This window comes from Bacillus sp. JJ1562 (assembly GCF_036962705.1).
Lineage (GTDB): Bacteria > Bacillota > Bacilli > Bacillales > Bacillaceae_L > Ferdinandcohnia.
Window position 1 is genome coordinate 1 of sequence record NZ_JBALOQ010000003.1, and the last position, 115343, is coordinate 115343.

Below are 115343 nucleotides of genomic sequence, written 5' to 3' on the forward strand. Positions count from 1 at the left end.
GACAGGTCCAGAGCTTGCATAAATGATATGCAAGCTGGGACGGTATATACCAAAAATAATGACCATTTATGATAAAAAAGAAAAAAATAAAAGGCATTTGGGAATAAGAGAATTCCCAAATGCCTTTTGTCGACACTCTGAGACGATCCATAAGGATCGCCTTTTCAAAGTGAAAAATTAGTTATTTAATAATTGCAGTAAATAGTAGAAACCATATTTAACTGTTCTAGTTCTGATGCCTTGACGTGAACCAGCTAATTGTAACGGATATACCTTTGTAGGTTGATCTAAATAAGAAATCCCAATATACACTGTACCTACAGATTTTCCTTCCGATTCACTTGGTCCCGCTACGCCAGTAAAACTAATCCCAATATCAGAATTCAAGAGCTTCCTTACATTCTCAGCGAGCTGCTGCGCTGTGGAAATACTTACAGCGCCATCTGTTTCAAGGGTTTCATTCTTAACCTGTAAAATATGTTCCTTCACTTCATTTGTATAACAAACCACTCCACCCTTCACAACTGCCGAAGAACCAGCTAGATTTGTTAATTCTTCAGCAAACAAGCCACCGGTTAAGCTTTCAGCACTTGCTATCGTTAACTTAGCCTCTATTAGTTTATTCATAAGTTCTGTGACTAGTGAAGTCAAGTTATAGCCATATAAGAACTTGCCAACTCTCTTTAAAATTTGTTCCTCAGTTTCATCTAATAGTTTATTGGCAACCTCAAGCGAACTGTGTTTTGCTGTTAATCGAAGTGTAACCTCACCATCACTTGCTAATGGGGCAATCGTTGGGTTTGTTTGATTATCGATTAAATCTTCAATTTCGGTTTCGAGCTGCGATTCCCCAATTCCAAAGAAACGCAACACTCTTGATTCAATTCGTTCAACAACACCTAGTGATTTTAATAAGAATGGTGCACCGTAAGATAAAAACATTGGATTAAGCTCTTTAGGTGGACCTGGGAAAAGCATGTACGTAATCTGATCAGCTTCAAGTCCCATTCCAGGGGCCATCCCATGATCGTTGGGAAGGATCTCAGACCCTTCGAGGACAAGAGCCTGCTTTTTATTATTTTCAGTCATATGGCGATTTGTTTTCTTAAAGAAATCTTCAATACTATGTAAGGCCGTTTCATCCAATACAAGCTGCTTCCCTAAAATTCTTGCAATTGTCTCTTTTGTTAAATCGTCCTTTGTTGGTCCCAGTCCACCGGTAAAAATGATTAAATTCGAACGAGATTGTGAGATTTTAATCACGTCCTCTAGACGGTCTGGATTGTCACCAACAACTGTATGGAAATAAACATTGATACCAAGTTCAGCAAGCTGTTTGGAAAGAAATTGTGCATTTGTATTTGCAATTTGCCCCAAAAGGAGTTCAGAGCCTACAGCTATTATTTCAGCATTCATTTAAGAACCTCACCATCCTATTTGTCCTATTTGGAGTTTGTAAAAACCCCTTTATTTTTCGCAAAATAATCCCATCCAGAAATAACTGTAAAAATGACGGCAATCCAAAGCGCAATCATATCAAATGGAATGGAAAGAAATTCAAATGGCCAATTATGTAATAATAATGCAGATACAGCTACAACTTGAGCCCACATTTTTATCTTTCCTAGCGTTTTTGCAGCTGATACCTCTCCGCCTTCTGCTAATAAAAGCCGTAAGCCAGTAACGGCAAACTCCCTACTTATGATAATAATAACCATCCATGCAGGTGCTAGACCAAACTCAACTAAACTGACCAATGCAGCTGAAACAAGTAGCTTGTCTGCTAGAGGGTCTAGAAACTTTCCAAGGTTTGTTACTAAATTATGCTTTCTGGCCAAATGACCATCAATCCAATCTGTAGCAGAAGCAATAATAAAAATAATCGCTCCGACTAAATGGGCTACAGGAATGGACATTGAGCCAATCGAAACAACGCCCCATCCAAATGGGACAAACATGATAATTAAAAATAGTGGAATTAAGCAAATTCTTGCCACAGTAATCTTATTTGGTAAATTCACAATCATACCTCCAACATTTACTAAAATATCTATAGTAGTGATAATACCACTTATACGAAACAAAAAGCCATCATAATGATGACTTTTTGTTATTCCTCAGTTCCAGGGGTGAATTTAATGGTGATAATCTGTTGAACAACTTCTCCAGTGCTAAATGGATATTGAAATGGTTCACCATTTATTTCGATTGCAAGATCTGAAGACCTTCCAATATTAAAATTAATTTCAGATTGGTTAGACAGGTCTACTTCCTCTGATTGACCATCAGCAATGTTTTTCCAGACGAATCTTTCATTTTGTCTATTTGTTACAGCAACCCACGCTTGCCCACCTGCTGTAGCTGTAAGTTTAACCTTAAAGGAATCCGTGTTTTTCAACTCATAGGTTGCTTTGCTCGTGCCTTTTTCAATTTCGACTAGCTCTTGAACTGGAGCCTCTTCCCCTTGTTCTTCTTCATCAGCTGGAGCATTATCCGTTTCACCGGCTACCTGTTCCTCATCTTTTGGATCCTCTTTTTGTTCAGCTTGAACGGGAGGTTGTTCATTTGATTGTTCATATTCTGTTTGCTGATTGTCTTGTTGTGTGTCCGGTTCATCGGCAACATCCTTATTGGATACAAACCAGTAGATCGTCATTGCACCACCAAGAAGGAAAAGAACCAATATTATCATTGGTACTTTATCTATGATTTTCGAACTTGTCGTAGAAATTTGTCTTCTTGATTGCACTCTTGAAATTTGTTCAGGAATTTCATCATTATATGTACCTGGAATTTCTGATTTGAATTCCTCAAATAATTCTTCAGGATTAAGCCCAACAGCCTCTGCATATTGCTTAATAAATGCACGGACGTAGAATTTTCCAGGCATTACAGAATAATTGCCTTCTTCAATCCCAACCAAATACCTTTTTTGGATTTTTGTCATTTGCTGTAAATCATCCAAGCTTAAATCTTTTTGTTCTCTCGCTTCCTTAAGTCGAGAACCTAATTCAGTCATTTTTTTCACCTACCAAATCTCGGGATACCTATAGACATATTCGCGTTCATAATACTAGCATTTTTATCGTTGTCAGTAAAGGTATTTATTATTTTATTTACATAAAAATTAAAAATCGAAACCAGAAAAATCAGACCTAGAAAACTGTTGGTATTCGATATCATAGGTAATTTCTTCTTCAGGTTCATTTCGAAGTTCAATGATATAATCAAAATCCTTCAATGTATATTCGGTATGTCGTACAAACATATCTGGATGCTCCACTAATTTAACAGCTGGGAGTCTCATGATCTCTCTGACTAGCTGTAAATGTCTTTCAGTTGCACGCTTAGTTGAAACAATGCCGTCAATAATAAAAAGATTATCGACATTGTATTCATCATGAATCAGCTCATTTCTCATTGTTTGTTTTAATAAAGTCGATGACACAAACAACCATTTTTTATGGGCACAGACACTCGCAGCAACAACTGATTCGGTCTTCCCCACCCTTGGCATGCCACGAATCCCAATAAGCTTATGGCCCTCTTGCTTAAAAAGCTCTGCCATGAAATCAACAAGAAGTCCTAATTCATCGCGAGTAAACCGGAATGTTTTTTTATCATCTGCATCGCGCTGAATATATCGGCCATGTCTTACCGCAAGCTTATCTCGAAGCTTCGGTTCTCTAAGCTTTGTAACGGTTATCGTATCCATTGTATGTAAAATTGATTCAAGTCTTTCAATTTGCTCTTTACTATCACTTAATAAAAGCATGCCCCTTCTACGATCGTCTACACCATTTATTGTAACAATATTTATCGAAAGCATTCCTAATAGTGAAGAAATATCCCCAAGAAGACCTGGGCGATTTTTTGCTATTTCATATTCCAAATACCACTCTTTTTTCTCCAAAATGTCGCAGCCCCTTGCTTAGTGGTTATAATTTCCAACTATAAATTAATGCACCATTTTCATTATAAACTAAATTTTCCACATTTTATAGAGGGGGAGAAAAAAATGAGGGTACATAACAAAAAAAGAGAGGAAAATCCTCTCTCGTTTCCAAACTTCCTAACCTATTGGACAAGCTTTACCATTACGTTGGCAATCGCTTGTTGCTCTTCTTCAGAGGCAACATTCCAAAGGTCACGCAATACTTTTTCTTGAGCATTTTTCGGCTCTACTTCACTTGCAAGGTAATCACCTAGTTGATGAGCCATATCATCAATCACGTTTTGATCCATTCCTTCAGATTTAGCATGCTGCAAGCGATCACCTAAAAAATTTTTCCAGTCTTCAAAATTGTCTAGTACAGACATAAGTGACCCTCCTTATTAGGTTATTACAATGTTAGTTTGTCGATTGTTAAATAATTTATTCGTTAAAAAAATAAAGTTAACAATGCCAACCACCATTAACAGACAATACTTGTCCTGTAATATAAGAAGCTTTATCCGATAGTAAAAATGCGACCGCATTTGCAACCTCACTTGGCTCTCCAATTCTCCCCATCGGAATTTCTTCACTAATGCCCTCAATATCTTCCGATGTAAATTCTTTCAGCATGTTTGTATTAATCGCACCTGGTGCAACTGCGTTAACTCTAATTCCGCTAAGCGCAACTTCCTTTGCTAGAGCCTTTACAAATGATATTTGGCCACCTTTTACCATTGAATAGAGGACTTCACAGGAGGCTCCCGTGATTCCCCAAATCGAGGAAATAACGATGATATTTCCCCTCCTTTTTGTAATCATTGTTGGAAGCAATTCTTTTGTTAACAGATACGGTGTACTCACATGAAGTTGCACCATTTGTTCAACAGTCTTTTGGTCAAAATCCGTCATGAGCCCAAACACACTTTTACCTGAATTATGGATTATTGTATCAATTGGCTGTTTGATTTCTTTCACTAGATGTTCCACACCACTTGGAAGACTTAAATCAGCCTTCATTATGTATGTTTCCACACCTTCAAGAGCTAATTCTTCAGCTAGCTTTTCTATAGCTTGTTCGTTTTCATGGTAGTGAAGGTATAACGAATAGCCAAGTGTGGCAATTTCTTTCGCAATGGCGCTTCCTATCCCTCCGCTCGCACCTGTGATTAACGCATATTTTTTCATACTCATTTCCCCTTAAAAAAGCACCCTTTCACAAAAGGATGCTTTTTTGTGTTAACTTTTTTTAGGAATAACCTGACATTCTGTCATTCGGATTTCATCAAAAAATTCATTCACAGTGTTTGTAATATCGTCGACTGTTAGACTTTCCATTATTGGAACGACATCAAATAAATTCATCTCATTAAATGCATACCTTGTAAATTGATTTGCAATATAATCAGGTGAATTAAGAGAGCGTAAAAATGCACCAATCTTTTTCTTTTTCACTCGATCTAGCTCTTTTGCGGTGATCCCTTGTTTCTTACTTGAAAGCATAATATTTTTTACTTTTGATGATAATTCGTCAGGATTAGAAGTGTCACCACCTACGATGGCAAAACCAAATCCTTGCTCTTCAGTGTAATCAAACGAAAATGTATCATCAATTAAGCCCTCATCATACAAAGCCTGATAATGTTTAGAACTTTTTCCAAGTAGCCAATCTAGAATGATCGTGATCGACAATTCTTGTTTCAGCAATTCATCGCCTTTACGTGACGGATTTAAAGTTTTCACACCAACCATACATTTTGAGGATTGAACATTCATTTCAAGAACTTTTTTCTTTTCATTTACTTCAATTGGCTCATCTTCAAAATGGCGTTTGATTTCTGGCTGATCCTTGTATTCTTTTGCCGCTTGGTTAGAACGAATTTGCTCCATTATTTTTTCAGGTTCAATTTGACCAACTACGAATAATACCATATTGCTTGGATGATAGAAGGTTTCATAGCATTCATAAAGCATATCCTTTGTTATTTTAGCGATGGAATCAATTGTTCCAGCGATGTCGATTCTTACTGGATGATTTTTATACATATTTTCAATGACACCGAAATACAGTCTCCAATCAGGATTGTCATCATACATTGTAATTTCTTGACCAATGATTCCCTTTTCCTTTTCTACCGTTTTTTCAGTAAAATAAGGACTTTGAACAAAGTCAATCAATGTCTGAAGATTTTTTTCTACATTGGATGTACTTGAAAAAAGATAGGCAGTTCTTGTAAATGAAGTGAACGCGTTTGCTGATGCACCCTGTTTACTAAAATCCTGAAATACATCGCCATCTTCTTTTTCAAATAGCTTATGCTCTAAAAAATGAGCAATCCCATCAGGTACATGAGCGAACTCATTCTTCCCTAATGGTACAAACTGATTGTCGACAGAACCGTAATTCGTTGTAAAGGTAGCATAGGTTTTATTAAATCCCTTTTTCGGAAGAATATAGACATTAAGGCCATTTTCAAGCTTCTCATGAAAAAGAACCTCTTGAAGTTGATCAAATGTGATTTTTTCCATTACCTGCCGCCCTCCAATCCTGTAAGGAAGTAGATGGTATCAAGTTCAATCTTCTTTGCAACATTGACTACTTCCTCCTTCGTTACAGCTTCTATTCCAGAAATCCACTCTTCAAGCTTTCTCGGTTTTGGAGAAACAACATTATGATATAAAACCTCTGCAATTCCTCGAGATGTATCAATCGTTTCAAGCAATTGATTCCGTATAACAGCTTTTGTTTGGATCATGACTTCTTCCGTGAAATCACCATCAATCATCGCTTGCATTTGTTCCTTAATAATGGTTACTGCTCTGTCATAATTATTCACATCTATTCCAGACATCACCATTAGTAGACCCTTATGACTTTCTACTCTTGATGCTACATAATATGCCAAGCTTTCTTTTTCACGTACATTTATAAACAGCTTCGAATGCGAAAACCCACCGAATATTCCGTTAAACACTTGAAGGGCATCGTAATCAGGATCACTATATGTTGTGTTTGTTCGGTAGCCAATATTAAGCTTACCTTGTTTTACATCTTGTTTTTCTATGACTTCCTTAACTTTTAATTCCTGTTTTGATTTTGATTCCGTTTGTGAACGCTTGCTTCGGTCGGTAAATACAAAGGCTGATGAAACAGTTTCCTGTACCACTTCAGGTTCGATATTACCGATAACATATAGATCAATTTCGTCTTCTGCTATTACTTTTTGATAATAATTGTATAAAGATTCGGCTGTAATAAGATCAATGTCTTCAATTCTTCCATTAACATGAAGGTGATAAGGTTCATCCTTACACATTTCCTCGACTAATCGTAAATTCGAATACCTCATTTTATCATCATTAACAGCTTGAATTCGCAGTTTTTGGCTACGTTTCTCTTTTTCAACGATTGTACTCTTAAAAGCACCATTTTCACTGATAGGCGAAAGCACCATCTCCCGCAACATTGTAATCGCTTTATCAAACAAAGGAGTTTGATCTTTTAAAAACAGTTCATTGGCGATTTCAATGAAAAATGTAATTATGTGATTTTCACCTTTTTTAGCTAAATCCACATATAAAGCGGCCCCATATAATTCATCTAAATAGGAACGTAAACTAGTTGTGGAAGGATAGCTAGCTGTCTCACTTTGCAAGACATATGGAAGCAATGCCCTTTGTGTTACATATTCCTCCTCAAGAGGGGCCTTCAATCTAAGTACAATGGTATTCGTTTTAAATTTATCTGCTTTAATCGTATGGAGTGTCAACCCATTTATTTTATGCTCAGTTTCATCCAATAAAAACATCTAAACATAGCCTCCTTTTTTGGTCATAGCAAAACCCTGTATGGCTATTTTTCAACCAAAACCGTTTAATTAATCTTAAAATCACTATAACCTCAGATTAGCAATGATTTCAAGTTTTGGTCAATAAATTTTCATAATAAAAAAGGAATGACACCTCTGCCATTCCTTTTCAAAAATATTATCTTATCGTTTCCCTGAATCAAATGGTTCTCCAGCAGCTTTTGGTGCTTGAGAAGATTTAGAGAATATAACCAATGCAATTAAAGTTACCACATAAGGGAAAATCTTTAAAAGAATTGGTGGAACAACCGCAAGCTCAGGAATTACCTGTGAAACGTTAGCAACAGTACTCGCAAAACCAAAGAATAAGGTAGCACCTAATATTCCTAGTGGTTTCCATTGTCCGAAGATTAATGCAGCAAGTGCCAGGAACCCTAATCCAGAAACATTACCAGTGAACTCTCCTGCATACGTAACAATAATAATTGCTCCACCTAAACCTGAAAATGCCCCTGAAAGTATGACCCCAAGGTAGCGGATCCGTCTTACATTAACACCTGCAGCCTCAGCAGCTTGCGGGAATTCACCACAAGAACGCAAGCGAAGTCCTGTTTTTGTTTTATATAATACAAATGCACTAATGAATAAAACGAGTAAAATAAACCATGTCGTTGGATATGTTTTTGTAAAAAACAAATCCCCAATAACTGGAATAGAAGAAAGTCCTGGAATGTCTACTGGCTTAAACCCACTTGTAATACGGATGTTTCCACTACCAGTAATATTTCTTGCTAAGAAAACAGTAAGTGCCCCGGCAATCAAATTGATTGCAACACCACTAATAATTTGGTTGGCATTTAAGTTGATACTAGCAAAAGCATGTAATAGAGAAAAGAGTATACCAACAATCGCTGCAACTAGTAACCCAATCCATAATACTAAATTATTATTCATTGTCCCTTGAAGAAAATGGATTGTGAGTGAACCTGCAAATGCTCCAAAAATCATCAGACCGTCCAAGCCGATATTAACGACACCACTTCGTTCGCTGAATAAGCCTCCAAGCGCTGTTATTAGAAGAGGAATGGTAAAAACAATTGCATATGGAAAGATTTGTTCAATTATAGACCACATTTTACGCTTCCTCCTTTTTTACAGCAGAGCTGTCAGTTCGTCTTCTTTTGAACTTATTCAGTAAACGTTCAATTAAAATACCCGTAGCAGCGAAATAAATTATGATCGCAATTATCGTATTTGCAATCTCTGGTGGGATTTCCGTCATTGCATTCATAAATCCAGTTCCAGAGTAAAGGATTCCAAAAAATACTGCTGCAAAAAATACTCCAATTGGACTATTTGCCCCTAATAAAGCTACCGCGATACCATCAAAACCTTGAGAGGGTAGGTTTCCAATTTGCATAGTACTTGCATTACCTGTGTACATGGCTACTCCTGCAAGACCGGCTAAGCCTCCGGAAATTAACATTGATAATACAATATTAGTATTTACACGCATACCTGCGTATTCTGCAGCATGACGATTAAAACCAACCGCTTTCAATTCAAACCCTAATGTTGTTTTATTGATAATAAATCCAATAATAATAACAGCGATAACACCTAAGAACAAGCCTAGGTTTATATATGAGCCTTGGAACATTTCGGTTAAAAATGGTGATCTCAATGTTGCTTCGTCAGGTAACTTTCTTGATTCTGTCTCAAGGAATTCACCTTTAAAATAACCCGGCACAACATAATAAACAGTCCAATAGGCTACCCAGTTCATCATAATTGTTGAAACAACCTCATGAACATTAAATCTTGCTTTAAGTACTCCTGGAATAAATGCCCAAAGAGCTCCACCAAGAAAGCCTACTAAAATCATTACGAGTAAAAGGATTGGTCTTGTCCAATCAAATGTTAAACCAACAGCCGTTGCAAGAAGACCTCCGATTAGCATCTGACCAGAAGCCCCGATATTAAATAAACCTGTACGGAAGGCAAAAGCAACTGATAATCCTGTAAAAATTAATGGGGTTGCTGTAGCTAATGTATCCCCAATTCTTGAAACATTTTTTAAACCACCTTGGAACAAATAGAGATACCCTTCAAAAGGATTGCTTCCGATAAAGAGCATTAATATCCCACCTGCGATAAGACCAAAAAGTACTGCAATTAATGAAATGATTGTATTTCTCATACACTTCTCTCCTTACCTATACCCGCCATCATGAGACCTACCTCATTTTCATTTGTTTCAGAGGCATTTACAACGCCAATCAGTTCGCCGTTGTTGATAATAGCAATCCGGTCAGATAGCTGCAATACTTCATCAAGTTCTAATGAGATTAAAAGTACTGCCTTTCCTTTATCACGGTGTTCAATTAATCGTTTATGGATATATTCGATTGACCCTACATCTAGGCCCCTTGTTGGTTGAACAGCTACTAGCAATTCAGGATCTAATTCAAGCTCACGTCCAACAATTGCTTTCTGTTGGTTACCACCTGATAAGGTTCTTGTTATGGAAACTTCCCCTTCTCCTGAACGCACATCAAAATTTTCTAAAATTTTCTTTGCATACTCTTTCATCGCAGATACATTTAAAAGGCCATACTTTGCAAATGGTGGTTTATTATAAACCTCTAATACCATATTGGATTGGAGTGTGTAATCTAAAACAAGACCTCGTTTTTGTCGATCCTCAGGAATGTGAGCAATACCTTTTTCAATACGCTGACGCACTGGTAGTGTAGTAATATCCTCACCGTTCAACATAATTTTTCCTGACTCAGCTTTACGAAGACCTGTGACGGCTTCCACTAACTCCGATTGACCATTTCCTTCAACACCTGCAATACCCACAATTTCTCCTTTTCGTACGTTTAAAGAAAAGTTCTTTAATCCCATAACCTTACGATTATTTTTTACGGAAAGGGAATCTATATCTAAGACCACTTCACCTGGTTTACTTTCTTCTTTATCTACGTTAAAGGAAACATGTCGGCCAACCATCATCTCTGCTAAGCTAGCTTCACTTGCACCAGCCACATCCACTGTTCCTATGTATTTACCACGACGAATGACTGTACAGCGATCTGCAACAGCTTTAATTTCCTTCAATTTATGGGTAATGATTATGATTGATTTTCCTTCTTTAATTAAATTCTTCATAATCTTCATTAATTCATCTATTTCACTTGGGGTTAATACAGCTGTTGGCTCATCAAAAATAAGCACATCTGCCTCTCGGAAAAGCATCTTCATGATTTCAACGCGTTGCTGCATCCCGACTGAAATGTCTTCAATTTTTGCATGTGGATCTACATTAAGTCCATAATATTTAGATAATTCTTCAATTCGTTTTGCTGCACTTTGAATATCTAGTACAACTCCACCCTTTAATGGTTCACTACCTAAAACGATATTTTCAGTAACCGTAAAATTTTCAACTAGCTTAAAGTGTTGGTGCACCATCCCAATCCCTAGGCGATTTGCCACATTAGGATTATTAATGTGTACCTGTTCTCCATTTACTTTAATGATTCCTTGCTCGGGCTGGTACATACCAAATAAAACACCCATGAGCGTAGATTTTCCTGCCCCATTTTCACCAAGTAGAGCGTGTATCTCTCCTTTTTTTAAAGTAAGAGTAATATTATCATTCGCTACAATACCTGGAAACTCTTTTCTGATATTCAGCATTTCCACAACATATTCCATAGTAGCACTCACCTTTTTCTAGACCTCAATTCCTTTATATTTAGAAGTCCCCTATATACACCCAAAAAATGGGTTACCTCTACGTATTACTTTAACATAAAAGAAGAGACGGATGAACCCGTCTCATTTATGCAAATTTACTACTTGATTAAATTCCCTTGTTCACCTGAGACTTTGATTTCACCTGATTTAATCTTTTCAAAAACTTCATTTACTTTATTAACAGTATCATCACTTAAATTAGGATTCTCTTCCGGAAGGCCAACCCCATCATTTTTTGCATCATAAGTTATAGTTTGTCCACCAGGGAATTCTCCGTCAAGCTCTTGTTTGATTATTTCTTGAGACGCATGACCCAATTTTTTCATTGCGGATGTTAAGATCACTGATTTATTGTTTGCGTCATCATAAACACCGTCAGCATATTGGTCAACGTCAACACCTACAACCCAAACATCTTCACCTTTACCAGCACGTGTTTTCCCTTCATTGATTGCACCAACACCTACACCACCTGCAGCTACAAAAATTGCTTTTACACCGCGATCATACATAGAAGCTGCAATTTGTCCACCAGCTGCAGAATCTGTAAACGTACCTTGGTAAATAACGTTTTGTTCTTTAATACTAAGATTTGTTCCTAAATTCTCGTTCGCATAAGTCACACCTTGTTGGAATCCCCAATTAAACTTTTGTACAGCTGGGATTTCCATACCACCGATAAATCCAGCTTCTCCATCTTGTAACTCAAGAGCAGTCGCCACACCAGCTAAGAAACCGGATTCATGCTCAGCAAAGAAAACAGCAACAGTGTTATCAGCCACTACTGGAACAAAGTCACCCTTATGTGGATTACCATCTAAAATAATAAATTTAGCATCTTCATATTTGGATTGTGCTTGGTAAATTGCTGTTTCAAATTTAAAACCAGGTGTAAAAATAAATTTGTATCCGGCATCGTAAAGATTCCCAATCTCTTTTAAATATTCAGCTTCAATTTCACCAGCCGGTCTGAGATATTTTTCTTGAATACCATACTCTTCTTTGGCAGCCAAGATTCCTTCCCATGTACCTTGGTTAAATGATTTATCATCAATTGTACCAGCGTCAGTAACCATACCTACTTTTAGGTTTGCTCCTTCGCCATTTCCTTTACCTGTTCCTTCTTCGCCTGCAGTACCACATGCACCTAACAATGTTCCAGCTGCAAGTAGAAATGCAAGACCAAAACCAGCTTTCTGTTTAAACATAAGATGACCCCCAATAAATTTTAATAAAAACAAATCCTTACTTTTAAATATTTGTATGTAACGAACTACTTATTCACCTCCTTAAAAGTGGATATTTTTCCCATTTTATAAAACACGTTTTCTAACAACATGAAATGAAAATTTATCAGCTCTAAAATAATTCTGTGAAAATAATACAGGTTCATCATTATCGTCATAATGCATTTGTTTTAATAGCAAAAGAGCAGTTTCCGGATCACAATTTAATATAGGGGAAATGGTTTCATGATACCCAATTGGTTCAATATAAGTCACTGCATATGTAATTTTTTTTCCCGCTTTTTTCTCTAATAATTCAAAGATTGATTCTTCATGTGAATAGCTTGAAGGTATATTTTTACTAAGTATTTTATCGATACAATACACAACAGGCTCACCGTTTGCAGTACGGACTCGTTCAATCACGGTTACTTCTTCATTTTCTAAACAACTGAAACCTTTTATATCCCCATCAGTTGGTCCTTTCACCGTTTGTGATAAAAAGATAGTACCAGGTGACATCCCTGCTTGTATGATCATATCTGTTATACTGCTTATTTGCTCAATTCCAGAATTAAAAAGAGGTTTTGAATTAACAAAGGTCCCAACGCCATGTCTTCTAACAATGACATTCTCATCTTCAAGAATTCGTAAAGCTTCTCTTAAGGTTGCTCTACTTACACCTAATTGTTTTGCTAGGAGAAATTCTGATGGTAGTTTTTCCTTTTCTTTGTAGACTCCGTTATCAATATCAAGTCTGATTTGATCTATCACTTGCAAGTACAATGGTCGATTATCTAACTTGATAGTCATCTTTAGTTCCTCCAGTATATTGTAAAGTCATCAGACCTCTGATGTTAGACCGATATTATCCGAAAATAACTATATCATTTTTTTAAATAGAAATAAATAAGAATTGCGTAATTTGTCGAAAAAAAGAAGAGCAACTGCTCTTCTTTTTTCAAATATCGTTAACTACCAACATCTTCATTTTTTGCTGTAACAAGAACTGCCCTTGGTTTGCTGCCTTCATACGGACCAACTATACCTCTTAATTCCATAGCATCGATCAGTCTAGCAGCTCTTGTGTATCCAATTCGAAATCTTCGTTGAAGCATCGATACGGACGCTGTTTGCATCTCAATAACAAGTTGTACAGCATCGTCATATAATTCATCATCCACTTCCTCAGTCGTTTCAACTGTGTCCGTCGGAATCATTTCCTCCTGATATTGTGCTTTTTGTTGGGAAATGACAAAATTAACAATCTCTTCTACCTCATCATCTGACAAAAACGCTCCCTGAACGCGTACAGGCTTAGAGGCTCCAACAGGTAAAAATAGCATGTCACCTCGTCCTAGTAGTTTTTCTGCTCCACCCATATCTAGAATTGTCCTAGAGTCTGTTTGTGAAGAAACACTAAAAGCTATACGGGATGGAATATTTGCTTTAATAACCCCAGTGATAACATCTACTGATGGTCGTTGAGTTGCGATAATTAAGTGAATTCCAGCAGCACGAGCCATTTGTGCTAAACGTGTGATAGAATCCTCGACATCTGATGAAGCTACCATCATTAAATCGGCTAATTCATCTACGATCACCATAATGTATGGTAGAGTTGGTTGTTTCGCCTCTTCTTCACTATTATGACGGCGAATATACTCATTGTAGCCCTCGATATTTCTCGTATGGGTATGTGCGAATAATTCATATCTACGTTCCATTTCATTAACGACTTTTTTAAGAGCTTGTGATGCCTTTTTGGGATCTGTCACAACTGGAGCTAATAAATGTGGAATTCCGTTATACACATTTAATTCAACCATTTTCGGATCAATCATCATCATCTTCACTTCATGAGGTTTTGCCCTCATAAGTACACTTGTAATAATGCCATTAATACATACACTTTTACCACTACCGGTAGCACCAGCAACTAATAAGTGAGGCATTTTATTAAGCTCAGCAAATTTAGCCTCACCCGAGATATCACGACCAAGCCCAATCAATAACTTAGAATCCGAACGCTGAGGTTCAATATCCTCTAATACCTCCCGTAGTGATACAACTGCAATTTCGGAATTAGGTACCTCGATTCCAACTGCCGATTTACCAGGTATTGGGGCCTCAATTCGAATATCTTTTGCTGCTAATGCAAGTGCTAAGTCATCACTTAAATTTACGATTTTACTTACTTTTACCCCAACATCTGGGTAAACTTCATATTTTGTCACAGCTGGGCCAAGGTGAACTTTTGTCACCTTTGCCTTTACACCAAAGCTATTAAATGTTTTTTCTAGCTTTCTAGCATTTTCATAAATATTTTCATGCTCCGCACTTTGACTTGTTTGTTTTGGAGGATGAAGAAGATCAACTGGTGGTAATTCATAATCTACATTTTCCAGTTCACCTTCTGTAAAGGTGATTGGCATTTTTTCATCATGGTCATCATCTCTCCCATGATGTTGTTGCTCATTTTTCTCGTGAAGTGCCTCGTGGTCTCTTGTATACGCCTTGTCGGCAAAGTTCGAGATAATCGGCTCAATTGGGATCTCAACAGGCTCTTCTTCATTTTGGGCTTCTTGTGGAGCATGAACATCCTGTTTTTGAGTTTCTTTCTTCATCTTTCGTTTTTCTTTTTTCGGCTGATTTTTACGTTGTGCTGACCAATTTTTTATATCATCTACAAATGCAATCCATTGATTCTTAAAAAATGTAGCAACAGGGCTAAAGATTTTCGCAATTGTATCATGGAGTGATTTACCGGTAACAAGCACACCACCAATTACAATTAAAAAGACGGATATAATCTTTGTACCTGTTTCATCAAATAGGAAATACGAGGCAGCAAATAGGATCGAACCAATCATTCCCCCACCTAAATCTGTTGTGCTCGAATTGCCATTCACAACTGCCCAAAACATGCTCCAAGTATTTTTAATAACACTAGGGTCAGTAAATTTGCCTTCATTTGTTTGCAAATTAAATAATGGAATATGACTTAATAGCAACATTGAACATACGATTAAATAGACTCCAATCAATTGCCTAGTAACGATTCTCGGCCATGTGCGGTTCCAAATGATATAAATTGAAACGAGCAGTAGCCCGATTAATCCAAGAATGTCCCAATTCCCAAGGAAAAATCGAAATAAATAGACTAGCCCCGTCCCCACTGTTCCAAGTCTAGCTAATCCAATACACGCTAAAGCTAGCAATAATAAACCTAGCAATTCAAATTTAAGTGTTTTTTTCCATTCATCTTTTCGCTTCGACTGTCTACGTTTTCGTTTTGCCATACTACACCTACTCTACCAATAAATAACAGGAAGGCAGCCATAACATGGCTGCCTATGTAATGAAAATCTACTTAGATTATAGCACATTATACCAATTTGTCTCAAAGTCTTATTTTCTGCCCTGGTGAATATCTTCCATCTAGAAAGTGTTGTGGATCTGTGCTCATTACTCTTTCAATTGTGTAATCACCATTTTGAGAGGGACTGACAGCCAATGAAACACCATTTATATCGACATATTTCAAATGATTATCTTCCATTTCATTTTGTGGATATATTAATTCCTGTGGCATCATCGTATATAGGATCATTGAATCATCTGCCCACTTTCATCAGAAAGATTTTTCTTATCAATTAACTCATTTAATTTCTTTATTGCCTGACCAATACCGCCAATTTCATCAATGAGTCCATATTCAACTGCATCCGAACCAATTACATTTGTCCCAATATCTCTAGTTAAATTGCCTTTTGAAAACATCAATTCCTTAAATTTCTCTTCTGAAATATTTGAATGGCTTGTTACAAAATTTACAACACGCTCTTGCATTTTATCAAGGTACTCAAACGTCTGTGGCACTCCAATAACAAGACCTGTTAGTCTAACTGGGTGAATCGTCATTGTCGCCGTTTCGGCAACAAGAGAATAATCGCAGGCAACGGCTATTGGCACACCAATTGAATGCCCTCCACCTAAAACAATGGAAACTGTCGGCTTAGAGAGTGATGCAAGCATTTCAGAAATAGCAAGTCCTGCTTCTACATCTCCTCCTACTGTATTTAATACAACGAGTAAACCTTCAATTTTTGGATTTTGTTCAATCGCTACAATTTGGGGTATAACATGTTCATATTTTGTTGTTTTATTTTGCGGTGGCAGTTGAATATGACCTTCAATTTGGCCGACAATTGTAAGGCAATGTATTTTACTATCATTCGACATTTGGGGGACATTTGTTTGTCCTAATTGCTGTATTTTATCTACTAATGATGAACCCTTTGATTCATTTTTATCTTGATTTTCTTGTGGTTCTTCTTCATTTATGTATTGATTATTATTCATCGTAATCTCCTTTCAACCCATTTACCATTTAGTATAAACACATGACCCCTTTTCATTCTGAATATGGCAATATAGGCAGAAAGAAAAAAGCCAACCATAAGATTGACTTTTTCATTTATGTTATTAATTTGAAAGTAAATTTGATAATTGAATTCGTTCTTGCTCATTTAATGGGACAAGCGGCAAGCGAACAGATCCAACATCTAGTCCCTTTATTTGAAGAGCTGTTTTTACAGGTACAGGATTTGGAGCTGTAAATAGTCCCTTCATGATTGGTAATAGCATTTGATGTTGGCTTGCAGCTTCAGATATATTACCTGCTAAAAATGCTTTTACCATTTGTTGCATCTCATTGCCAATTACATGGGCAGCAACCGATACGACACCTTTTGCACCAATTGAAAGTGCTGGTAATGTAATGCCATCATCACCACTGTATAAGTCAAAATTATCATCTGTATTTGCAATAATTTCAGTCATTGCCTCTAAACTTCCGCTCGCTTCTTTTACAGCTACGATATTCGGAATCTTAGATAACTTAATAATGGTTTCAACCGACATATTAATAATCGATCTACCAGGAATATTGTATAGCATAACAGGTAGATTTGTACTTTCAGCAATTGTTTTAAAATGCTGATAAAGACCTTCTTGATTTGGCTTGTTATAGTACGGTACCACAAGCATAATTCCGTCAACACCAGCTTCCTGTGCTTTCTTAGTAAGCTCCATTGATGCGTACGTATTATTACTACCAGTTCCAGCAATGACAGGAACTCGACTGTCAACTACTTTTACAACATGACGGAAAAGCGCCACTTTTTCCTCAGATGATAATGTGGGAGATTCACCTGTTGTCCCTGCTACAACCAGTGATTCTGTACCATTGTTTAATAAATAATTGATCAACTGAGTTGTTTTACCGAAGTCAATGTTTCCTTTATTATCAAATGGTGTCACCATCGCCGTAGAGATTCTTCCAAAATCAATCATGCTTTTACACCTACTCCCATCATTTACGCCTAGCATTTCAATTAAATACAACTAGGCTTGATCAAAAAAATTAAAAACCTTAATGATATTGAAAAGAGAAGGGACACCCCACAATCGCAAGGCTCCCTACTTATTCATCTTAATAGTCTACCACTTCTGCACCAACAGGTCCATCTGATAAATGGAATGCTTTATGCAGAGCATTAATCGCTTCCTTCATATCAGACTCTTTTACAAGTACCCAAATCGTTGAAAGGCTATCTGCGGACTGCAGGATTTGAATTCCTTTTTCCGAGAGTGCTGTTACAATTCTAGCAGTTACTCCAGGTACCCCGTTCATGCCCGCTCCAACTGTCGCTACCTTTGCACATTTTTCATTAACCTGTGGTTCATATCCCATTTCCTTCAGTTTATTAACAGCGCGTGCTGTCATATCCCCTGAAACTGTGTAGACAACACCATTTGGCGTGATGTTAAAGAAATCTACACTAATCTTTTCATTTGCCATGGCCTTAAATACTTCTGTTTGAAGATTGTATTGGCCTTTTTTGGCTAGGACTTTTAATTGAGTTACATTTGTCACATGAGCAATGCCCGTGATCAATCTTTCCTTAACCTCGACACCTCTGCGCTTTTCTATTGTGGTCACAAGTGTACCAGGTGCATCGGTGTAAGTTGAACGTACTCTAATTGGCACCTTTGCCTCCATCGCAATTTCAACAGCACGTGGGTGTATTACCTTCGCACCCTGGTACGCCATGTTTACAATTTCGTTGTATGTGACCACAGATAATGGCTTTGCATCCCCAACGATACGAGGGTCTGCCGTCATAACACCTTCTACATCAGTAAAAATATCAATCCATTCAGCTTGCAGTGCAACACCAAGAGCAGCTGCGGATGTATCACTTCCACCTCTACCAAGAGTCGTAATATCCCCTATTTTAGATATTCCTTGAAAACCTGTTACTACTACCACATCATGGTCTTCAAGGGTTTGAAGTAATCTATCGCACTTCATTTCAGTAATTCTCGCATTTGAATGGTCATTATTTGTACGAAAGCCAGCCTGCCCACCGTTTAAGGCAGTTGCTGAAATTCCAGTCTGATTCAACATATTGGTGAAAACAACACTGGAAATAATCTCACCGCAGGACACTAGCATATCCATTTCCCTGTTGCTAAGCTTAGAATTTATATCCCCGACTAAGCTTAATAGTGTATCTGTTGCATATGGGTCACCCATGCGTCCCATAGCTGATACAACGACAACTACTTTATATCCATCTGAGACAGCACTTTCGATATGTGTTCTTGCTCTTTCACGAGATTCTTCATCTCGCACTGAGGTTCCGCCAAATTTTTGTACAACAATATTCATGAAACCACCTCATGTTTGGTTGAAACGATTATTTTGCAACTAAACCTAGCTTTAACAGACTGCCTGCAATTTGTACTGAGTTCCATGCTGCACCTTTTAATAGGTTGTCAGATACTACCCACATGTGGAATCCATTATCTTGGTCTAGGTCTCTTCTGATTCTTCCTACAAATACATCTTTTTTACCGACTGCATGAATTGGCATTGGGTATACTTGTTCTTCGGGATTATCCTGTAATACAATTCCTGGTGCGGATGCTAATAAATCTTTTACTTCCTGTGCAGAAACCCCATTTTGAGCCGTTTCAAAATAAACAGATTCAGAATGTCCAGTTTCAACCGGTAAACGAACACAGGTAGCAGCAACATGAAGATCCGGTAAATGCATAATCTTCTTCGTTTCGTTAATCATTTTCATTTCTTCAAAAGTGAAACCATTATCCTCAAATTTATCAATTTGTGGAATTGCATTAAAGGCAATTTGATAATGCTTCTTGTCACCTTTTACAGGTAAAACCTGTGGAGTAAATTCATTTCCTTCAATGATATCCTTTGTCTGCTCATTCATTTCTTCGATGGCAGCTACACCAGAACCTGAAACTGCTTGATAGGTTGAAACAATAACTTTTGATAAACCATAGGCTCTACGAATGGGCTCTAAGGCTACAACCATTTGAATAGTTGAACAGTTTGGATTTGCGATAATACCATTGTGATTAAGAAGGTCATTTTCATTTACCTCCGGAACAACAAGAGGTACATTTTCAGCCATTCTAAATGCACTTGTGTTATCTACTACAATCGCACCTCGTTTTACAGCTTCTGGAGCTAGTTCTTTCGAAACGCCACCACCAGCACTAAATAAAGCAATATCAACACCTTCAAATTTTTCTGGTGTTGCTACCTCAACTGTTACTTCGTTACCCTTATACGTAATCTTTTTACCAGCAGAACGTTCTGATGATAATAAAGTTAATTTTGTTAATGGAAAATTTGTTTCTTCAAGTGTTTTGAGCATTTGCATTCCTACTGCGCCTGTAGCACCTACAACCGCAACATGTAATTCTTTTTCTACTGTCATTTGATATTCCCCTTCCTGGTAATACTAGAACGTCTAATTTTCGTTTAATGATATATATTTTACCACATACAAGTACTAAAGGAGAGAAGAATTTTCATTCTTTCTCGTTTAGTATGAAAATTTCATCAATTTTCGTCGTCTCGGAACCTTTCTACAATGACTGGCTGTAATTGTTTTCCTTCAATTGCTGCTGCAACAGTGTCGCGAAGCTCAGTCATACGAGCAACCATTGAATTAGGTTTCTTCGTTGGTGCATCCTGGCCATACGGGATAAAATAAATATTTTTTGTTGCCATAAGTCTCATTAAGTTAACACCATTTAACCCTAAAGCGTCATTCGTAGAAATTCCTAAAACAACTGGACTTTGATTACGTAATGTTGCCTTTGCAGCCATTAAAACAGGGGAATCCGTTAAGGCGTTTGCGAATTTACTCATGGAATTCCCTGTAAGCGGTGCTATCACCATGCAATCAAGTGGGATTTTAGGTCCTAATGGTTCTGCTTTTACAATTGAATCTATCACTTTATTACCAGTGACTTTTTCAATTCTTTCAATCCATTCTGCACCTTCTCCAAAACGTGTATTCGTTGACTGGACAGTCCAAGAGACGACAGGTAATACTTCAGCACCCTCATCAACAAGTCTAATAATTTCAGGCAATACCGCATCATACGTACAATGGGATCCCGTAACACCAAATCCGATTCTTTTCCCTTTTAATGAAGTCATATTATTCGTTCTCCTCTCTTTGTTGTAATAACTCAAGAAGTAGTTGAGATAATACATTCGCAACGATTTGCCCAGCAGTCTTTGGAGCTACAATACCGGGTAATCCTGGTGCTAATAATGCTTTAATTCCTCTTTTTTCTGCATATCTAAAATCAGTTCCCCCTGGTTTTGAGGCTAGATCAACAATCAATGTGTGGGCAGGCATTTTTGAAATCACACTTGCCGTTACAATTAAATGTGGGATGGTATTAATACAAACATCAATATTCTTAACCTCGTCAGCAAGATTTGAGAGCTGAAATGGTGTTAATCCCATTTCTGAAATTCTCGCAATATGCTCTGTTTTTCTGGCACCTACTTTTACGTTTGCTCCTAATGCAGCAAAGCTTCTTGCCACACTCATGCCAACCCTTCCTAGTCCTAGTACCGCAACATTCGAATTATGAATCGTTATATCCGTATGTTGGATGACCATCATAATTGTACCTTCAACCGTTGGAATGGAATTATAGATGGCTACATCATCTCTTTCAAATAAACGCACTAATTTACGATTTGTTGCATTAATAATCCCATCTAAATACGAATTGCTAATTCCAGAATAAACAACACAGTGTTTAGGTGTTTGTGATAAGATTTCTTCTGATAAGACCACCGTTTCATTTGAAAAGATCGTTTCGACCTCGCCTTCACTGTTTGTTCCGGATACTGGCAAAATAATCGCATCTATATCTGTAAAGTCGATTTCGTCTAATCGTTCCTTTGAAGCTCCTGTGAATCCATGGTCTAATTGATCAAATCCAATTAATGAAAGCCGTGCATCTAATTCAATTAGTTTACGAATCACTTCTAATTGTCGTGCATCTCCACCAATAATTGCTATATGCATATCGGTTAACATACGTTATATCACCTTCTTTTACCAAAATAAAACTCGAATGAATGTGAGTAAGTAAACGTCTCACATCAGCGACCTTCGGTTTCTTCTACCTATAATCTTTGTTGAGGGATGGCTCCCACAATTAATAAAATCACCATAATTTTATCTACTCCACCATACTATGAGGCATTTCTGAAATAGGTGAATGAACAAGATAAAATTTGCTTAGGATAATTTTCTTACGGTAAAATATAAAAAACCCACGGAATATCCGTGGGTTTAACTTGTTTTCTATTCAATTTCCTCTGCACTATCTTCATCTGGAATATCAATGATGATCATATCTGTTCCAATTTTACGAATATGCTGCCACGACACACGGACTTCATTTCCTTGCTTTTTTAAACCAAACCATTTTAAAGACGGAATAATAAGAGCCTTAATTTGTCCTGTTCTTTCATCAATTTCTAAATCAGTTTGACCTAAAACACCAAGTCTTTCAGCACGTTTGACATCGACAATTTCTTTACCACTTAATTCACTTAGCCTCAAAAAGACCACCCCTTCATTGTCCTTAATACATTTTATGGAGTAGTCCATTTATTTAGAAGCATCAGTTTATAAGCTTTTGTGGCAATCCTTCAGTTGGACTAATTAACGCCAGTGAAAAATCATCTGTAAATACTTGTTTTGCCATTGTGTTTACACTATTTTCATTTACTTTATTAATTTCATCTAAAATCTGATCAAGACTCTTATGTTCTTTTAATAATAATTCATTTTTCCCGTTACGACTCATCCTGCTATTTGTACTTTCAAGGCTTAGCATAAGGCTGCCCTTCATTTGTTCCTTGCTATTCTTTAATTCTTTTTCAGTAATACCTTCTGCTTTCAGCTTTGCCAAAGTATCCTGAATCGTTTCAAATAACAGATTTAATTGCTTACTTCCTGTTCCCCCGTAGATTGTCACCATCCCGGTATCCTTATAAGAGGAATGATAGGAGAAAACAGAATATGCAAGGCCTCTTTGCTCACGAACTTCCTGGAATAATCGACTGCTCATGCTGCCACCAAGAATATTATTTAACACGATTAAGTCATACACATCTTTATCCCCGATTTGCAAGCCATTAAAGCCAAGGCAGAGGTGAGCTTGTTCGGTTTCTTTTTTACGAGTGATTTTATTTGTATGGAATGATGGCTTTTGTAGTTCCTGTTTTGTTTGATTACCAGAATAGCTACCAAAATACGCTTCAACTTCAGATATAAAATTTTCATCAATATTCCCTGCAATTGATACAACCACTTTATCCGGGGTATACATATCATTCATATATTGACGTAGCTTATCTCCATTAAAGGTATCTAACGTTTCTTCAGTGCCCAGTATCGGATATCCTAATGGATGATTCTCATAGCTAGCTTTACTTAATAAGTCATGGACGATATCATCTGGTGTATCCTCATACATTTTAATTTCTTCGAAGACTACATTTTTTTCTTTTTTCAATTCTTCCTCATCAAAGGTTGAATTAAAAAACATATCAGCAAGGACATCTAATGCATATTTTGCATGTTCATCTAATACCTTTGCATAATAACAAGTATACTCTTTAGATGTGAACGCATTTACCTGTCCACCTATACTATCAAAAGACTCCGCAATTTCTCTTGCAGATCTTGTTTTTGTTCCTTTGAAAAACATGTGCTCTAGAAAATGTGAAATTCCGTTAATTTCCGGAGTTTCATTCCGTGACCCTGTCCCAATCCAGACACCAATTGCAACTGATCGAACAGTTGGGATGTTTTCTAATACAATTCTTACACCATTTTGACAAGTATATTTTTTGATCAAGGCTGTATTCCTCCAGTTCTAAAAACAACATGTTACTTTTTCTTTAGTATTATACGTTCTTCGCTTAATAATGTAGAAACATTGTCGATTGCAAGATCTTTTTGTTTAATTGAGAGAATTAATCTTTCAAGACTTTGAGCGGTTGGTGATGTCGGGTGCATTAGTACCATAGCACCAGGATGAACTTTTCCCATTACTCTTTGTACCAATACATGTGGTTGTGGACGCTGCCAATCGATTGTATCAACACTCCACATAATTGTTTTCATTCCGAGTTCATCTGCTATCTTAACAACTTCATCACGGTAACTGCCACTTGGAGGAGCAAAAAGAGTTGGCTTTTTACCTGTAGCTGCTTCAATTACCTGATTCGTTTTGATTAATTGCTCCCTAACAAGCTCAGATGACAATGTTTTCATATCTGGATGTGTATAGGAATGATTGCCAACCTCATGCCCAGCATCTACAATCATTTTTGCTAAATCCGGATTTTCCTTGACCCATCTACCCTCTAAGAAAAAAGATGCTTTTACATTATGTTTCTTTAGGGTTTCAAGCATATCTGGAATATATTCATTGCCCCATGCTACATTTATTAAAAAGGAAACGATCGGTTTATTTGGATTTCCACGATAAATCGCTGAGGAAGGTAAATCTTCTAGATGAACCTTCGGAGAAAGTTGCTTAAACACAAGCTTGTTTACATCAAAGGTGCCATCTTTTTTCATCTTTTCATAGGAAGCTTGAATATCGACCTCAAGGCCATTTATGCCAGGAGTGGCTTTCCAAACAGGGTCTATCTTAGCATCTTCCGCTGGAATGCTATACTCGATTGCCCTTTTTTCAATTTCATTTAATAGCTGATCACCTTTACTGCTGACAGGGATTGCATCAGCGCTTTGTTTTAATCCCTTAACGTAATCATTTGTATACGGATTATGTAATGAACCGATGGAAATCAATAAAATGCATATAAAAACAAAAAATTGTATGTATTGTTTTTTCATAGCTATCCCCCTCTTTACTAGAAAATATGTAAAGGAGGGACAAGGTAGAACTGAAATCAGTATTTTAGGGAAAAGCATTTGTGAAACCTAAAAAGCCCGGCTTACCAGGCTTTAGAAAAAATTATTGTTGTTGTTGTTTTTCTTGTTCCTTTTGTTCACGTAAAACGGCTTTTCTAGATAGGTTTACGCGACCTTGCTTATCAATTTCTGTTACTTTTACAAGGATCTCATCTCCGATTGAGACAACATCCTCAACTTTTCCAACTCGCTCTTCAGCAAGTTCAGAAATGTGAACAAGTCCATCTTTACCACTGAAAATTTCAACAAAAGCACCGAATTTTTCAATGCGTTTTACTTTACCAAGGTACATTTGGCCAACTTCTACTTCACGAACGATGTCTTCAATAATTTTCTTGGCTTTTTGATTCATTGCTTCATCAATAGAAGATATAAATACTGTACCATCTTGTTCAATATCAATTTTTACGCCAGTTTCGTCAATGATCTTATTAATTTGTTTACCACTTGGTCCAATAACATCACGAATCTTATCTGGATTAATTGCCATAGTTAAAATCTTCGGAGCATATTTAGAAAGCTCAGATCTTGGGGTTGTTAATGTTGCTAACATGGAATCAAGAATCTGCATACGACCTTTTTTCGCTTGTTGCAATGCTTCTTCAAGAATTTCACGAGATAAGCCTTCGATTTTAATATCCATTTGTAGGGCTGTAACACCTTTTGATGTTCCCGCAACCTTAAAGTCCATGTCTCCTAAATGGTCTTCCATTCCTTGAATATCCGATAACACTGAATAATGCTCACCTGATTTAATAAGTCCCATAGCAATTCCAGCAACAGGAGCTTTAATCGGAACACCAGCATCCATCATTGCAAGGGTACTTGCACAAATACTTGCTTGTGAAGTAGAACCATTTGATTCCAATACTTCAGAGACAAGACGGATTGTATAAGGGAAATCCTTTTCAGAAGGAATAACAGGCTCTAATGCACGCTCACCTAATGCACCATGTCCAATTTCACGACGACCTGGACCTCTCATTGGACCAGTTTCACCAACACTAAATTGAGGGAAATTATAGTGGTGCATAAAACGTTTTGTCTCTTCAATTCCTAATCCATCAAGAATTTGCACGTCCCCTAATGCACCAAGAGTACAAATACTCAATGCCTGGGTTTGTCCACGTGTAAACAGTCCAGAACCATGGGTACGACTTAATAATCCTACTTCAGATGAAAGTGGACGTATCTCATCGATTTGTCTTCCGTCCGGACGAACCTTTTCAACTGTAATTAAGCGTCGAACTTCTTCTTTAACAAGTTTATTTAAAATTTCCTTCACTTGCTTAATAGTAGCTGCTTCAGCTTCCTGCTCTTCGTATTCTGCAACAATTGCTACTTTTACTTCACTAATTGCAGCTTCTCTTGCATGCTTTTCAACAACTTGTACAGCTTTAGTGATGTCCTCTTCTGCTTTTGCTCGAATTTGTGCTTCAAGCTCTTGATCAAGCTCGTAAAGGTCAATCTCCCTTTTTTCTTTACCGACTTCTGCAACGATTTTTTCTTGGAATGCAATTAAACGCTTGATTTCCTCATGTCCAAACATAATTGCTTCAAGCATCACTTCCTCAGGAACCTCATCAGCACCTGCTTCAACCATGTTGATTGCATCTTTTGTTCCTGCAACAACTAAATGGATATCACTTTTTTCTTGGTCTTTTACTGAAGGGTTAATGATAAATTGATTGTCAATTCTACCAACAGTTACACCTGCAATTGGACCCTCAAATGGGATATCAGAAACAGATAACGCCAATGATGAACCGAACATTGCAGCCATTTCAGACGAGCAATCCTGATCCACACTCATCACTATGCTGACTACTTGTACTTCATTTCTGAATCCATCAGCAAACAAAGGTCGAATTGGACGGTCTATTAATCGACTTGCTAGAATTGCTTTTTCACTTGGTCTACCTTCACGTTTAATAAATCCTCCAGGGATTTTTCCAACTGCATATAATCGCTCTTCGTAGTTTACAGTAAGTGGGAAGAAATCCAATGGTTTTGGCTCTTTTGATGCGGTTGCTGTACTTAAAACAGCCGTTTCTCCATAGCGAACTAATGCAGCCCCGCTAGCTTGCTTCGCTAGTTGACCAATTTCTACGGTCAGCTGTCGGCCAGCCCAGTCCATGGAAAAAACTTGCTTTCCTTGTTCCATATAAAAGTACCCCTCTCTAAATCACATTCAGATATATATTATGTATTGATAGTATGAACTATTTTATTCGAACATATCAATACTCGTTCAATATGTAAAGTAAATATTGATCAAATATGGTAGAAATGGAGGAAAAAAATCCCTCCATTTTTAACCTAATAAAAAAGCGGGAATGCTCCCGCTTTTTCGTAGATTATCGACGTAGTCCAAGCTTGTTGATTAATTCACGGTAACGAGTTACGTCTTTATTACGAAGATATGTTAATAAATTACGACGTTTACCAACCATCTTTAATAGACCACGACGTGAATGATGATCTTTCTTGTGTGTACGTAAATGATCATTTAACTTATTGATTTGCTCAGTTAGGACAGCGATTTGAACCTCTGGTGAACCAGTGTCATTCTCATGAGTTTTGTACTCGCTGATAATTTCGTTCTTACGCTCTTGTGTGATAGCCATCCTATTCACCTCCTATAATAGTATCCCCGATTACCTAGCAGACGTTGGTGATTCGAACTGCCACGCAATGGTTCTTTTTCATACTTAAATAGAATACTACTTTTTACGATAAAAAGCAAGTATGTTCGTGTATTTTCTCAAAGTATTGCTTTGCTTGTTCCTTATCTTGTCCAATTTGTTTGATTAATTCATCAATGGACGGAAACTTTCTTTCTGAACGAATTCTTGTATGCCATTCGACAATAACTTCTTCATTATAGATGTCTTCATTAAAATCAAACAAATGGACTTCAATTGATGGTACTGTCTTGTTTTCATGAAAGGTTGGTTTAACACCAAGGTTACAAACACCATTATACCATTTTGAACCTATGTTTAAACGCACTGCATAGACTCCCATTTTAGGAATAATATAATCCCCACTCGTTTTTACATTAGCTGTCGGAAAGCCAATGGTTCTTCCTCGTTTATCCCCATCAACTACGATCCCTTTTACTGTATAGAATCTACCTAATAGTGGTGGAAGTTGATCCATTTCTCCTTTTTGAATCAAGTCTCGAATTACCGTAGAACTCACCTTCTCACTCTTGAAGGTTAATTTCTCGACAGTCGTCTGAGTGAATCGTCCATTTGAAAATTCAGGAAGAGTTTCCATCGTTCCTTTTCCAAATCGTCCAAATGTAAAATCAAATCCTGCGACAACATGCTTTACATTCAAACCAAAAATGTATTGATCAACAAATTGTTGTGGCGATAAGCTTGCAAACTCAGAAGAGAAATTCACAATGTATAAATAATCAATATCCATTTCTTCAAATAACTCTTCTTTATGCTGTAATGGTGTAATATATTCAACATTTGTAACGTCTTTTTTAAGGACAATTGATGGATGGGGATCGAAAGTCATGACAGAGCATGCGATTCCTTGTTTCTCTGCTTCCTTCTTCGCAGTTTCAACAACCTTTTGGTGACCTAAATGAACACCATCGAAATATCCTAAAGCCAAGACAGTTGGTGGTAAATCCGTTTGATTATATGAATGTGGGTGTGTGATATGAATCGTTTTCACTTCTATTTCACCTTTTCTACTTCTAAATCAAATACGCCTAAGCGTATTTGCGCCCAATTTTTTTCGGGCTTGCTCGAAAAATTTCCTTTTAAAAATTGTGGCATCCGCCGGAGGCATTAACTTTATTCAGCCAGAGTTTGGAATCAAACCAGAATTTTAAATTATATATGAATTAATTCCACCACCTTAAATAGGGGTATACTGCTGAATAAAGTTGCCTATTTTAATTCTTGGTTATTAACTAATACTTTAAAAGGTTTTATCAATTGTGGTTTTTCTGGATGTCGTTGATATATTGCTAGGATTTCTCCATTATGTAGGATAGCAACAGGTTCCCCGGACGGAAGTTCGTTAAACTCTTTTGGAACCGGGAAAACAGACCCATTTTTTACTTTCTCTGCTACTTTATCATTAATTAAAATTTTGCGCAAATGAGAAAGGGCATCTTCAATCGATAGAAGATGGTCCTGAATTATTCCGGCTTGGACATGGTTTTCTAATTCTTCTAATGTCATGCATTGATCGAGGGTAAAGTCACCCGAAGCGGTCCTTTTTAAATCAGACATATGTGATGGATACCCAAGTTTTTCACCAATCTGTACAGCTAAAGTCCGTACATAGGTGCCCTTACTGCAGGTTACACGAAAACGAAATGTGACAGTTTTATCCTTTTGCAAGATATCACCGAGTAGCTCAAGTTTATGAATGGTAATTTTACGAGATGGTCTTTCGATTACCATTCCCTGTCTAGCGTACTCATATAGGCGCTTTCCATTTACCTTAACCGCAGAATACATAGGAGGTGTTTGAATGATTTCCCCGGTTAAAGAATGAAATACGTCTAAGACTTCAGCTTTCGTGATTTGCCTTTCTACTCTTTTTTCTTCTACTTTTTCTCCTGATGCATCTTCTGTAGTCGTCGAAAAACCTATTGTCGCTTCCCCCTCATAGGTTTTATTTGCCGCCGTTACATATTCAACGATTTTCGTTGCTCTTCCTAGACAAATGGGTAATACACCAGAAACATCAGGGTCTAACGTTCCAGTATGGCCTACTTTTTTCATCTTTACTAACTTTCTGACCTTAAAAACACAATCATGGGAAGTCATCCCTTTTGGTTTATTGAGCAGAATAATTCCATCCACTAAGAGCCACTCCCCTACACAATTTTCTAATATGCTTCGTTTCATTACTTTCATAAAACAATTGAAAAAAGGGATAGACTTTATAAAAAAGTCTATCCTCTCCCTTATTCTCGATTTGAATCTTGATTTGGTTGCTTATTTATTTCATGAAGGATCGTTTCAATTCGATTTCCATAATCAATTGATTCGTCAAATTCAAATAGAATCTCAGGTGTTTTCCGTAAACGAATACGCTGACCGATTTCTGAACGGATAAAGCCTTTCGCTTTCGCAAGACCTTTTAACGTATTCTGTCTTTGCTCTTCATCACCTAAAACTGAAATAAAAACTTTAGCTTGCTGAAGGTCTCCAGTAACTTGAACGTCAGTAACAGTAACAAATCCAATCCGAGGATCCTTAATCTTTCGTCCAATAATGTCACTTAATTCCTTCTTCATTTGTTCTCCAACACGATTAGGTCGTAAACTCATCTAGATATCACCTCTTATAACCACTCAAAGTCGGTTATTGTTCGATCTATTTCTGGGAACGAATCAATATACTTTAGGGCGTTGTTTAATTCGAGTTCAGAATGCTTTCGGCTTGATGATACAGTAACGATTGCAAGCTTGGTGCGTTGCCATGTATCTTGATAGTCTACCTCAGCAACTGAAACATTAAACTTTTGTTTGAGTCGAGTCAGGACACTTTGTAATACGGCACGTTTTGCTTTTAAAGAATTTGCATCATAAATGACACATTCGCACTCCACATAGCCGATCAATGACGATCAACTTCTTGCATCACGAATGCTTCAATGACGTCTCCTTCTTTAATATCGTTATATTTCGTAATTGTTATACCACACTCGTAGCCTTGTGCAACTTCCTTGACATCATCCTTGAAGCGTTTCAATGTATCGAGTTCGCCTTCAAAAATAACAACACCATTACGGATAAGGCGTACTCCACTATCACGTGTGATTTTACCGTCTGTGACGTAAGAACCGGCAATTGTACCAATCTTAGATACTTTAAAGGTAGTACGAACTTCCGCCTGCCCGATTACTTTCTCTTCAAATTCTGGGTCAAGCATACCCTTCATTGCAGATTCGATTTCTTCTATTGCTTTATAAATAATACGGTGAAGACGGATATCAACTTCCTCTGCATCAGCAGTGCGCTTTGCATTCACATCAGGTCGCACATTAAAGCCGATTACAATCGCATTTGATGCTGAAGCGAGAGTTATATCGGATTCATTAATTGCACCGACACCAGTATGAATAATCTTAACTTTAACACCTTCTACATCTATTTTTTGAAGAGATGCGGCTAAAGCTTCTACAGATCCTTGAACATCCGCTTTAACAATAAGATTAATTTCCTTCATTTCACCTTGTTTAATATGCTCAAATAAATCTTCAAGACTAACTTTTACTTTATCGCCACGTTGCTCTACTAATTGCTTTTGCGCTCTGGCTTCCCCAACCTGACGTGCTTTCTTTTCATCTTCAAATACAACAAACTGGTCGCCAGCCTGTGGCACATCATTTAACCCTGTAACTTCAACAGGCGTGGATGGACCTGCTTCCTTAACGCGACGGCCAACATCATTAACCATTGCTCGAACACGACCAAATGTGTTTCCAACTACTATTGGGTCACCAACACGTAGAGTTCCATTTTGAACTAATAATGTTGCAACGGAACCTCTACCTTTGTCAAGTTGTGCTTCAATCACTGTTCCAGTTGCTCTCCGTTTTGGATTTGCCTTGTATTCTTCAACTTCACCTACCAGAAGAATCATTTCAAGCAAGTTTTCGATACCTTCTCCAGTTAATGCCGAAATTGGAACGAAAATGGTGTCTCCACCCCAATCCTCCGGAATTAGCCCATGTTCTGTTAATTCCTGCATAACACGATCAGGATTTGCTGTTGGCTTATCCATTTTATTCACTGCTACGATGATTGGTACCTCAGCAGCCTTTGCGTGGTTAATTGCTTCAACTGTTTGTGGCATTACACCATCATCTGCTGCAACAACTAAGATAGTGATATCTGTAACTTGAGCACCTCTTGCACGCATAGTTGTAAACGCAGCATGACCTGGAGTGTCCAAGAAGGTAATTTTCTTATCATTTACAACAACTTGATAGGCACCAATATGCTGTGTAATACCACCAGCTTCGCCAGCTGTGACCTTTGTATTTCGGATTGAATCAAGGGTAGTTGTTTTACCATGGTCAACATGTCCCATGATTGTTACGATAGAAGGTCTTTCGATAAGATCTTCTTCTTTATCCTCTTCAACATACTGTTCAAATTCTGTAACTTCAAAAACAATTTCTTCTTCTACCTCTACGCCATATTCAGACGCAATCAGTTCAATTGAATCCTTATCAAGTTCTTGGTTAATTGTTGCCATAACACCTAGCATGAAAAGCTTCTTAATAATTTCAGAAGGCTCTTTGCCAAGTTTTTTAGCTAATTCTCCGACTGTTAATGAACCGACAAACGTAATTTTTTCAGGCAATTTCTTTTCTGGCTTTGGTTGAACTGGTTGGTGTTGATTGTTAGGACGATGATTGCCTTTTTGTTTGTTCTTATTATTCCTCTTATTATCCTTAGGTTGAAATGCCTTTTTCTGACCTTGATTCTCAGGTTTTTTACCGTCACGATTTTTAGGAGGTACAGGCTTTTTCTTTGTTTCTTTTTTATCAACCACTACTTCATCATTATTAGCTGATGGTTTTGGTTTATTGCTTTTGTTTTGATCCTGTGCAGGCTTAACCTGCTCTGATTTCTTTCCAAATGTTTGATCCAATTTATTCAAAATATCTCCTTCAATTGTTGCCATATGATTTTTAACCTCAATGTCCATCTCTTTAAGCTTTGTAATTACTTCCTTGCTTGAGATATTTTGTTTTTTTGCATATTCGTATACACGCATTCTACTCATATGTTCACCCCCAAATATGTTAATCGAGCAAGTGACTAATCTTTTTTGCAAACCCACTTTCTGTTATCGCGACAACCACTCTGGCATCCTTTCCAATCGAATGACCCAATGTATATCGGTCGCTTACAGTACGAAGTTGAATCTGATAATACGTGCTTTTATCCGTAATTTTCTTTGTAGTGTTTGCTGACGCATCTTCAGATAAGAGAACTAGCTTTGCATTTCCATTGCGAATTTCCTTCACAACAAGTTCTTCACCTGAAATGACTTTTCTCGCTCGATTGGCAAGACCCAATAACGACATCCATTCCTTGTTTTCCATCTATAAAGACTACTCCTTATCTACCAACTGAAGTAATTCTTCATAAATTGAATCATCAATCGTAGCTTTCAGTTGACTTGCAAGAATGTTTTTTTTCTTTGCAAGTAAAATACATTCTTTGTCTTTACTGAGGTATGCACCACGACCAGACTTTTTTCCAGTGAGGTCAATTGAAACCTCGCCTTCTTTGGAACGTACAATCCTTACAAGTTCCTTTTTTGGCTTCATTTCACCACTAGCTAAGCATTTACGTAATGGTATTTTTTTATTTCCTACCAATTTCCTTCACCTCACTCGATTTCTTCAGATTGCAAATCGAATGCTTCATCCTCGGGTTCTACTTCATTGTCGTCAAATAAACCAAAGCCGTCTCTAGGGTAGATACCCGCTTGCTCTGCTTCTGTTTGACTTTTAATATCGATTTTCCACCCAGTTAATTTTGCTGCTAAACGAGCATTTTGCCCACGTTTTCCAATTGCTAATGATAATTGATAATCAGGAACGACAACTGTGGTTGCTTTTTCGTCTTCATTAACAATTACATCAACTACTTTAGATGGACTTAAGGCGTTTGCTACGAAAACAACTGGATCATCAGACCATTTAACGATATCGATTTTTTCACCTTTCAGTTCGTTCACAATTGCTTGAACCCGCTGTCCCTTAGGACCAACACAAGAGCCTACTGGGTCAACTTCATGATTATCAGAGTGGACAGAAATCTTTGAACGATCTCCAGCTTCTCTCGCAACCGATTTAATTTCAACTGTTCCATCATAGATTTCTGGAACTTCGATTTCAAATAGACGCTTTAATAATCCAGGATGTGTTCTAGAAACAAAGATTTGTGGTCCTTTTGTTGTTCTTTCAACCTTTGTTATGTAGACTTTAATTCTGTCATGTGGCTTATATTGTTCGTTTGGCATTTGTTCGTTTACAGGTAGCAATGCTTCAATTTTCCCTAAGCTAACATAGATGAACTTAGAATCTAGTCGCTGAACGATTCCTGTCATGATATCTTCTTCACGATCAATAAACTCTGAATAGATAACTCCTCTTTCTGCTTCACGTACACGTTGAGTTACAACCTGCTTTGCAGTTTGAGCAGCAATTCTACCAAAATCCTTTGGTGTTACTTCGATTTCAACAACATCTTCGACCTGGTAGTTTGGATTAATCGTTCTTGCTTCATCTAAGGAGATCTCGAGTCTAGGGTCAAACACTTCATCTACTACATCTTTTCTTGCAAACACACGCATTGAACCGTTCGCTAAGTTTAAATCAACTCTTACATTCTGAGCCTGATTAAAATTCCGCTTATATGCAGAAATAAGTGCTGCCTCAATTGCTTCAATAATAACATCTTTACTAATGCCTTTTTCTTTCTCGAGCAATGTTAAGGCATCTAATAATTCACTACTCATTCGTTTTCTAATCCCCCTTATTAATTCTAACTATTAATGAAAAGTAACAGCGAGTCTTGCATTTGCAACTTTTTCATACGGAATTTCCAAAGATTTTTTACGTGTTTTGACCATAATATTGATTATAATCGTGCTTCCATCAAATGATGTAAGCTCCCCTTCAAAAATCTTTTCGCCGTCGATTGGTTCGTATGTTTTTATATACACGTGTTTTCCAATTGCCTTTTCGAAGTCGCTCATCTTTTTCAACGGGCGTTCAGCACCGGGACTTGATACTTCGAGAAAATAGTTATAAGGAATAGGATCGATTTCATCAAGCTTTTCGCTTAATTTTTCACTAACAGTTCCACAGTCTTCAATATCAACCCCTTTTTCAGAATCGATGAAGACACGTAGAAACCAGTCTTTTCCTTCCTTTACATACTCAACATCAACAAGTTCCATCTGTAATTCAGTTAATATAGGTATCACTAATTCTTCCACTATTTGTGTTACCTTTTTACTCATGTTTTTCCTCCTAAGCTGATAAGGAATATAGTTTTTATACGTTAGTATTTCCTAAGTAGTGTAAAAACACCCTGCTATAGTAGCAGGGAGGCAGTTGGAAAATATAGAGAAGTTCCATCATAACACAAAGTTGTTACACATTTTTAGCCTCAGCCAAAGAATAAAGAGTGGGGAGCCCCACTCTTTTACCAGTAATTATACATAGCATTTCCATAAAAACTATAACATAACCGCTATTTATATGCAAATAAAAGTCTAAATTAGAACAGGGATAATTGATTTTGTTCTGGCATATCTTCTAAGCAACCATGGTTATCAAGGAATTCCATAATTGTTTTCGATACTTTACCACGTTTTTGCAAATCTTCTTTTGATAAAAATTCGCCATGTTCTCTCGCTTTCACAATATTAATAGCTGCGTTTGTTCCTAGTCCAGGAATTGAATTGAACGGAGGAATGAGAGCATCCCCGTCAATAATAAATTCTGTTGCACTTGAGCGATACAAATCAATCTTCTTAAAGGAAAATCCACGTTCACACATTTCTAAAGCTATCTCAAGAACAGTTAAAAGGTTTTTTTCCTTAGGTGCAGCATCAAGCCCTTTGGCATTGATTTCTTCCAATCTTGCGCGAATGGTACTAGATCCACGAACCATTGCATCAACATCAAAATCATCTGCACGAACTGTAAAGTATGCTGCATAATAGAGTAATGGCAAATGAACCTTAAAGTATGCAATCCTTACAGCCATTAATACATAAGCGGCAGCATGGGCTTTCGGGAACATGTATTTAATTTTCAAACATGAATCTATATACCAATCAGGGACATCATTTTTCTTCATTTCTTCTATAAATTCATCTGTTAGTCCCTTACCTTTACGGACAGATTCCATAATTTTAAATGCCAACGAAGGATCTAACCCTTTATAGATAAGATAAACCATTATATCGTCACGACACCCTATAACTTCACTAAGCGTACAAATATTGTTATGAATGAGTTCTTGTGCATTCCCCAACCAAACATCTGTACCATGTGACAGACCTGAAATCTGAACTAGTTCAGAGAAAGTAGTTGGCTTTGTATCCTCAAGCATTTGACGAACAAATCGTGTACCGAATTCTGGAATACCAAGGGTACCGGTTTTACACATAATTTGCTCTTCAGTTACACCGAGTGATTCAGTACCACTGAAAATTTTCATTACCTCAGGGTCATCCGTTGGGATGGTTTTTGGATCAATTCCACTTAAATCCTGAAGCATCCGGATTACGGTCGGATCATCGTGTCCAAGTATATCTAGCTTTAATACATTGTCATGAATTGAGTGGAAATCAAAATGGGTTGTTTTCCATTCAGAGTTTGTATCATCTGCTGGAAATTGTATTGGCGAAAAATCAAAGATATCCATGTAGTCTGGTACTACGATAATACCACCTGGGTGCTGTCCAGTTGTTCGTTTTACACCTGTACAACCTGCTACTAAACGATCTGTTTCTGCCCCACGCATTGTTAAGTTATGATCATTGGCATATCCTTTTACATATCCATAAGCTGTTTTTTCAGCTACTGTACCAATTGTACCAGCTCGATATACATAATCCTCACCAAACAATACCTTTGTATAGTTATGAGCACGTGGTTGATACTCTCCAGAGAAGTTTAAGTCGATATCCGGTACCTTGTCACCCTTAAATCCTAGGAATGTTTCGAACGGAATATCATGGCCATCCTTCTTGTAATTTGCCCCACAATTTGGGCATTCCTTATCTGGTAAGTCAAACCCCGAACCGACTGAACCATCATTAAAGAACTCAGAATGCTTACAGTCTGGACATACATAGTGTGGCGGTAATGGATTTACTTCTGTTATTTCCGTCATTGTCGCAACTAACGAAGAACCAACTGACCCACGTGAACCAACTAGATATCCATCATCAAGTGATTTTTTAACAAGTTTATGTGAAATCAAGTAAATAACTGCGAATCCATGCCCAATAATACTTTTTAGTTCTTTTTCTAAACGCTTTTCTACGATTTCAGGTAATTCCTCGCCATAAATGCTTCTCGCCATGCTATAGCTCATATTCCTGATTTCATCTTCAGCACCTTCGATTTTAGGTGTATATAGGTCATCTTTTATCGGTTTCACTTCGCCAATCATATCTGCAACTTTTTGCGTGTTTGTAACGACAATTTCCTTTGCTTTCTCTTTATCAAGAAACGAGAAACAGTCCAACATTTCATTCGTTGTTCGGAAATGAACCTCTGGAAGCGAGTGTCGATTTAATGGATTGGCCCCACCTTGAGACCTTACTAAAATCTTTCGATAAATATGATCATCTGGGTTTAGATAATGCACATTCCCTGTAGCAACAACCGGTAGATTCAGCTTTTCTCCAAGGCTGACAATATTCTTTAAGATATCTTTGAGTTCACGCTCATTTTGAATCAAGTCTAATTCCAATAAATGCTTATAGTTTGAAGGTGGCTGAACTTCTAGATAGTCATAAAATTGAGCAATCGACTCAACTTCCTCAGGTGACTTCTGCATCATTCCTTCAAATACTTCTCCTTTGTCACAAGCAGAACCAACTAAAATACCTTCACGATATTTTTGTAGCTGTGATCGTGGGATACGTGGTACACGGTAAAAATAATTCATATGTGAAATAGATATTAATTTAAATAAATTTTTAAGTCCTACATCAGTTTGGGCAAGTAATGTTGCATGAAAAGGTCTTGACCGTTGGTATGATTTCCCTTGTCCCATATAATCATTTAATTGATCATGGTACTCAATCTCTTTTTCAGCTGCATCTTTTAAAAGTTTAACGGCTAAGTACCCTGTTGCTTCCGCATCATAAATTGCACGGTGATGCTGAGTTAATTCAATATCGAATTTTTTACACAATGTATTTAATCGATGGTTTTTTAATTCTGGATATAAAAATCTAGCGAGTTCAAGTGTATCAATAACTGGATTTGTTGCTTGTTCAAGCCCCGCCTTTTTATAGCCAACATTTAAAAAGCCCATATCAAAACTCGCATTATGAGCAACTAATATTGCATCCTCTGCCCAGTCATGGAACTTTACTAGGACCTCACTAACCTCAGGTGCTGAGCTTACCATATCATCTGTGATTCCCGTAAGATCGATTGTTGTCGCACTTAAGCGGTGGTGCGGGTTAGCAAATGATTCAAATCGATCAATGATTTCACCATTTCTTACTTTGACGGCAGCCAACTCGATAATTGTATTATAGACTGCTGATAATCCTGTAGTTTCTACGTCAAAAACGACATAAATATCGTCTTCTAAATGACGATGCTGTGAATTATAAGCAATTGGGACACCATCATCGACTAAATTGGCTTCAACACCATAGATCATCTTAATCCCATTTTTCTTAGCAGCAGAATAAGCTTCTGGGAATGATTGACCAACCGCATGGTCTGTTATAGCAATGGCAGTGTGGCCCCATTTTTTAGCTTGTCCTACTAATTGACTAACAGACGTTACAGCATCCATCTGACTCATTGGTGAATGCAAATGAAGCTCGACACGTTTTTCTCCTTCGGGAGCAGTGTCTTTTCTTTCATTCATAGGCTGTATTTCATTAATATCATTTGCAAGCATAACTAAGTCTCTAACAAAAGTATCATTTTGAATACTTCCTCGACAACGGACCCACATACCTTTTTTAATGGCTTGTAATAGGTGAACATCCTCTTTATCGCGTGAGAATACTTTGACTAAAATCGAATCTGTATAGTCGGTAATTTTGAATGTTAATAGTGTTCTTCCACTGCGCAATTCCCTTGTCTCAGCAAAGAAAATATACCCTTGAACGGCAATTCTTCGCTCCTCGTCAAGGATTGAACTAATTTCTTTAACTTCATCATCATTCTTAATTGTGTAACCAATGGTAATCGGCCCCGAAACAGCGTTCGCTTGGTCTTTTTCTTTCTCTTTCTTCTGCATGTCAGCAACAGCTAACAATGCTTTTTCCTGGTCTTCCTGTTGTTTTTTCTCTAAAAACAGTTCGTACTCTTTATCAGAAGCCTCTACCTCTGTTTCAAGCGTAAACATTGGAAAACCATAGGATTGATATACACTTCCTATTAATTGACCGTATTTTTTCTTAATAGCAACGGATTCTGTATCATTTCTTGTTTTGATTTGAAGTTTAAGTCCTTGCTGTGTTGGAAGTTGATTATGCAATAAAGACAGAATTGGTGGTGCGATTCCATCTAATTCTTGTAAACATAGTGGCCAATAGGCTTGGACCATTTCTTCGGTCACATGCTGGGATTGGACATTTAAAGTGAAGGTTACAGATGCAATATGGGTAAATTTTGTTCGTATTTGTGTCGAAAAAATCCGCATGACATCTGCAGGAACCACATTTTCAAAAGAAAATAAGAAATGCCATGCTTTCTTTTCTTTGTCAATCGTGAGTTTTACAATTCCTGCATTTACAAAGTGTGTAACGAGTGCATCGTCAGTTAATTCTAACTGCTGTAACAATACCTTAAAACGTTCTTTTTGCTGTGGCGATAATTCCATCCTCGTTCCCCCTCTTCAGACAGAATAATTTAAGGTACCCCATTTTTTGCGAGGTACCTCTTTACTTTTCTACTATTTATTTTACTATATATTTTTTAATTGTCTCGATAAGATTTTCAATATTTATTTCCAATGTTTCCCCTGTCTTACGAACCTTCACTTCTACAATACCTTCGCTAGCACGTTTTCCAACAGTGATTCGCAGCGGTAAACCAATTAAATCAGAATCTGCAAATTTCACACCTGGGCGTTCTACACGATCATCAAATAATACGTCATAGCCACTTTCCTGAAGGGAAACATACAATGATTCAGCTAGAACTTTTTGTTCTTCATTCTTCATGTTTACAGGGATTAGATGCAAATTATATGGAGCTAGATTTTCAGGCCAAATTAGACCATTGTCATCATTGGATTGCTCTGCTACAGCAGATAGAGTTCTAGATACACCGATACCATAGCATCCCATAATCATTGGTTGTGTTCTTCCGTTTTCATCGAGGAAGGTTGCACCCATCGCTTCACTATATCGTGTACCAAGCTTAAAGATATGGCCAACTTCGATACCTTCAGCAAACACAATTTTACCTTGTCCATCTGGTGAAGGGTCTCCTTCTTGGATAAAGCGAAGGTCTTCATATTGAATTCCAGTAAAATCACGATCTGGGTTTACATTTACAAAATGATAATTCTCTTTATTTGCACCGCAAACCCCATTGACAACCGATGCCACGGCATGATCAGCAATTACAGTGATTTCATTAGTAACATTAATAGGGCCTAAAGAACCAACTGTACAGCCCATGATACGTTCAGTATCCTCAGTACTCGCTAATTCCACATTTGTTGCTTCTAGCAAGTTTTTCACTTTAATATCATTTATTTCATGATCACCACGAGCCAATACTAGAATAAATTTTTCATCTACTTCAAAAAGAAGAGATTTTATGCATTTTTCAGTAGAAACGTCTAGGAATGTTGCTACTTCTTCGATTGATTTTTTCTCGATTGTTTCTACTTTTTCTAGTTCTTTCACTGGTTCATTACTTTTTGGATATTCCATGACAACAGGTGCCATTTCGATATTCGCTGCAAATGAGGAAGTATCAGAATACGCAATTGTATCCTCTCCAACTTCTGAAAGTACCATGAATTCATGGGTATCTTTTCCACCCATTGCACCAGAATCTGCAATAACTGCACGGAAGTTAAGTCCACATCGGGCAAAGACATTTGAATAGGCAGTATACATTTTTTCGTATACGTCATGAAGGCTATCTTGATCAGCATGGAATGAATATGCATCCTTCATGATAAATTCTCGACCACGTAATAACCCGAAGCGCGGTCTTTTTTCATCGCGAAATTTTGTTTGAATTTGATAAAGAGTAAGCGGTAGTCGTTTATATGATTTAATTTCATCACGAACAAGACTAGTGATTACTTCTTCATGTGTCGGACCTAATACGAAGTCACGTTCATGACGATCATGCAGTCGCATTAGTTCTGGACCGTAAGAATACCAACGCCCAGATTCCTGCCATAGCTCTGCTGGTGTCAAAGCTGGCATAAGGAGTTCAGCAGCTCCAGTTCGCTCCATTTCTTCGCGGACAATTTTTTCGATTTTTTGTAAAACACGTCTTGCTAATGGAAGATAGCTATAAACCCCACTAGCATTTTGTCTAATAAAACCCGCTCGAATTAAAAGCTGGTGACTTTTGATTTCGGCATCGGCTGGTACTTCCCGTAGTGTAGGAATAAGCGTCATACTTTGTTTCATATCTTGCACCTCGTTCTATTTTGAACTTATTTTATAAAAAGAATCGTTGAATATCATTCCATGTAACAACCAACATTAGAAGCATTAATAAGGCAAATCCGATAAAATGGACCATCCCTTCCTTTTGCTTGTCAATCGGTTTTCCACGAACGGCTTCCAACGCAAAGAATACTAATCGTCCACCATCAAGAGCTGGCAATGGTAAAAGGTTCACAATTCCTAGGTTTATACTTAGGATTGCAGCCCATTTCATCACATAAAAGATTCCGGATTGAACAACTGTATCGGTCGATACATATATTCCAACTGGTCCAGAAAGCATGTCAATCGAGAATTGGCCTGTGATAAGCTTTCCAAGGCCGAGTAAAATTTCCTTTGTCCACATAAAAGTTTCCAAAACCCCATATTTCAAGGATGGTAGGACCGATTTTTCTACTGGTCCATAAACACCTATGACCCCAATCGTTTGATCTTCAATCTGTTGAGCTTTCGGAGTTACAGAAATATCATGAAGGTTTCCATTACGTTCGACGACAAAGCCGATTGCTTCTTCAGGATGTGAGCGAATAATATTAACAATATCATTCCATGTGGAAACTTGTTCATTATCAATCTCACGAACAATATCACCTTCATGTAGTCCAGCTTGAAGTGCTGCTCCATCTTCGGTTAGTTTTCCAAGGATAGGTTTATCAATCGGTGTACCTTGTAATAAGCCAATTACAATTAAAATAATAAAGGCTAGTACAAAATTCATTGCAGGACCAGCAGCAATTGCCAATGTCCGTTGCATTAAGGTTTTTGATGAAAATTGGCGATTATATGGAGCGATTTGCGTTTCTTGTCCATCAACAACTAGAAAAGCAGTGTCACTAACCTCATATCTTTTTAGAACCTCATCTTCTCCATCTTCATAACCAGAAATAAAAAGATGATGCTCTAAATCGGCTTCCTCAACCTCAATTACCTTTAAATCTGGATATTTATCCTTATTATTTAAAATAATTTTATCGACTTTACCATTTTTATCAAATAACAACCCGATATTATGTCCTGGTTTAATTTCAACCATTTCCGGGTCTTCGCCAGCCATTCTAACATAACCGCCAATCGGGAGGAGACGAATCGTATAAAGTGTTTCATTTTTTCTAAAAGTAAATACCTTTGGCCCCATTCCAATTGCAAATTCACGACAAAGAATTCCCGCTCGCTTTGCTAAAACGAGATGTCCCAACTCATGAAAAAATACGAGTGCACCAAAAATAATGATAAAGGCTATCACAGTCTCCACATATTTAACCACCTTTTGTTAGATTGACTATTTTTTATCTACTAATTCACGAACAAAAGCACGTGTTTCTTTATCTACCTGTTGGATGATATCCAAACTAGGTTTTTTGATGGTATCATGTTTCTCCATTGTTCCCTCTATGATTTCCTCAATTTCTAAGAAGGAAATTTTCCCGTTTAAAAATCCTGCGACTGCTTCTTCATTTGCTGCATTTAATACAGTTGGAAGAGTTCCGCCTGTTTTTCCAGCATGAAATGCAAGTCCTAGGCATCTGAATCTGTCAAAATCGGGCTTTGAAAAATGTAGTTTTCCGATTTCCCAAAGTTGTAATCTCTCCTTTGATGCATGCATTGGAAAACGATCTGGATATGAAAAGGCATATTGAATTGGAACTCTCATATCTGGTGTTCCAAGCTGTGCAATAACACTGCTATCATGGAACTGAACCATTGAATGGATAATGCTTTCTTTATGAAGAAGAACATCAATTTGTTCATATGGTAGATTAAACAACCAGTGAGCCTCTATTACTTCTAACCCTTTGTTCATCATCGTTGCTGAATCAATGGTAATTTTAGCACCCATTGACCAGTTCGGATGCTTAAGGGCATCTTCAACTGTAACATCCTTAAGTTCATCGCGAGTTCGGTCACGGAAGCTTCCGCCTGAAGCGGTCAAAATGATTTTCTCCACATTCTTTTCTTTTTCACCTTGAAGGCATTGATAAATAGCGGAGTGCTCGCTATCAACCGGCAAAATGGCAACGCCATGTTGCTTTGCAGCTTCCATAACTAGATGACCTGCAGTAACTAGTGTTTCCTTGTTGGCAAGTCCAATCGTCTTTTTAGCTTCAATTGCTTTTAAAGTTGGTAATAATCCTACACTCCCAACGACTGCATTAAGAACGATTGTAGCCTCATCGTATGTAGAAACCTCTATTAAACCCTCATCTCCATATACTAGCTGTACATCACTGGAAATTTCACTTCTCAATAATTCACATGTTTCTTTTGATTTCACAGAAACAAGCTTCGGTGAAAACTTATGTATAATTTCACGCCCTAAGGACACATTTTCCCCAATCGATATCGCAACAAGCTGTAATTTATCAGGATGTTGTTCAATCACATCTAATGTTTGTTGCCCAATGGAGCCTGTAGCCCCTAATAAACTAATTTTCTTCACAAACTCACTCCTAGTACACATCCACTACTATATAATTAATCTTAAAAAATAAAGAATCGGCAGGATGAATATCATGCTATCAAAACGGTCTAATATTCCGCCATGGCCTGGCAACAATGTCCCTGAATCCTTCACATTATAATGTCTCTTGAGTGCGGATTCTACTAAATCCCCAATTTGTCCAAAAACCGACACAATTAATGTCACGATAATGAGTGAAAAGAAGGAATCAAATAAATCTGTGACCATGTTAAAAATAAACGCAAATACAATAGCCGTAACAATTCCGCCAACAAATCCCTCGACTGTCTTATTTGGACTAATTTCTGGCCAAAGCTTTTTCTTGCCAAGCTTTCTTCCAACAAAATATGCCCCAGAATCTGTTGTCCAAATAACAACAAATGCATAAATTATATATGCTAATCCCATCGCTCTTATTTCAATCATATAATAAAAACCAAAACCAATATATAATGCTGCAAGAATTACCAGCCCAGCATCATCAAAGTTAAAGCTGTTTTTAGATATAACCGTATACGTTAAAATAAATAACACGATAAGAAGGACTATTTCGATTTTTGTAAATTTCAGGCTTGTAAATATATCATTGTATTTACTTGGTATTAAAATAATCCATAACAATATAATAGAAATTATGCCAGGGATCGATGCAATATTAATTTGTTTCATTCGTAATAGCTCAAAAATTGCGATAGCACCCATCAAATACACTAAAATGGTAAACGGGATGCCACCAATAATCACAATCGGTAGAAAGATTGCTGCTGCAATTATCGCAGTTATAATTCTTTGTTTCATCGTATCATTCCTTTTTCAAATGCGATTTGGTACTATACGCCTCCAAATCGTCGGCCTCTCTTTTGAAATGCATAGATGGCCTCTAATAAATGCTGCTCTTTAAAATCAGGCCATAACACATCTGTAAACCAGAATTCAGTATATGCAAGCTGCCAGAGCATAAAATTACTTAATCGTATTTCCCCACTTGTTCGGATTAATAAATCGGGATCTTGTAATCCATCACTCATTAAATATTTGCCAAACAATTCTTCGTCCATTTTTTTATGTAGGTTACCCTCTTGATAGTCCGAAAGAATGTTATTGACCGCTTCTATAATCTCTGCACGGCCTCCATAATTGAGTGCGAAATTTAGTATTAACCCAGTATTTTGCTTCGTATCATTTACCGCTTTATCTACCGCTTTTTGAGTATGCGCAGGAATCGCATCTTTATTCCCCATGATACGAACCTGAACGTTTTCCTCTATTAACTCAGGTAGAAACGTTCCCATAAACTCTTGGGGAAGTCTTAATAAAAAATTAACCTCATCCTCTGGACGCTTCCAGTTTTCTGTTGAAAATGCGTAGACTGTTAAAGTCTTAACTCCAAGTCTACTGGCAAGCTTGGTCACTCTTTTTACTACCTTCATTCCTTCATGGTGACCCGCAGTTCGTGGCAATGATCGTTTTTTCGCCCATCTTCCATTTCCGTCCATTATAATCGCTATGTGATTAGGAATTGGCCCTTTTACTATTTCTTCTTTTGAAATAGAAACTGGCTTTTTCTTCGGTTTTTTAAATTTTTCAAACATTCACAAGTCCTCCAACACCCGAATCAAATGCGCCTTGGCGTTTATGCACCTAGACCAGTTTCATTTTACCATTTTTGTATTGCTCAAGGTAATTAATTAGTAGTCAGTATTAACAAAAAAACCCCCTGTAAACGTTAGAGGGTCTTTTTACAATATATTGTACACGGAAATGGATTAGACTTCCATTATTTCTTTTTCTTTTTCTTTTGCAACTGAATCAATTTTATTAATAGAATCGTCCGTGATTTTTTGAATATCATCAGTTAGGCTGCGTAATTCGTCTTCAGTAATTTCACCGTTTTTCTCAAGCTTTTTCAAATCATCATTGCCGTCACGACGAACATTACGAACTGCAACTTTAGACTCTTCCGCATATTTCTTAACAAGCTTAACTAACTCACGTCGTCTTTCCTCTGTTAGTGGTGGGATTGAAATACGAATAATAGACCCGTCATTTGTCGGATTTAAGCCTAAGTCAGCCTTCTGAATTGCCTTTTCCATATCCCCTAAAACAGACTTGTCATATGGTTGAATAACAAGCATTCTTGCTTCAGGCACATTGATAGATGCAAGTTGATTTAAAGGCGTTGGTGCACCATAGTAATCAACGGAAACCTTATCAAGAATTGCTGGGTTCGCTCTACCAGCTCTAACAGTTGCTAGTTCACGAGACAAAGCTTGGATTGCTTTAGACATTTTATCTTTCACTTGGTTTAATGTGCTATTTGCCATAATGTTATTTCCCCCTTACAATTGTTCCGATATTTTCTCCTAATACGGCACGTTTAATATTTCCTTCATCCATTATTGAAAACACGATTAACGGAATATCATTGTCCATGCAAAGTGAAGAAGCAGTAGAATCCATTACAGCTAAACCTTCTTTAATAACATCGAGATATGATAATGACTCATATTTCACAGCTGTTTTATCAATTGTTGGGTCTGCACTATAGACTCCATCCACATTATTTTTAGCCATTAAAATAACCTCTGCTTCAATTTCAGCAGCACGTAGTGCGGCAGTAGTGTCTGTAGAGAAATAAGGATTTCCTGTACCTGCTGCAAAAATAACAACTCGCTTCTTTTCTAGATGACGAATCGCTTTTCTTCTTATGTATGGTTCTGCGACTTGACGCATTTCTATAGATGTTTGGACACGAGTTTGTATCCCTATATTTTCTAAACTATCTTGTAAAGCTAAGGAATTCATTACCGTTGCAAGCATACCCATATAGTCAGCATTTGCACGGTCCATCCCCATTTCACTCCCAATTTTACCTCTCCAAATGTTTCCGCCACCGACAACAACAGCAACTTCCACTCCTAGTTCAGCAACTTCCTTTACTTGTTTTGCTACAGATTGGATTACAGATGGATTTATGCCAAAACCCTGCTCACCTGCTAATGCTTCTCCACTTAATTTTAACACGATACGTTTATATTTGGCACTACTCATCGAATAAAAAACCTCCATCTCAAAAAGTACAAGCACCTACTAAATGGTGCGATACTATACACTTCAAAAAATAGGGAACACATAATGTGTTCCCTTTTTTCTTTTTACTTCTTCACTTGGCTCATTACTTCTTCAGCGAAATTTTCTTGACGCTTCTCAATACCTTCACCAACTTCGTAACGAACGAAACTCTTCACTGTAGCACCCTTAGATTCAACAAACTTGCGAACCTTTTGATCCGGGTCTTTAACGAAGCTTTGGTCAAGAAGACAAACATCTTCGAAGAACTTACCAAGACGTCCTTCAACCATTTTCGCTACGATATTTTCAGGTTTACCTTCATTTAATGCTTGCTGTGTTAACACTTCACGCTCACGCTCAACTTCTTCTGCAGAAACTTGATCACGTGTTACATATTTAGGATTCACTGCAGCAATGTGCATTGCTACATCCTTTGCAACAGCAGCGTCTGTTGTACCACCTAGAACAGTCAGAACTCCAATACGTCCACCCATGTGAAGGTACGCACCAAATGCGTCACCATCTTCTTTTGTAGCAACTTCAAAACGACGAAGTGAAAGCTTTTCTCCGATTTTTGCGATAGCAGCATTAATATACTCAGAAACATTTGAACCGTTGTCCATCTTTTGTTCTAAAGCTTCTTCAACGTTAGCAGGCTTTTTCGCTAAAAGATGAGCACCTAATTCTTTTACTAGAGTTTGGAACCCTTCATTCTTAGCAACGAAGTCTGTTTCAGAGTTTACTTCTATGATAACTGCTTCATTTCCTGAAATTTCAATCGAAGTTAAACCTTCAGCAGCGATACGGTCACCTTTTTTCGCAGCTTTTGCAATACCTTTTTCACGAAGGTAGTCAATTGCTTTTTCCATATCACCATCAGTTTCTGTAAGAGCCTTCTTACAGTCCATCATACCCGCTCCAGTTTTTTCACGAAGCTCTTTTACCATTTGTGCAGTAACTGCCATTATGTTTTCCTCCTTATTTACCACTATGTACTTTTTCGAATTGTACGAAACAAATTTTTAGGCATTCTGTTTCTATTATGACTTAATTTACTAATTTATATAATTCTTAAAAAAGGTGATAAAAGGCATAACCCTCTTATCACCTTTCGCTCATTAAGCAGATGTTTCTTCACCTTGTTTAGCTTCTAGGATAGCGTCTGCCATTTTTCCTGTTAAAAGCTTAACCGCGCGAATTGCATCATCGTTTGCAGGGATTACATAATCGATTTCATCTGGATCACAGTTAGTATCCACGATACCTACGATCGGTATGTTTAATTTATGAGCTTCTGCAACAGCAATGCGCTCTTTACGAGGGTCGATGATGAATAATGCATCTGGTAATTGCTTCATATCTTTAATTCCGCCTAAGAATTTTTCAAGACGCTCTAACTCTTTATTAAGCTGAACAACTTCTTTCTTAGGTAAAACATCAAAAGTACCGTCTTCTTGCATTTTCTCAATGTCTTTAAGACGCTTGATACGCTTTTGAATTGTTTCAAAGTTTGTTAAAGTACCACCTAACCAACGTTGGTTAACAAAGTACATTCCAGAACGCTCAGCTTCTTCTTTAACAGAATCTTGAGCTTGCTTTTTTGTACCAACAAAAAGCATTGTTCCACCGTTGCCTGCTAATTCCTTTACGAAATTATAAGCTTCTTCAACCTTCTTAACTGTTTTTTGAAGGTCAATGATATAGATTCCGTTACGCTCTGTAAAGATGTAACGCTTCATTTTTGGGTTCCAACGGCGAGTTTGGTGACCGAAGTGAACTCCAGCTTCAAGCAATTGCTTCATAGAAATTACTGACATGGATAAATCCTCCTAATGGTTTTTTGTCCTCCGTTCATATCATCTTTAAGCAAAACTGTAAGAACAGCACCAATGCTTAAATCTATGAACGTGTGTAATAACACCAAAAATTAATATACCACAATCAAAATCCGCGGGTCAAGAAAAATTAGATGTTTTGACGAAATTTGTGTAAAAGTTCTATTTCTGTTTTCCCCTTATTTAATTTTTTTGCAATTTCCTCATAAGAGAGACCTAGCTTTATAAGGTGTTCGATGTCTTTAAGAATGGTGTCTTCATTATTTTCATCTTTTACATGTGTGTCATGCTCAATCTCATTTTCCACCATATAAATATGTCTCGATTCCTCCTTATCCGGATAAGGAGGTAGAAGGTCATTAAGTTCATCTGAGGTCAATTCCAACTCATTTATATGGATCGATTTCTTATTTATTTTTTCTTCCGGTGCAAGTTTCACATCTTTGATTCTATTTAAAAACACTTCATTTTCTTCTTTAATTTCCATCACATATGAAGTGATTACATTTTCAAATTCCTTGAGTAAGCGTTCTTGTTTTTTTTCTACATCTTTAAGCTGATTAATCTTTAAATATAAAAGAATAATGAAAAAAAAGGCGACTGCAAGCAACGCAAAGCAAAGTATTAATAATATGGTTGTCATTCAGGTTCCCTCTATCCCACGATATCAATAAAATTACCCTTGTAGGGATGTTGCTCTTTCTCTTCTTGTTCAGATTGTTCTGTTTTATGTGAAGGTGGTTCTGAAAAAGGGTTTGATGATGCATCCTTATGTATTTGTGCGTTTTCAGATTTGTTGTTTTCGTTAACTTTGGTTCGGTTTCTTTTCTCCAACTTCTCATTATCTGTGGAAATTTGGTCTTGCATATGCTGTCCACGCATCATCAGTTGTTCATGAATCTTACCTGCATCTTGAGTTCTTGGAATCGCAACTTGTAATTCAACTAATTTTAGACTCAATTTTATTCACTTCTTCCGATTTTTATTTTTCAGAATCGATGTCTATTGAAATCTCTTTATTGACTAGTTGCGCTTTTACATGGTGAAAGAGTTGGTTTATGATTCTTTTATATTTTCCAAATTGGACATAGACATTTGGATAAAGTGTCCCGGTAGCAATTAAACTATTTAGGGTTGCTTCCTTCTGTTTTAACGAAAGTTCTATTAATTCTGATTCTAATAACTCTAGTTTTTTCGTTAGTTCCGATTGTGTGAGTTTGTCTCTTTTTAGAAGTAAAATTTCATCCTCTGAAAGAGTTGATGTCCTTTTGTATTTTTCTGCTAATTTCTGGAGTATGAGTAAAACTTTTTGAAGTTGGGCTTTTGTTGCATCTATTTCCATACGAATTCGATTTTCTTCTTGACTATATCTCTCGATTGTTCCAATTTGTATCTCTGTTTTTGTATGTGATGCATTACCGATGTCCTTAGCTTTTACATGATTCCCAGCTGAAATGAGCCCTCCAATAATGTTCCCAGTCAATGAATGAACATTTCCATTTGCAAAACAAACGCTGTGTAGAATTGAACCTGTCGCTTCGATATTTTTTCCAGCATGTAACTGGCATTGATTAAAATATGACGCAATGATATCGCCTTCCGCACGAATTGATGCTTTCGCAAACCCAACAATCCCACCTGATATATATATGGACCCTCCAGCCTCTATTTGTGCACCTTCGACAATACCATAGATTGAAATGTCTCCACCTGCTTTTACGACATAGTCGCTTGGTACATTTCCCCTAATTGTGACATTTCCAATGAAGTCAATATTACCGGTTTTTAGGTTTAAATCCCCATTTACTTCAAAGACGGGCAGAATGTTTATCTTTTTTCCTAATAGGCTGATTTGTCCGTCCACTGTGGCAAAAAGCTTCCCATTTGTGTCAACAATGTTTTTACCAACCACATGCGGAAATGATTTTCCATTCATAGCTACAATTGGATGTCCTAATACATTTCTTCCGGGTGTTCCTGGCCTGCTTGGGTATATGGTTGCAACAAGCTGTCCAGCTTTTACTGTAGGTATTTGCCTTACATTTCGAAAATTTAATACCTCATTAGATTGAAAATCCTGTTTTTTTTCGACGGTTTCTAGCTTGATAAAGCCGTCTTCACCTTTTTTAGGAGCCTCACCACTTGCAATTAATAAGGGAAAAACCATGTCATCCAAATTCAAAATCATACTAGAAATGACATCTCGCTTTATTCCAAACGAAATACCATGTTTAGACAGCAAATCATAGACGTCTTCCTCTTCAATTTGAAGATGTGTAGAATCTTTAATGACTTTGACATGTACTGTCATTTTATCTTTCGATACTAAAAGTTCGATTTCTGCCACAGTCCTCCCGCCTTTTAATGGATGTGTTTTTGTAAAATATCCTTTAGCTTAAAAAGGGCCTTTGAGTGAATTTGAGATATTCTGGATGTCGATAATCCCATAACCTGTCCTATTTCAGTCAATGTAAGCTCTTCTTTATAAAATAAACTGATTATCAGTTGCTCTTTTTCATTTAACTGTTGGATGACATTGATTAATTGATTGAGAACTTCTTTTTTAACTATATGTTCTTCTGGTGTTAAAGTCTTATGATCCTTTATCGAGAAAACGGATTTTTCACTACCCTCATCATCATGCTGATGATCGTCGATGGAAAGAACATTTGCAAAAAATCCTTCATTCATTGTTTGATAAACATCCTCTTCACTCATTTCGACTTCAGTAGCGATTTCGGAAATCGTTACGTTACGCATTAGCTCTTGTTCTAGCTTTTCGATAGCAGCTTCTACTTTCTTTGATTTTTCTCTTGAGCTTCGAGGTAACCAGTCTTCCTTTCTAAGGCCGTCTAATATCGCCCCTCGAATTCGAAAGGAAGCATATGTATCAAATTTTAAATCACGGGAAGGATCGAATTTTTCCAGAGCATCATATAACCCAATCATCCCAAGACTTTTTAAATCATCTTTGTTCACACTTTTTGGCAACGTGACCGAGATTCGCTGCACATGGTATGAAACGAGTGGCATGTATTTTCGAACAAGGGCATCCCCTGCATCTGTGTCTCTTGAGTCTGTCCATTTCTGCCAATATTCGCCATGATCTGTCGATGATAATCTGGACATTCTACTCCTCCTTTACGTTTATTTTAGAACATTTATTATAACCTGCTTAAATTTCCTTGATCCCTTTGCTGACTGTGCGGATTTTTAGAATGTTTGTCACGGGGTCAAATTCGATTGTTCGACCATTGCTCCCACCAACATCTGATGCAACAAGTGTGATGTTAAAACGCTTTAGTTCTGCCTCTACCGCCTCGACATTGCGCGGACCAATTCTCATAATATCACTGCCCGATTGAAATTGAAACATTTGGGCACCACCTGCAATTTTTGCTTTTAAACTCTTTGCTCGACCACCGATACCAATAATTTTTTGAATGAGTTCCTCTATTGCAGTATCGGCATATTTGGCTATATTCATGTTTCCAGCCTTCGTCGATGCCGAACTTGGCAGCATGATATGGGCTAGTCCTGCTACCTTTTTTGCTGGGTCATATATGATAACTCCTACACATGAACCTAATCCAGATGTTCGGATTATGTCAGGTGCAACAACGACATTCATGTCAGCTATCCCAACCTTAATGACTTGAGAAGAGTCAATCATGCATTTGAACTCCCAATGCAGTGAAGATTTTTTCGAATGAATCAGGATCCGGCAACAGCAAAAAATGCCCATTTATATTGTTGTTATTAGGATTTTCATTTTCATTAATTTCTGTTTCAATGACAATTGCAAAATCACTTACCTGAGAAAGTTCCAGTAAGCCATACCCGATAATTGCACCCACCATATCCATTGAAAAGCCAGGGACGGATGGATACAAATTCATCCCGGTAAAATCTGATAAAGAGGTTAGATAGGAGCCTGACAAAATATTGCCAACCTCTTGAAAAGCTGATATCCCCATTTCGTTTTGGATTTCACTCTCAAAAGAGAAGCTTTTATCACCAATTAAATCCTGAATTAATTTTGTTGCTTGTGGAATTTGCAAAATGAAAAACATATTTCCGGACAGATCCCCTTCGATTCGTAGGAAAATACCTGCAACTATATTTTCGGCGCCTCCAGCAAACTCCATCATTTCATCAAAGGACACGATTCTCACATTCGGTACTTGCATATCAATTTTTCTAGATAAAAGCTTCGATAAAGCAGTAGCAGAATGTCCAGCACCAATATTTCCAATCTCTTTTAAAATATCTAAATGAGTAGAATTAATACGCCCGAAAAATGTCATAGCCATTACCCTTCTATTTTTTCCTTTGCTAATCTTGGATTAAGGACCTTTTCTAGATTTAATAAGATAAGCAGTCTTTTTTCAAGCTTTGCTACTCCTTCTAAGTATTCCACTTCAACACTACCGACAATCTCTGGTGGGGGCTCAATCGTGTCAACTGGAATATCCATTACGTCATTTGCCGTATCCACAATTAAGCCAACCTCAACCTCATCTGTCGCAACAATAATAACCCTTGTACTATCAGAATATTCTGATTCAACCATTCCAAAGCGTGTTCTTAAATCAATAATAGGAGTTACAACCCCCCTTAAATTAATGACACCTTTTACAAATGGTGCTGTTCTAGGAACGCGGGTTATATGCTGCACTTTTTCAATAGAACGCACCTGAGAAACCGGGATTCCGTATTCCTCATCATGGAGTGAAAATACAATTACCTTTAACACTGCTGCTTGTTCAGACATTTTTACTCCCCCTTTAACCAACGAAATTTTATTTTATTAACGAATTACAATCGACAATTAATGCCACCTGACCATCGCCTAGTATGGTTGCTCCAGAAATCGCAAACACATTTGTTAAATAGTTTCCTAGCGATTTCAACACAATTTCTTGTTGTCCTATGAAAGAATCAACAATTAGGCCTGCAGATTTATCACCTTTTTTCACAATGACAACAGAAAGGTAATCATCCTCATCCGTGGAGACTGGAACTTGAAAAATATCCTTTAGGTTTACTAACGGTACAACCTTACCTCTAAAATCGATTACTTCATGATTATGAGCATGAAGGATCTTATCCTTTTTGATAATCGCCGTTTCGATAATTGAAGAAAGTGGTATTGCATATTTTTCATTTTGAACTTCAACTAGCATGACAGATATGATTGATAATGTTAATGGTAGTTGGATCGAAAAAACGGACCCTTTTCCAATCGCAGAACGAATCGTAATCGAACCACCAAGTGATTCAATTGTATTTTTTACGACATCTAGCCCGACACCACGTCCAGAAACATCCGAAATTTTTTCAGCTGTTGAAAAACCTGAAGATAAAATAAAATCAAATACTTGACTATCCGTTAACGTCTCTGCAGAATTGGCTGTAACAAGCCCTTTGTTTATAGCCTTTTGAATGATCTTGTCGCGACTAATACCCGCACCATCATCTTCAATTTCGATAAAAACATGATTTCCACTGTGATATGCACGTAGAATAACCGTACCTTCTTCTTGTTTTCCGCTTTGGACTCTGACTTCAGGTGTTTCAACCCCATGATCTAGAGCATTTCGTAAAAGATGTACAAGTGGATCGCCTATTTCATCGATGACTGTACGATCTAATTCCGTTTCCGAACCAATAATTTGAAGGTTAATTTTCTTATGCAAATCCTTTGCTAATTGGCGTACCATTCGTGGGAAACGATTAAATACTGTTTCAACAGGAACCATTCTCATTGTTAGGATTATGTTTTGTAAATCTCCTGAAATCCTCGACATTCTTTCTACCGTTTCATTAAGTTCAGAATGATTTAGATCACGAGAAATTTGCTCTAAACGCCCTCTATCAATAACTAATTCTTCAAATAAATTCATAAGAATATCAAGTCGTTCAATATTTACCCTAATCGTCTTATGATTACCACCGTGCTTACTATTTGATTTAGCAGGATGATTATCTTCTTTTTCTGATTTTGATTGCTCATCTTGGGCAGCGAGAGTAGGGGCAACTTCCTTCTCTGCTTGAATTTGTTCTTGTACTCCAGGATTCGATGAATCAATTTGGACATCTAGGACTGTTACTCTATCTATTTCAGATACTTTCATAATTCGTTTTTCAATATTTTCAGCTATTTCGGTTGATACAAGTGTCACAGTAAACTCATTCTGAAACTGCTCTTCCTCTAATTGATCCACTGAAGGAACTGATTTAATGATTTCACCAACCTGTTCGAGGACCTCAAATACCATAAATACACGGGCGGCCTTTAATAAACAATCCTCTCTAAGAAGAATGGTGATTTCATAACAATTAAAGCCTTGTTCTTTTGATTGTTGGATGACTGTTAATTCAAAATCATCATAATTAGTTCTTATAGCTACATTTTCTGTTTTTAAATTTACTGATACAGGAATGTCTTCTTCTTCTTTAATTACTTCTCCACTTTCAATTTTCTTCAATAAAGACACGACATCTGATACATCTTTTTTACCGTCGCCTCCGTCTGCAATAGAAAAAATCATTTCTTCAAGATAATCAACAGCCTTTAAAACTATATCTAAAAGTGATGGTGTTACGTTAATTTTCATATTTCGAATGCCATCAAGTACATTTTCCATTTGATGTGTGAGGCTTGCTAAATCATCATATCCCATTGTTGCGGACATTCCCTTTAATGTATGAGCAGAGCGGAAAATTTCATTGACGATTGAAATATTCTCGGGTTCTTTTTCTAATTCTAATAAATGTTCATTACATGCCTGAAGATGTTCTTTGCTTTCTTCGATAAACACTTCTAAATATTGATCCATTTCCATCAAATAACACCCCTTTACTTATGTAAGGCTAAGTATCGTACTTGCAATATCCTCTAAATTTTCAACTCTATCAACTAAATGTGTTTCGATTGCAGACTTTGGCATACCGAATACAATGGAGGTCTCTTGTGATTCCGCAATCGATACTACTTGTCCAGACTCTTTAAGTTTCTTCAATCCATATGATCCATCTGTACCCATTCCGGTCATAATAACAGATATTTTTTGAACTCCTTTGATTTCACTAAGTGATTCAAATAAGACATCAACCGATGGTCTATGTCCGTTTATAATTTCACTTTCATCAATATTCACAGCGAATGAAGTGCCAATCTTTTTTATCTTCATATGACGGCCGCCAGGAGCGATATAAGCTATTCCAGGTTTTAAAAATTCCCCATTCTCAGCTTCTTTAACAGTGATCTCACATAAACTATTAAGCCTATTAGCTAACGATTTCGTAAAGCCTGCTGGCATATGCTGAACAATAACAATTGGCAATGGATAATTTCTTGGAAATTCAGGGAGAACTTGCTGTAATGCTCTTGGTCCCCCTGTAGAGGTACCGATACAAACCATTTTTTTAATGCTTCTATTTGGTTCTAGTTCTATTTTACTATAATCTACTATTCTACCTGTAATAGTTTCTTGTATTTTCAATGGCTTTTTAAGCAGAGCAACATTTACTCTTCCGGCATGCAGTACTTTTGTTATGATTTCATTTTTAATAAGATGAAGGTCAATGGATATTGGACCAGATGGTTTTTGAATAAAATCAACAGCGCCGTATTGCATTGCAAGTAATGTGTTGTCTGCACCTTCTTTTGTTGTGCTTGAAAGCATCACAACTGGACGTGGGCACTCACTCATAATTTTCTGTAATGCCTCAATACCATTCATTTCAGGCATTTCAATATCTAAAGTTACGACATCCGGATTGTGCTTTTTAATTTTAATCAGTGCATCGATTCCATTTCTTGCAGTACCAACAACATGAATCCTTGAGTCTTCCTGAAGGAAATTTGAAATGAGTTTCCGCATAAATGCTGAATCGTCTACAATAAGAACATTTATTTTTGTCATTTTAAAGCTCCTATCTACCACGTACGAAAAAACGTTGTAACTTTGATATAAAGGATGGTTTTTGATTCTTATCGTGATTTTGTTCCTTATGTTTTCCAAGATAATTTTTGCAAATATCAAGTAAGTTTTTGCTGATAACAGCTTTTGGCGCATATATCAAAAATGGCTCTTGGTGACTCACTGCCTTTTGAACGGTTTTATCATCAAGTAAAACTCCTAATACCCCGACTTCCTTCATTAAAAACTGCAACACCGCTTGCTTCAATCTTTTAAGAGTTTGCATGCCTTCCGTCTCATTCTCAGCGCGATTAACAATTAAATATAATGGAATAGATTGGTCAAACAAACAGATATATTTCATTGCTGAATAAGCATCTGTTATTGAGGTTGGCTCTGGTGTTGTTATTACAAAGATTTCATCCATGGCCATAAGGAATTTAACATTTTCCTCGGTCATTCCTGCACCCATATCAAAAATAACGTAGTCATAATCATTAAGTACTAATTGCAATTGGTCAATTAAATATTCTGATTTCTTTTCATCAAGCTTAAAAAGATTCGGTAGCCCATTCCCACCTGCAATATAATCAATACCTTGTGGTCCCTTAATAAGCAAATCGTTGATGGAAAGGTTATTTTCAAATAAATCAACAATCGTATGGTGAGCGGTAATCCCCATCAAAATATCAATATTACCCATTCCGATATCCATATCAAACAACAATACCTTTTTGCCGAGTTGTGATATGGCAATGGAAAAGTTCAGAGAAAGGTTCGATTTTCCAACTCCACCTTTTCCACTTATTACAGCTATTGACTTCGGTTGGTCTTGTTCGTTATTCATCGATGCTAGTTTTTTTCGAAGAGCTGAAGCTTGGTCTATCATGATTCATCGACTCCAAGGATAGTATTAGCGATCAAGGAAGGTGATGCATTGACAATGTCATCTGGCACATTTTGTCCATTCGTTAAATAAGCAACACCAATACCAGAATCAACAATTAAATTCACCATTGCTCCATAGTTTGCCGTTTCATCCACTTTTGTAAAAATAAATTTTGAAATCGAAATTTTGGAAAATTGTTCGTAAATCACTTTCATATCATTCATTTTTGAGGTCAAAGAGAGTACCAAAAACGTCTCCATATCATTTGAAAAATGAATAAGATTATTTAAATCATCGATATATTTTTCATTCCGGAAGTTTCTGCCTGCTGTATCAATAAAAACAAGATCATAGTCTTTATAGGCTTCCTTTGCTTTTTTAAAATCCTCAAAGGAATAACAAACCTCAACAGGTGCACTTAGAATTTTCGCATAGGTTTTCAATTGTTCAATGGCCGCAATCCGAAACGTATCGGTTGTAATAAAGGCAATTCTTTTTTTGTCCCTTAACATACAGTCTGCCGCAATTTTAGCAATGGTTGTTGTTTTTCCAACGCCAGTAGGCCCGACTACATTAATATATTTTTTTTGATAGGATAAGCCACCGTAATCAACCTTAGAAATTTTTTTACTCATACAATCCTTGGCCCAATTTTGGACGTCTTCAAATGAAGCTTTTTCGGATGCCAAATACCATTTTTCCAATAGATTGGACATGATTTCTTTCCGAATCGTTGAATCAACTTCTTGATGCAGCATCAATTGATTCATTTCCTGAAGAGGTCCAGTATATAGGCTAATATCAGAGGATAATTCTTTCATGGCTGTTTTTAGTTCTTGAATTTCCTTTAGAAGCTCTGGAGCGCCGGGTGATTCCCTTGCTTCGTATTGATTAATTGGTTCACGAACCACATGTTTTTGGGGTTCGATTTGTTTATTGATTACCGGCACTTTGCGTTCTTTTTCTTTAGGCTGCACCATTTGCCTTCTTGGAGCCTCTGGATCAACAGCTGCAATTACTTCAAAATTTTTTTTTCGAAAAAGACCAAAAAAACCTGGTGTTTGAACGATCTTTGAATTTAAAATGACCGCTTCACTACCTAATTCTGCACGAATCATTTTCATGGCTTCCGGCATAGAATGAGCAATGTATTTTTTTACCTTCAATCTATATTCACCACCCCAACACTTTGAACTTCCACATTTGCCTCAAGCTCATTATAGGAAAGGACAGGAACCTGTGGAAAATATCGTTCAATTAATTGCCTTACATACATTCTGACAGCAGGCGAGCATAATAAAATCGGAGACTGCTCCCCCATACTGACAGTTTCGATTTGCTTTGCAATGGATTCAATGATGGACTGTGACACACTTGGGTCGATGGATAAATAGTTTCCATGTTCGGTTTGCTGAACACCATCAGCGACGTGTTTTTCAACTCGACCGGAAAGAGTCACAACCTTCATTGTTTCTCCCTGGACAATATGTTGGTTTGTAATTTGTCTAGCAAGGGATTGTCTTACATATTCTGTTAATAAATCAGTATCAGTTGTCATTCGACCAAAATCAGCTAAGGTTTCAAAAATAATCGGTAGATTTCGGATTGAAACACTTTCCTTTAATAATTTTGCCAATACCTTTTGAATTTCCCCAACTGACAATGGGTTTGGTGTCACTTCATCCACTAAAATTGGGTATGACTCCTTTAAATGATCAATTAATTGCTTTGTTTCTTGTCGTCCGAGTAATTCATGAGCATTTTTTCTAATGACCTCCGTAATATGTGTAGATACAACAGATGGCGGGTCAACCACTGTATATCCTTGCATTTCCGCCTGGTCCTTCATATCTTCAGAAATCCACTTTGCTGGTAAACCAAATGATGGCTCGACTGTATCAATACCCTCAACGGAATCATCTTCATAACCTGGACTCATCGCTAAGAAATGGTCAAGCAATAATTCACCTCTTGCCATTTCACTCCCCTTTATTTTTAAGCGATACTCATTTGGTTGTAATTGAATATTATCCCTTATTCTAACGACAGGTATGACTAAACCTAACTCAATCGCCAATTGTCTGCGGATCATGACGATTCGGTCTAAAATATCACCACCTTGATTTGTGTCGGCTAAAGGAATCAGTCCATAGCCAAACTCAAATTCAATTGGATCAACATTTAACAAATTAACAACACTTTCGGGACTTTTTAAATCCTCAACTTGTACTTCTTCTTCCGTATCTGGCTCTAATTGAATCTCCTGATCCTTATTTTTGGAAATCATAAAAGCACCAATCGCTAAAAAGCTTGCGATTGATATGGTTAAAAAATCATGAATCGGAGTAAACAATCCTAACAGAAAGATTGTACCTGCTGTTACATATAACATTTTTGGATAAGCAAATAACTGCTTTGTAATATCTGATCCTAAATTCCCCTCAGATGCAGCACGAGTTACAACAATCCCTGTTGCAGTAGAAATTAATAATGCAGGAATCTGACTTACAAGTCCATCCCCGATGGTTAAGAGTGTAAATTTTGAAAGAGCTTCCTGGAAGCCTAACCCATGTTGTGTCATCCCAATGATAAAACCAAATATTAAGTTAATCAAAACAATGATGATACCTGCAATCGCATCCCCTTTTACGAACTTACTCGCTCCGTCCATAGATCCATAAAAATCAGCTTCCCTGCTAACTTTCTCACGGCGTTCACGTGCCTCGGTTTCAGAAATCATCCCCGCATTTAAATCAGCATCGATACTCATTTGCTTACCAGGCATTGCATCTAATGTAAACCGTGCAGCAACCTCTGACACACGTTCAGAACCTTTCGTAATAACGATAAATTGAATAACAACGAGGATTAAAAAGACAACGAATCCAACGACAATATTCCCACCAACAACGAAAGTACCAAAGGTGTGGACAACTCCACCGGCATCCCCGGTTGCAAGAATCGATCTTGTTGTTGAAACGTTCAACCCTAATCTAAACAGGGTTAGAAGAAGTAGTAAGGATGGAAAGATTGAAAATTGAAGAGGTTCTTGCATATTCATTGAAGTTAAGAGAACCAAGAGCGCAAGAGAAATATTGATCATAATTAAAACACTTAGCAACCATGCTGGAAATGGAATAATAAGCATGGCAACTATTAAGATAACACTTAATAAAACGGATAAATCTCTTGCTCGCATTGTTTTCTCTCCTTTAAGTCAATAAAGCTCGATTGATGATGGATGGTTCAAAATCTTTAAACCTTCTCTTTTAAACGGTAAACATAGGCAAGTATTTCAGCTACCGCTTTAAAATATTCTTCAGGTACGGCATCCCCAATATCTGTCCCTGCATAAAGGGCTCTAGCAAGTGGCCGGTTTTCAATGGTTGTAATTTCATGTTCTTTAGCAATTTCCTTAATCTTTAAAGCAACAAAATCCACACCCTTTGCGGCAACAAAAGGCGCATCCATTTTTGTCTCATCATATTTCAGAGCAACTGCATAGTGAGTTGGATTTGTAATGATAACATCTGCCTTTGGCACTTCTTGCATCATTCGGCTCATTGCCATCTCACGTTGTTTCTGCTTGATTTTCGACTTGATCAGTGGGTCCCCTTCTGTCTTCTTAAATTCGTCTTTAATATCTTGCTTTGACATTCTAATGTTTTTTTCATAATCAAAGCGTTGATATAGATAATCTAAAAAAGATAAGAATAAAAGAGCCCCAGCAGCAAACAAGCCCATCTGAACCGTAAGTTTTGCTATAACGATTAATGCAGCTCCGGCAGTTTTCAGTGAAAGGGACAAGATATCTTCCAAACGAAACCAAAGAATAGCAAATGTCACGCCACCTACTATGACAATTTTTAAGATAGATTTAATCATCTCCACAAGTGCACGAATTGAATAAATTCGCTTGAAGCCTTGAATCGGATCAAGCTTATTTAGTTTCATTTGAATAGCTTCTGTTGAAAATAAAAACCCAACCTGCATGAGGTTTGCTGCAATCCCAGCGATAAGGGCTACTAGCATTATTGGGGCTAAAATAATTGCAGCTTCTAAAGATAGTTCGATAAAAATTTCCTGAACACTTTGTTCAGTCGGTGTAATCGTTAAATAATGACTAAATGAATGTTTTAAAAACGTTAGTATCCGATCAAAAATAAAGCCTCCGAAAACAAGGAGAGTAAGGAAGATAGCTAGCAATAAGATAGCCGTATTTACATCTGTACTTTTTGCAACCTGGCCTTTATTCCTTGATTCTTGACGCTTTTTAGGAGTGGCTTTTTCTGTTTTTTCACCCGCAAAAAATTGTAGGTTAAGACGAACAAAATACATCTAGCTTCCTCCTAAAAGTTCCATTAGTCCTCTCATCGTATATAACATATTTTCCACCAGTTTACCGACAAGCATAAAAATCATCGACATTGCAATTATCATGACAACAAAACTAACCCCAATTTTCAATGGAAGTCCTACTACAAAGACATTTAACTGCGGAACTGATCTTGCGACAATCCCTAAGGCAACATCCACTAAAAACAAAGCGCCAACGACTGGCATTGACATTTGGAATGCAATAATGAACATTGTACTAAAAGCATTTAAGACAAATTCCACAACATTTTCATCACCAAAATGAAAGCTAGCTTGTTCCATTGGAATGAATTCATAGCTATAAAATATTCCGTCCAATAATAGATGATGGCCATTGATTGCTAGTAAAAAAAGAAGTGCAAATGTATATAAATATTGACCCATTAACGGACTTTGTGCTCCAGTTTGGGGATCGATAACATTCGCAATGGCAAACCCCATTTGAAAATCAATAAACCCTCCAGCAATTTGGATTGCTGCAAAAATCATATAGGCAACCAAACCAATCAAAAGACCTACCATGACCTCTTTAATAATCAGCATAATATAATCGCCATCAATTTGGAGAATCGGCTTTTCCATTGATAGGAACATAATCCAAGAGATAAAAAAAGCAAGTCCGACCCGATGTGAAGCAGGAAGAGTTCGATAGGAAAATAACGGCATGGTTACAAAAAAACTCGTTACTCTAACTAATACAAGCAAAAAAGCAGGGAAATAGGTATAAACCTCTATCATTTTTTCAACCTACAAATCTCGTCAAATTACTAAATATATCATGTGTATATGCGAGCATCTTTGAAAGCATCCAAGGTCCAAAGAATACCAAGCCAACAAGAACAGCAACGATTTTTGGAATAAAAGCCAAGGTTTGTTCCTGAATTTGTGTTGTTGCCTGGAACACACTCACAATTAACCCGACGACGAGTGCAACCAATAAAAGTGGTCCACAAATCATTAATGTCGTATATACACCTTTTTCTGCCAATGAAATGACTACTTCAGGATTCAATACTGTTCACCTACTTTGTCAAATGCGCCTTGGCGTAGTTGCGCCCGATTTTTGTGCCCACAGGAAGTGGGTCATAAAGACGTTGCCACAGGACGTTGCGTATTTAGTCTTTGATCTTATTCCTCGGAAAAATTTCCTTTAAAAAAATCGTGGCATCCGCCGGAGGCTTTAACTTTATTTAGCAGAAGTGAGGGCTTCTGATAAATAAAGTTAAAAGGTCTGTAATAAGGATTTAACGATTAAATACCATCCATCTACAAGAACAAATAAGAGTATTTTGAATGGCAAGGAAATCATAACAGGCGGAAGCATCATCATCCCCATTGACATCAGGATACTCGCTACAACCATATCGATTACAAGAAACGGAATGAAAATCATAAAACCGATTTGAAATGCTGTTTTAAGTTCACTAATCGCAAAAGCTGGAACTAATGCTGTTAAAGGAATATCTTGAATAGTCTCCGGCCTATCTGCACCAGAGTAATGTAAAAACAACTCCAAGTCCTTTTGCCGTGTATGTACACTCATAAATTCCTTAAATGGTATAGCTGCACGAGTATAGGCTTCCTCTAAATTAATTTCCTCATTAAATAACGGAGTTAAAGCTTGTTCATTCACTTCACTAAATGTCGGAGCCATCACAAAAAAAGTTAAAAACAAAGCTAGTCCAACGATAACCTGATTTGGTGGCATTTGCTGCGTCCCCAATGAAGTCCTAACAAATGAAAGAACAACAATAATTCTTGTAAAGCTCGTCATTAAAATCAAAATACCAGGTCCTACTGAAAGTACTGTTAGAAGGAGAAGCAATTTAACTGATGTCGAAACATTTTCAGGGGCACTAGTATTAAAAAATTCCATAAATTCATTCATTCTTTGCTAGACTCCTTATTTTCAAGTTGCTCGACAATTTTCTTTCTCCCTTGTTTTAGATCTGTTAACTGTTTCTGCAGCACTGAAGAAAATAAAGACTGGTCCGTATCCTTCGCTTCTTTTCTTTTTTCAAGAAAACGGTTGATGATATCTTTTGGTTGAATCATGGATTCTAATGACGAATTATGTTGTTCTAGTATTTCATTTATTTCATCTGTGTCTTCGATTTCCTTAAGAAGCTGAATAGAATCTCCTACTCCCACGACTAGGATCCGCTCTCCAATCTTTACAATTTGAATCGAGCGGTTAGTTCCTAAACTGGTTCCACCAAGGTTTTCGATGAACCTATGCTGGTTAAACATGCGATTTCTTTTGTTTATAAATTTTAACAAAAAATAAATAAGTGCAAGAACAAATAAAGTTGTAAAAATCATTTTTATGAAATCGCCGGCTGTTAGTTCATTGACAGGTTCCGGATTTTCAATCGGATTCGTTTCCTCTTGTTCATTGGTTTTTTTATTTTGATTCCCAATTACGTCATTTACACTTTTATCTACATGACCTTCTTCAGCTTGTACAGGGAAAGTGACAAGCAAGGCATGAAAGAAAATCAGTGCTAAAACCACTTTTTTTATGTGTTTCACTTTGTTGCCACTCTCCTAGGTTTGGGGTTCTTAGCTTAGGGTTTTACTAATTGCTTCAATAACTCGATCTGCTTGAAATGGCTTTACAATAAAATCCTTTGCTCCCGCTTGGATTGCATCAATTACCATCGCCTGTTGCCCCATTGCTGAACACATAATTACTTTTGCATTTGGATTGATTTTTTTAATTTCTTTTAATGCTGTAATCCCATCCATCTCTGGCATTGTAATATCCATTGTTACAAGGTCTGGATGATGTTCTCTATACTTATCTACCGCCTGTGCACCATCTGCTGCCTCAGCAACTACCTCATAACCATTTTTAGTTAGGATGTCCTTAATCATCATCCTCATAAATGCCGCATCATCTACAATAAGAATTTTATGTGCCATTTGAATTGCCCCCTACATTAATTCAATTTTTTAATTCGATCACTTTGGCTTATGATATCGGTAATTCTGACACCAAAGTTTTCTTCAATAACAACTACCTCACCTTGTGCGATGAGTTTTCCATTTACTAAAACATCTACAGGCTCACCTGCAAGCTTGTCTAACTCAATAATTGAGCCCGCTGATAATTCAAGAATCTCTTTAATAGTACGTTTTGTCCTACCTAATTCAACAGTAACTTGGAGCGGAATATCTAATAGCATATTTAGGTTTCTAGATTCAGATTCCTGTAGATGGACAGATTCAAACTCTGAAAATATTGCAGGTTGAATTTCAGGCTGCTTCACCTGAATTCCACCAAGATGCTGTGGTCCACTATTTGTCACTGGTTGTTTAATTTCAGGTTGATAATATTGCTGTGTCTGTTGGTATGGTGTTTCTATCTGTTGTTCAACATAAGGCAAAGAATAATTTGATTGCTGAACTGGCATTTCAACATCAACATGCCCAGTTGAAATCCCCATAGCCGAAGCTTGATTTTCAGGTTGAGGGGAAAGGAGCTCTCCAACAAGCTCTTTCGCAAACTCAACAGGAACTAACTGCATGATCGTTGAATCAATTAATTCACCAATTGTTAGACGAAAAGATATTTTCACTAACATATCATCAGATGGAAGGTTTTCAGCTCCTTCACCATGTTTAATATCAAGAATGTCAATACTTGGTGGAGAAATATCAATTTTCTTGCTAAATACAGTTGACATTGAAGTTGCGGCAGAACCCATCATTTGGTTCATTGCCTCCTGTACAGCACTCAATTGTAATTCGCCTAAGCTTTCGGGCACGACTTGCCCATTTCCACCAAGCATCAAATCAGCAATGATAGCTGCATCACTTTGTTTTATAACCAATAAGTTTGTTCCTGTAAAACCAGCTGTATAGTCAACATAGATTGCCACATAAGGGTGTGGAAACTCATCCGCTAGTTCAGAGCTCAGAACAAGTGAAACATTTGGTGTCGTAATTTCAACCTTTTGATTGAGTAATGTGGATAGCGCAGTTGCTGAACTCCCAAAAGAGATGTTCCCAATCTCCCCAAGCGCATCCTGTTCGATTAAAGATAAAAAATCTTCGACAAGGGGTTTCTTTTCATTTGCTACCGGTTCTTCATTGTCTAAGTCTGCTGTACCTCTTAATAATGCATCAATTTCATCTTGTGATAGCATATTGCCATTATTCATCTACACTGTCCCCCCCTTTAATCTCCTCTAAGATTTGTACGGCTTGCTTCTTATTAACCTTACCAACCTGGGCATAAAATTTTGGTACACCCTCAACCTTTAGCTCGATTGGTTGTTGGATCATATTGTCAAGTTGAATCGTATCCCCAACATCTAATAAAAGGAATTCCTGGATGGCGATATTGGCTTCACCTAATTCCGCAACGATTGGCAGTTTGGTACCGTTAAGATTATTTTTAATGTATGAAAGTTCTTCAACATTTCGTTCTTTTTTAGGTGTTGATTGCATCCAGTAATGTGCTGATAATTTCGGAATAATCGGCTCAAGGAACACATGTGGAATACAAATATTGATCATCCCACTTGTTTCTCCAATTTGCGTATTAAGTGAAATGACTACCACAGTTTCATTTGGTGAGACCATCTGAAGAAACTGTGGATTCACCTCAAATTCGGTTAAAATTGGGTCTACTTCAACCAAATTAGCCCAGGCTTCCCTAGCTTGATCAAAGGCCTTCTCAAACATATTGCTCATTATTTTCGTTTCAATTTCAGTTAAATTTTCGATTTTATTAATACCTGTTCCTCTACCACCAAGCATTCGATCAAGCATGGCATAAGCAATATTAGGGTTTACCTCTAAGATAATACGCCCTTCTAAAGGAGGCATTTCAAATACATTCAAAATTGTCATATTGGGAATTGAACGAATAAATTCCTCATATGGCAATTGATCGGCTGTCCCTACAGTGATTTGCACATAAGTTCGAAGCTGCGCTGAAAAGAACGTTGTTAATAATCGGGCAAAGTTTTCATGGATTCGAGTGATACTACGAATCTGATCCTTCGAGAAACGAAGGGCTCTCTTAAAATCGTATACTTTTACACGACGTTCACTTTCTTCTTTTTTTAGTTCTTCTGGATTCATTTCTCCAGTCGAAATTGCTGAAAGTAAAGCATCTATTTCACTTTGGGATAATATTTCACTAGGCAAGGTTCCACCTCCGCTCTTTAAGTACTTAAAATTCTATCGGTTACTGCGGAAGAAAGGATGTCGCATATACTTTAACGACAGTTCCATCTTGCATTAATTCATTGATTCGATCCTTTAATCTAGTTTCAAGATTGACGATTCCTTCTTCACCTTTGAATTCTTCAGATGTCATGTTGGAAAGCTCTTTTATAATGATATTGCTCACCTGGAATTGACGTTTTTCTAATTCCTCTTTTCCCTTTTTACCATCTGTCTGAATGTTAAATGATATACGAATATAATCATCACTGAGTAGTTTTGTTGTGATCTCTGGAATTTCGACTGTTGCTTTTAGTACTTGGTCAATAGACGGTTCCTTTTCACTATTACTTGCAGTTACTTTTGTTAAAATGACGAATGCAGTGGTACCGACTAAAGTAATTGTACTTAAAATGATGACCATTATCACAAGTAGCTTATTTTTCATAGCACTATATCCCCCCAAGCTTTAACGAAGGCCAAGTACATTTATTTTTTGATAAAATTCAAGAGCCTTCACGTGTACATCCTCTTCTGTTTCCTTCACAACAAATTTTTTGCCATTTGTTAAGGTTATCGTTGTATCAGGAAATGATTCAACCTGCTCAATATATATTGCATTTAATGTAAATGTTTTATTATTTAATTTCGTTAACGTAATCAAGATTAATCGAGGTTTTAGTTAAATACTAAAACCCCTCCCCCCTTAACGTTTAAGGTTTACGAGCTCTTGTAGAATTTCATCAGAAGTTGTGATGATACGAGTATTTGCTTGGAATCCACGTTGAGCTACGATCATTTCCGTAAATTCCTCTGAAAGGTCAACGTTTGACATTTCAAGGGCACCAGATTCGATAGAACCAAGTCCAGATTCGCCAGCAAAATCAAGCACTGGGATACCAGAGTTCGCTGATTGCTGGAAGAGATTACCTCCCACTTTCTCTAAACCACCTGTATTCGGGAATTTCGCTAATACAAGCTGACCGGCCCATTGTAATGTACCGCCTGCATCTACATAAGTAACCGAACCATCTTTACCGATACTCATGCTTTTTGCATCAGTTGGGATTTGGATTGGTTTAAAATTAATAACTGGTTCACCAGCAATACCAGCAGGATTATATAGAGGTGGGGATACAGTGAAATCAAATAACCCTGAATCCACATCCGTTGGCTCAATGACTGTATTTGGTGAAAAACCTTGAACATACATACCAGCACTTGTCACTAAATAACCTTCCTGATCCATATAGAAGTTTCCAGCTCTTGTGTATACTGCATCCTGGGAAAATCCAGTTGCAGGTGTATCTGTTGGTGCTACTTGGAAAAATCCATCGCCAGCAATCGCTAAGTCTAGAATTCTAGCAGTCGTTTGAGTACTTCCGCTATTATGGATTGTATCAATAGCTGCTAAAGATGAACCAAGTCCAACCTGTTTCGGGTTAACACCACCTAGTGATTGTCCAGGAGCTGTTGCACCGTTGATTGTTTGACTCATAATGTCATTAAAGATTGTTCTACCTTTCTTAAATCCATACGTATTTACGTTTGCAATATTATTTCCAATTACATCTAGCTTCGTTTGAAAGTTTTTCATTCCACTGATTCCTGAGTACATTGAACGTAACATTTCATTTTCCCCTTTCGATTGTAGGTGGCTTCTGTCGGTCCGCACACCATGGGCTTCCTGTTAAGGTCCAGCCTGTAAAAGTTTTTTAATCTAAAATAATGGTTCCATTAATATTCGTAAAAATCTGTGAGCTTGCTTCATCTCGATTCATTGCTGTAATTACTGTGTTATTTGGGACATTTACAATTAACGCCGCATTATTCGTAACAACCAATGAATCTCTTATTCCCTTCGTTTTAGCTTCAGAAATTTTTATTTGGATTTCTTTCCATTTTGAATCCTGAATACTAATATTCCTCTCATCCAACCTCTTTTGTGCATGCTTACTAATAACTAAGCTTGTCTCTTTTTCTAATGCTTCTTTAAATGATATTTGAGATGGTTCGGTTTGCTGAACTTTTTTTCGAGTTTGCAAGATATAAGGATGATTTTGTATTTGTAAAATTCGATGGTCCATGTTTTCACCTCCTATTCTTCTTCGTTAGAAGGTTCCTTCACTTTCAAAATTTCATCACTATAGATCTTCGTTCCATCTTTTAACTCTAGCTCAATATATCCTGATTTTTGTGATACGGAAGTGACAATACCTTGTCCATTTTTTAAGATTTCTCTTCCATCCTCATCTTCAGTTTTAAAGCTGTATTCTACTTTTTTACCAATCATATTGCTATATTTTAAAAGCTGCTCACCTTGCTGACCACTCACAAATTTCTCTAAAGTACTATTCATATTCGTCATTTGCTCTAATGAAGTAAAGGTCGCCATTTGAGCGATAAAATCTTTGTCTTCCATCGGATTCATTGGGTCCTGATTTTGAAGCTGAGTCATTAATATTTTTAAAAAATCATCTTTTCCTAAAATATCATTACTCGTTTTTCTTTCAGGTTTTAAATTTGATAGGTAAAGATTTGAATCAATTTTAGTCGCCATTTCAGTCACCACCTATACTTTAAAATTAACAAGTTCATCAAGTAGAACAGATGTAAAAGATTGGTCGTCATTGGTTGTTTCTTGTTGGTCACTCTCTTCCGGCTGTTTCCCTGATTGTTGTCCTTGTTGCTGTTCATTTCCTCTTTGTAAGCTTCTTTCCGTTTGATACTGAAGTTGCGTGGAGACTTCAATTTTTTCCACTGAAATGTTTTGGGCTAAGAAAGTTTGTTTTAGGTTCGTTAGTTGTGATTCAACTAATTCCTTAGCTTGAGTCGATGAAGCCAAAATTCTAGCAATCATTCCTGCTTCACTTTGAAGTAGTTCAATTCGTAATGACCCAAGATGTTCTGGATATAAATTGATTAATAGTTTTTGCTGTCCTCCACTATTCAAAAAACTACTTCTCGCAAGGATATTTTGAAATTGCTTAATAAAATGTTGCTGGTTTGGCAACTGCTTTCCATTTTGTTCAACAAACAACGAATATTGTTGCACCTTAGATAATTGGTTTGAACTCACATCACCTAATGGAATGGCCTCTGACGGTGTTGTTTTAACCTGGGTTGTATTGTTTGTCTTTTGCACCAACTTATTGGTTACAACCGTTTGTGGTGCTTCCATCCCTTTTGGTGGTGCGAAATATCTTGCATGAACTGATTGTAAGTATTGATGCCTGATCTGTGATTCAGTTAAGGGCTTATCTATTAGCTTGTTTTCTAGATTTTGTATCATATCCTGAACAATCTTATTGGATCTTAAATCGGTCGGTTCCTTAACGCCCTGTTGGTTAGTCGGTATAGTTTCGTTAAAATTTAATTTCAATTGCTTCAGCAGACTCGCAAGTTCTTGCTTATTTGTAAATGAGGGTTCCTCTGCATACCTTGCTGTTACTAAAAGCAATCCCATGAGCTCCACTATTCCATTTACCTGCTCAGGTTCCATCTTTGTATCCCCAACCTGAATATCAGCAATAAATGTTTTTATTTGTTCTACCAAATCAGGTGGAAGTGTTAATAATACATCTTCAAGATCTGATAAGTTGAGGGTCTCTTTTGTATATGTTTCAATGTCAGCTAATAAATGCTCAATAGATTCGATTGAAATGTCTTCTTCTACTTTTTCTTGAGCCACACGAAGTGAACCCATTTCCTGAGCATTTACGATTAGTTCTTGATTTTTACTTGCTAATGCATCTAAGCTTTCTCGAAAAGACAATTGCGATGAACCATTTCCTTGTAAAAATCCATTACTCACTGCCCCTGTAGCGACGGCCTTTCTTATTGAACCCATTGAGAGATCAAGATTTGCTACCATATTCACGTCATTTCACCCCCTTTCAGATACAAAAATCTATTATTGAGTAATTAATTCGGTAAACTTCGCTGCATCCTCAGGAGACATTTTTTCAAAGATAGCAGCTAGTTTTTCAGTGTTAATACTAGAAAGAATCTCCCTTGCTGCGTTATCTTCTAGATTCGGAATAATTTTCGCAGCATTTTTTGGGGACATTTGTTCATACATTTTGGTTAAATCATTTAACGATTTACTTTTCGCTAAGCGTTCTTCCTGAAGTTTTACTATCTCATCTGATAGATTATCGATTTCAAACTCTAATGACTGAATCTCACCGTTTTTTGTTTCCAATTCACTTTCTAGTTGCGTAATCTTTGATTCCTTTACTTGTATTTCAGCCTCTAGATCTGAAACCGATATTTCATCTTCTTTTTGTATCTGTGAATCATTACTTTCCTCATTAAAAAGAGTAGAAATAACGGGAACCTTGGATGAAAAGTCCTTCACGGCTCCAAGCGGATTAAATCCAGCTACAGACAATAGGACAAAAATGACAATTAAGGTAAAAAAGGATGGAATAAGTACGACAAATAGAAACCACTGGATTTTGCTATATTCTTTTTCGTTGGGCTCCATTTGATCACCTATCTTCCTTTTGACATGTATTGTTGGATTGAAATCTCATCCATCATCTGGCTTTCCTGCATTTTTATTTGTCCTTCATAGATAGCAAAATCCTTTTCATTCATTACCTCATATTTTTTAACCTCAATATTTTTTTCGGTTAACAATGCTTGCAGCTGCTGCATTTTAGTTCTTGCTCGTATAACCAAATTTTGGTAATACATAATCGTCTTTTCTAAGCCAGTAATGAAAGACTGCTGATGCCGAATGCTCTGGATGGATAAGCCACCTTGTAGCTGCTGTCTTTGATTTTCTTCTAAAGTTTCTTTCTTCTTTAATGATTCATATAAAGCTTCTGCCGCTTCTTCAAATTCTTTAACTGATGTTTTATAATCCGCCAGAACTTGATTCTTCTCATTTTCTTTTATCGACATAACTTTTTGAAACTTGAACTTGTAGCTCATTTGTTTTATTCACCTTTTTCAGCCAATTGTGCCAATAAGTGTAAGCTTTCTTCAAATGTAAATTTCTCATCCGTCTGCTGTTTTAAAAATGAAATAATTTTTGGATAATACCTTATAGCTTCGTCAACTTCAATAGAGGATCCCCTTTTATAAGCACCAATATTGATTAAGTCCTCGGAATTAAGGTAGGTTGCCATAATTCCTCTGAGTTTTTCAGCATAGGTCTTATGTTGACTTGATGTAATCTGGTTCATGACACGACTGATTGATTTTAAAACATTAATTGCAGGATACTGTCCTTTATTAGCAAGACCTCGATCGAGTACGAAATGCCCATCAAGTATCCCCCGAACTGTATCCGCAATCGGCTCATTCATGTCGTCTCCATCTACAAGTACTGTGTAAAAGGCAGTTATTGAACCTAAATGATTCGTTCCAGTTCTCTCCAATAGTCTCGGAAGTGTCGTAAAAACACTAGGTGTGTATCCTTTTGTAGTCGGTGGCTCACCGATAGCTAGACCAATTTCACGACTCGCCATTGCAACACGAGTGACCGAATCCATCATTAACATGACATCAAGACCCTTGTCTCTGAAATACTCGGCTATTGCTGTCGCGGTCATTGCTGCTTTGATGCGAAGTAATGCTGGCTGATCGGAAGTTGCTACAACTAAAATTGATCTTTTAAGACCTTCTTCACCTAAATCTTTTTCAATAAATTCCCGTACCTCGCGTCCACGTTCCCCGACAAGAGCAATCACATTAATGTCGGCTGTCGTATTACGGGCAATCATTCCCAAAAGTGTACTTTTACCAACGCCACTTCCTGCAAAGATACCGACACGCTGTCCTTTTCCAACGGTTAACAAGGTATCTATCATTTTCACTCCAACCTCTATTGGTTCACGTATAGGAGGACGAGATAATGGATTAGGAGGATCTTGTTCAGTAGATGCGGAAGTTAATCCCCTTGGCAGTCCGCTTCCATCAAGTGGATGGCCAAGGGGGTCTAATACCTTTCCTACTAATCCAGCTCCAACTTTTATATCAAGCGGTTTGCCAGTTGCCTCTACAATGCTTCCTGGTGAAATATCCTTTACATTTGAAAATGGCATGAGGATGACATGTTCTTCACGGAAACCGACAACTTCGGCTTGAATACATCTTTTATGGTTAAATCCCACATAAATATGGCATAATTCTCCAATCGAACATTCTGGTCCGCGCGATTCAATCATTAAGCCTACGACTCTTGTAACCTTACCGTACCGTCTATAAGAATCGATTGACTGTATTTCATTAAGAAGTTCGATTGCCTTCACAGCCTATTCCTCCAATAGCAAAGAAAGTAATTTTTCTTTAATCTCAGAAAGCTGGGTATCTACACTCGCATTAATCTTTCCAAAGGAAGATTCAATTACACAATCAGCTTCTCCAAGATCTTCATTCGGATAAACAAACAGATTGGTTTCTCGGTTAAGAACAGCGGCTAACTCTTCTTTTTGTTCAATCACAAATGGGTAAAATCGTGGATTTACTTGAATCGTGATTTCAGAATGCTCCTTTACTTCTTTTAGCGCCTTTTTTACGAGGTAATTAAAGTCTGTCGGTTGTTCAGATAAATGAATCCCGATAATTTTTTCTGCTACCGTCAATGCAAGCCTTAAAATGACTTCTTCCGAAGAATCAAGATATCGATCGTAATCATGCTTTGATTTATCAATAATTTGGCGAGCTTCAGAAAGTAAATCAGAATATTCTTGATAGCCCTGTTCTCTACCTTCAGCTTTCCCAGCTTGAAAGCCTTCTTCTGATGTTTTTTGGACAAGTTCTTGTTTTTCTTCTTCCCATTCACGTTTTTCAACTAATATTTGTTGCCTAACTGAATTAGAATAGGTAATTGCATCTTTGACGATTTTGTCAGCCTGTTCTTTAGCTTCATCAATCATTTTTTGCGAAACAAATTGCAGATTTTGCTGTTCTGGTTCAACTTGATTATTTTCTGAAGTCTGTAAAACTTTAAGCCCGATAACTCTTTTTGGAATATCCTTTGACTGAGCAGAACTCGACTTAATAACATTAGACAATAATATCATCTCCTCCACCACGAGCGATGACTATTTCCCCAACCTCTTCAAGTCTTCTAATAACCGCTACAATACGTGATTGGGCTTCCTCAACGTCACGTAAGCGAACTGGCCCCATATATTCCATTTCCTCTTTGAATGTTTCAACCATCCGTTTGGACATATTTTTAAAGACAATTTCCTTCACTTCTTCACTCGCAACACGAAGTGAAAGCATGAGATCCTCATTTTCAACATCACGGATAACGCGCTGAATGGCACGATTATCAAGTGTAACAATATCTTCAAAGACAAACATTCTCTTTTTGATTTCTTCAGCAAGCTCTGGATCTTGAATCTCAAGCGCATCTAAAATCGTTCTTTCCGTAGACCGGTCGACTCCATTTAATACCTCAACCACAGCTTCTATTCCACCAGTTTGGGTATAATCATGTGTCACTGTAGCGGAAAGCTTACGCTCAAGAATTTGCTCAACCTCATTAATAATTTCTGGTGAAGTTCGATCCATAATTGCGATTCTTCTTGCGATATCAGCTTGAACCTCTTGTGGTAGCTCCGATAAGATTTGTGCTGCTTGTCTTGAATCTAAATAAGATAAAATTAATGCAATTGTCTGTGGATGCTCATTTTGGATAAAGTTCAAGATTTGTCCAGGGTCGGCCTTTCTTGCAAAATCAAAGGGTTTAACCTGTAGAGATGAGGTTAATCGGTTAATGATAACTCCTGCTTGTTCTTCACCAAGCGCTTTTTCAAGTACCGTCTTTGCATACCCAATTCCACCTTGTGTAATATAATCCTGAGCAATCGCAATTTGGTGAAACTCTTCCATGATTTGTTCCTTTGTATTTCCTTCAACCTTGCGGACGCCAGAAATTTCTAATGTTAATTTTTCAATTTCTTCCTCTGACAGATGCTTATACACTGAAGCCGAAACATCTGGACCTAGTGAAATGAGGAGAATGGCCGCTTTTTGTTTCCCAGTAAGACCATTTTGCATATCTCGTTTTGCCATTTCTCCACCTCCTACTCGTCTGCTAACCATGAACGTAATAATTTTGCAAAATCCTCTGGTTTATCCTTGGCAAGTTTTTCTAATTGTTTTCTTCTGACAGTTGCTTCTGATTCTTTTTCTTCATTCACATCTGGAATATGGTCAAAGAATATAGGTTCTGATTGAGGTAGTTCCTCCTCGATTTCAGTATCTTTCTTTTTACGTAAAAATAAGAATAGTAGAATGATAAGCCCAAGTACCAAAAGGCCACCGACAATATAAATCCATAAAGGGACGTTTGAGATTGCTGGTGTATCAGTCACTGTTGTTGTTTTTCCATTAAATTCTTGAACCGAAACGACAATTTTTTCTTGTATTTCTTCCTGTGTTAATTGATTGTTCACGTCTTGATTGATACTGGTACTTACAATCGCGCTTAGTATTCTCTCAATATCTTCCACACGTTCCTGTGGCATTGACGCAGGATCTTTGGGGTCTGGCGCTTCGACCATAACCTGAATTCCTAAATCTCTTATTTTATATGGAGCCTCTACGATTTCCTTTGTGATACGATTCACATCTTTATTGACACGTTCTTCAATACGTTCATAATCCCCATTACCGGCTTGTCCATTTGCATTATAAGTTGGGACATCAGTCTCTCCTGTACCAACAACTCCACCAGCTGCAGCACCTTCACCAGTAAAGGTCTCGGTAATTCTTTCAACACTGATTTCAATACCTTCCATGTTTTCAGGATCAACAGGTGTCACAAGGTTTTCCTGGCGATTTTCTTGTGTAAAATCTATATCAGTTGTAACAGAAACAACTGTTTTTTCTGGTCCCATCATCGTTCCAAGCATTTGTTGGACTTGTCTTTGGATATCTCTTTCAATTTCACGTTTTAATTCAAGCTGTGACGCTACATTTCCAACTACCGACAAATTTTCTTCATTTTCCAAGTCGAAATACTCAAAATTTTGGTTGGTGATGACGATATTATCAGTAGGTAGGTTAGGAATACTTTTTGAAACCAAGTGATATAAGGATTTTATCTGCTGTTGTTCAAACCTATATCCAGGTTTCGTGTTTAGAACGATTGAAGCGGACGCTTCTGCCTGGCTGTCCTTAACAAAAATCCCCTCGTTCGGCATGGTGATCATAACCTTCGCATCGTTTATCCCATCGATGCCCTTGATAAGGTTAGCTAACTCAGTTTGAGTGGATTCGAGTTTGAGCATATTAAATTCATTATCCGTCATCCCAAAGCCTGCATTTTGACCAAAAAATGAATAATCGATATTACCACTGTCTGGTATTCCTTCTGCCGCAAGATCAACCATTAAGGTTTCTACCATTTCCTCTGGTACCTTAATGGTTGATCCATTATCTGCTATTTCGGATTGAATTCCTCTAGAATCTAAAGTTGCTTTTATTTGCCCTGTTTCCTGTGGAGATAGATTACTATATAAAGGAACAAGAGTTGATTTTGTTGTAAAAAACACTGTAAGTGAAATTACGAAAATTAAAAGCAATGGCAATCCAATAATCGTGGTTTTTTGAAGACCAGATTGTTTCTTCCAATATTCACTTATCTTCGTTCTATATAAAAGAAGTTTCTCTTTCATTTACATACCCCTATCAAGCTGTTTTGTTTCAGATTAAACCTGCATCCTCATGATTTCTTGGTATGCTTCTATTACCTTATTTCGAATTTGAAGTGTCGCCTGCAATGAAACACTCGCTTTCTGAGAAGCAATCATCACTTGATGCAAATCAACGTTTTCGCCTTTCACCAGCTTTTCGGTCATGATATCCGAGGTCTTTTGTGATTCATTCACGTTATTGATGGCATCTTTTAAAAAATGGCTAAACTCCTTTTGGACAGTGCTTGCTGTCTTTGACTGTACGCCAGGCTTCGAAAAGATTTGCGGTGTTTCAATATTTATCCGATCTATCACGATTCATCACCTATTTTCCAATTTCTAAAGCTTTCATTAACATTCCTTTTGACGCATTAAAGACCGTCACATTCGCCTCGTACGATCTTGTGGCGCTAATTAAATCGACCATTTCCTTTAGTGGGTCTACATTCGGAAGAGCGACATAGCCTTCTTCATTCGCATCGGGATGATCCGGATTATATACTAGCTGAAAAGGAGTGTTATCCTCAACAATTCCTGTCACCTTAACTCCATTTCCTATTTTCGATTGATTCATCGCTTTTGATAAATGGGAGGAAAAACTATTACCTTGTGGTTGCTGAACAACCATTTTCCTACTATATGGCTGCCACTGTCCATCGACAAGTTTACCCCTTGTTGTATCAACATTAGCCATATTTGAAGAAATAACGTCCATTCTAAGTCGTCCAGCAGTTAAAGCAGAAGCGCTAGTATTGAGGCTATTAAAAATCGACACTCTTAGTTCCCTCCTTTAATTACTGTTGTTAATGTATTAAACTTTCCACTTATTCTTTCTGTTACGGCATTATAATAAATTTGGTTTTCCGCTAATAGTGCCATTTCTTTATCAATATCCACGTTATTACCGTTGTGGTTATATTCTGTGTCATTCTTAGTAGATATAACAGGACCATTTGCGCGTTTGCTGCTAGTAAATTCGAGATGTTTTTCATTCGTACGATTTGCTTTCAATTGACTATTCATTTCGTTTGAAAGAAGGTTCTTAAAGCTAACGTCCTTTGCTTTGTAATTCGGTGTGTCTACATTTGCAATATTATTTGAAATAACCTTCTGTCGTAGAGTTGAATTATCTAAAGCTTTCTCTAGCGAATGTATGGTATTAGAAAAAAGTTTCATCTTATCCCCCACAAAAAATATAGTACCTTCGAATAAATATAACGTATTGTTATAACTCTTTTCTTATTGTAATGAAATTAAATCTATCTGTCTATGAAGCTTGCGATAAAAAGTGAGGAATTTCGACAATTTAGGACTTTGTACTCATAGTTTACACTTTTAATTATAGGGATTAAGTTGTGGAGTTTCACGTTTTTTTTACAATAAAAGACAAGTACTTATTTCCACTACAAAAAATCGACAATTTATGATAACAATACAATCCCCATTTTTGGGAGATTTTCTAGCAAGCGATAGCTAGTTAAATAAAAAACGAAGATGGAAAAAACCATCTTCGTTTTTTTACTTAATGTGATTTTAGTTTTTCTAATTCCAATAAGAATTTATCATTTAGTACTTTAATGTAAGTTCCCTTCATTCCTAATGAACGAGATTCGATTACACCAGCACTTTCAAGCTTTCTTAATGCGTTAACGATAACTGATCTTGTGATTCCAACGCGGTCTGCAATTTTACTTGCAACTAATAACCCTTCGTTGCCATTTAATTCTTCAAAAATATGTTCAATAGCTTCAAATTCACTATATGATAATGAGCTGATCGCCATTTGAACAACCGCTTTACTTCTAGCTTCTTCTTCAATTTCTTCTGATTTTTCACGTAGAATTTCCATACCAACAACTGTTGCACCATACTCAGCTAAGATTAGATCATCATCTTCAAAGCTTTCGTCAAGTCTTGAAAGAATAAGTGTACCTAAACGCTCACCACCACCAATAATTGGTACGATAGTTGTTAGCCCACTTTTAAACAACTCTTTGTTTTCAACTGGAAATGCAGTATATGCACTTTCAATATCAAGGTTAGATGAAGTTTCCCGGATATTGAATAGGCTTTGAGTGTACTCTTCTGGGAAATGACGATCCTCAATCATTTTCTTCATTCTTTCATTTTCAATCTGCTGATTGATCGCATATCCAAGAAGTTTTCCACGGCGACTTAATAAGAAAATATTTGCTCCAATTACATCGCGTAGCGTTTCTGACATTTCCTTGAAGTTAACTGGTTTACCTGCTGCATTTTGCAGCATAGCATTAATTTTTCGTGTTCTTTCTAATAATGGCATTTTTTGTTCCTCCTGATAATCTTACAAAATAAATTGACTTAAATCTTTGTTTTTCACGATTGTGCTTAATTTCTCATCCACATATTGTGGCGTAATCGTGATTTTTTCCATTGTAATATCCGGTGCTTCAAATGATAAATCCTCTAAAAGTCTTTCCAAAATCGTATGTAGGCGACGAGCACCGATATTATCTGTGTCTTGATTCACTTGGAAGGCAACTTCAGCTAGCTTACGAATAGCATCGTCAGAAAATTCAAGTTGTATACCTTCTGTTTCTAATAATGCTGAATATTGTTTCAATAGGGCATTATCTGGCTCAACTAAGATTCGATAAAAATCATCGACAGTTAGTTTAGTGAGCTCTACACGAATCGGAAAACGACCTTGTAATTCAGGGATTAAATCTGAAGGCTTTGACATATGGAAGGCACCTGCTGCAATAAATAACATGTGGTCAGTTTTAACAGAGCCATACTTTGTTACAACGGTTGAACCTTCAACAATCGGTAAAATATCACGTTGCACTCCTTCTCTTGAAACATCCGCCGAAGAAGAATTATGACTTTTACCTGCTACTTTGTCAATCTCATCGATAAAAATAATACCTGACTGTTCTGCACGGTTTACTGCTTCTTGAGTAACCTCATCCATATCAATTAGCTTCGCTGCTTCTTCATTTATCAGGACCTTGCGAGCTTCTTTAACCGTTAATTTACGCTTTTTGCGTTTTTTCGGCATTAAGTTGCTTAGTGCATCCTGCATATTCATTCCCATATTCTCCATACCGGAACCTTGAAAAAGATCAAACATTGATGGCTGCTGTTCTTCCACTTCGACCGTAACATAATAGTCTTCAAGTTCTCCAAGTGCTAGTTTGTGCGCCATTCGCTTTCTACTTTCACTTGAACTTTCTTCTTCCGTAGATTTTTCTACCTCTGGCTCATTAGTATTCCCACCAAACAGCATTTCAAGTGGATTTTTATATGTTGTTTGCTTTTTAGAACCTGGGACAAGCAATTCAACAATGCGTTTATTGGCATTTTCCTGAGCTCTTTCAGACACCTCCGCCATTTTCTCCTCTTTTACAAGGCGAACTGCTGTCTCGATTAAATCGCGAACCATTGATTCTACATCTCGACCAACGTAACCCACTTCAGTAAATTTAGTAGCTTCTACCTTAATAAATGGAGCTCCCACAAGCTTTGCAAGTCGTCTAGCAATTTCGGTCTTGCCAACACCTGTTGGTCCAATCATCAAGATATTCTTTGGCACGATTTCATCTTTAAGCTTTTCGGTAAGTAGACTGCGACGGTATCGATTTCTTAATGCTACTGATACGGCTCTTTTTGCTTCATTCTGACCAATAATGTATTGATCTAATTTTTCTACAATCTGTCTTGGGGTTAAATTCGTTTTCAAAGTAATCCCCTCCTTATAGTTCTTCAACTATAATATTTTCATTTGTATACACACAAATCTCACTTGCTATTTCTAATGAAGCTTTTGCAATTTCTTTTGCAGTTAAATGATCACCTGAATATTTCTTCAATGCACGTCCTGCAGAAAGAGCGTAATTTCCACCAGAGCCAATTGCGAGTATTCCATCATCTGGTTCGATCACTTCACCTGTTCCCGAAATTAGGAGCAGATCCTTCTCGTCCATCACAATCAGCATGGCTTCTAATTTGCGAAGAACTCTGTCACTTCTCCATTCTTTTGCAAGCTCTACCGCTGCCCTTTGTAAATTCCCATTAAACTCCTCTAGGCGTCCTTCAAACATTTCAAAAAGAGTAAATGCATCTGCAACAGAACCTGCAAACCCTGCAATCACTCTGCCTTGAAATAGCTTGCGTACCTTTCTTGCGGTATGCTTCATAACAACTGCATTTCCAAAGGTTACTTGACCATCTCCTGCCATTGCTGATTTTCCTTTGTGCTTTACAGCAAATATTGTCGTTGCATGAAAATTTGACATTTTATAGAACAACCTCCTTATGCACGTGGATGTGAGGATAGATAAATATTCCGCAAATGATCCTTTGTAACATGCGTATAAATTTGTGTAGACGACAGATTTTCGTGCCCGAGCAGTTCTTGTACAGACCTCATATCAGCGCCCTCGTTTAAAAGGTGTGTAGCAAATGTATGTCTTAATACGTGTGGACTAATATGAATCGTGGATGAAGTCTTTTTAATCATATTATTTAAGATTAACCGGACTCCCCTAGTTGTTAAAGGTCCACCTCGAAAATTAAGGAATAAATTGTTTGTATGTACTGAGGCTTTATCGAGCAATTCCTTACGGCCATTTGATATATAGCTTGTAAGTGCTTGTTCGGCATAGCTTCCAAATGGGACATAGCGTTGTTTATTTCCTTTTCCATGAACAAACACAGTTCCTAATGAAAAGTCCAAATCGGCAAGTGTAAGTTTACAGCATTCACTTACACGGATTCCAGTAGCATAAAGCAATTCAAGCAAAGCTTGATCCCGCTGCCCCATACTTGTAGAAACATCAGATACTCCGAATAGCTTTTCTAATTCTTCCTCATATAAAAAATGTGGAAGCTTCTGTTCCCTTTTTGGCATTGAAACTAACGTAAATGGATTTTGAGAGATAAGCTTCTCCCTTAGAAGAAAATTAAAAAAACTGCGCAATGTTGAGATCTTTTTTGCAACAGTACGTCTTGCATATTGTTTCTTATAAAGCTCCGTAAGATACAATCGCACATCTGAATAGGTTACATTAGATAAATTTGAGATGGATTCTCGTTGCAGAAATAAGAAAAAATGTTCAATCGATTGTTCATAATGGACAATTGTATATTCTGAATAATTTTTCTCGATTTGTAAATAATCTTTGAACAACTGTAACGATTTGTTCACATTTTCCAATCTTTTCACCTCACAAGGGCTACTAAATATTATCATAATTTAGTAGCCCTTGCAAACAAAAACTCTTATTTTTTTACAAAATTCTGAATTGCGCAAGAAATCTCATTAAAATCCTTTTGTTTAAACATAGAAAGTGGTGAGCCATAGTAGAGCTCACCACACTAGTTATTTTTGAGGTTCCTCTTTGTAATCACACTCAATACATTGCACTTGAATTCCTTTTTTGAGCTTTTTCTCAACTAATAAATTTTCACATTTTGGACACTTCCTTGGAAGTGGCTTATCCCAGGAAAGAAAATCACATTCAGGGTATTGATCGCACCCATAAAAGATTCTCTTCTTCTTGCTTTTTCTTTCAACAATGTTCCCTTTATCACATTTCGGGCAAGGGACTCCAATTTCCTTAACAATTGGTTTTGTATTGCGGCAATCAGGAAAATTGGAGCAAGCCATGAATTTCCCATAGCGTCCCATCTTATAAACCATCGGATGTCCGCAATTTTCACAATCCACACCTGCAGGTTCATCCTTAATTTCAACTTCCTTCATTTCAGCTTCTGCAATTTCTAATCTTTTTTCAAAATCTTTATAGAATTCATCAATAATCTTGATCCATTCTGTTTTTCCTTCTTCTATTTCATCAAGATCATGCTCCATTTTTGCCGTAAACTCAACATCTAAAATTCTCGGAAAGAACTCAAGCATTAACTCATCGACGATTTCTCCAAGTTCTGTAGGTATGAATCGCTTGTTATCTAAAGCCACATATCCTCTTTTTTGAATAGTATCTAGAGTTGGCGCATAAGTAGAAGGTCTGCCTATCCCACGTTCTTCAAGAGTCTTAACAAGTCTCGCTTCTGTATACCGTGGAGGTGGCTGTGTATAATGTTGCTTTGGATCAATATCTTTCGAAAATACCTGATCTCCCTCTTTTAAATCAGGAAGCATATTTTCTCTTTCTTCGATATTATCATCGTTACCCTCAACATAGACCTTCATAAAACCAGGGAATTTAACTTTTGATCCAGTTGCTCTAAATACAACATCCCCATTCTTAAGATCAACACTCATTGTATCCATTACTGCAGAAGCCATTTGACTTGCAACAAAACGCTCCCAAATAAGCTTATACAATCTTAATTGGTCTCTACCTAAGTATTGTTTCAGACTATTTGGCTCCTTAAAAACGGAAGTTGGACGAATACCTTCGTGAGCATCCTGGGTATTTGCCCCTTTTTTCTCTTTTCTTTTTGTATCCGTTAAAAATTGTTTACCAAAAGTCTTTTCAATATATTGTGAACCTTCTTCAATTGCTGTATCTGAAATTCGTGTTGAATCCGTACGCATGTATGTGATTAGACCAACGGTTCCTTCCTTGCCTAGGTCAATACCTTCATATAACTGCTGTGCCAGCATCATTGTTTTCTTAGCACGGAAATTCAACTTACGAGCTGCTTCCTGTTGTAAAGAAGAAGTAATAAACGGTGGTGCAGGATTTCTTTTTCGTTCCTTTTTAGTGACAGCAGTAATAGTAAATGGTATAGCTTCGTTTCTAGGAAGGTCAAGATTATCCTCATCATCTCTTAATGAAAATTCAGCATTAATTTGAGAAAGTATATCTTTAACTTCAGCTTTATTTGTTAACTCTACTTTTTTACCATTTACACCGTAAAATTGGCCTTCAAATTGGTTAGTTCCCTTTAAAAAATCTGCTTTAATTGACCAGTATTCTTCCGGCTCAAAATTTTGAATTTCTTTTTCTCGATCAATGATTAGTCTGACAGCAACGGATTGTACCCGCCCTGCACTTAAGCCTTTTTTTACTTTCTTCCAAAGAATCGGACTAATATTATAGCCTACTAATCTGTCAAGAACGCGTCTTGCTTGTTGTGCATCGACTAAATCCTGATTAATCGGGCGCGGATGCTTAAAAGACTCTTTAATAGCGTCTTTCGTAATCTCGTTAAAAACAACTCTACAGTCTGAATTAATATCTACATTCAATGAGTGAGCAAGATGCCATGCAATTGCTTCACCCTCACGATCGGGGTCAGCCGCCAGATAGATTTTTTTTGCTTTTTTCGCGGCTGTTTTTAATTCCTTTAATACTGGGCCCTTACCTCGAATTGTAATATATTTTACTTCAAAATGATTTTTCGCATCGACACCCATTTGACTTCTTGGAAGGTCTCTAACATGACCCATTGAAGCCTTTACCGTATATTTTTTTCCCAAATATCTTTCAATTGTTTTTGCTTTTGCTGGTGATTCAACTATGACTAAATAGTCCGACATGTATCGCTTCCTCCTTAGAGGTTAAAATTATATCCGGTTAATTTTTAATTTCCAGTTGTTATAATAAATCCTCCATATTATTAAATATTCAAGGACAGTTTGTCAAACTGTTATGATTATTTTTTTTCATTATTAATTTATTTTTTAAGGATTTGAAAAGATTTCTGATAAAATATCCTCGCTGTTAAGCACCATTTTTGCTCCTGACTGAATTAATTTATTCGTTCCAACACATGAGTGTTCTAAAATAGATCCAGGAATCGCAAAAACCTCTCTGCCCTGGTCTAGTGCTTGATCAGCTGTGATTAATGAACCACTTCTTTCCTTGGCTTCTACAACTAATGTGCCCTGTGACAAACCACTAATTATTCGATTCCGCATCGGGAACTGCCATTTCTCTGGCTTTGTAAAAGGGGGATATTCAGAAATAAGTATATGATTTTGAGTGATGGTAGTTGCCAACTCTTTGTTTTCAAGAGGATAAATATGTTGAAGGCCACCAGCGATAACCGCAATGGTTTTCCCATTATGTTCGATTGCTAGCCTATGAGCCATTGTATCTATTCCACGCGCCAAACCACTAACCAATACCCATTTTTGCTTGATTAAAGGCACCAACACCTTTGACATACTTTGCCTGCTTGTTGCTGTTGGTGTACGAGAGCCTACTACACTTAATAATTTTTCACTGTTTAATAAAGTCTTGTCTCCAGCAGTATATAACACCCATGGTGGGTCAAAAATTTGTTTTAGAAGTTGAGGATATTCTTGATCAAATATGGTAATAATCCCTACATTATTATTGCTATATTGTTTTAGCATACTTTGGATTGATAAAGAATGCAAATCTTTTAAAAAGATACTAACCTGATTTTTTGTTAATGGAAGGATTTTTTCATAAAAAGCTGAGGGGTAGTTATAAATAGAAGTAAGTGTAGGATCATGCTGTAGAATTCGAAAAATAGATTTCCAGCCTATTCCCCGACAATGGTGAAGATGTATTAAATTTTCACGAATTTTTTCCATAAAGTCTCCTTATTTTTCATCAGAAAGAGACAGTTCCTCAAACAGAACTGCCTCAAATCATATATTTTATTAATGGGTTTTACATTTTTCGTATAAACCATTTTCTTTAAGAACAGAAATTAATGTTTCACCCATAACTGATGGTGTTTCAGCAACCTTAATTCCACATTCATTCATTGTTTTAATCTTTTCAGCAGCTGTACCTTTACCACCAGAAATAATCGCACCAGCATGTCCCATACGCTTTCCTGGAGGTGCAGTTTGCCCACCGATAAACCCTACTACTGGTTTAGTCATATTTGCTTTAACCCACTCAGCAGCTTCTTCTTCGGCCGTACCACCGATTTCACCAATCATGATAACGGCATATGTTTCATCATCTTCATTAAAAGCTTTTAATACATCGATGAAGTTTGTTCCGTTAACAGGGTCTCCACCAATACCTACAGCTGTTGTTTGACCAATTCCAGCTTGAGTTAATTGATGTACAGCTTCATATGTTAACGTACCAGAACGCGATACAACACCTACATGACCTTTTTTATGAATATATCCAGGCATAATACCAATTTTACATTCGTCAGCTGTGATAACACCAGGGCAGTTAGGACCTACTAAACGAGTCTTCTTGCCTTCCATATAGCGTTTCACTTTCACCATGTCTAACACTGGAATATGCTCTGTAATACAGATTGCTAGATCTAGTTCTGCATCAACTGCTTCCATAATTGCATCCGCAGCGAATGGAGCAGGAACATAGATGACAGAAGCTGTTGCGCCTGTTTGAACAACTGCTTCTTTTACAGTATTGAAAACAGGAACACCTTCTACCTCAGTTCCACCCTTACCAGGTGAAGTACCACCTACAATTTTTGTACCATATTCTAGCATTTGTTTAGTATGGAATAATGCAGTAGACCCTGTTATCCCTTGAACAATTACTTTTGTATCTTTATTAACGAAAACACCCATGTTTGTCCCCTGCCTTTCTATCCTACTAGTGATACGATTTTTTGTGCGCCGTCTGCCATTGATTCAGCAGCAGTTATGTTAAGACCAGACTCTTGTAAAATCTTTTTACCTAAATCAACGTTTGTTCCTTCAAGACGTACTACTAGAGGAATTTCCAAGCCTACTTCCTTCGTTGCAGTTACTACACCTTCTGCAATTACATCACACTTCATAATTCCACCAAAGATATTTACGAAAATACCTTTAACGTTTTCATCAGATAGAATGATTTTAAATGCTTCAGTCACTTTCTCAGCAGTTGCGCCGCCCCCAACATCAAGGAAGTTCGCAGGATCACCACCATAGTGCTTAATGATGTCCATTGTTGACATAGCAAGACCTGCACCGTTAACCATACATCCGATGTTTCCATCTAGTGAAATATAGCTTAGATCATATTTTGATGCTTCAATTTCTTTTACATCTTCTTCGTCTAAATCACGGTATTCTAATACGTCCTTTTGACGGTATAATGCATTAGCATCGAAGTTTAATTTCGCATCAAGTGCCATTACTTTACCATCGCCAGTTACAACTAACGGGTTGATTTCAGCAATTGAGCAATCCTTTTCAACGAATGCAGTGTATAAAGCTGTCATGAATTTAACTGCTTGATTCACTAATTCTTTCGGAATGTTAATGTTAAATGCGATTCGACGAGCTTGGAATGGTAATAATCCAACAATTGGGTCGATTACTTCTTTGAAAATCTTTTCAGGTGTTTTTTCAGCAACTTCTTCGATTTCTGTTCCACCTTCTTCAGATGCCATTAAAACAACGCGTGAAGTTGCACGATCAAGTACTAGACCAATGTAGTACTCTTTTTTAATATCGCAGCCTTCTTCAATAAGAAGACGTTTTACTTCTTTTCCTTCTGGACCTGTTTGGTGTGTAACAAGGGTTTTACCTAGGATTTCACTAGCATATGTACGAACCTCATCTAGGTTTTTCGCTACTTTAACTCCACCAGCTTTACCACGGCCCCCTGCGTGAATTTGTGCTTTAACAACACAAACTTGGGATCCAAGTTCTTTTGCAGCTTCAACAGCCTCATCAACTGTGAATGCTACCTTGCCATTAGGAACAGCTACCCCGTATTTTCTGAGGATCTCTTTTCCTTGATACTCATGGATATTCATTTCCCATCCTCCATTTCTGATGTAAAAAAGCAAAGAAATTTTGTCAGTCAAAATGTTATTATACATTTTCTTTTTTTAACTTTCTATGACAATTATAATTTTTCCGAAAAATCTTATTTGCATAGAAAATTACATCATTTAATGATTGAGCTAATCCCCAATCTTAATGACGGAATAGACAAAAATTAGACTGCGCTTTCATTTTATATCTGAAAAGACTGCTTGTCTACCATTTAGCATGAATTTGTTCTTTTTTCTGCTAATTTTAAAAAATACTATATCAAAAAACTATCCATCTCTATTTTCATAGCTTTTATCCATCTTATAAATAAAAGCAAAGATTTCCGCAATAACTTGGTATAAATCCTCGGGTATTCCCTCGTTTAATTTTAGTTCTCCTAATAGCTCGACTAATGCGGTATCCTCCTGAATTGGAATATCATGAGCCTCGGCCATCTCGATTATATTTTGAGCAATGGTGCCCTTACCTTTTGCAACAATCCTGGGCTCTGACTCATTTTTTTCATTGTATGACAAAGCAACAGCCTTCATTTCAATATTTGCCGGTGATTTTTTCATATTTTCAAATCCACTCTTTCATGAAATCCTTCAAACCCTGTACTCTCTAGATGTTTATCTCGCTCTGTCGTATTAACAATTTTAATTGATGAAAGCAGATACCCTTGTTTTTCTAAATTGTTTAGAAGAATAGGTTTTAGTTCTTCAACTATTCCCCCAATTCCTTCAGTGTCATTAAAGATAGCAATTGATAGAATACGATTTTGAACCTTAACATCAATTACCACCTCTTTTAAATATTCGAGTTCTAACGAAAAAAGGAGATGACAAAAATCCGGATCGATTTTACCGTTTTTCTTCTTTCCATCCATTCGAATCGAAAAACTTTTATAAGCTGGGTTTTGAAAGGTAATTTGTTGTTGGTGAAGTTGGTTTGAATCATTCGATGTTAATTCAACCGTGTCAGTTTGAAGTGAACGGCTATGATGAACTACCTTTTCGGTTATTTCACCATCTAATGCTGGTAATAAGCTAGATGGACTAATGTTAGGATTTTGAGTCTTTTGTTCACTTTGATTTACATTTGAAAGAGAGTGAAGCTTTTGGAATGCCTCACTCTTCATTAACGCTCGAATTAAGTGGATTGGTATCATTATTTTACCTCTATTAACTCTCGTATTGGGGCAAATGACCGACGATGTTCACTTGTAACACCGTATTTTTTTAGGGCCTCGAGATGGAATGCCGTTCCATATCCCATGTGTTTTTCAAAACCATAATGTGGATATTCATGACTTAAGCGTACCATTAGACGATCTCTAGTGACTTTTGCAATGATGGAGCTTGCAGCAATGGATACACTGTTCGCATCCCCTTTTATAATTGATGTTTGCGGTATATCAATTGGTAGTTCCATTGCGTCGATTAATAAATGGTCTGGCATTACAGACAAACCAAAAATAGCTTTTTTCATTGCCTGCTTTGTCGCTTGATAAATATTAACATCATCTATAACATTAGCTGGTATAATCCCAATCCCGACCGAAATGGCACATTCATTTATTTTTTGAAATAGCTCTTCTCTTTTTTGTTCAGACAGTTTCTTCGAATCATTTAAACCTGGTAAATAAGCATCTTGAGGCAAAATGACGGCTGCAGCCACAACTGGTCCTGCCAATGGTCCTCGACCGACCTCATCAACACCTGCTATATATGAGATGCCTTTATTATAATGAGCTTGTTCATAATGTGTCATTTCTTTATATTGTTGCTCTAAAGCCTTTTCTTCGGCCTTTTTCTTTTTCCAGCGTTGCAACAGTACCTGAACCCCTTTTCGGGTATCATGATCACATTCATTTAGAAACGTATCATCTTCGTCACTTATTGTGGACAGTCTTTGTTCTATTTCTTTGATTGTTAGTTGTGACATTCTTTCACCTTCAATTTCGATTGCTCTTTGTATTTTATATCGTCAATAGCAAAAAAAAATGAAGGCTCGCTATAATGCGAGCCTCTACGGTCTTTCAAATGTGAGCCTACCTAATTTTTCAGATCGAATTTCTCGAATAATTAATTCAGCTGTTTTATCGTAGTCTGTTACTCCACCAGACATCCTAGTGCCACGACGCTTTGCAATTTCATCAAAAAGCAATACAATATCATCCGGAATCTCTTCAAGGGTAAAACGTTCCTTTACATGTTCCGGGTAGTTTTCCTCTAAAAATCTAAGTGCATATACCGCAATATCTTGTAGGTTTAAGATTGTATCTTTAATCGCACCAGTTGTTGCTAGTTTCAAACCAACTTCTTGATCCTCGAATTTTGGCCATAATATACCAGGAGTATCAAGGAGTTCTAGTTCTTTACCAACCTTGATCCACTGCTGCGCCTTAGTTATACCTGGGCGATTACCTGTTTGTGCGATGTTTTTCTTAGCTAACCGATTGATTAGAGTCGATTTTCCTACATTAGGGATTCCAACGATTAACGCACGAATTGCACGTGGACGAATTCCTTTTGCCGCCATTTTATCGAATTTCTCTTTTAAAATTTCCCTTGCTTCGCTCACAATTTGTTTCATTCCATCGCCTTCTTGTGAATTTATAGCGAGGGCATGTACACCATTTTTTTTATAATACTGGATCCATTCCTTTGTTACTTTTGGATCGGCCATGTCGGCTTTGTTTAAAAGGAGAAGTCGCGGTTTATTTTTAATGATTTCATCGATCATTGGGTTTCGTGATGATGCAGGGATTCTGGCATCAACAAGTTCGAATACGATATCGATAAGTGAAAGCTTTTCTGTAACCTGTCTTCTCGCTTTTGCCATATGGCCTGGAAACCATTGAATTGTCAAATTCTTCACCAACTTACATGGTTAAATTTATAAATGCTTTTGCTTTTAAATTATTTTACAATACCAAAATCAGATAGTGGCCAGTAGATTAGGCTTGTTTCTCCAAGTACTTCGCTTATAGGGACTGGGCCAATATGGCGTGAGTCTTTACTGTAGCGACGATTATCCCCCATAACAAACAGATGCCCTTCTGGAACTTTCTCTAGTACAAACGGGTCAGTAAGCGGACCATCAATTAGATCTTTCTTATACTCATCAAGATACGGTTCATCATACGGTTCACCATTGATATAGAGGATATCGTTTTTATATTCAATTCGATCACCTGGTAATCCTATTATGCGCTTAATGTAATCTTTTTCTACTGTTGCATGGAATACAACAATATCAAAGCGTTCCGGTTTACCGACCTTATAGCCAATTTTGTTGACGATCATTCGGTCTTGGTGATGAAGAGTTGGCATCATTGATAGCCCATCTACTACAATCGGTGCAAAGAAAAAATAACGTATAACAGCCGCTAAAATAACAGCAATTGCTAACGCTTTTATCCATTCCCAAAGTTCATTTTTTTGTTTGGCCATCATTGCTCCTCCACCTGTTCTTTTCTCATCTACCAAAAAGCTTTTATTAAAAATGATTATGTATTATTCTTCTATTATAATGATTGCCTGAGCAAATGTAAAAGGAGCTTGTTATTTTTATACAAGCTCCTTTCATTTTTATTATCGAATTTCTTTAATACGTGCTTTTTTACCACGAAGTTCGCGTAAGTAGTATAATTTCGCACGGCGTACTTTACCACGGCGTACTACTTCAAGCTTCGCAATTTTCGGTGTATGCACAGGGAATGTACGTTCAACACCAACTCCGTAAGATACCTTACGAACAGTGAATGTTTCGCTGATTCCTCCACCACGACGCTTAATCACAACACCTTCGTATACCTGAATACGCTCACGAGTACCCTCGATAACTTTCACGTGTACACGTACAGTATCTCCAGGACGGAATACAGGAAGGTCAGTTCTTAATTGTTCTTTTGTGATTTCTTCAATAATGTTTTGCATCGTCTTTTCAACTCCTTCCAACAGATGCTCTTACCAATATCCAATCATTGCAGCGGAACATCTTAATAAGACAACGGACAAAAAGTCCTAAGTCACAAAGAGTATGTTACCATAATCCTGCTGCTGTTGCAATACCTACTCTTCATCTATTTTAAATTCTTCTACCCATTTTTCTTGCTTAGGTGATAGCTCGTAGTTTTCAAATAAATCTGGTCTTCTTTTATAAGTTCGACGAAGTGATTCTTTTTCTCGCCATTCCTCAATATGCATATGATTTCCTGATACTAACACGTCCGGGACGGTCATCCCCCTAAAATTTGCTGGCCTTGTATAATGGGGATGCTCCAATAATCCTGTACTATGGGAGTCAAGTACAGGTGATTCCTCATTTCCCAAAACACCTGGTAAAAGGCGGACAACACTATCGGAGATAACCATTGCTGCAAGCTCGCCACCAGTTAAGACAAAATCTCCAATTGAAATTTCTTCTGTACTCAAGTGTTCGCGTATTCTTTCATCATAGCCCTCATAATGTCCACAGATAAAAATGAGGTGTTCTTCTTTTGCCAATGACTCCGCCTTTTGTTGGGTAAATCTCTCACCCTGTGGGCATAGAAGAATCACCTTAGGCTTAGATTCTGTTTGTTTTGTTAAATCCTCAACTGCATCAAAGATCGGCTGTGGCATTAATACCATTCCAGCTCCGCCACCATATGGATAATCATCAACTTTTTGGTGTTTGTTATCCGCGTATTCACGGAAATTCACAACTCGAAACGAAACCTTTTCTTTCTCTTGAGCCTTTTTTAAAATGGACTCACCTAGTACACCATTAAACATATTAGGGAACAAGGTTAAGATATCAATTTTCATGTTACATTAACCCTTCCATTAGGTGAATGGTGATTCTTTTTTCATCTATATCAATGTTCTTCACGATATCATCAATATACGGAATTAATATTTCTTTACCTCTTGCACCCTTAACAACCCAAACATCATTTGCACCTGGTGTTAAAATCTCTTTGATTGTCCCTAACTCTTCGCTTTCCTCTGTAACAACTGTACAGCCGATTATTTCATGGAAGTAATATTCTCCGTCGTCTAATTCCCCAAGCTGGCTTTCATGAACTTTGACAAGTGCTCCTTTAAAACGCTCTACATCATTTACGTTGTCATAACCCTCAAAGGTAACTAAATCAAAATTTTTATGAGTTCGGTATGATTGGACTGTAACTTCAATTGGCTCTTTATCTTCAACAAAAATAGATAATGTATTTCCTATCTTGTATCGTTCCTCAGGAAAATCCGTTCTCGAGATAATGCGAACCTCACCTTTGATTCCATGTGTGTTCACAATTTTTCCGACGTTATACCATTTGTCCATTTCTTTCACCCCTAGCGAATTTCTTCAACTATTCCTTCTTTGATTACGATTGTTCGTGCAGTTGTTACTTCATCCCAGTTGTCGCCTACATTTATGTCAATAATAGATTGGACTTCTTTTTCTTTTAATTCACTGCCTAGTGGTAGCATATGTATTTGTTCGATTTGAAACTCAAGTTGTTTAACTTTTTCCTGTCTGAGGTCAATTTCGTTAGTAAAATATAGTTTGATTTTAACAGGATCGAATTTCTTAAGTTTTTCCATTTTTTTAAGTTCAAATTTAAGCTGATCGCACTCTTTGAGAAGTTGGTCCTTGTTCGTTTGCAATGAACCAATGAGCTTCGCTCTACTATTTTCCGTTAAAATTTGTTTCACTTCAACTGTCTGGATGATCTTCACACACCACACAACCCTTACAAGTTAATTCAGAAGACTTTTCCTTAAGTGTTAATCATCTATACAGAAAAAAGGGGGAGGTTGCCCTCTCCCTTTTCCTTTGTTGTGTCTAGTTCAAGCGGCTAGAAACTCGAGAATCTTCAACTCCTCCAGCAGAAGCAAAAAACGCTTCTTCGTCGGAGTCTCCAGATTTCTCGTTTCTGACCAAGCCGCCTTCACTTTTCTTTTCATTCGTTAATTTCTAGATGAATTCGTTTATTATGACCTGTTCCTGCTGCATAGACAACAGTTCTAATCGCCTTAATGACACGGCCTTGCTTCCCGATAACCTTACCCATATCGTCTTTATTTACACTTAGTAAATATGTGATATTACGGTTGTCGGTAGTTTCAGTCACTTCGACTTCCTCAGGATGATCAACAAGCGGCTGTACGATTGTTTTAATTAACTCTTTCATCTGTAGGTTACCCATTACTTACCGTTTTTTGCGTTATGGAATTTCTCCATAATTCCTTGTTTTGAGAACAAGTTACGAACAGTATCAGATGGTTTTGCACCAGTTTGTAACCATTTTAATGCTAATTCTTCATCAATTTTAACCTCTGCAGGTTGAACAACTGGATTATAAGTTCCAAGTGTTTCAATTTGACGTCCATCACGCGGTGAACGTGAATCAGCTACTACGATACGATAGAAAGGAGATTTTTTTGCTCCCATGCGTTTTAAACGAATTTTTACTGCCATTTTATATAGCACCTCCGAAAATATTTCAACAAGATATAATATTACCTGTTCCATATCTGTTTGTAAAGTGTTTTTTCTTTACATCTATGAAATGGTTATTATTACTACGTTTTTTCAAGAAAAGTGATGCCTTTTCTTGTTTTTTTACTTACATAAAAGGAAACTTTAATCCTTTTTTCTTACCTTTTGTCATGTTTGTCATTTGCTTCATCATTTTCTTCATGTCTTCAAATTGCTTTAATAGACGGTTTACTTCTTGAACTGTACGACCGCTACCTTTTGCAATCCGCTTTTTGCGACTAGAATTAATGATTTCAGGTTGTTCTCTTTCCACTTTTGTCATGGATCGAATGATCGCTTCAACATGGCCAATTTGTTTATCATCAACCTGAACATTCTTTAGACCCTTCATTTTGTTAGCGCCTGGTAGCATACCAAGGATCTCATCAAGAGGACCCATTTTACGCACCTGTGCTAACTGCTCTAGGAAATCATCGAATGTGAAAGACATCGACTTGAATTTCTTTTCTAACTCTTTTGCTTTATCTTCATCAACAGAAGCTTGGGCTTTTTCGATGAGTGAGAGAACATCCCCCATCCCTAAAATACGTGAAGCCATTCGTTCTGGATGGAATGGTTCTATCGCATCTAGTTTTTCACCAAGACCCACAAATTTAATTGGTGTATTTGTAACAGCCTTAACGGATAATGCTGCACCACCACGGGTATCTCCATCAAGCTTTGTTAAAACAACACCAGTTAAACCTAATAATTCATTAAAGCTTTGTGCCACATTGACTGCATCCTGTCCTGTCATTGCATCGACAACAAGGAAAATCTCATCAGGCTGTGCAACTTCTTTGACTTGCTTAAGCTCATCCATCAGTTCTTCATCGATGTGCAAACGACCGGCAGTATCAATTAATACATAGTCGTTATGCTCTTCTTTCGCCTTTTCGATTGCCTGCTTTGCAATTTCAACAGGGCTGACTTTGTCTCCAAGAGAAAAGACCGGCATATTAAGTTGTTTTCCTAAAGTTTGCAATTGGTCAATCGCAGCTGGACGATAGATGTCAGCAGCTACAAGAAGTGGTTTACGATTATGTTTTTTTCGTAATAGATTTGCAAGCTTGCCGGTAGTAGTTGTTTTACCCGCACCCTGTAAACCAACCATCATAATAACAGTTGGCGGTCTTTTGGCAACCGCAAGTTTGCTTTGCTCGCCACCCATTAATGCGGTAAGCTCCTCCTGAACGACTTTAATAACTTGCTGTCCTGGAGTTAAGCTTTTCATTACTTCTTGTCCAACAGCTCTTTCACTAACACGCTTTACAAAATCCTTGACAACTTTGAAGTTTACGTCTGCTTCAAGTAGGGCAAGACGAACCTCACGCATCATTTCTTTTACATCGGATTCTGATACTTTTCCTTTACCGCGAATTTTCTGTAGAGTTCCTTGCAGTCGGTCGGCTAATCCTTCAAATGCCATTCTTGCCGCCCCCTATTCTAATTTCTCAAGCAACTGTATCACATTCTGAAGCTGTAGGCTATCATCATATTTATGTGAAAGTCGTTTTAGCTCAGTAATCAGTTCTCTTCGCTCTTGAAATTTCTGAAATAGTAACAGTTTTTCCTCATACTCTTCAATCATTGTCTCTGTGCGCTTGATATTATCATAGACCGCTTGACGACTAATCTCATATTCCTCTGCTATTTCACCAAGGGAAAAGTCATCTAGGTAATATAAAGACATATAGTTTCTTTGCTTTGGTGTTAACAACGATTGATAGAAATCGAAGAGATAATTCATTCTCGTTGTTTTTTCAAGCATAGTATCTCCCCCTTGTTAAGTGAAATACCTTTACAATTCACTAGTTTACCTACTTTCAAATAGGTTGTCAAGTTAATTTACTTTACTATCAAATACGCCTTGGTGTATTTGCGCCCGATTTTTAGGCCCACAGGAAGTGGCGTTCTTAGACTTTGATCTTATTGATCGAAAAATTTCCTTTTAAAAACCGTGGCATCCGCCGGAGGCTTTAACTTTATTAAGCAGAAGTAGGGACTTCTGTTTAATAAAGTTAAAAGAGCCAATCGTTAGGCTCTTTTTTTAATACGTTTTATTCTTCTGTTTTTTCGACTAGATCAGCGAATAAGCCGTAGACGTAGTTTTGTGCATCAAATTCTTGGAGGTCGTCGACTTTCTCTCCTAATCCAACTAGTTTAACAGGAATGTTTAGTTCATTTCGAATAGCAAGGACAATTCCGCCCTTTGCTGTTCCGTCTAATTTTGTTAATACAATTCCTGTTACATTTGTAGCCGCTGAGAATGTTTTCGCCTGTGTTAAAGCGTTTTGTCCAGTTGTCGCATCAAGAACGAGTAATACTTCGTGCGGAGCCCCTGGTAATTCACGTTCAATGACACGTTTTACTTTTTCAAGTTCTTTCATTAAGTTAACTTTGTTTTGAAGACGTCCCGCTGTATCACATATTAATACATCAACATTACGAGATTTAGCCGCTTGAACCGCATCATACATAACTGCTGCAGGATCTGAACCTTCTGATTGTTTAATGACATCTACACCAACACGTTCGCCCCAAACCTCAAGCTGCTGAATCGCACCAGCACGGAATGTATCACCTGCAGCTAATAGGACTGATTTACCTTCATTTTTTAGACGATTTGCAATTTTTCCGATTGATGTTGTTTTACCAACACCATTAACACCAACTACTAAAATAACAGTGAGTCCTTCATCCTGAATATTTAGCTTTGGTGATTTTTCCTCACCGCCTTGGTATATTTCAACGAGCTTTTCTGAAATCACACTTTGAACCTCTTTTGTGTCCTGAATGTTTCTTTTCTTTACTTCCATCTTTAATTCATCAATTAGTTCCATAACAGTTGAAACGCCGACGTCAGCAGCAATTAAAATTTCTTCAAGTTCTTCAAAAAAGTCCTCATCGACCTTTCGATAGCGAGCAACTAAATCATTCACTCGTTCGGAAAAGGAATTACGAGTTTTTGATAAACCATCCTTAAATTTTTCAGTAACTGCATCAGTCTGGTTTGTAATCTTTTCTTTTAATTTCTTAAAAAAACTCATGTCAATCCCCTTTCAATCTAGTTCTAGGTAACCAATTCCTTGGTTTCTTCAAGACGAACTGAAACAAGCTTGGAAACTCCTGATTCCTGCATGGTCACACCATATAATACATCTGCTTCTTCCATTGTCCCTTTTCGGTGTGTGATCACAATAAATTGAGTTTCTTTACTATATTTCTTTAAATATTGCGCAAATCGGAATACATTTGCTTCATCAAGCGCTGCTTCGACCTCATCCAATACACAAAATGGAACAGGACGAACTTTAAGGATTGAAAATAACAGCGCAATTGCGGTCAATGCCCTTTCTCCACCAGATAAAAGACTTAAGTTTTGTAGCTTTTTCCCTGGTGGTTGAGCCACAATTTCAACTCCTGTATTTAAAAGATCATTAGGATCTGTTAGTCGAAGATCTGCTCGTCCACCACCAAACAAGGCTTGAAAAACTGTTTCAAAATGGGAGCGAATATTTGTAAAAGTAGATTCAAATCTCTTTTTCATTTCATCATCCATTTCGTCTATCACCTGGAACAATGTATCTTTTGCTTCTTGCAAGTCATTTTGCTGTTCAGTTAAGAACATATATCGCTCAGAAACCCTGTCATATTCATCGATTGCGCCAAGGTTCACAGTACCAAGCTCTTCAATCGCAAGCTTTATTAGTTTGACCCTCTTTCTTGCTTCGGAAACTTCAATTTGAAGTGGAAATTGTTCTTTTGCAGCTTCATAGGTTAATAAATATTCCTCGCGAAGATGTGTTAAACAATTTTCCAATTCAACATCTAAGCGATTCACCCTAACTTCCTCATCCTGTAAGATATCAACAAGCTGCTTATATTGACGTCTTGATTCCTTCAATTCACGTTCAAGATCTTCAAGTGTCATTTGTAGTTTCAGGCGATACTCTCTTTTATTGCTGATCATTTGAATGGTTTCATTTTTATCATTGGATTTTTGCATTGCTGCTTCTTCGAGCTCTAATTCCCCTGAGTTACTTGAGGTCATCTCGTTATCAAGTAGCGCTAAATCCTCTTTTAAATCAGTAAGTCTAGCATAGTCGTCATTGACTTCTTCTTCTAAGCGATCCATTTTCTCTTGTTGATGTTCAAGCGCTTGTTTTTTTCTTGCTAAAATTACCTTTTGATCAATAATTTCTGTTTGCACTGTTTCCCGTGAGGTCTGCTGGGCAGATTTTTGCGAGTTAAGCTGTGTGATGGTTTCATCTAATGAGTGAAGCTCCTCTTCAAGAGTAGCTAATTCAGATTTCAGCTCTTCTAAACGGCCGGTCATTCTTTCCTTATCTACTTGATATTGCTGCTTCTCATCATCATACAATTCCAAATGCTCATTCACATTTTGCTCTTTTAAAGCAACTTCACGGTATTCACCTTTAACAGTTTGCTCTTTTAAGCGCAATGTTTCACCAGCTTGACGAAGTTTTTCAAGCATATCTTCTTGTTCAACGATAAGCTTTTTCTTATCTTTAACCGTTTTTTCTAGTTCAGCAGTTTTAGCTTCCATATCAGCAAGCTTTTCTGTAATGCCCTCAAGCTCACGACCTCGGCTTAGTAATGAATTTGATTTCTGTTTAACAGCCCCCCCTGTCATCGAACCACCCGGATTGACAACATCACCCTCAAGTGTTACAACACGATACCTATGTCCTACAAGGGAAGCAAGTTCATTCGCACCTTTTAAATCTGTAGTAATCAATATTGTACCCAGCAGATTTGCAATAATGGAATGATATCTTCCTTCAAAGGTAACTAATTCAGAAGCTACACCAATAAACGCTGAATGCCCATTGATTGCTACAAGCTGTGTTGCCGGAATCGAACGTTCTTTCATAACATTCATCGGTAAAAATGTCGCTCGGCCAAAGGAGTTTTTCTTTAAAAACTGGATTGCAGTTCTTGCATTTTTTTCGTTGTCCACAACAATATGCTGCGTCGCTGCACCTAATGCAATTTCAATGGCAGTTTCATAATCCTTTGGAACGTGAATGAGCTCAGCAATTGCCCCTTCAATTCCTTCTAGCTGGTCGTTTCTTGCTTTTAGAACTTCCTTAACACCCTGGAAGAAACCGGAATAATCATCCTGCATTTCTTCAAGCATTTCTTTTCTTGATTTCGTTTGTTGCAGGTATTGATATGCCTGGTAGAGCATACTCTCTTGCTTCTGATAGTTTTTCTTACTATTTTCTAGCTTAGCTTGAAGCTCTCTAAAAGAAACAATTTGATGATTGATTTCTTGCTCGATAACGGAAAGCTTTGTTTGAAGTCGTACCTTTTCATCAAGTATTTCCTGGCGCTCCGTTAAGTATTTTTGATTTGATTCATCGAGTCGATTTACTTTTGCTGTTTGTTGTGAAAGCTGTTCCTTAATATAGCCCACTTCATTCCGATAAGAGGCCTGCTTATTAAGCAGCTCAAAATAATCGCTTTTTAAGTTCTCAATTTTTTCTTCGATGTTTTGATCATACGAAGCAAGTAAAATTTGTTTTTCTTTTAGCTGTTGTTCAAGTTCTTTTACTTCTTCAATCAACTTGGAAAGCTCATGTTGTTCCGACTGTTTTCTTTCGCATAAAATCTCTAGCTTTTGTGATAATTCATGAATCGAATTTTCAAGCTGACCTTTATTTTGCGTCGCATTTTTTTTGCGTTCTTTTAATACTTCTTTTCGACCCTCTAATTTTTCTAGTTCCTCACTAGTACGTAAAAGAAGTTGTTGAAGTTCATGAATTGAAGAATCTGTAGCTTCGATTCCAGTTCTTAGCTCTTCAATTTTCGCTTCCTTGCTTTGGAGTTTTGTGTTTAAAGCAAGTTCCTGCTCTTTATGCTCTTCAACAAGCTTTGATAGCTTTTCCCATTTTTCGTGAAGATCCTCAATTTCAAAAACGGTTAAACCAACTTCGATTGTTTCTAGTTCTTCTTTTTTCTCGAGATAGTCTTTCGCAATTGAAGACTGGATTTGCAGCGGTTCAATTTGCGATTCAAGTTCATGGATAATATCGTTAACCCGATTTAGATTTTCCTGTGTTTCAGCTAGTTTATACTCTGCTTTCTTTTTACGGGTCTTATATTTTAAAACACCTGCAGCTTCTTCAAATATGCTTCTTCGTTCTTCTGCTTTACTGCTTAGAATTTCTTCTACTTTTCCTTGACTGATGATTGAAAAGGCTTCACGGCCAAGTCCGGAATCCATAAATAAGTCAACAATATCCTTTAGTCGACATGTTTGTTTATTTATAAAAAATTCACTTTCACCAGACCGATAGACACGACGTGTTACGCTCACTTCATGATAATCGATTGGTAAAAAATGGTCCTCGTTATCCAATGTTATTGTTACTTCAGCCACATTCAATGCTTTACGGCTGTCACTTCCTGCGAAAATAATATCTTCCATTTTCGAGCCACGCAGTGATTTTGCCGACTGTTCTCCAAGAACCCATCGGATTCCATCTGTAATATTACTTTTACCACTACCATTTGGTCCAACTACAGCTGTTACACCAGGTACAAAATCTACAGCAATTCTTTCAGCAAACGATTTAAATCCTACTATATCTAAACGTTTGAGGAACATATACTTCCCCCTCGATTCGAAATTCAAGTCCTACATATTTTAACACAAACTAATATTTTATTGGATTACTTTTTAATTCAATACTATATAGACAAAAATATAACCCCACGAAGATCGTGAGGTGCGCTATCCTATTACTGTTTGTTTTTTATCTTTTTTAAAGCAATCTCTGCTGCATGCTGTTCAGCTTCTTTTTTTGATCTACCTGTACCCGTCCCAAGTTCCTCCCCATTTAGAGATACCCTTGAAACAAATTCACGACTATGAGCTGGCCCTTTTTCTTGGAGCACCTTATACTCAATAATTCCTGTCCCATCACGTTGGACAAGCTCTTGTAGCTGACTCTTATAATCCATCACATGAGAAAAAGCACCCGCATTAATTTTAGGAATTACTGTTTGATCTAAAAACTGGTTAACAACGTCTAGACCTTTATCAAGGTATAATGCACCAATAAATGCTTCAAACACATCTGCAAGTAGGGCAGGTCGTTCTCTTCCACCAGTCATTTCCTCACCTTTTCCTAGTAAAACAAGTTCCCCAAATTTTAGGTCATTAGCGAATGTGACTAAAGACGGTTCACAAACAATGGCTGCACGCATCTTCGTTAATTCACCCTCGCTCATAATTGGAAACTTTTTAAATAAAAACTGGGAAATGGTTAGCTCTAAAACAGCATCTCCTAAAAATTCAAGCCTTTCATTGTCTTCATGCGGCTTTTTTCGATGCTCATTCACATAAGATGAATGTGTAAATGCTTGAATAAGTAGACTTTCATTTTGAAAATGAAGCCCTAGTCGCTCCTGAAAAGCTTTAAATTTTGGAGTGAACTTATTGCCTTTATCTTTATTTATCCTTTTCACCTTATTGACCTCCAATTAGAAAAGTGCAGGCGCCTTTGGAGTGGAACGTCTACTAAGTACCGCCACGTCCTTTGGCAAACAACGTAGACGTCAGCACATCCTCGAAAATGCTTTGCATTTTCTTCGTGCGATGATTATGCTGTCGAAGCATTCCTTGTCCTGTGCAAGTCCGACAAGCTAATGTTCTGTGGCAAAAAAAGTCGCTCTTTGACTTCTTGCCACGGGTTTTAGACCCCGAGGGGCTAGGCGCTTGCACTAGACATTGAGAAAGCCCCGTTAATATAACGGGACTTTTTACTCTAAGAAATATTATAGCTGGCTTTTTATGTAATTCACAGCGTCACCAACTGTAGAAATTTTTTCAGCCTCATCGTCTGAAATTTCCATGTCAAACTCGTCCTCAAGTTCCATAACTAGTTCAACTACGTCTAGTGAATCCGCTCCAAGATCATCTTTAAATGAAGCCTCTAATTTTACTGCTGATTCTTCAACACCTAGGCGGTCAACCACGATTTTTGTAATTCTTTCAAAAACATCTGCCATTTCCATTCACCTCCCCTCAAAGTATTATATTTGGTTTTACTAGAAAAGCGCAAGCACCTATAGGCGAAAAGATAATAGTTTGGTTTATTTTTTCGATTCAGACTTTGTGCATTTCTACTTACATAACCATTCCGCCGTCAATATGAAGTGTTTGACCTGTCATATAATTACTTTGATCTGATGCTAGGAATAAAACAACGCCAGAAATATCTGTTGTTTCACCAAATCTAGCAAGAGGAATTAATTTTAACATATCATTTTTCACATCTTCAGGAAGTTTATCTGTCATATCTGTCGTAATAAAACCTGGCGCAACTGCGTTAACGTTAATATTGCGGCTCGCTAATTCTTTTGCAGCTGTTTTTGTTAAGCCTATTACACCAGCTTTGGCTGCAACATAGTTAGCTTGTCCAGGATTTCCACTTACCCCTACGATAGAAGCGATATTAATAATTTTACCAGAACGCTGCTTCATCATTTGTCTTGTTACAGCTTTTGTACTGAGGAACACACCTTTTAGGTTGATATTAATAACATCATCCCATTCTTCTTCTTTCATTCTCATTAGTAGATTATCTCGTGTTATTCCTGCATTATTAACAAGAATATCAAGACTACCAAAAGATGCGATTACCTCTTTTACCATATTAGCAACTGAATCTGCATCTGAAACATTTGCTTGAATTGCAAAAGCTTCTTGTCCTAATGCTTTGATTTCATCGACAACCTCATTCGCTTTTTGCTCACTGCCCGAATAGTTTACCGCAACCTTCGCACCCGCTTTTGCAAGTTCAATCGCAATCGTCCGACCAATCCCACGTGAAGCACCGGTAACCAATGCTACTTTTCCATTTAACATCTTAATTTCCCTCCTTTAATGCACGAATTGTTGCTTCAAGTGTTTCTATATCGCTTATTGCATATGTTGCAACTCGACGATTTACTTTCTTAATTAAACCTGAGAGTACCTTACCAGGTCCAATTTCGACCAAGGTGTCTACACCTTGGTCGAGCATGTATTGAACTGAATTTTCCCAAAGTACAGGTGAATACAATTGCTTTACTAGGTTTTCTTTTATTTGTTCTGCTGATGTCATTTCCTGTGCATTCACATTTGCTACGACAGGTACAGCTGCATCATTGATTTCAATTTGATCTAGTACTGACCGTAATTTCTCAGCTGCAGGTTCCATCAATGATGAATGGAAGGGTCCGCTAACCTCAAGTGGAATTGCACGTTTCGCACCTTTTTCCTTAGCTAATTCACAAGCCTGCTTAACACCTTCAGCAGCCCCTGAAATCACAATTTGACCCGGGCAGTTGATATTTGCAAGTTGAACTGGATGACCTGCCGCAGAAATTGCATCTGTTACCGCTTGTAAGTCCTCACTAGTCATTCCAAGGATTGCTGCCATTGTCCCTTGACCTGCTGGAACGGCTTCCTCCATAAATTCACCGCGTTTACGAACCGTACGTACAGCATCTTCAAAACTTAGTGCACCAGAAGCGACTAATGCCGTATACTCACCAAGACTATGTCCAGCAACATAACCTGGTGTTATATTTGCTTCCTTAAACTTTTCTAAAATTGCAATGCTTGTTGTTAACAGTGACGGCTGTGCGTTAACTGTTAATGTGAGTGTGTCCTGTGGTCCGTTAAAGATGAGTGAAGAAAGCTCTTCTTCTAAAGCTTTGTCAGCTCTGGTGAAAATATCCTGAACCACTTCTGAAGAGTCAACTAATTCCTTACCCATTCCTACAATTTGAGATCCTTGTCCTGGAAAAACGAATGCAATCTTGCTCATTCTACATTCCCCCTATTCATCTACTTTTGGATTGATTGTCTCTAATGTTTTACGTATTGTTCCTGAAACATCTTTTTCAACCATCTCGTATGTTTGTCTTACCGCACTAAATACACCATTTGCATCTGAAGAACCATGTGCTTTAATAACAGGTGCCTTTAAGCCGAATAGTCCCGCACCACCATATTCTGAGTAATCCAGGGTTTTTTTCAAGCCCTTTAACTCAGGCATTAAAAGTCCTGCCGCTATTTTACTCTTTAGATTGCTTGTAAAAGCCGTTTTAAGCATTTTAAACATGGAAAGGGCCGTACCTTCGATTGTTTTTAAGGCTACATTTCCTGTAAATCCATCTGTAACAACAACATCCGCCACTCCGTCTAGCAAATCTCTCGCCTCAACGTTTCCAACGAAATTGAGATTTGTAGCTTTGATTAATTCAAAAGCATGTTTAGTAAGTTCATTCCCTTTTTTATCTTCAGTTCCAACATTCAATAAACCGACTCTAGGATTTGCAACTCCACGAACCTTTTCAGAGTAGATGGATCCCATGATCGCATATTGAAGCAAGTGTTCAGGCTTTGCATCAACATTTGCACCCACATCTAACATAAGAAAGCCCTTTTTATCTAAAGTAGGGAGAGTAGGTGCTAATGCAGGTCGGTCAATTCCTTCGATTCTTCCAACGATAAAAAGTCCTGCCGTCATGAGAGCCCCTGTATTTCCAGCTGAAATACACGCATCGGCACGTCCTTCACTAACCTCTTTCGCCATTAGGACCATGGATGCATTCTTTTTTCTTCTAACGGCCCTTACAGGTTCGTCTGTTCCTTCAATTGTTTCTGTAGTATGTATGATCGTTATTCTCTCTTCTTCGGTTATGTATTGACGAATTTTTGCTTCATCACCAATGAGGACAACTTCAAGGTCTTGATAATGCTTTAAAGCAGTCATCGTTCCCTTTACAATTTCCTCTGGAGCATGATCTCCACCCATTGCATCTATTGCAAGTTTCATCTTGTATCATTCCTTTTGTTAGCTTTTAGGTAGTAAAATAATCGTATTGTACACTTTTATGAATCAGTTTTTGCTTGTTTATTAGAACGATACATTGTAAATTCACCAGAAAATACTAGTTCATTTCCAACATAGCTATTGACGTCAACGATTGTTCTACCTTTTTCCTGTGAACCTGTCACTTTTGCTTTTGCGACGACCCTCTCCCCTACTTTTACCTGTCTCGTAAACCGAATATTGGCTTTGGCAGTAAGGGCAAGTTCATCATTAATCACAGCAACCGCAAGTGAATTTGCTTGAGCAAAAAGATGATGTCCACGAGCAATTTGGTTTCGTTTAAACACATGCTCATTTGTTACATCAAAGATTGAAATTGCACTTTGGTCTAGTTCAATATCTATAATTTCACCAATGATCTCTTCAATTGGCAGAGCTTTTACTTCATCATCTAGTTTTTTCTCAGCAACAGTTTTAATTCGTTCACGAAGTTCAGGAATAGATAATTCCAAGCGGTCCAAACGAATGGTTTGAACACTCACCATAAATTTTTCAGCTAAGTCTTCATCCGTAATAAATGGATTTACTTTTATCGTTTCCTGAAGCAATTGTTGCCGTTCTTTTTTATTCCTTCTCATTAAAAATACACCGTCCGCACTCTTAAGACTAGGTACTAATAGTTAGTATATAATTAAAAAAAGCAGATTGCAAGAAGAAAAACTCCTCACAATCCGCCTTAAATTAAGAAAGTTAATCCAGCTTTTCTCCATCTAAAATACCGGTTTGTAATAAATCCTCGCGGAGGTGCTTGTAAGATTGATCCTCCCAAAATGACTGAGAATTGATTAGTTTTGTTGCATCATTTCGCGCTACCTCTAAAGTACGATAATCATGGACCATATCTGCTACCTTAAATTCTGGAACACCACTTTGTTTACGACCGAAGAAGTCACCAGGTCCACGAAGCTCTAGGTCTTTTTCTGAAAGTACAAATCCATCATTAGTTTCTGTCATAATCCGCATTCTTTCCTTTCCAACCTCAGACTTTGGGTCAGCAAGTAGAATACAATATGACTGTTCACTACCTCTTCCGACACGTCCTCGCAATTGGTGTAGCTGTGATAGACCGAATCGTTCCGCATCATAAATCACCATCATTGTTGCATTTGGAACATTCACACCTACCTCGACAACGGTTGTTGATACGAGAATTTGAACTTCATTTTCACTAAATTGTCTCATCACATCTTCTTTTTCATCCGCAGACAATCTGCCATGCATTAAGCCGACTTTTGCTTTGTTTTGAAAATGAAAGGAAAGCATGCTATGAACATCAATCGCATTTTGAACATCTAACTTATCAGATTCCTCTATCAGTGGACAAATGACATAAGCTTGTCTTCCTTTAGCTAGCTCTTTTTCAATAAATATCAAAATCCGTTCTAGCATCTCATGCTTTACCCAATAGGTTTCAATTTTCTTTCGTCCTGCTGGCATTTCGTCGATCACTGAAACATCCATTTCACCAAATACCGTAATTGCAAGTGTTCTTGGGATTGGAGTTGCTGTCATGAAAAGGACATCAGGATTTTCACCTTTCTCCCGTAAAATTCTGCGTTGCTCAACACCAAACCGATGCTGTTCATCTGTTATTACGAGTCCAAGTTTATGAAAATTAACTTCATCCTGGATAAGTGCATGGGTACCTACTAAAATATGAATTTCTCCGGCTTTGAGCTGTTCAAGGATTACTCTTCTTCGTTTTCCTTTTACAGAGCTTGTTAACAGTTGAATATTTAATCCGTAATCTAAGAATAGCTCCACAAGTGACTGTGAATGCTGTTCAGCCAAAATTTCTGTTGGCACCATTAGCGCTCCCTGATATCCCGAAAGGATTGCAGCATATAAAGAGATGGCTGCTACGACGGTTTTTCCTGAACCCACATCACCTTGAAGCAATCGATTCATTCGATACGGGGAACGTAAGTCATTGATAATCTCAGTAACAACCCGATTTTGGGCATTTGTTAATGGAAATGGTAATCCATTCATGAAATCTTCTAGTTTCTTTGACAGAAATTCCATGGCTGAACCCATCGATTGTTCCCGTTCAAACTTCCTTAGCGCCTGCATTTTTAGTTGAAAAAGGAGAAATTCTTCATACACAAAACGTCTTCTCGCTTGTTTTAAGTCCTGATGACTTAATGGGTGATGCATGATTTTTATAGCTTCCTTCTTAGGTAAAAGCCGATACGACGCTAATAATTGTTCAGGAAGGTTGTCCTCAATTTGATTACCAAACTGTTCGAGAGCAAGCGCAATAAAACGCTTCATTCCTTTTACCGTGATTTTTCCTTTTATTGAATACACAGGCTCTATGCGGTTATCTTTTATCATCGGACCAAAAACAATCTCACTGACAGTTATGGTTTGCCGATGCTGATCCCATTTTCCTGTAATTGATATAGTATCGTTAAGCGAAATCTTATTTTTATAATATGGCCGATTGAAACAGGTCGCTGTTATTAAATAGCGACCCACTAGGACTCTGAAGGTTAAGCGAGATCTTTTGCGATTGTAATAGGTCAACAGCGGTTCACTGTGAACCTTTCCCTCAATCGTTATTTTCTCCTCATGCTTGACCTCTGCAAGGTCTCGTAAACTATAATCTTCAAATCGATATGGAAAGTATAAAAGTAGGTCAACAATGGAAAAAATATGCATCTCGTTAAGATGTATTCCTGTCTCTTCACCGATTCCTTTAATTTCTGTGACAGGCTTCTGTAGATTACTATTCACCTTGTTTAGCGCTAATCCCAAAGATCTTTGCCTCAAGTGCACGACCTGTTGGGGTTGCCGCTAGCCCTCCCTGTGCTGTTTCTTTTAACGCCGTCGGCATCGTCTGACCTATTCTATACATTGCATCGATTACTTCATCACATGGAATTCGACTTGTAACACCTGCTAATGCCATATCTGCAGCAACCATTGCATTTGCTGCTCCCATTGCATTACGCTTAACACATGGCACTTCAACTAGCCCAGCTACTGGGTCACAGACGAGCCCAAGCATATTTTTCAGCGTAATTGCCATTGCCTCAGCAGATTGCTGTGGAGTACCTCCTGCCATTTCAACAATTGCCGCTGCAGCCATTCCAGCAGCAGAACCAACTTCCGCTTGACAGCCACCAGCAGCACCTGAAATCGATGCATTGTTCGCCACAACAAATCCAAATGCCCCAGCTGTAAATAAAAATTGAACCATTTGCTCTCTTGTTGGATTCAATTTCTCCTTTACCGCAAACAAAGTTCCTGGAACAACACCAGCAGAACCTGCAGTAGGTGTTGCACAAATTGTTCCCATTGCAGCATTGACTTCATTTGTGGCAACAGCCTTACTGACAGCATCTAGGACTGTTTTACCAGTTAAGAAGTTTCCTTTTTTTATATAATCTTGTAATAGTACGGCATCTCCACCCGTTAATCCTGAATGAGATGAAACGCCAGCTAGTCCTCTTTCGACGGCCTTTTCCATTACTTCTAGATTTCGTTCCATTTGAGCGATGATTTCTTCACGGCTTTTTCCTGTTACTTCAATCTCTTGTTCAATCATTACATCTGCTATTTTCATATTTTTAGTAGTAGTAAGTTCTACTAATTCAGCAACATTACGAAACATAAAAAAACCTCCTGTCGAATAAACACGAAAACGTTTTAATAATGATACTTAGTCGACAATTTTGGCTACTTTTAAGATGTTGGGTAAGGTAGATAGTTCATCTAAAACCTGCCCGTCGATGTTTTGATCCACTTCAATTGTCATAAGAGCTTGCATCCCTTTTTCTTTACGTGCCACTTCCATATGGCCGATATTGATGGCGTACTTTGCTAACACATTCGCCACACCTGCAATGGCACCATAGCGGTCATTGTGGACAACAAGAATAGCCGGATGGTTCCCAGATAAACGAAGCTGAAATCCGTTTAATTCGGTAATTTCAATTTTTCCGCCACCTATAGAAATACCGACAAGCTCCAATTCCCCTTCATCATCACCAATTGAAACTCGAGCTGTATTAGGGTGTTCTGGAATTGCTTCCTCTTCAATAAATTTTATCTGCATACCTGCTTCTTTAGCTATTTCCAATGATGTTTTTATTCTTTCATCAAATGTGTCAAAATCAAGCAGTCCACCTATGATCGCAACATCTGTCCCGTGACCCCTATATGTCTCGGCAAATGATCCATAGAAGGAGATATTAGCCCATTTTGGTTCTCGACCAAACAAGCTTCTTGCAACTCTTCCGATGCGAGCTGCCCCAGCTGTATGTGAGCTTGATGGACCAATCATAACTGGACCAATAATATCAAAAACACTTCTATATTTCATATATTCTCCCCCCTACTTACTTAATCAAATACGCCTCGGCGTATTTGCGCCCAGATTTTTTTCGAGCATGCTCGAAAAACTTCCTTTAAAAAATCTGTGGCATCCGCCGAAGGCTTAACAATATACAGTCAGATTTTTATCTGACTGTATATTGTTATATGGAGTAAGGCCAAACTGTGTTCCTACATATTACTCTATTTCTCATTAACTTTTTTAACAACAGGAAATTGTCCCCAGACATTGAAATAGAAGGGATAAATCCCTTCTATTTTGTAGCCTTATTCAACTGAGAAAATGAATGCGTAAAGTGGTTGTTCACCATTATGCACTTCAATTTCAAGGTCTTCATACTCTTCTTCAAGATATTGGACTATTCTCTTAACCTCATCCTCTGAGGCATCCTGACCATAAATAATAGTCACTATTTCATCGTCATCAGCGGAAATAATCTTTGTTAATAGGTCTTTTGCAGCTGTTAACTTATCCTTATCTGTAACGGCAATTTTCCCATCTGCAATTCCCATAAAATCATCTTTAGCAATATCGATTCCATCAATATTGGTATCACGTACCGCATATGTGATTTGACCCGTTTTTACATTACTTAATGCACCTGTCATAGTCGTCTGATTTGCTTCCAATTCACCAGATGGGTTAAATGCAAGTAATGCAGACATCCCTTGAGGTACGGTTCGTGAAGGAACAACTACCACATTGCCTTCAATGACAGAAGCTGCCTGTTCAGCTGCCATAATAATATTCTTGTTATTTGGAAGTAGGATAAAGTTTTCTGCATGTACTGATTCGATTGCTTTCACAAAATCCTCAGTACTTGGATTCATTGTTTGTCCACCCTCAATAACAACTTCTGCTCCGATACTCTTAAATAATTCTGTAATTCCCGCACCCATTGCAACAGTGATGATCGCATATTTCTCTTTTTCTTTGTTACGTTTCTCTTGTAATGGAGCCTGTGAATCATCTTCATTTAGAATCGCAGTATGCTGCTCGCGCATATTCTCAATCTTCATGTTAATTAAGCTTCCATAACGTTGACCGTATGATAATACGTCACCAGGTTTCTCGGAATGGATATGTACTTTCACAATATCATCGTCGGAAATAACTAATAATGAATCACCGTAATGACTTAAATCATTTTGGAACTGTTCTTCGGAAAATGGATGTTTGTTGGTTTTTTCCTGTTCAAACTTCACCATGAATTCTGTACAGTAACCAAATACGATATCCTCTGTATTCATATGACTTTGAACACTTTTATGATGCTCCGCACTTACAAGTTCATTCATAGATGGTGCTGCAATTGACATATTCTCAATTGTTTCACCTTTTAGTTCTGACAGGAATCCTTCGTAAACAAGTACTAATCCCTGACCACCGCTATCTACAACCCCGACTTCCTTCAATACAGGTAGTAGATCAGGTGTACGATTTAATGACGCTTTCGCTTCTTTTACAAGCTCCTCCATCACAACAATGATGTCTGTCTCATTTATTGCAACAGCAACAGCTCGTTTTGCTGCATCTTTTGCAACTGTTAGTATAGTTCCTTCAACAGGTTTCATTACAGCCTTATATGCTGTTTCCACCCCCATTTCAAAAGCGTGGGCAAATTCAGCAGCGCTCAAAGTTTCCTTTTGATCGATTGCCTTAGAGAATCCTCTGAATAACTGAGATAAAATAACCCCAGAGTTACCTCTTGCACCCATTAATAACCCTCGCGCTAAGGATGCTCCGACCTTTCCTATATGTGGGGTAACATTATTTTTTACTTCCTTTGCACCAGACGTCATGGAAAGATTCATATTCGTTCCGGTATCTCCATCTGGTACAGGGAAAACGTTAAGGGCATCTACCATCTTTGCGTTATTAGATAAATGTGCAGCACCTAATAACACCATTTTTGCAAAACGTTTCCCATCTAATGTAGTAATTGACACAAAAATTTCCTCCTCTTTATGGGTTCGTAACGCGAACTCCTTGCACGTAAATATTAACCGAGCTCACAGCAAGTCCTACTGTTTGGTCTAATGTATATTTCACCTTTGATTGAACATTGTGGGCAACCTCAGAAATTTTAGTGCCATAACTTACAATTATGTACATATCGATATGCACTTCATCATTTTCTTGACGAACAATAATACCGCGGGCAACATTTTCTTTTCGTAAAAGCTCAGAAATACCATCTTTAATTTGCTTTCTAGAAGCCATTCCGACGATCCCGTAACAATCGATGGCTGCTCCTCCAGCAACTGTTGCAATAACATCATTCGATATATCAATTTGTCCGTATTTCGTATTTAACTCGATGGACATGAAAGTCTCCCCCTTTATATTTGTTCACCTTGGCTACAGTAATTTTACTATAACATCGCATATTTTAAAAGTAATTCATTGGGTTTACTGTGTGGATTCATTATCTTTTATTATATAGCTTTTTAAAATTTCTATGTCTTGACAAGTATTTTTCCTTTAAAGCATAGCTTTGAAGTATTGCAATATCCCATTAGTTATGATAAATTATATAAGTATTTCTATGAAGAAAGCGATATGTTTGATTGTTGCTGTGCAAGTTAGGAGGGAAATAGAATGGCACGTAAATGTGTAATCACAGGTAGAAAAACTACTACTGGTAACGCTCGTTCCCATGCAATGAACGCTTCTAAGCGCAAATGGGGAGCTAACCTACAAAAAGTCCGTATTTTAGTTGATGGTAAACCAAAACGCGTATACGTTTCTGCAAGAGCATTAAAATCTGGTAAAGTAGAACGCGTGTAATAAAGAAAAGCATTTAGCTCTTACGATATGTAAGAGCTAAAAATATGCACAAAAAAAAGCACCTAAGGGCGGTGCTTTTTTTATCCTTTTTTAAAAGATCCTAACATCGCACGGACGATACCGCCTAAGAACTTTGGTAACTTAATTGTATAAAATTTCATACTTTCCCTCCTCAATGCAATCTCCACGTACTTTCATTGAAATCACACGGTCTACTTTATTAATAATATTCAAATGAAAAAAAATAGTACCATAGTACATATAAATAAAAGCAATTTCATGTGAACCTTCTTAAAACATTCTTATGCCTAATTGATTAAAAAAAGTACAGTTCAATTGAAGTTCATTACTAAAAGATAGTGGTAAGCCATTTAATATATGCAAAAAAAGCAAATAAAAAAGAGCAGAGATTTCTGCTCTTTTTACAGACTACGAATTTTTTCGATTGCTGTTTTCCGATCTTCTTGATTATAAATAGCTGAGCCTGCAACTAGAACATTTGCACCAGCACGAACGCAAAGTTTTGCTGTTTCTTCATTGACTCCTCCGTCAACTTCGATTTCAACATTCAAGTTCTTTTCTTTTACCATCCCGGCAACTTCCTCGATTTTAGGAAGGACAGAATGGATGAACTTTTGCCCACCAAATCCAGGATTCACTGTCATTAATAACACTAAATCAATATCCTCAATCACATGCTTAATCGTATCAACAGGAGTGGCTGGGTTTAAAACAACACCTGCCTTAACACCATGAGATTTTATTAATTGAATGGTACGATGAAGATGTGGACATGCCTCAACGTGTACCGTTAAAATGTCTGCCCCTGCTTGTGCAAAGGTCGGAATGAATTGGTCAGGATTTTCAATCATTAAATGAACATCTAATGGCAATTTTGTAATGGGTCGAATCGCTTCTACGATAAGTGGACCGATTGTAATATTTGGAACAAAGTGACCATCCATGACATCTACATGAATATAGTCTGCTCCCCCATTTTCAACATCCTTAATGTCTGCTCCAAGCTTTGCAAAATCTGCTGAAAGAATGGATGGTGCAATTTTAATCATTATTAATACCTCGGCTTTCTTTCCTTTATTTCTTCATAAAAACTTACATAGTGATCATAACGAAATTGTTTAATACTTCCGTCTTCTACGCCCTGTCTGACAGTACACTTCGGCTCAGAAATATGTGTGCAGCCTCGAAATTTACAATTTGCACCTGCTTTATATATTTCAGGGAAGCAATATGAAAGTTCCTCTGTTTCAATTGTTAGAAATTCCAACGAACTAAATCCTGGAGTGTCTGCAACAAGCCCATTACCTACTTCAATTAATTCAACATGTCTTGTCGTATGCTTTCCTCTTCCTAATGACAATGAAATTTCATTTGTTTCTAACTCTAACTCTGGTCGAAGTGTATTTAACAACGAAGATTTCCCCACTCCAGATTGACCAGCAAAAACCGAAATTCGATTATCTAATAAGGGCAGGAGCTGGTCAAGTCCTTCCCTTTCCTTCGTTGATGTTAACAGGACATGATAGCCGATTTCCCGATAATTTCTAGCATATTCCTCTATTTCTTGAACTGCCTCATCGGATATTAAATCCGTTTTACTGATACAAATAATAGGTTCTATATCGTTTGATTCAACTAAAACAAGAAAGCGATCTAACAACAATGGACTGAAGTCTGGTTTAATTGCTGAAAAAACTAAAATAGCTTGATCAACATTTGCAATTGGCGGACGTACCAATTCATTTTTACGTTCCAATACCTCTAATATATACCCATCCGTTTCATTGTCTGCTTGATATACCACATTGTCGCCAACCAAGGGGGTGATTTTATTTTTCCGAAAGACACCCCTTCCACGACATTGAATCAGTTCCCCATTTTCGTTTTGAACATAATAAAAACCGCTTAATGCTTTTATAATTTTGCCTTCTGGCATAGTTTCACTCCTTGTTTTATTTCATTCGTAACGACATATATCATGTAGTAGAAACATCCCACTACCCTTTCCAACCTATTCTTCTGAATAAGGAATTCTGTCTCTTTGATCAAGTACATCATCAATAGTCACCATATATTCAGCAGTTTCACCAGGATTAATGACAAACGAAAGATCTATTGAGTGTTTTTCCTTAATTTTAATCTCTTTATAAACTTCCGTGATTTTATGCTGGGCATCCTGTATATAAACCTTCACAGTTTGTGGATTGCTTTCTTCATCAGGCGTGTAATCAATCGTTAAGGTACGTTTAACTGTAATCGGCTCTTTAGGTTCAGGACCTTTTGACATGATTACTTTAACCTTGGCACCTTTGGTTAATTCAGTGCCTTTTTCTACGGTTTGCGAAATAGCCTGGCCAGCAGGAATATCATCTGAAAATTGCTCCTCTGAATAGTCGATTATCAAACCAGTACTCTTTTCATATTCATCGAGTGCATTTGCTGGATATCTTGTTAAATCAGCAAGTTTAATAGTTTCAAGTCCCTTGCTTATTGTAAAGGTAACCTCTGTTTCCTCTGGAACAACCTCTTCTCCTTCATCAATTGATTGTTTAAGAATTGTTCCTGGGGCACTGTCATTATATTCATCTTGAGAATACACAGTATAATTTTCTTTATCTAATTTGGCTTTAACTTCCTCAAAATCTTTACCGACATAATTCTTAAATACCACTTTCTTTTTACCGGTACTTTCATATAAATCGATCGTGTTGCCTTCCTTTACAGAGTCCCCTGCTTCAGGATCAGTTCGAACAATATAGCCTTCTTGTATTTCTTGATCACTGATTTCAATCGTGTCACCAATTTTAAAACCAGCTTCCTTCAATTTAGAAACTGCTCGGTCATAGTCCATGTTTGAAACATCCGGGACTTCGACATCCTTCGGTAAAAATAATGCCGGAAAAACCGTAACTGCAGCTACACCAGCACCTATTATAAAGAAAAAGATGATTGCAAGCGTTACTAAAAGTCTATTCTTCTTCTTTTTCTTTGGTTTTGGCTCATCCTGTTCAGTCTGATTTGTATTCTTCTGAGAGTCTCTAACCATTGTTTCAGCTGATAATGGTCTATTATCCTTAATAATTGGAATAGCTTTTGTTACTTCATCATCCATGTCTGGTATCACAAATTTTTGTTCG

General features: G+C 37.3%; 119 protein-coding genes (1 of these 119 running past the window's edge). 1 reads left to right on the plus strand and 118 read right to left on the minus strand.

Annotation, left to right across the window (positions count from 1 at the left end):
• Positions 1 to 177: 177 nt before the first annotated feature.
• The 114 genes from V7097_RS00910 to V7097_RS01475 all read right to left on the minus strand — a co-directional run bounded on the left by V7097_RS00910 (position 178) and on the right by V7097_RS01475 (position 111723).
• A complete protein-coding gene (locus V7097_RS00910; RefSeq protein ID WP_335701709.1) occupies positions 178 to 1416 on the minus strand; it encodes a competence/damage-inducible protein A in 1239 nt (412 codons plus the stop codon).
• Positions 1417 to 1442: 26 nt separating this feature from the next.
• Complete coding sequence (gene pgsA / locus V7097_RS00915) at positions 1443 to 2021, minus strand: CDP-diacylglycerol--glycerol-3-phosphate 3-phosphatidyltransferase (protein WP_335701710.1); 579 nt, start codon at positions 2019 to 2021, stop codon at positions 1443 to 1445.
• An 89-nt stretch (positions 2022 to 2110) separates the two neighbouring features.
• Positions 2111 to 3019 carry a helix-turn-helix domain-containing protein gene (locus V7097_RS00920; RefSeq protein WP_335701711.1) on the minus strand — a complete coding sequence of 303 codons (909 nt, stop codon included), beginning with the start codon at positions 3017 to 3019 and terminating at the stop codon, positions 2111 to 2113.
• 108 nt (positions 3020 to 3127) lie between these two features.
• A complete protein-coding gene (locus V7097_RS00925; protein ID WP_335701712.1) occupies positions 3128 to 3913 on the minus strand; it encodes a YmfK family protein in 786 nt (261 codons plus the stop codon).
• A gap of 164 nt (positions 3914 to 4077) precedes the next feature.
• Positions 4078 to 4320 carry a DUF3243 domain-containing protein gene (locus V7097_RS00930; protein ID WP_335701713.1) on the minus strand — a complete coding sequence of 81 codons (243 nt, stop codon included), beginning with the start codon at positions 4318 to 4320 and terminating at the stop codon, positions 4078 to 4080.
• A 76-nt stretch (positions 4321 to 4396) separates the two neighbouring features.
• Positions 4397 to 5122 carry an elongation factor P 5-aminopentanone reductase gene (ymfI, locus tag V7097_RS00935; protein WP_335701714.1) on the minus strand — a complete coding sequence of 242 codons (726 nt, stop codon included), beginning with the start codon at positions 5120 to 5122 and terminating at the stop codon, positions 4397 to 4399.
• A 51-nt stretch (positions 5123 to 5173) separates the two neighbouring features.
• Complete coding sequence (gene yfmH / locus V7097_RS00940; protein WP_335701715.1) at positions 5174 to 6463, minus strand: EF-P 5-aminopentanol modification-associated protein YfmH; 1290 nt, start codon at positions 6461 to 6463, stop codon at positions 5174 to 5176.
• Positions 6463 to 7743 carry an EF-P 5-aminopentanol modification-associated protein YfmF gene (gene yfmF / locus V7097_RS00945; RefSeq protein ID WP_335701716.1) on the minus strand — a complete coding sequence of 427 codons (1281 nt, stop codon included), beginning with the start codon at positions 7741 to 7743 and terminating at the stop codon, positions 6463 to 6465. Before yfmF ends, yfmH begins: the two co-directional genes overlap by 1 nt.
• Positions 7744 to 7926: 183 nt before the next feature.
• Complete coding sequence (locus V7097_RS00950) at positions 7927 to 8877, minus strand: ABC transporter permease (RefSeq protein WP_335701717.1); 951 nt, start codon at positions 8875 to 8877, stop codon at positions 7927 to 7929.
• A 1-nt stretch (position 8878) separates the two neighbouring features.
• Positions 8879 to 9943 carry an ABC transporter permease gene (locus V7097_RS00955; protein WP_335701718.1) on the minus strand — a complete coding sequence of 355 codons (1065 nt, stop codon included), beginning with the start codon at positions 9941 to 9943 and terminating at the stop codon, positions 8879 to 8881.
• Positions 9940 to 11466, minus strand: coding sequence for an ABC transporter ATP-binding protein (locus V7097_RS00960; protein ID WP_335701719.1), 1527 nt, complete (start codon positions 11464 to 11466; stop codon positions 9940 to 9942). Before V7097_RS00960 ends, V7097_RS00955 begins: the two co-directional genes overlap by 4 nt.
• Before the next feature lie 140 nt (positions 11467 to 11606).
• Entirely contained in the window at positions 11607 to 12716 is a 1110-nt protein-coding gene (locus V7097_RS00965) for a BMP family lipoprotein (protein ID WP_335701720.1), read from the minus strand.
• Between the two features lie 105 nt (positions 12717 to 12821).
• Positions 12822 to 13547, minus strand: a complete 726-nt coding sequence (locus V7097_RS00970; RefSeq protein WP_335701721.1) for a GntR family transcriptional regulator — start codon at positions 13545 to 13547, stop codon at positions 12822 to 12824.
• Between the two features lie 158 nt (positions 13548 to 13705).
• Positions 13706 to 16036: a DNA translocase FtsK gene (locus V7097_RS00975; RefSeq protein ID WP_335701722.1), complete on the minus strand. Its 2331-nt coding sequence runs from the start codon at positions 16034 to 16036 to the stop codon at positions 13706 to 13708.
• A 101-nt stretch (positions 16037 to 16137) separates the two neighbouring features.
• Entirely contained in the window at positions 16138 to 16347 is a 210-nt protein-coding gene (locus V7097_RS00980; RefSeq protein ID WP_335701723.1) for a YlzJ-like family protein, read from the minus strand.
• Positions 16344 to 17099, minus strand: a complete 756-nt coding sequence (locus tag V7097_RS00985) for a ClpP family protease (protein WP_335701724.1) — start codon at positions 17097 to 17099, stop codon at positions 16344 to 16346. The genes V7097_RS00980 and V7097_RS00985 overlap by 4 nt, the downstream gene beginning before the upstream one ends.
• Positions 17100 to 17222: 123 nt before the next feature.
• A complete protein-coding gene (gene dapA, locus V7097_RS00990) occupies positions 17223 to 18092 on the minus strand; it encodes a 4-hydroxy-tetrahydrodipicolinate synthase (RefSeq protein WP_335701725.1) in 870 nt (289 codons plus the stop codon).
• Positions 18093 to 18231: 139 nt separating this feature from the next.
• Positions 18232 to 19473, minus strand: a complete 1242-nt coding sequence (dapG, locus tag V7097_RS00995; RefSeq protein ID WP_335701726.1) for an aspartate kinase — start codon at positions 19471 to 19473, stop codon at positions 18232 to 18234.
• Between the two features lie 28 nt (positions 19474 to 19501).
• Positions 19502 to 20554 (minus strand): aspartate-semialdehyde dehydrogenase, encoded by a 1053-nt coding sequence (asd, locus tag V7097_RS01000; RefSeq protein ID WP_335701727.1) that lies wholly within the window; start codon positions 20552 to 20554, stop codon positions 19502 to 19504.
• A 125-nt stretch (positions 20555 to 20679) separates the two neighbouring features.
• Positions 20680 to 21285 carry a dipicolinate synthase subunit B gene (locus tag V7097_RS01005; protein ID WP_335701728.1) on the minus strand — a complete coding sequence of 202 codons (606 nt, stop codon included), beginning with the start codon at positions 21283 to 21285 and terminating at the stop codon, positions 20680 to 20682.
• 1 nt (position 21286) lies between these two features.
• On the minus strand, positions 21287 to 22186 hold the full coding sequence (dpaA, locus tag V7097_RS01010; RefSeq protein WP_335701729.1) for a dipicolinic acid synthetase subunit A: 900 nt from the start codon (positions 22184 to 22186) through the stop codon (positions 21287 to 21289).
• Positions 22187 to 22456: 270 nt separating this feature from the next.
• Positions 22457 to 22717, minus strand: coding sequence for a YlmC/YmxH family sporulation protein (locus V7097_RS01015; protein ID WP_335701730.1), 261 nt, complete (start codon positions 22715 to 22717; stop codon positions 22457 to 22459).
• A 61-nt stretch (positions 22718 to 22778) separates the two neighbouring features.
• Positions 22779 to 24020 (minus strand): M16 family metallopeptidase, encoded by a 1242-nt coding sequence (locus V7097_RS01020; RefSeq protein ID WP_335701731.1) that lies wholly within the window; start codon positions 24018 to 24020, stop codon positions 22779 to 22781.
• A 32-nt stretch (positions 24021 to 24052) separates the two neighbouring features.
• On the minus strand, positions 24053 to 25027 hold the full coding sequence (locus tag V7097_RS01025) for a polysaccharide deacetylase family protein (protein WP_335701732.1): 975 nt from the start codon (positions 25025 to 25027) through the stop codon (positions 24053 to 24055).
• 121 nt (positions 25028 to 25148) lie between these two features.
• Positions 25149 to 27269 (minus strand): polyribonucleotide nucleotidyltransferase, encoded by a 2121-nt coding sequence (pnp, locus tag V7097_RS01030; protein WP_335701733.1) that lies wholly within the window; start codon positions 27267 to 27269, stop codon positions 25149 to 25151.
• A gap of 193 nt (positions 27270 to 27462) precedes the next feature.
• A complete protein-coding gene (gene rpsO / locus V7097_RS01035; protein WP_010282323.1) occupies positions 27463 to 27732 on the minus strand; it encodes a 30S ribosomal protein S15 in 270 nt (89 codons plus the stop codon).
• Positions 27733 to 27835: 103 nt separating this feature from the next.
• Positions 27836 to 28801: a bifunctional riboflavin kinase/FAD synthetase gene (gene ribF / locus V7097_RS01040; RefSeq protein WP_335701734.1), complete on the minus strand. Its 966-nt coding sequence runs from the start codon at positions 28799 to 28801 to the stop codon at positions 27836 to 27838.
• Between the two features lie 218 nt (positions 28802 to 29019).
• A complete protein-coding gene (gene truB / locus V7097_RS01045; protein ID WP_335701735.1) occupies positions 29020 to 29946 on the minus strand; it encodes a tRNA pseudouridine(55) synthase TruB in 927 nt (308 codons plus the stop codon).
• A 104-nt stretch (positions 29947 to 30050) separates the two neighbouring features.
• Positions 30051 to 30416 carry a 30S ribosome-binding factor RbfA gene (rbfA, locus tag V7097_RS01050; protein ID WP_335701736.1) on the minus strand — a complete coding sequence of 122 codons (366 nt, stop codon included), beginning with the start codon at positions 30414 to 30416 and terminating at the stop codon, positions 30051 to 30053.
• 14 nt (positions 30417 to 30430) lie between these two features.
• On the minus strand, positions 30431 to 30709 hold the full coding sequence (locus V7097_RS01055) for a DUF503 domain-containing protein (protein WP_335701737.1): 279 nt from the start codon (positions 30707 to 30709) through the stop codon (positions 30431 to 30433).
• A complete protein-coding gene (gene infB / locus V7097_RS01060; protein WP_335701738.1) occupies positions 30706 to 32886 on the minus strand; it encodes a translation initiation factor IF-2 in 2181 nt (726 codons plus the stop codon). Before infB ends, V7097_RS01055 begins: the two co-directional genes overlap by 4 nt.
• A gap of 19 nt (positions 32887 to 32905) precedes the next feature.
• Complete coding sequence (locus V7097_RS01065; protein WP_335701739.1) at positions 32906 to 33208, minus strand: YlxQ family RNA-binding protein; 303 nt, start codon at positions 33206 to 33208, stop codon at positions 32906 to 32908.
• 9 nt (positions 33209 to 33217) lie between these two features.
• On the minus strand, positions 33218 to 33487 hold the full coding sequence (rnpM, locus tag V7097_RS01070) for an RNase P modulator RnpM (protein WP_335701740.1): 270 nt from the start codon (positions 33485 to 33487) through the stop codon (positions 33218 to 33220).
• An 11-nt stretch (positions 33488 to 33498) separates the two neighbouring features.
• The gene (nusA, locus tag V7097_RS01075) at positions 33499 to 34632 is read right to left on the minus strand and encodes a transcription termination factor NusA (RefSeq protein WP_335701741.1); all 1134 of its coding nucleotides are present in this window, start codon (positions 34630 to 34632) and stop codon (positions 33499 to 33501) included.
• A 33-nt stretch (positions 34633 to 34665) separates the two neighbouring features.
• Entirely contained in the window at positions 34666 to 35139 is a 474-nt protein-coding gene (gene rimP / locus V7097_RS01080) for a ribosome maturation factor RimP (protein ID WP_335701742.1), read from the minus strand.
• A 260-nt stretch (positions 35140 to 35399) separates the two neighbouring features.
• On the minus strand, positions 35400 to 39713 hold the full coding sequence (locus V7097_RS01085) for a PolC-type DNA polymerase III (RefSeq protein WP_335701743.1): 4314 nt from the start codon (positions 39711 to 39713) through the stop codon (positions 35400 to 35402).
• Between the two features lie 76 nt (positions 39714 to 39789).
• Positions 39790 to 41493 (minus strand): proline--tRNA ligase, encoded by a 1704-nt coding sequence (locus tag V7097_RS01090; RefSeq protein WP_335701744.1) that lies wholly within the window; start codon positions 41491 to 41493, stop codon positions 39790 to 39792.
• A gap of 31 nt (positions 41494 to 41524) precedes the next feature.
• A complete protein-coding gene (gene rseP / locus V7097_RS01095) occupies positions 41525 to 42784 on the minus strand; it encodes an RIP metalloprotease RseP (RefSeq protein WP_335701745.1) in 1260 nt (419 codons plus the stop codon).
• Positions 42785 to 42811: 27 nt separating this feature from the next.
• Complete coding sequence (locus tag V7097_RS01100; RefSeq protein ID WP_335701746.1) at positions 42812 to 43969, minus strand: 1-deoxy-D-xylulose-5-phosphate reductoisomerase; 1158 nt, start codon at positions 43967 to 43969, stop codon at positions 42812 to 42814.
• A 27-nt stretch (positions 43970 to 43996) separates the two neighbouring features.
• The gene (locus V7097_RS01105; RefSeq protein ID WP_335701747.1) at positions 43997 to 44788 is read right to left on the minus strand and encodes a phosphatidate cytidylyltransferase; all 792 of its coding nucleotides are present in this window, start codon (positions 44786 to 44788) and stop codon (positions 43997 to 43999) included.
• Between the two features lie 32 nt (positions 44789 to 44820).
• Positions 44821 to 45582 carry an isoprenyl transferase gene (locus V7097_RS01110; RefSeq protein ID WP_335701748.1) on the minus strand — a complete coding sequence of 254 codons (762 nt, stop codon included), beginning with the start codon at positions 45580 to 45582 and terminating at the stop codon, positions 44821 to 44823.
• Between the two features lie 174 nt (positions 45583 to 45756).
• Complete coding sequence (gene frr / locus V7097_RS01115; protein ID WP_335701749.1) at positions 45757 to 46314, minus strand: ribosome recycling factor; 558 nt, start codon at positions 46312 to 46314, stop codon at positions 45757 to 45759.
• A gap of 4 nt (positions 46315 to 46318) precedes the next feature.
• Positions 46319 to 47041 (minus strand): UMP kinase, encoded by a 723-nt coding sequence (gene pyrH, locus V7097_RS01120; protein WP_335701750.1) that lies wholly within the window; start codon positions 47039 to 47041, stop codon positions 46319 to 46321.
• Between the two features lie 104 nt (positions 47042 to 47145).
• Positions 47146 to 48027 carry a translation elongation factor Ts gene (tsf, locus tag V7097_RS01125; protein ID WP_335701751.1) on the minus strand — a complete coding sequence of 294 codons (882 nt, stop codon included), beginning with the start codon at positions 48025 to 48027 and terminating at the stop codon, positions 47146 to 47148.
• A gap of 153 nt (positions 48028 to 48180) precedes the next feature.
• Positions 48181 to 48879 carry a 30S ribosomal protein S2 gene (gene rpsB, locus V7097_RS01130; RefSeq protein ID WP_335701752.1) on the minus strand — a complete coding sequence of 233 codons (699 nt, stop codon included), beginning with the start codon at positions 48877 to 48879 and terminating at the stop codon, positions 48181 to 48183.
• A 148-nt stretch (positions 48880 to 49027) separates the two neighbouring features.
• Positions 49028 to 49540, minus strand: coding sequence for a hypothetical protein (locus V7097_RS01135; protein WP_335701753.1), 513 nt, complete (start codon positions 49538 to 49540; stop codon positions 49028 to 49030).
• 11 nt (positions 49541 to 49551) lie between these two features.
• The gene (locus V7097_RS01140) at positions 49552 to 49857 is read right to left on the minus strand and encodes a hypothetical protein (RefSeq protein ID WP_335701754.1); all 306 of its coding nucleotides are present in this window, start codon (positions 49855 to 49857) and stop codon (positions 49552 to 49554) included.
• 22 nt (positions 49858 to 49879) lie between these two features.
• Positions 49880 to 51244 carry a DUF342 domain-containing protein gene (locus V7097_RS01145; protein WP_335701755.1) on the minus strand — a complete coding sequence of 455 codons (1365 nt, stop codon included), beginning with the start codon at positions 51242 to 51244 and terminating at the stop codon, positions 49880 to 49882.
• 14 nt (positions 51245 to 51258) lie between these two features.
• Positions 51259 to 52026, minus strand: coding sequence for a FliA/WhiG family RNA polymerase sigma factor (locus tag V7097_RS01150; RefSeq protein ID WP_335701756.1), 768 nt, complete (start codon positions 52024 to 52026; stop codon positions 51259 to 51261).
• Positions 52027 to 52072: 46 nt separating this feature from the next.
• Positions 52073 to 52570: a chemotaxis protein CheD gene (locus V7097_RS01155; protein ID WP_335701757.1), complete on the minus strand. Its 498-nt coding sequence runs from the start codon at positions 52568 to 52570 to the stop codon at positions 52073 to 52075.
• On the minus strand, positions 52563 to 53204 hold the full coding sequence (locus V7097_RS01160; protein ID WP_335701758.1) for a chemotaxis protein CheC: 642 nt from the start codon (positions 53202 to 53204) through the stop codon (positions 52563 to 52565). The genes V7097_RS01155 and V7097_RS01160 overlap by 8 nt, the downstream gene beginning before the upstream one ends.
• A 5-nt stretch (positions 53205 to 53209) precedes the next feature.
• A complete protein-coding gene (locus V7097_RS01165) occupies positions 53210 to 53671 on the minus strand; it encodes a chemotaxis protein CheW (RefSeq protein ID WP_335701759.1) in 462 nt (153 codons plus the stop codon).
• A gap of 28 nt (positions 53672 to 53699) precedes the next feature.
• Complete coding sequence (locus V7097_RS01170) at positions 53700 to 55745, minus strand: chemotaxis protein CheA (protein WP_335701760.1); 2046 nt, start codon at positions 55743 to 55745, stop codon at positions 53700 to 53702.
• Positions 55746 to 55763: 18 nt separating this feature from the next.
• Positions 55764 to 56828, minus strand: coding sequence for a protein-glutamate methylesterase/protein-glutamine glutaminase (locus V7097_RS01175; protein WP_335701761.1), 1065 nt, complete (start codon positions 56826 to 56828; stop codon positions 55764 to 55766).
• Positions 56829 to 56838: 10 nt separating this feature from the next.
• Positions 56839 to 57714 carry a MinD/ParA family protein gene (locus V7097_RS01180; RefSeq protein ID WP_335701762.1) on the minus strand — a complete coding sequence of 292 codons (876 nt, stop codon included), beginning with the start codon at positions 57712 to 57714 and terminating at the stop codon, positions 56839 to 56841.
• Positions 57711 to 58880 (minus strand): flagellar biosynthesis protein FlhF, encoded by a 1170-nt coding sequence (gene flhF, locus V7097_RS01185; protein ID WP_335701763.1) that lies wholly within the window; start codon positions 58878 to 58880, stop codon positions 57711 to 57713. Before flhF ends, V7097_RS01180 begins: the two co-directional genes overlap by 4 nt.
• Positions 58877 to 60913, minus strand: coding sequence for a flagellar biosynthesis protein FlhA (gene flhA, locus V7097_RS01190; RefSeq protein ID WP_335701764.1), 2037 nt, complete (start codon positions 60911 to 60913; stop codon positions 58877 to 58879). The genes flhF and flhA overlap by 4 nt, the downstream gene beginning before the upstream one ends.
• A gap of 56 nt (positions 60914 to 60969) precedes the next feature.
• Positions 60970 to 62052 (minus strand): flagellar biosynthesis protein FlhB, encoded by a 1083-nt coding sequence (gene flhB / locus V7097_RS01195; protein WP_335701765.1) that lies wholly within the window; start codon positions 62050 to 62052, stop codon positions 60970 to 60972.
• Positions 62053 to 62829, minus strand: coding sequence for a flagellar biosynthetic protein FliR (gene fliR / locus V7097_RS01200; protein ID WP_335701766.1), 777 nt, complete (start codon positions 62827 to 62829; stop codon positions 62053 to 62055). It lies immediately after the preceding gene.
• 4 nt (positions 62830 to 62833) lie between these two features.
• Positions 62834 to 63103 carry a flagellar biosynthesis protein FliQ gene (gene fliQ / locus V7097_RS01205; protein WP_335367726.1) on the minus strand — a complete coding sequence of 90 codons (270 nt, stop codon included), beginning with the start codon at positions 63101 to 63103 and terminating at the stop codon, positions 62834 to 62836.
• Between the two features lie 210 nt (positions 63104 to 63313).
• Positions 63314 to 63979, minus strand: coding sequence for a flagellar type III secretion system pore protein FliP (gene fliP, locus V7097_RS01210; RefSeq protein WP_335701767.1), 666 nt, complete (start codon positions 63977 to 63979; stop codon positions 63314 to 63316).
• Positions 63976 to 64623 carry a flagellar biosynthetic protein FliO gene (gene fliO / locus V7097_RS01215; protein ID WP_335701768.1) on the minus strand — a complete coding sequence of 216 codons (648 nt, stop codon included), beginning with the start codon at positions 64621 to 64623 and terminating at the stop codon, positions 63976 to 63978. Before fliO ends, fliP begins: the two co-directional genes overlap by 4 nt.
• 30 nt (positions 64624 to 64653) lie before the next feature.
• Positions 64654 to 65016: a response regulator gene (locus V7097_RS01220; RefSeq protein WP_335701769.1), complete on the minus strand. Its 363-nt coding sequence runs from the start codon at positions 65014 to 65016 to the stop codon at positions 64654 to 64656.
• A 17-nt stretch (positions 65017 to 65033) separates the two neighbouring features.
• Positions 65034 to 66257 carry a flagellar motor switch phosphatase FliY gene (gene fliY / locus V7097_RS01225; protein WP_335701770.1) on the minus strand — a complete coding sequence of 408 codons (1224 nt, stop codon included), beginning with the start codon at positions 66255 to 66257 and terminating at the stop codon, positions 65034 to 65036.
• A complete protein-coding gene (gene fliM, locus V7097_RS01230; protein ID WP_335701771.1) occupies positions 66250 to 67251 on the minus strand; it encodes a flagellar motor switch protein FliM in 1002 nt (333 codons plus the stop codon). The genes fliY and fliM overlap by 8 nt, the downstream gene beginning before the upstream one ends.
• Before the next feature lie 40 nt (positions 67252 to 67291).
• Positions 67292 to 67717 (minus strand): flagellar basal body-associated protein FliL, encoded by a 426-nt coding sequence (gene fliL / locus V7097_RS01235; protein ID WP_335701772.1) that lies wholly within the window; start codon positions 67715 to 67717, stop codon positions 67292 to 67294.
• A gap of 21 nt (positions 67718 to 67738) precedes the next feature.
• Positions 67739 to 67933, minus strand: a complete 195-nt coding sequence (locus V7097_RS01240) for a flagellar FlbD family protein (RefSeq protein WP_335701773.1) — start codon at positions 67931 to 67933, stop codon at positions 67739 to 67741.
• Positions 67934 to 67975: 42 nt separating this feature from the next.
• Complete coding sequence (gene flgG / locus V7097_RS01245; RefSeq protein ID WP_335701774.1) at positions 67976 to 68899, minus strand: flagellar basal body rod protein FlgG; 924 nt, start codon at positions 68897 to 68899, stop codon at positions 67976 to 67978.
• An 85-nt stretch (positions 68900 to 68984) separates the two neighbouring features.
• Complete coding sequence (locus V7097_RS01250) at positions 68985 to 69356, minus strand: TIGR02530 family flagellar biosynthesis protein (RefSeq protein ID WP_335701775.1); 372 nt, start codon at positions 69354 to 69356, stop codon at positions 68985 to 68987.
• An 11-nt stretch (positions 69357 to 69367) separates the two neighbouring features.
• Positions 69368 to 69829 carry a flagellar hook assembly protein FlgD gene (gene flgD / locus V7097_RS01255; protein WP_335701776.1) on the minus strand — a complete coding sequence of 154 codons (462 nt, stop codon included), beginning with the start codon at positions 69827 to 69829 and terminating at the stop codon, positions 69368 to 69370.
• Between the two features lie 12 nt (positions 69830 to 69841).
• The gene (locus V7097_RS01260) at positions 69842 to 71143 is read right to left on the minus strand and encodes a flagellar hook-length control protein FliK (RefSeq protein WP_335702040.1); all 1302 of its coding nucleotides are present in this window, start codon (positions 71141 to 71143) and stop codon (positions 69842 to 69844) included.
• Between the two features lie 39 nt (positions 71144 to 71182).
• A complete protein-coding gene (locus V7097_RS01265) occupies positions 71183 to 71758 on the minus strand; it encodes a MotE family protein (protein WP_335701777.1) in 576 nt (191 codons plus the stop codon).
• 8 nt (positions 71759 to 71766) lie between these two features.
• Positions 71767 to 72210, minus strand: coding sequence for a flagellar export protein FliJ (fliJ, locus tag V7097_RS01270; protein WP_335701778.1), 444 nt, complete (start codon positions 72208 to 72210; stop codon positions 71767 to 71769).
• Positions 72211 to 72215: 5 nt separating this feature from the next.
• Positions 72216 to 73532 (minus strand): flagellar protein export ATPase FliI, encoded by a 1317-nt coding sequence (fliI, locus tag V7097_RS01275; RefSeq protein WP_335701779.1) that lies wholly within the window; start codon positions 73530 to 73532, stop codon positions 72216 to 72218.
• A gap of 3 nt (positions 73533 to 73535) precedes the next feature.
• A complete protein-coding gene (fliH, locus tag V7097_RS01280) occupies positions 73536 to 74297 on the minus strand; it encodes a flagellar assembly protein FliH (RefSeq protein ID WP_335701780.1) in 762 nt (253 codons plus the stop codon).
• The gene (gene fliG / locus V7097_RS01285; protein ID WP_335701781.1) at positions 74290 to 75309 is read right to left on the minus strand and encodes a flagellar motor switch protein FliG; all 1020 of its coding nucleotides are present in this window, start codon (positions 75307 to 75309) and stop codon (positions 74290 to 74292) included. The genes fliH and fliG overlap by 8 nt, the downstream gene beginning before the upstream one ends.
• A gap of 11 nt (positions 75310 to 75320) precedes the next feature.
• Complete coding sequence (gene fliF, locus V7097_RS01290) at positions 75321 to 76916, minus strand: flagellar basal-body MS-ring/collar protein FliF (RefSeq protein WP_335701782.1); 1596 nt, start codon at positions 76914 to 76916, stop codon at positions 75321 to 75323.
• A gap of 33 nt (positions 76917 to 76949) precedes the next feature.
• A complete protein-coding gene (fliE, locus tag V7097_RS01295) occupies positions 76950 to 77249 on the minus strand; it encodes a flagellar hook-basal body complex protein FliE (protein WP_438824180.1) in 300 nt (99 codons plus the stop codon).
• Positions 77250 to 77259: 10 nt separating this feature from the next.
• Positions 77260 to 77709, minus strand: a complete 450-nt coding sequence (gene flgC, locus V7097_RS01300) for a flagellar basal body rod protein FlgC (protein ID WP_335701783.1) — start codon at positions 77707 to 77709, stop codon at positions 77260 to 77262.
• Positions 77710 to 77711: 2 nt separating this feature from the next.
• Positions 77712 to 78110: a flagellar basal body rod protein FlgB gene (gene flgB, locus V7097_RS01305; protein WP_335701784.1), complete on the minus strand. Its 399-nt coding sequence runs from the start codon at positions 78108 to 78110 to the stop codon at positions 77712 to 77714.
• A 346-nt stretch (positions 78111 to 78456) separates the two neighbouring features.
• Positions 78457 to 79236, minus strand: a complete 780-nt coding sequence (codY, locus tag V7097_RS01310; RefSeq protein ID WP_335701785.1) for a GTP-sensing pleiotropic transcriptional regulator CodY — start codon at positions 79234 to 79236, stop codon at positions 78457 to 78459.
• 21 nt (positions 79237 to 79257) lie between these two features.
• Positions 79258 to 80655 (minus strand): HslU--HslV peptidase ATPase subunit, encoded by a 1398-nt coding sequence (gene hslU, locus V7097_RS01315; RefSeq protein ID WP_335701786.1) that lies wholly within the window; start codon positions 80653 to 80655, stop codon positions 79258 to 79260.
• A gap of 13 nt (positions 80656 to 80668) precedes the next feature.
• Positions 80669 to 81211, minus strand: coding sequence for an ATP-dependent protease subunit HslV (hslV, locus tag V7097_RS01320; protein WP_335701787.1), 543 nt, complete (start codon positions 81209 to 81211; stop codon positions 80669 to 80671).
• A gap of 17 nt (positions 81212 to 81228) precedes the next feature.
• Positions 81229 to 82131, minus strand: a complete 903-nt coding sequence (gene xerC / locus V7097_RS01325; RefSeq protein ID WP_335701788.1) for a tyrosine recombinase XerC — start codon at positions 82129 to 82131, stop codon at positions 81229 to 81231.
• A gap of 165 nt (positions 82132 to 82296) precedes the next feature.
• Complete coding sequence (gene topA / locus V7097_RS01330) at positions 82297 to 84426, minus strand: type I DNA topoisomerase (RefSeq protein ID WP_335701789.1); 2130 nt, start codon at positions 84424 to 84426, stop codon at positions 82297 to 82299.
• Between the two features lie 144 nt (positions 84427 to 84570).
• On the minus strand, positions 84571 to 85452 hold the full coding sequence (gene dprA, locus V7097_RS01335) for a DNA-processing protein DprA (protein ID WP_335701790.1): 882 nt from the start codon (positions 85450 to 85452) through the stop codon (positions 84571 to 84573).
• 69 nt (positions 85453 to 85521) lie between these two features.
• Positions 85522 to 86424 (minus strand): succinate--CoA ligase subunit alpha, encoded by a 903-nt coding sequence (gene sucD / locus V7097_RS01340; protein WP_335701791.1) that lies wholly within the window; start codon positions 86422 to 86424, stop codon positions 85522 to 85524.
• Between the two features lie 17 nt (positions 86425 to 86441).
• Entirely contained in the window at positions 86442 to 87602 is a 1161-nt protein-coding gene (gene sucC / locus V7097_RS01345) for an ADP-forming succinate--CoA ligase subunit beta (protein ID WP_335701792.1), read from the minus strand.
• Between the two features lie 288 nt (positions 87603 to 87890).
• Complete coding sequence (locus V7097_RS01350; protein ID WP_335701793.1) at positions 87891 to 88181, minus strand: EscU/YscU/HrcU family type III secretion system export apparatus switch protein; 291 nt, start codon at positions 88179 to 88181, stop codon at positions 87891 to 87893.
• Positions 88178 to 88774, minus strand: coding sequence for a hypothetical protein (locus V7097_RS01355; RefSeq protein ID WP_335701794.1), 597 nt, complete (start codon positions 88772 to 88774; stop codon positions 88178 to 88180). Before V7097_RS01355 ends, V7097_RS01350 begins: the two co-directional genes overlap by 4 nt.
• Complete coding sequence (locus V7097_RS01360; protein WP_335701795.1) at positions 88774 to 89550, minus strand: ribonuclease HII; 777 nt, start codon at positions 89548 to 89550, stop codon at positions 88774 to 88776. The genes V7097_RS01355 and V7097_RS01360 overlap by 1 nt, the downstream gene beginning before the upstream one ends.
• A gap of 84 nt (positions 89551 to 89634) precedes the next feature.
• On the minus strand, positions 89635 to 90477 hold the full coding sequence (gene ylqF / locus V7097_RS01365; protein WP_335701796.1) for a ribosome biogenesis GTPase YlqF: 843 nt from the start codon (positions 90475 to 90477) through the stop codon (positions 89635 to 89637).
• Positions 90478 to 90527: 50 nt separating this feature from the next.
• Positions 90528 to 91061, minus strand: a complete 534-nt coding sequence (gene lepB / locus V7097_RS01370; RefSeq protein WP_335701797.1) for a signal peptidase I — start codon at positions 91059 to 91061, stop codon at positions 90528 to 90530.
• A 141-nt stretch (positions 91062 to 91202) separates the two neighbouring features.
• Positions 91203 to 91547 carry a 50S ribosomal protein L19 gene (gene rplS / locus V7097_RS01375; RefSeq protein WP_010282490.1) on the minus strand — a complete coding sequence of 115 codons (345 nt, stop codon included), beginning with the start codon at positions 91545 to 91547 and terminating at the stop codon, positions 91203 to 91205.
• A gap of 135 nt (positions 91548 to 91682) precedes the next feature.
• On the minus strand, positions 91683 to 92420 hold the full coding sequence (trmD, locus tag V7097_RS01380; RefSeq protein ID WP_335701798.1) for a tRNA (guanosine(37)-N1)-methyltransferase TrmD: 738 nt from the start codon (positions 92418 to 92420) through the stop codon (positions 91683 to 91685).
• 1 nt (position 92421) lies between these two features.
• The gene (rimM, locus tag V7097_RS01385) at positions 92422 to 92934 is read right to left on the minus strand and encodes a ribosome maturation factor RimM (protein WP_335701799.1); all 513 of its coding nucleotides are present in this window, start codon (positions 92932 to 92934) and stop codon (positions 92422 to 92424) included.
• An 11-nt stretch (positions 92935 to 92945) separates the two neighbouring features.
• Positions 92946 to 93332, minus strand: coding sequence for a YlqD family protein (locus V7097_RS01390; protein ID WP_335701800.1), 387 nt, complete (start codon positions 93330 to 93332; stop codon positions 92946 to 92948).
• 224 nt (positions 93333 to 93556) lie between these two features.
• The gene (locus tag V7097_RS01395) at positions 93557 to 93787 is read right to left on the minus strand and encodes a KH domain-containing protein (RefSeq protein ID WP_335701801.1); all 231 of its coding nucleotides are present in this window, start codon (positions 93785 to 93787) and stop codon (positions 93557 to 93559) included.
• A 14-nt stretch (positions 93788 to 93801) separates the two neighbouring features.
• On the minus strand, positions 93802 to 94074 hold the full coding sequence (gene rpsP, locus V7097_RS01400) for a 30S ribosomal protein S16 (protein ID WP_335368983.1): 273 nt from the start codon (positions 94072 to 94074) through the stop codon (positions 93802 to 93804).
• A gap of 148 nt (positions 94075 to 94222) precedes the next feature.
• Positions 94223 to 95563 carry a signal recognition particle protein gene (gene ffh, locus V7097_RS01405; RefSeq protein WP_335701802.1) on the minus strand — a complete coding sequence of 447 codons (1341 nt, stop codon included), beginning with the start codon at positions 95561 to 95563 and terminating at the stop codon, positions 94223 to 94225.
• A gap of 12 nt (positions 95564 to 95575) precedes the next feature.
• Positions 95576 to 95905: a putative DNA-binding protein gene (locus tag V7097_RS01410; protein WP_335701803.1), complete on the minus strand. Its 330-nt coding sequence runs from the start codon at positions 95903 to 95905 to the stop codon at positions 95576 to 95578.
• Between the two features lie 289 nt (positions 95906 to 96194).
• The gene (ftsY, locus tag V7097_RS01415; protein ID WP_335701804.1) at positions 96195 to 97184 is read right to left on the minus strand and encodes a signal recognition particle-docking protein FtsY; all 990 of its coding nucleotides are present in this window, start codon (positions 97182 to 97184) and stop codon (positions 96195 to 96197) included.
• Positions 97185 to 97207: 23 nt separating this feature from the next.
• Complete coding sequence (gene smc, locus V7097_RS01420; protein ID WP_335701805.1) at positions 97208 to 100771, minus strand: chromosome segregation protein SMC; 3564 nt, start codon at positions 100769 to 100771, stop codon at positions 97208 to 97210.
• A 134-nt stretch (positions 100772 to 100905) separates the two neighbouring features.
• The gene (gene rnc, locus V7097_RS01425) at positions 100906 to 101634 is read right to left on the minus strand and encodes a ribonuclease III (protein WP_335701806.1); all 729 of its coding nucleotides are present in this window, start codon (positions 101632 to 101634) and stop codon (positions 100906 to 100908) included.
• A gap of 309 nt (positions 101635 to 101943) precedes the next feature.
• Complete coding sequence (locus V7097_RS01430) at positions 101944 to 102177, minus strand: acyl carrier protein (protein ID WP_136378312.1); 234 nt, start codon at positions 102175 to 102177, stop codon at positions 101944 to 101946.
• Positions 102178 to 102295: 118 nt separating this feature from the next.
• Positions 102296 to 103036 (minus strand): 3-oxoacyl-[acyl-carrier-protein] reductase, encoded by a 741-nt coding sequence (fabG, locus tag V7097_RS01435; RefSeq protein WP_335701807.1) that lies wholly within the window; start codon positions 103034 to 103036, stop codon positions 102296 to 102298.
• A gap of 1 nt (position 103037) precedes the next feature.
• Positions 103038 to 103982 carry an ACP S-malonyltransferase gene (gene fabD, locus V7097_RS01440; RefSeq protein WP_335701808.1) on the minus strand — a complete coding sequence of 315 codons (945 nt, stop codon included), beginning with the start codon at positions 103980 to 103982 and terminating at the stop codon, positions 103038 to 103040.
• A gap of 12 nt (positions 103983 to 103994) precedes the next feature.
• Positions 103995 to 104996 carry a phosphate acyltransferase PlsX gene (plsX, locus tag V7097_RS01445; protein ID WP_335701809.1) on the minus strand — a complete coding sequence of 334 codons (1002 nt, stop codon included), beginning with the start codon at positions 104994 to 104996 and terminating at the stop codon, positions 103995 to 103997.
• 56 nt (positions 104997 to 105052) lie between these two features.
• Complete coding sequence (fapR, locus tag V7097_RS01450; RefSeq protein ID WP_335701810.1) at positions 105053 to 105631, minus strand: transcription factor FapR; 579 nt, start codon at positions 105629 to 105631, stop codon at positions 105053 to 105055.
• Positions 105632 to 105743: 112 nt separating this feature from the next.
• Entirely contained in the window at positions 105744 to 107792 is a 2049-nt protein-coding gene (gene recG / locus V7097_RS01455; protein WP_335702042.1) for an ATP-dependent DNA helicase RecG, read from the minus strand.
• Positions 107785 to 108672 (minus strand): L-serine ammonia-lyase, iron-sulfur-dependent, subunit alpha, encoded by an 888-nt coding sequence (gene sdaAA, locus V7097_RS01460; RefSeq protein WP_335701811.1) that lies wholly within the window; start codon positions 108670 to 108672, stop codon positions 107785 to 107787. Before sdaAA ends, recG begins: the two co-directional genes overlap by 8 nt.
• Before the next feature lie 48 nt (positions 108673 to 108720).
• Positions 108721 to 109383 carry an L-serine ammonia-lyase, iron-sulfur-dependent subunit beta gene (gene sdaAB, locus V7097_RS01465; protein WP_335701812.1) on the minus strand — a complete coding sequence of 221 codons (663 nt, stop codon included), beginning with the start codon at positions 109381 to 109383 and terminating at the stop codon, positions 108721 to 108723.
• A 278-nt stretch (positions 109384 to 109661) separates the two neighbouring features.
• Complete coding sequence (locus V7097_RS01470; protein WP_335701813.1) at positions 109662 to 111344, minus strand: DAK2 domain-containing protein; 1683 nt, start codon at positions 111342 to 111344, stop codon at positions 109662 to 109664.
• A gap of 16 nt (positions 111345 to 111360) precedes the next feature.
• Positions 111361 to 111723, minus strand: a complete 363-nt coding sequence (locus tag V7097_RS01475; RefSeq protein ID WP_335701814.1) for an Asp23/Gls24 family envelope stress response protein — start codon at positions 111721 to 111723, stop codon at positions 111361 to 111363.
• Positions 111724 to 111996: 273 nt separating this feature from the next.
• Between V7097_RS01475 and rpmB the strand changes: the two genes are divergently transcribed.
• Positions 111997 to 112185: a 50S ribosomal protein L28 gene (gene rpmB, locus V7097_RS01480; protein WP_010282529.1), complete on the plus strand. Its 189-nt coding sequence runs from the start codon at positions 111997 to 111999 to the stop codon at positions 112183 to 112185.
• Positions 112186 to 112265: 80 nt separating this feature from the next.
• Here the strand turns inward: rpmB and spoVM are convergent, their stop codons facing one another.
• The 4 genes from spoVM to pknB all read right to left on the minus strand — a co-directional run.
• Positions 112266 to 112346, minus strand: coding sequence for a stage V sporulation protein SpoVM (gene spoVM / locus V7097_RS01485; protein ID WP_010282530.1), 81 nt, complete (start codon positions 112344 to 112346; stop codon positions 112266 to 112268).
• 261 nt (positions 112347 to 112607) lie between these two features.
• Positions 112608 to 113255, minus strand: coding sequence for a ribulose-phosphate 3-epimerase (gene rpe / locus V7097_RS01490; RefSeq protein WP_335701815.1), 648 nt, complete (start codon positions 113253 to 113255; stop codon positions 112608 to 112610).
• 2 nt (positions 113256 to 113257) lie between these two features.
• Positions 113258 to 114142 (minus strand): ribosome small subunit-dependent GTPase A, encoded by an 885-nt coding sequence (gene rsgA, locus V7097_RS01495; RefSeq protein WP_335701816.1) that lies wholly within the window; start codon positions 114140 to 114142, stop codon positions 113258 to 113260.
• A 75-nt stretch (positions 114143 to 114217) separates the two neighbouring features.
• Positions 114218 to 115343, minus strand: the 3' portion of a protein-coding gene (gene pknB / locus V7097_RS01500) for a Stk1 family PASTA domain-containing Ser/Thr kinase (RefSeq protein WP_335701817.1). Its footprint extends 830 nt past the window's final position; 1126 of the gene's 1956 nt are visible here — the last part of the coding sequence; the start codon falls outside the window, past its right edge; it ends in the stop codon at positions 114218 to 114220.

Coding starts and splice junctions, on each gene's coding strand:
- V7097_RS00910 (WP_335701709.1), bottom strand. CDS start 1,416: ATGAATGCTGAAATAATAGCTGTAGGCTCTGAACTCCTTTTGGGGCAA.
- V7097_RS00920 (WP_335701711.1), bottom strand. CDS start 3,019: ATGACTGAATTAGGTTCTCGACTTAAGGAAGCGAGAGAACAAAAAGAT.
- V7097_RS00930 (WP_335701713.1), bottom strand. CDS start 4,320: ATGTCTGTACTAGACAATTTTGAAGACTGGAAAAATTTTTTAGGTGAT.
- ymfI (WP_335701714.1), bottom strand. CDS start 5,122: ATGAAAAAATATGCGTTAATCACAGGTGCGAGCGGAGGGATAGGAAGC.
- yfmH (WP_335701715.1), bottom strand. CDS start 6,463: ATGGAAAAAATCACATTTGATCAACTTCAAGAGGTTCTTTTTCATGAG.
- yfmF (WP_335701716.1), bottom strand. CDS start 7,743: ATGTTTTTATTGGATGAAACTGAGCATAAAATAAATGGGTTGACACTC.
- V7097_RS00950 (WP_335701717.1), bottom strand. CDS start 8,877: ATGTGGTCTATAATTGAACAAATCTTTCCATATGCAATTGTTTTTACC.
- V7097_RS00955 (WP_335701718.1), bottom strand. CDS start 9,943: ATGAGAAATACAATCATTTCATTAATTGCAGTACTTTTTGGTCTTATC.
- V7097_RS00960 (WP_335701719.1), bottom strand. CDS start 11,466: ATGGAATATGTTGTGGAAATGCTGAATATCAGAAAAGAGTTTCCAGGT.
- V7097_RS00965 (WP_335701720.1), bottom strand. CDS start 12,716: ATGTTTAAACAGAAAGCTGGTTTTGGTCTTGCATTTCTACTTGCAGCT.
- V7097_RS00970 (WP_335701721.1), bottom strand. CDS start 13,547: ATGACTATCAAGTTAGATAATCGACCATTGTACTTGCAAGTGATAGAT.
- V7097_RS00975 (WP_335701722.1), bottom strand. CDS start 16,036: ATGGCAAAACGAAAACGTAGACAGTCGAAGCGAAAAGATGAATGGAAA.
- V7097_RS00980 (WP_335701723.1), bottom strand. CDS start 16,347: ATGATCCTATATACGATGATGCCACAGGAATTAATATATCCACAAAAT.
- V7097_RS00985 (WP_335701724.1), bottom strand. CDS start 17,099: ATGAATAATAATCAATACATAAATGAAGAAGAACCACAAGAAAATCAA.
- dapA (WP_335701725.1), bottom strand. CDS start 18,092: ATGATTGATTTTGGAAGAATCTCTACGGCGATGGTGACACCATTTGAT.
- dapG (WP_335701726.1), bottom strand. CDS start 19,473: ATGAATATTGTTGTACAAAAATTTGGCGGAACCTCAGTGCGAGATGAA.
- asd (WP_335701727.1), bottom strand. CDS start 20,554: ATGACAGTAGAAAAAGAATTACATGTTGCGGTTGTAGGTGCTACAGGC.
- V7097_RS01005 (WP_335701728.1), bottom strand. CDS start 21,285: ATGACTTCATTAAAAGGGAAAAGAATCGGATTTGGTGTTACGGGATCC.
- dpaA (WP_335701729.1), bottom strand. CDS start 22,186: ATGTTAACCGATATGCATATAGCAATTATTGGTGGAGATGCACGACAA.
- V7097_RS01025 (WP_335701732.1), bottom strand. CDS start 25,027: ATGAAAAAACAATACATACAATTTTTTGTTTTTATATGCATTTTATTG.
- pnp (WP_335701733.1), bottom strand. CDS start 27,269: ATGGAACAAGGAAAGCAAGTTTTTTCCATGGACTGGGCTGGCCGACAG.
- rpsO (WP_010282323.1), bottom strand. CDS start 27,732: ATGGCTATCACACAAGAGCGTAAGAACGAAATTATCAGCGAGTACAAA.
- rbfA (WP_335701736.1), bottom strand. CDS start 30,416: ATGAGTTTACGACCTAATCGTGTTGGAGAACAAATGAAGAAGGAATTA.
- infB (WP_335701738.1), bottom strand. CDS start 32,886: ATGAGTAGAATGCGTGTATACGAATATGCAAAAAAACAAAATATCTCA.
- V7097_RS01065 (WP_335701739.1), bottom strand. CDS start 33,208: ATGGAAAACAAGGAATGGATGTCGTTATTGGGTCTTGCCAATCGAGCG.
- nusA (WP_335701741.1), bottom strand. CDS start 34,632: ATGAGTAGTGAATTATTAGATGCCTTAACATTGCTCGAGAAAGAAAAA.
- rimP (WP_335701742.1), bottom strand. CDS start 35,139: ATGAGTAAAAAGGTAACACAAATAGTGGAAGAATTAGTGATACCTATA.
- V7097_RS01085 (WP_335701743.1), bottom strand. CDS start 39,713: ATGGAATTATCGCCACAGCAAAAAGAACGTTTTAAGGTATTGTTACAG.
- V7097_RS01090 (WP_335701744.1), bottom strand. CDS start 41,493: ATGAAACAAAGTATGACGCTTATTCCTACACTACGGGAAGTACCAGCC.
- V7097_RS01105 (WP_335701747.1), bottom strand. CDS start 44,788: ATGAAACAAAGAATTATAACTGCGATAATTGCAGCAGCAATCTTTCTA.
- V7097_RS01110 (WP_335701748.1), bottom strand. CDS start 45,582: ATGTTTGAAAAATTTAAAAAACCGAAGAAAAAGCCAGTTTCTATTTCA.
- frr (WP_335701749.1), bottom strand. CDS start 46,314: ATGGCAAATAGCACATTAAACCAAGTGAAAGATAAAATGTCTAAAGCA.
- pyrH (WP_335701750.1), bottom strand. CDS start 47,041: ATGAGTAGTGCCAAATATAAACGTATCGTGTTAAAATTAAGTGGAGAA.
- tsf (WP_335701751.1), bottom strand. CDS start 48,027: ATGGCAGTTACTGCACAAATGGTAAAAGAGCTTCGTGAAAAAACTGGA.
- rpsB (WP_335701752.1), bottom strand. CDS start 48,879: ATGTCAGTAATTTCTATGAAGCAATTGCTTGAAGCTGGAGTTCACTTC.
- V7097_RS01135 (WP_335701753.1), bottom strand. CDS start 49,540: ATGACAACCATATTATTAATACTTTGCTTTGCGTTGCTTGCAGTCGCC.
- V7097_RS01150 (WP_335701756.1), bottom strand. CDS start 52,026: ATGTCCAGATTATCATCGACAGATCATGGCGAATATTGGCAGAAATGG.
- V7097_RS01155 (WP_335701757.1), bottom strand. CDS start 52,570: ATGATTGACTCTTCTCAAGTCATTAAGGTTGGGATAGCTGACATGAAT.
- V7097_RS01160 (WP_335701758.1), bottom strand. CDS start 53,204: ATGACATTTTTCGGGCGTATTAATTCTACTCATTTAGATATTTTAAAA.
- V7097_RS01165 (WP_335701759.1), bottom strand. CDS start 53,671: ATGTCTGAACAAGCAGCAGTGTTAAAGGTAATTGTATTTTCACTCCAT.
- V7097_RS01170 (WP_335701760.1), bottom strand. CDS start 55,745: ATGGAAATGGATCAATATTTAGAAGTGTTTATCGAAGAAAGCAAAGAA.
- V7097_RS01175 (WP_335701761.1), bottom strand. CDS start 56,828: ATGACAAAAATAAATGTTCTTATTGTAGACGATTCAGCATTTATGCGG.
- V7097_RS01180 (WP_335701762.1), bottom strand. CDS start 57,714: ATGATAGACCAAGCTTCAGCTCTTCGAAAAAAACTAGCATCGATGAAT.
- flhA (WP_335701764.1), bottom strand. CDS start 60,913: ATGCGAGCAAGAGATTTATCCGTTTTATTAAGTGTTATCTTAATAGTT.
- flhB (WP_335701765.1), bottom strand. CDS start 62,052: ATGTATTTTGTTCGTCTTAACCTACAATTTTTTGCGGGTGAAAAAACA.
- fliR (WP_335701766.1), bottom strand. CDS start 62,829: ATGATAGAGGTTTATACCTATTTCCCTGCTTTTTTGCTTGTATTAGTT.
- fliP (WP_335701767.1), bottom strand. CDS start 63,979: ATGAATGAATTTATGGAATTTTTTAATACTAGTGCCCCTGAAAATGTT.
- V7097_RS01220 (WP_335701769.1), bottom strand. CDS start 65,016: ATGGCACATAAAATTCTTATTGTAGATGATGCGGCATTTATGAGGATG.
- fliY (WP_335701770.1), bottom strand. CDS start 66,257: ATGAATAATGGCAATATGCTATCACAAGATGAAATTGATGCATTATTA.
- fliL (WP_335701772.1), bottom strand. CDS start 67,717: ATGAAAAATAAGCTACTTGTGATAATGGTCATCATTTTAAGTACAATT.
- flgG (WP_335701774.1), bottom strand. CDS start 68,899: ATGTTACGTTCAATGTACTCAGGAATCAGTGGAATGAAAAACTTTCAA.
- V7097_RS01250 (WP_335701775.1), bottom strand. CDS start 69,356: ATGGACCATCGAATTTTACAAATACAAAATCATCCTTATATCTTGCAA.
- flgD (WP_335701776.1), bottom strand. CDS start 69,829: ATGGCGACTAAAATTGATTCAAATCTTTACCTATCAAATTTAAAACCT.
- V7097_RS01260 (WP_335702040.1), bottom strand. CDS start 71,143: ATGGTAGCAAATCTTGATCTCTCAATGGGTTCAATAAGAAAGGCCGTC.
- V7097_RS01265 (WP_335701777.1), bottom strand. CDS start 71,758: ATGGAGCCCAACGAAAAAGAATATAGCAAAATCCAGTGGTTTCTATTT.
- fliJ (WP_335701778.1), bottom strand. CDS start 72,210: ATGAGCTACAAGTTCAAGTTTCAAAAAGTTATGTCGATAAAAGAAAAT.
- fliG (WP_335701781.1), bottom strand. CDS start 75,309: ATGGCAAAACGAGATATGCAAAATGGTCTTACTGGGAAACAAAAAGCG.
- fliF (WP_335701782.1), bottom strand. CDS start 76,916: ATGAAAGAGAAACTTCTTTTATATAGAACGAAGATAAGTGAATATTGG.
- flgB (WP_335701784.1), bottom strand. CDS start 78,110: ATGAAACTTTTTTCTAATACCATACATTCGCTAGAGAAAGCTTTAGAT.
- codY (WP_335701785.1), bottom strand. CDS start 79,236: ATGCCATTATTAGAAAGAACACGAAAAATTAATGCTATGCTGCAAAAT.
- hslV (WP_335701787.1), bottom strand. CDS start 81,211: ATGTCAAATTTTCATGCAACGACAATATTTGCTGTAAAGCACAAAGGA.
- topA (WP_335701789.1), bottom strand. CDS start 84,426: ATGTCGGACTATTTAGTCATAGTTGAATCACCAGCAAAAGCAAAAACA.
- dprA (WP_335701790.1), bottom strand. CDS start 85,452: ATGGAAAAAATTCGTGAAAATTTAATACATCTTCACCATTGTCGGGGA.
- sucD (WP_335701791.1), bottom strand. CDS start 86,424: ATGGGTGTTTTCGTTAATAAAGATACAAAAGTAATTGTTCAAGGGATA.
- sucC (WP_335701792.1), bottom strand. CDS start 87,602: ATGAATATCCATGAGTATCAAGGAAAAGAGATCCTCAGAAAATACGGG.
- V7097_RS01350 (WP_335701793.1), bottom strand. CDS start 88,181: ATGAAAAAATCACCGGCAAATATTGAAATGAAGGCTGTTGCTTTGTCA.
- V7097_RS01355 (WP_335701794.1), bottom strand. CDS start 88,774: ATGATACCAATCCACTTAATTCGAGCGTTAATGAAGAGTGAGGCATTC.
- V7097_RS01360 (WP_335701795.1), bottom strand. CDS start 89,550: ATGTCACAACTAACAATCAAAGAAATAGAACAAAGACTGTCCACAATA.
- lepB (WP_335701797.1), bottom strand. CDS start 91,061: ATGGCCAAACAAAAAAATGAACTTTGGGAATGGATAAAAGCGTTAGCA.
- rplS (WP_010282490.1), bottom strand. CDS start 91,547: ATGCAAAACATTATTGAAGAAATCACAAAAGAACAATTAAGAACTGAC.
- trmD (WP_335701798.1), bottom strand. CDS start 92,420: ATGAAAATTGATATCTTAACCTTGTTCCCTAATATGTTTAATGGTGTA.
- rimM (WP_335701799.1), bottom strand. CDS start 92,934: ATGGACAAATGGTATAACGTCGGAAAAATTGTGAACACACATGGAATC.
- V7097_RS01395 (WP_335701801.1), bottom strand. CDS start 93,787: ATGAAAGAGTTAATTAAAACAATCGTACAGCCGCTTGTTGATCATCCT.
- rpsP (WP_335368983.1), bottom strand. CDS start 94,074: ATGGCAGTAAAAATTCGTTTAAAACGCATGGGAGCAAAAAAATCTCCT.
- ffh (WP_335701802.1), bottom strand. CDS start 95,563: ATGGCATTTGAAGGATTAGCCGACCGACTGCAAGGAACTCTACAGAAA.
- V7097_RS01410 (WP_335701803.1), bottom strand. CDS start 95,905: ATGCTTGAAAAAACAACGAGAATGAATTATCTCTTCGATTTCTATCAA.
- ftsY (WP_335701804.1), bottom strand. CDS start 97,184: ATGAGTTTTTTTAAGAAATTAAAAGAAAAGATTACAAACCAGACTGAT.
- smc (WP_335701805.1), bottom strand. CDS start 100,771: ATGTTCCTCAAACGTTTAGATATAGTAGGATTTAAATCGTTTGCTGAA.
- V7097_RS01430 (WP_136378312.1), bottom strand. CDS start 102,177: ATGGCAGATGTTTTTGAAAGAATTACAAAAATCGTGGTTGACCGCCTA.
- fabG (WP_335701807.1), bottom strand. CDS start 103,036: ATGTTAAATGGAAAAGTAGCATTGGTTACCGGTGCTTCACGTGGGATT.
- fabD (WP_335701808.1), bottom strand. CDS start 103,982: ATGAGCAAGATTGCATTCGTTTTTCCAGGACAAGGATCTCAAATTGTA.
- plsX (WP_335701809.1), bottom strand. CDS start 104,996: ATGAAACTTGCAATAGATGCAATGGGTGGAGATCATGCTCCAGAGGAA.
- fapR (WP_335701810.1), bottom strand. CDS start 105,631: ATGAGAAGGAATAAAAAAGAACGGCAACAATTGCTTCAGGAAACGATA.
- sdaAA (WP_335701811.1), bottom strand. CDS start 108,672: ATGTTTCGTAATGTTGCTGAATTAGTAGAACTTACTACTACTAAAAAT.
- sdaAB (WP_335701812.1), bottom strand. CDS start 109,383: ATGAAATATAGAAGTGTTTTTGATATTATTGGTCCAGTTATGATTGGT.
- V7097_RS01475 (WP_335701814.1), bottom strand. CDS start 111,723: ATGTCCATCGAGTTAAATACGAAATACGGACAAATTGATATATCGAAT.
- rpmB (WP_010282529.1), top strand. CDS start 111,997: ATGGCACGTAAATGTGTAATCACAGGTAGAAAAACTACTACTGGTAAC.
- spoVM (WP_010282530.1), bottom strand. CDS start 112,346: ATGAAATTTTATACAATTAAGTTACCAAAGTTCTTAGGCGGTATCGTC.
- rpe (WP_335701815.1), bottom strand. CDS start 113,255: ATGATTAAAATTGCACCATCCATTCTTTCAGCAGATTTTGCAAAGCTT.
- rsgA (WP_335701816.1), bottom strand. CDS start 114,142: ATGCCAGAAGGCAAAATTATAAAAGCATTAAGCGGTTTTTATTATGTT.